This is a genomic window from Citrobacter sp. RHBSTW-01044 (genome assembly GCF_013781945.1).
GTDB lineage: Bacteria > Pseudomonadota > Gammaproteobacteria > Enterobacterales > Enterobacteriaceae > Citrobacter > Citrobacter braakii.
Window position 1 is genome coordinate 2,700,726 of record NZ_CP056180.1, and the last position, 112,334, is coordinate 2,813,059.

At 49.4% G+C, this 112,334-nt stretch carries 124 protein-coding genes and 9 pseudogenes (2 of these 133 cut by a window edge); 38 read left to right on the forward strand and 95 right to left on the reverse strand.

The annotated features are described in order from the left end of the window. Window positions 1-276: the end of a bifunctional nicotinamidase/pyrazinamidase gene (pncA, locus tag HV352_RS13045; protein ID WP_094761837.1), read on the forward strand. It extends 369 nt beyond the left edge of the window; the window shows 276 of its 645 coding nt (coding positions 370-645); its start codon lies beyond the left edge, outside the window; it ends in the stop codon at window positions 274-276. A gap of 37 nt (window positions 277-313) precedes the next feature. Here pncA and HV352_RS13050 read toward each other — a convergent pair whose 3' ends face one another. From HV352_RS13050 to HV352_RS13085, 8 genes are all read right to left on the reverse strand, one after another. Next, window positions 314-1,672, reverse strand: a complete 1,359-nt coding sequence (locus tag HV352_RS13050) for an MFS transporter (RefSeq protein ID WP_153646470.1) — start codon at window positions 1,670-1,672, stop codon at window positions 314-316. Window positions 1,673-1,812: 140 nt separating this feature from the next. Further along, window positions 1,813-2,571, reverse strand: a complete 759-nt coding sequence (locus HV352_RS13055) for a DeoR/GlpR family DNA-binding transcription regulator (protein ID WP_016152825.1) — start codon at window positions 2,569-2,571, stop codon at window positions 1,813-1,815. Between the two features lie 136 nt (window positions 2,572-2,707). Then, the gene (locus HV352_RS13060; RefSeq protein WP_016152824.1) at window positions 2,708-3,691 is read right to left on the reverse strand and encodes an aldo/keto reductase; all 984 of its coding nucleotides are present in this window, start codon (window positions 3,689-3,691) and stop codon (window positions 2,708-2,710) included. A 9-nt stretch (window positions 3,692-3,700) separates the two neighbouring features. Beyond that, window positions 3,701-4,648, reverse strand: coding sequence for a sugar kinase (locus tag HV352_RS13065; protein WP_047358601.1), 948 nt, complete (start codon window positions 4,646-4,648; stop codon window positions 3,701-3,703). A 4-nt stretch (window positions 4,649-4,652) separates the two neighbouring features. Beyond that, complete coding sequence (locus HV352_RS13070) at window positions 4,653-5,489, reverse strand: ketose-bisphosphate aldolase (RefSeq protein WP_181634813.1); 837 nt, start codon at window positions 5,487-5,489, stop codon at window positions 4,653-4,655. 24 nt (window positions 5,490-5,513) lie between these two features. After that, window positions 5,514-6,557 (reverse strand): NAD(P)-dependent alcohol dehydrogenase, encoded by a 1,044-nt coding sequence (locus HV352_RS13075; protein ID WP_047498905.1) that lies wholly within the window; start codon window positions 6,555-6,557, stop codon window positions 5,514-5,516. Between the two features lie 17 nt (window positions 6,558-6,574). Beyond that, window positions 6,575-7,954 carry an MFS transporter gene (locus HV352_RS13080; protein WP_016152820.1) on the reverse strand — a complete coding sequence of 460 codons (1,380 nt, stop codon included), beginning with the start codon at window positions 7,952-7,954 and terminating at the stop codon, window positions 6,575-6,577. Window positions 7,955-7,981: 27 nt separating this feature from the next. Then, window positions 7,982-9,058 carry a zinc-binding dehydrogenase gene (locus HV352_RS13085; protein WP_047358599.1) on the reverse strand — a complete coding sequence of 359 codons (1,077 nt, stop codon included), beginning with the start codon at window positions 9,056-9,058 and terminating at the stop codon, window positions 7,982-7,984. A gap of 294 nt (window positions 9,059-9,352) precedes the next feature. Between HV352_RS13085 and HV352_RS13090 the strand changes: the two genes are divergently transcribed. Both HV352_RS13090 and yajD read left to right on the forward strand, forming a co-directional pair. Further along, complete coding sequence (locus HV352_RS13090; protein ID WP_046275891.1) at window positions 9,353-10,606, forward strand: glycoside hydrolase family 18 protein; 1,254 nt, start codon at window positions 9,353-9,355, stop codon at window positions 10,604-10,606. A 93-nt stretch (window positions 10,607-10,699) separates the two neighbouring features. Then, window positions 10,700-11,044: an HNH nuclease YajD gene (yajD, locus tag HV352_RS13095; protein ID WP_003832478.1), complete on the forward strand. Its 345-nt coding sequence runs from the start codon at window positions 10,700-10,702 to the stop codon at window positions 11,042-11,044. Window positions 11,045-11,088: 44 nt separating this feature from the next. Here the strand turns inward: yajD and HV352_RS13100 are convergent, their stop codons facing one another. Together HV352_RS13100 and msrB are read right to left on the reverse strand one after the other, a co-directional pair. Next, window positions 11,089-11,364, reverse strand: a complete 276-nt coding sequence (locus HV352_RS13100) for a YeaC family protein (RefSeq protein ID WP_016152817.1) — start codon at window positions 11,362-11,364, stop codon at window positions 11,089-11,091. Between the two features lie 42 nt (window positions 11,365-11,406). After that, window positions 11,407-11,820 (reverse strand): peptide-methionine (R)-S-oxide reductase MsrB, encoded by a 414-nt coding sequence (gene msrB, locus HV352_RS13105; protein WP_016152816.1) that lies wholly within the window; start codon window positions 11,818-11,820, stop codon window positions 11,407-11,409. Between the two features lie 341 nt (window positions 11,821-12,161). On the opposite strand from msrB, the gene gapA reads away from it, so the two are divergent. Both gapA and HV352_RS13115 read left to right on the forward strand, forming a co-directional pair. Next, the gene (gapA, locus tag HV352_RS13110) at window positions 12,162-13,157 is read left to right on the forward strand and encodes a glyceraldehyde-3-phosphate dehydrogenase (RefSeq protein WP_003030697.1); all 996 of its coding nucleotides are present in this window, start codon (window positions 12,162-12,164) and stop codon (window positions 13,155-13,157) included. 199 nt (window positions 13,158-13,356) lie between these two features. Next, the gene (locus HV352_RS13115) at window positions 13,357-14,241 is read left to right on the forward strand and encodes a D-hexose-6-phosphate mutarotase (RefSeq protein WP_016156308.1); all 885 of its coding nucleotides are present in this window, start codon (window positions 13,357-13,359) and stop codon (window positions 14,239-14,241) included. 95 nt (window positions 14,242-14,336) lie between these two features. Here the strand turns inward: HV352_RS13115 and HV352_RS13120 are convergent, their stop codons facing one another. From HV352_RS13120 to HV352_RS13135, 4 genes are all read right to left on the reverse strand, one after another. Continuing rightward, window positions 14,337-15,191 carry an aldo/keto reductase gene (locus HV352_RS13120; RefSeq protein WP_047358596.1) on the reverse strand — a complete coding sequence of 285 codons (855 nt, stop codon included), beginning with the start codon at window positions 15,189-15,191 and terminating at the stop codon, window positions 14,337-14,339. A 178-nt stretch (window positions 15,192-15,369) separates the two neighbouring features. Then, window positions 15,370-15,723: a hypothetical protein gene (locus HV352_RS13125; RefSeq protein WP_047358595.1), complete on the reverse strand. Its 354-nt coding sequence runs from the start codon at window positions 15,721-15,723 to the stop codon at window positions 15,370-15,372. Window positions 15,724-15,733: 10 nt separating this feature from the next. Next, the gene (locus HV352_RS13130) at window positions 15,734-15,976 is read right to left on the reverse strand and encodes a hypothetical protein (protein WP_019076610.1); all 243 of its coding nucleotides are present in this window, start codon (window positions 15,974-15,976) and stop codon (window positions 15,734-15,736) included. 579 nt (window positions 15,977-16,555) lie between these two features. Continuing rightward, window positions 16,556-17,302: a MipA/OmpV family protein gene (locus HV352_RS13135; protein WP_016152811.1), complete on the reverse strand. Its 747-nt coding sequence runs from the start codon at window positions 17,300-17,302 to the stop codon at window positions 16,556-16,558. Window positions 17,303-17,736: 434 nt separating this feature from the next. Here HV352_RS13135 and yeaG point away from each other — a divergent pair, with 434 nt between their 5' ends. Continuing rightward, complete coding sequence (gene yeaG / locus HV352_RS13140) at window positions 17,737-19,671, forward strand: protein kinase YeaG (RefSeq protein WP_016152810.1); 1,935 nt, start codon at window positions 17,737-17,739, stop codon at window positions 19,669-19,671. A 123-nt stretch (window positions 19,672-19,794) separates the two neighbouring features. Beyond that, complete coding sequence (locus HV352_RS13145; RefSeq protein WP_047417919.1) at window positions 19,795-21,078, forward strand: YeaH/YhbH family protein; 1,284 nt, start codon at window positions 19,795-19,797, stop codon at window positions 21,076-21,078. A 75-nt stretch (window positions 21,079-21,153) separates the two neighbouring features. Here HV352_RS13145 and HV352_RS13150 read toward each other — a convergent pair whose 3' ends face one another. From HV352_RS13150 to HV352_RS13160, 3 genes are read right to left on the reverse strand one after another with little or no spacing between them, the layout of a single operon-like run. After that, window positions 21,154-21,792: a CatB-related O-acetyltransferase gene (locus HV352_RS13150; protein WP_016156305.1), complete on the reverse strand. Its 639-nt coding sequence runs from the start codon at window positions 21,790-21,792 to the stop codon at window positions 21,154-21,156. A gap of 35 nt (window positions 21,793-21,827) precedes the next feature. Then, window positions 21,828-22,238, reverse strand: a complete 411-nt coding sequence (locus HV352_RS13155) for a hemerythrin domain-containing protein (protein ID WP_075847297.1) — start codon at window positions 22,236-22,238, stop codon at window positions 21,828-21,830. A 13-nt stretch (window positions 22,239-22,251) separates the two neighbouring features. After that, entirely contained in the window at window positions 22,252-23,022 is a 771-nt protein-coding gene (locus tag HV352_RS13160) for a class I SAM-dependent methyltransferase (protein ID WP_137379893.1), read from the reverse strand. Window positions 23,023-23,187: 165 nt separating this feature from the next. Between HV352_RS13160 and dgcJ the strand changes: the two genes are divergently transcribed. The 3 genes from dgcJ to HV352_RS13175 all read left to right on the forward strand — a co-directional run bounded on the left by dgcJ (window position 23,188) and on the right by HV352_RS13175 (window position 25,810). Further along, window positions 23,188-24,678 (forward strand): diguanylate cyclase DgcJ, encoded by a 1,491-nt coding sequence (dgcJ, locus tag HV352_RS13165; protein ID WP_016156302.1) that lies wholly within the window; start codon window positions 23,188-23,190, stop codon window positions 24,676-24,678. A gap of 44 nt (window positions 24,679-24,722) precedes the next feature. Continuing rightward, window positions 24,723-25,226, forward strand: a complete 504-nt coding sequence (locus tag HV352_RS13170) for a YbaK/prolyl-tRNA synthetase associated domain-containing protein (RefSeq protein ID WP_046275927.1) — start codon at window positions 24,723-24,725, stop codon at window positions 25,224-25,226. Between the two features lie 137 nt (window positions 25,227-25,363). Beyond that, window positions 25,364-25,810: a DUF441 domain-containing protein gene (locus HV352_RS13175; RefSeq protein ID WP_016152803.1), complete on the forward strand. Its 447-nt coding sequence runs from the start codon at window positions 25,364-25,366 to the stop codon at window positions 25,808-25,810. On the opposite strand, the gene HV352_RS13180 is transcribed toward HV352_RS13175, so the two are convergent. Then, complete coding sequence (locus tag HV352_RS13180) at window positions 25,767-26,585, reverse strand: helix-turn-helix transcriptional regulator (protein ID WP_047358592.1); 819 nt, start codon at window positions 26,583-26,585, stop codon at window positions 25,767-25,769. The genes HV352_RS13175 and HV352_RS13180 overlap by 44 nt on opposite strands. 99 nt (window positions 26,586-26,684) lie before the next feature. Between HV352_RS13180 and HV352_RS13185 the strand changes: the two genes are divergently transcribed. Continuing rightward, entirely contained in the window at window positions 26,685-27,872 is a 1,188-nt protein-coding gene (locus HV352_RS13185; RefSeq protein WP_181634814.1) for a CynX/NimT family MFS transporter, read from the forward strand. Window positions 27,873-27,909: 37 nt separating this feature from the next. Here HV352_RS13185 and HV352_RS13190 read toward each other — a convergent pair whose 3' ends face one another. Continuing rightward, a complete protein-coding gene (locus HV352_RS13190) occupies window positions 27,910-28,617 on the reverse strand; it encodes a CTP synthase (RefSeq protein ID WP_016156299.1) in 708 nt (235 codons plus the stop codon). Window positions 28,618-28,815: 198 nt separating this feature from the next. On the opposite strand from HV352_RS13190, the gene HV352_RS13195 reads away from it, so the two are divergent. Further along, on the forward strand, window positions 28,816-29,163 hold the full coding sequence (locus HV352_RS13195; RefSeq protein ID WP_016152799.1) for a DUF488 domain-containing protein: 348 nt from the start codon (window positions 28,816-28,818) through the stop codon (window positions 29,161-29,163). Between the two features lie 7 nt (window positions 29,164-29,170). On the opposite strand, the gene HV352_RS13200 is transcribed toward HV352_RS13195, so the two are convergent. Next, a complete protein-coding gene (locus tag HV352_RS13200) occupies window positions 29,171-29,419 on the reverse strand; it encodes a DUF333 domain-containing protein (RefSeq protein ID WP_103283902.1) in 249 nt (82 codons plus the stop codon). 186 nt (window positions 29,420-29,605) lie between these two features. Here HV352_RS13200 and HV352_RS13205 point away from each other — a divergent pair, with 186 nt between their 5' ends. From HV352_RS13205 to yoaJ, 3 genes are read left to right on the forward strand one after another with little or no spacing between them, the layout of a single operon-like run. Continuing rightward, the gene (locus HV352_RS13205) at window positions 29,606-30,631 is read left to right on the forward strand and encodes a sensor domain-containing diguanylate cyclase (protein ID WP_131381123.1); all 1,026 of its coding nucleotides are present in this window, start codon (window positions 29,606-29,608) and stop codon (window positions 30,629-30,631) included. A 47-nt stretch (window positions 30,632-30,678) separates the two neighbouring features. Continuing rightward, the gene (locus HV352_RS13210; protein ID WP_032941789.1) at window positions 30,679-30,777 is read left to right on the forward strand and encodes a YoaK family small membrane protein; all 99 of its coding nucleotides are present in this window, start codon (window positions 30,679-30,681) and stop codon (window positions 30,775-30,777) included. A 2-nt stretch (window positions 30,778-30,779) separates the two neighbouring features. After that, window positions 30,780-30,854 (forward strand): protein YoaJ, encoded by a 75-nt coding sequence (gene yoaJ, locus HV352_RS13215; protein WP_101700011.1) that lies wholly within the window; start codon window positions 30,780-30,782, stop codon window positions 30,852-30,854. 49 nt (window positions 30,855-30,903) lie between these two features. Here the strand turns inward: yoaJ and HV352_RS13220 are convergent, their stop codons facing one another. Next, the gene (locus HV352_RS13220; RefSeq protein WP_016152796.1) at window positions 30,904-31,152 is read right to left on the reverse strand and encodes a GlsB/YeaQ/YmgE family stress response membrane protein; all 249 of its coding nucleotides are present in this window, start codon (window positions 31,150-31,152) and stop codon (window positions 30,904-30,906) included. Window positions 31,153-31,511: 359 nt separating this feature from the next. On the opposite strand from HV352_RS13220, the gene fdhF reads away from it, so the two are divergent. Beyond that, entirely contained in the window at window positions 31,512-33,659 is a 2,148-nt protein-coding gene (gene fdhF / locus HV352_RS13225; protein WP_181634815.1) for a formate dehydrogenase subunit alpha, read from the forward strand. Window positions 33,660-33,708: 49 nt separating this feature from the next. On the opposite strand, the gene HV352_RS13230 is transcribed toward fdhF, so the two are convergent. The 10 genes from HV352_RS13230 to HV352_RS13275 form a co-directional block, all read right to left on the reverse strand. Beyond that, window positions 33,709-34,356, reverse strand: coding sequence for a hypothetical protein (locus HV352_RS13230; RefSeq protein ID WP_016156293.1), 648 nt, complete (start codon window positions 34,354-34,356; stop codon window positions 33,709-33,711). Between the two features lie 216 nt (window positions 34,357-34,572). After that, complete coding sequence (locus HV352_RS13235; RefSeq protein ID WP_003832433.1) at window positions 34,573-34,755, reverse strand: DUF1869 domain-containing protein; 183 nt, start codon at window positions 34,753-34,755, stop codon at window positions 34,573-34,575. 3 nt (window positions 34,756-34,758) lie between these two features. After that, entirely contained in the window at window positions 34,759-35,121 is a 363-nt protein-coding gene (yeaR, locus tag HV352_RS13240) for a DUF1971 domain-containing protein YeaR (RefSeq protein ID WP_005120376.1), read from the reverse strand. Between the two features lie 173 nt (window positions 35,122-35,294). Next, entirely contained in the window at window positions 35,295-35,933 is a 639-nt protein-coding gene (gene leuE, locus HV352_RS13245; RefSeq protein WP_016152793.1) for a leucine efflux protein LeuE, read from the reverse strand. A gap of 140 nt (window positions 35,934-36,073) precedes the next feature. After that, complete coding sequence (gene zinT, locus HV352_RS13250; protein ID WP_230851707.1) at window positions 36,074-36,685, reverse strand: metal-binding protein ZinT; 612 nt, start codon at window positions 36,683-36,685, stop codon at window positions 36,074-36,076. Window positions 36,686-36,809: 124 nt separating this feature from the next. Further along, window positions 36,810-37,400, reverse strand: a complete 591-nt coding sequence (locus tag HV352_RS13255; protein ID WP_181545691.1) for an ATP-binding cassette domain-containing protein — start codon at window positions 37,398-37,400, stop codon at window positions 36,810-36,812. Further along, on the reverse strand, window positions 37,384-38,178 hold the full coding sequence (locus HV352_RS13260) for an ATP-binding cassette domain-containing protein (protein WP_131352107.1): 795 nt from the start codon (window positions 38,176-38,178) through the stop codon (window positions 37,384-37,386). The genes HV352_RS13255 and HV352_RS13260 overlap by 17 nt, the downstream gene beginning before the upstream one ends. After that, the gene (locus HV352_RS13265) at window positions 38,172-38,984 is read right to left on the reverse strand and encodes an ABC transporter permease (RefSeq protein WP_019076597.1); all 813 of its coding nucleotides are present in this window, start codon (window positions 38,982-38,984) and stop codon (window positions 38,172-38,174) included. Before HV352_RS13265 ends, HV352_RS13260 begins: the two co-directional genes overlap by 7 nt. Then, window positions 38,974-39,948, reverse strand: a complete 975-nt coding sequence (locus tag HV352_RS13270; RefSeq protein WP_181634816.1) for an ABC transporter permease — start codon at window positions 39,946-39,948, stop codon at window positions 38,974-38,976. The genes HV352_RS13265 and HV352_RS13270 overlap by 11 nt, the downstream gene beginning before the upstream one ends. Next, window positions 39,948-41,534: an ABC transporter substrate-binding protein gene (locus tag HV352_RS13275; RefSeq protein WP_016152787.1), complete on the reverse strand. Its 1,587-nt coding sequence runs from the start codon at window positions 41,532-41,534 to the stop codon at window positions 39,948-39,950. The genes HV352_RS13270 and HV352_RS13275 overlap by 1 nt, the downstream gene beginning before the upstream one ends. 432 nt (window positions 41,535-41,966) lie before the next feature. On the opposite strand from HV352_RS13275, the gene HV352_RS13280 reads away from it, so the two are divergent. Beyond that, a complete protein-coding gene (locus HV352_RS13280; RefSeq protein WP_049271218.1) occupies window positions 41,967-44,054 on the forward strand; it encodes a TonB-dependent receptor in 2,088 nt (695 codons plus the stop codon). 285 nt (window positions 44,055-44,339) lie between these two features. Here the strand turns inward: HV352_RS13280 and htpX are convergent, their stop codons facing one another. The 4 genes from htpX to HV352_RS13300 all read right to left on the reverse strand — a co-directional run bounded on the left by htpX (window position 44,340) and on the right by HV352_RS13300 (window position 48,762). Then, window positions 44,340-45,221, reverse strand: a complete 882-nt coding sequence (gene htpX / locus HV352_RS13285; RefSeq protein WP_003034964.1) for a protease HtpX — start codon at window positions 45,219-45,221, stop codon at window positions 44,340-44,342. Window positions 45,222-45,413: 192 nt separating this feature from the next. Further along, a complete protein-coding gene (gene prc, locus HV352_RS13290) occupies window positions 45,414-47,462 on the reverse strand; it encodes a carboxy terminal-processing peptidase (RefSeq protein ID WP_046276431.1) in 2,049 nt (682 codons plus the stop codon). Window positions 47,463-47,481: 19 nt separating this feature from the next. Beyond that, window positions 47,482-48,168 (reverse strand): RNA chaperone ProQ, encoded by a 687-nt coding sequence (gene proQ / locus HV352_RS13295; RefSeq protein ID WP_003833781.1) that lies wholly within the window; start codon window positions 48,166-48,168, stop codon window positions 47,482-47,484. Window positions 48,169-48,264: 96 nt separating this feature from the next. Next, on the reverse strand, window positions 48,265-48,762 hold the full coding sequence (locus HV352_RS13300) for a GAF domain-containing protein (protein ID WP_104652112.1): 498 nt from the start codon (window positions 48,760-48,762) through the stop codon (window positions 48,265-48,267). Window positions 48,763-48,890: 128 nt separating this feature from the next. Between HV352_RS13300 and yebS the strand changes: the two genes are divergently transcribed. The 5 genes from yebS (at window position 48,891) to HV352_RS13325 (ending at window position 54,912) form a co-directional block, all read left to right on the forward strand. Beyond that, window positions 48,891-50,174 carry a membrane integrity lipid transport subunit YebS gene (yebS, locus tag HV352_RS13305; protein WP_016152782.1) on the forward strand — a complete coding sequence of 428 codons (1,284 nt, stop codon included), beginning with the start codon at window positions 48,891-48,893 and terminating at the stop codon, window positions 50,172-50,174. Continuing rightward, a complete protein-coding gene (locus tag HV352_RS13310; protein ID WP_019076590.1) occupies window positions 50,143-52,776 on the forward strand; it encodes a PqiB family protein in 2,634 nt (877 codons plus the stop codon). The genes yebS and HV352_RS13310 overlap by 32 nt, the downstream gene beginning before the upstream one ends. A gap of 116 nt (window positions 52,777-52,892) precedes the next feature. Further along, window positions 52,893-54,281: a 16S rRNA (cytosine(1407)-C(5))-methyltransferase RsmF gene (rsmF, locus tag HV352_RS13315; RefSeq protein WP_249415458.1), complete on the forward strand. Its 1,389-nt coding sequence runs from the start codon at window positions 52,893-52,895 to the stop codon at window positions 54,279-54,281. 100 nt (window positions 54,282-54,381) lie between these two features. Then, window positions 54,382-54,618 carry a YebV family protein gene (locus tag HV352_RS13320; RefSeq protein ID WP_029139506.1) on the forward strand — a complete coding sequence of 79 codons (237 nt, stop codon included), beginning with the start codon at window positions 54,382-54,384 and terminating at the stop codon, window positions 54,616-54,618. A gap of 102 nt (window positions 54,619-54,720) precedes the next feature. Continuing rightward, window positions 54,721-54,912 carry a YebW family protein gene (locus tag HV352_RS13325; RefSeq protein WP_016152779.1) on the forward strand — a complete coding sequence of 64 codons (192 nt, stop codon included), beginning with the start codon at window positions 54,721-54,723 and terminating at the stop codon, window positions 54,910-54,912. Here the strand turns inward: HV352_RS13325 and pphA are convergent, their stop codons facing one another. Together pphA and HV352_RS13335 are read right to left on the reverse strand one after the other, a co-directional pair. Then, complete coding sequence (gene pphA / locus HV352_RS13330; protein ID WP_047358581.1) at window positions 54,913-55,554, reverse strand: protein-serine/threonine phosphatase; 642 nt, start codon at window positions 55,552-55,554, stop codon at window positions 54,913-54,915. A 90-nt stretch (window positions 55,555-55,644) separates the two neighbouring features. Then, window positions 55,645-56,475 carry a GIY-YIG nuclease family protein gene (locus tag HV352_RS13335; protein WP_016152777.1) on the reverse strand — a complete coding sequence of 277 codons (831 nt, stop codon included), beginning with the start codon at window positions 56,473-56,475 and terminating at the stop codon, window positions 55,645-55,647. A 683-nt stretch (window positions 56,476-57,158) separates the two neighbouring features. On the opposite strand from HV352_RS13335, the gene HV352_RS13340 reads away from it, so the two are divergent. Continuing rightward, window positions 57,159-57,827: an SOS response-associated peptidase gene (locus HV352_RS13340; RefSeq protein ID WP_101699978.1), complete on the forward strand. Its 669-nt coding sequence runs from the start codon at window positions 57,159-57,161 to the stop codon at window positions 57,825-57,827. A gap of 315 nt (window positions 57,828-58,142) precedes the next feature. Here the strand turns inward: HV352_RS13340 and HV352_RS13345 are convergent, their stop codons facing one another. The 11 genes from HV352_RS13345 to HV352_RS13395 form a co-directional block, all read right to left on the reverse strand. Next, a complete protein-coding gene (locus HV352_RS13345) occupies window positions 58,143-59,102 on the reverse strand; it encodes a DUF523 and DUF1722 domain-containing protein (RefSeq protein WP_101699977.1) in 960 nt (319 codons plus the stop codon). Window positions 59,103-59,115: 13 nt separating this feature from the next. Beyond that, window positions 59,116-59,646 carry a DUF3833 domain-containing protein gene (locus tag HV352_RS13350; protein WP_101699976.1) on the reverse strand — a complete coding sequence of 177 codons (531 nt, stop codon included), beginning with the start codon at window positions 59,644-59,646 and terminating at the stop codon, window positions 59,116-59,118. Beyond that, window positions 59,643-60,170, reverse strand: coding sequence for a hypothetical protein (locus HV352_RS13355; RefSeq protein ID WP_101699975.1), 528 nt, complete (start codon window positions 60,168-60,170; stop codon window positions 59,643-59,645). The genes HV352_RS13350 and HV352_RS13355 overlap by 4 nt, the downstream gene beginning before the upstream one ends. Beyond that, on the reverse strand, window positions 60,167-60,652 hold the full coding sequence (locus HV352_RS13360) for a DUF2878 domain-containing protein (RefSeq protein WP_101699974.1): 486 nt from the start codon (window positions 60,650-60,652) through the stop codon (window positions 60,167-60,169). The genes HV352_RS13355 and HV352_RS13360 overlap by 4 nt, the downstream gene beginning before the upstream one ends. Further along, a complete protein-coding gene (locus HV352_RS13365) occupies window positions 60,649-61,869 on the reverse strand; it encodes a cyclopropane-fatty-acyl-phospholipid synthase family protein (protein ID WP_101699973.1) in 1,221 nt (406 codons plus the stop codon). Before HV352_RS13365 ends, HV352_RS13360 begins: the two co-directional genes overlap by 4 nt. Further along, a complete protein-coding gene (locus HV352_RS13370) occupies window positions 61,866-62,588 on the reverse strand; it encodes a DUF1365 domain-containing protein (RefSeq protein ID WP_049281531.1) in 723 nt (240 codons plus the stop codon). The genes HV352_RS13365 and HV352_RS13370 overlap by 4 nt, the downstream gene beginning before the upstream one ends. 1 nt (window position 62,589) lies before the next feature. Further along, window positions 62,590-63,846 carry an FAD-dependent oxidoreductase gene (locus tag HV352_RS13375; protein WP_101699972.1) on the reverse strand — a complete coding sequence of 419 codons (1,257 nt, stop codon included), beginning with the start codon at window positions 63,844-63,846 and terminating at the stop codon, window positions 62,590-62,592. Further along, window positions 63,843-64,562, reverse strand: coding sequence for an SDR family NAD(P)-dependent oxidoreductase (locus HV352_RS13380; RefSeq protein WP_047417980.1), 720 nt, complete (start codon window positions 64,560-64,562; stop codon window positions 63,843-63,845). Before HV352_RS13380 ends, HV352_RS13375 begins: the two co-directional genes overlap by 4 nt. Beyond that, complete coding sequence (locus HV352_RS13385; protein WP_101699971.1) at window positions 64,559-64,993, reverse strand: nuclear transport factor 2 family protein; 435 nt, start codon at window positions 64,991-64,993, stop codon at window positions 64,559-64,561. Before HV352_RS13385 ends, HV352_RS13380 begins: the two co-directional genes overlap by 4 nt. A 205-nt stretch (window positions 64,994-65,198) precedes the next feature. Continuing rightward, window positions 65,199-65,927 (reverse strand): MerR family transcriptional regulator, encoded by a 729-nt coding sequence (locus tag HV352_RS13390; protein WP_047417986.1) that lies wholly within the window; start codon window positions 65,925-65,927, stop codon window positions 65,199-65,201. A 231-nt stretch (window positions 65,928-66,158) separates the two neighbouring features. Next, window positions 66,159-66,620 carry a hypothetical protein gene (locus HV352_RS13395; protein ID WP_047417989.1) on the reverse strand — a complete coding sequence of 154 codons (462 nt, stop codon included), beginning with the start codon at window positions 66,618-66,620 and terminating at the stop codon, window positions 66,159-66,161. Between the two features lie 256 nt (window positions 66,621-66,876). Between HV352_RS13395 and HV352_RS13400 the strand changes: the two genes are divergently transcribed. Then, window positions 66,877-68,355 (forward strand): sensor domain-containing diguanylate cyclase, encoded by a 1,479-nt coding sequence (locus HV352_RS13400; protein ID WP_228522529.1) that lies wholly within the window; start codon window positions 66,877-66,879, stop codon window positions 68,353-68,355. Between the two features lie 81 nt (window positions 68,356-68,436). After that, window positions 68,437-68,703 (forward strand): hypothetical protein, encoded by a 267-nt coding sequence (locus tag HV352_RS13405; protein ID WP_047417991.1) that lies wholly within the window; start codon window positions 68,437-68,439, stop codon window positions 68,701-68,703. Between the two features lie 305 nt (window positions 68,704-69,008). On the opposite strand, the gene betT is transcribed toward HV352_RS13405, so the two are convergent. After that, entirely contained in the window at window positions 69,009-71,006 is a 1,998-nt protein-coding gene (gene betT, locus HV352_RS13410) for a choline BCCT transporter BetT (protein WP_047418455.1), read from the reverse strand. A gap of 716 nt (window positions 71,007-71,722) precedes the next feature. Continuing rightward, window positions 71,723-72,255: pseudogene (locus HV352_RS13415) on the reverse strand (S24 family peptidase). A gap of 3 nt (window positions 72,256-72,258) precedes the next feature. On the opposite strand from HV352_RS13415, the pseudogene HV352_RS13420 reads away from it, so the two are divergent. The 4 genes and pseudogenes from HV352_RS13420 to HV352_RS13435 all read left to right on the forward strand — a co-directional run. Further along, window positions 72,259-72,339, forward strand: a pseudogene (locus HV352_RS13420) (DinI family protein); the annotation flags it as partial. Window positions 72,340-72,431: 92 nt separating this feature from the next. Further along, on the forward strand, window positions 72,432-72,674 hold the full coding sequence (locus tag HV352_RS13425) for a DinI family protein (protein ID WP_003840850.1): 243 nt from the start codon (window positions 72,432-72,434) through the stop codon (window positions 72,672-72,674). A 283-nt stretch (window positions 72,675-72,957) separates the two neighbouring features. Continuing rightward, window positions 72,958-73,608, forward strand: coding sequence for a hypothetical protein (locus tag HV352_RS13430; RefSeq protein WP_101699969.1), 651 nt, complete (start codon window positions 72,958-72,960; stop codon window positions 73,606-73,608). Between the two features lie 196 nt (window positions 73,609-73,804). After that, window positions 73,805-74,314 (forward strand): HNH endonuclease, encoded by a 510-nt coding sequence (locus HV352_RS13435; protein WP_052134161.1) that lies wholly within the window; start codon window positions 73,805-73,807, stop codon window positions 74,312-74,314. Window positions 74,315-74,502: 188 nt separating this feature from the next. On the opposite strand, the gene HV352_RS13440 is transcribed toward HV352_RS13435, so the two are convergent. The 28 genes and pseudogenes from HV352_RS13440 to HV352_RS13565 all read right to left on the reverse strand — a co-directional run bounded on the left by HV352_RS13440 (window position 74,503) and on the right by HV352_RS13565 (window position 99,066). Beyond that, complete coding sequence (locus HV352_RS13440) at window positions 74,503-74,805, reverse strand: hypothetical protein (RefSeq protein WP_052134162.1); 303 nt, start codon at window positions 74,803-74,805, stop codon at window positions 74,503-74,505. 289 nt (window positions 74,806-75,094) lie between these two features. Then, a pseudogene (locus HV352_RS13445) lies at window positions 75,095-75,354 on the reverse strand (helix-turn-helix domain-containing protein); the annotation flags it as partial. A gap of 97 nt (window positions 75,355-75,451) precedes the next feature. Next, window positions 75,452-75,775, reverse strand: coding sequence for an antibiotic biosynthesis monooxygenase (locus HV352_RS13450; protein ID WP_047418003.1), 324 nt, complete (start codon window positions 75,773-75,775; stop codon window positions 75,452-75,454). Window positions 75,776-76,045: 270 nt separating this feature from the next. Next, window positions 76,046-78,451 (reverse strand): sialate O-acetylesterase, encoded by a 2,406-nt coding sequence (locus tag HV352_RS13455; RefSeq protein ID WP_072034388.1) that lies wholly within the window; start codon window positions 78,449-78,451, stop codon window positions 76,046-76,048. Between the two features lie 56 nt (window positions 78,452-78,507). Continuing rightward, entirely contained in the window at window positions 78,508-81,231 is a 2,724-nt protein-coding gene (locus tag HV352_RS13460; RefSeq protein WP_047418004.1) for a host specificity factor TipJ family phage tail protein, read from the reverse strand. Further along, window positions 81,228-81,608: a hypothetical protein gene (locus HV352_RS13465; protein ID WP_047418006.1), complete on the reverse strand. Its 381-nt coding sequence runs from the start codon at window positions 81,606-81,608 to the stop codon at window positions 81,228-81,230. Before HV352_RS13465 ends, HV352_RS13460 begins: the two co-directional genes overlap by 4 nt. Window positions 81,609-81,617: 9 nt before the next feature. Continuing rightward, complete coding sequence (locus tag HV352_RS13470) at window positions 81,618-82,106, reverse strand: DUF1833 family protein (RefSeq protein ID WP_047418008.1); 489 nt, start codon at window positions 82,104-82,106, stop codon at window positions 81,618-81,620. After that, window positions 82,103-82,567 carry a hypothetical protein gene (locus HV352_RS13475; RefSeq protein ID WP_047418010.1) on the reverse strand — a complete coding sequence of 155 codons (465 nt, stop codon included), beginning with the start codon at window positions 82,565-82,567 and terminating at the stop codon, window positions 82,103-82,105. Before HV352_RS13475 ends, HV352_RS13470 begins: the two co-directional genes overlap by 4 nt. 61 nt (window positions 82,568-82,628) lie before the next feature. After that, window positions 82,629-82,877, reverse strand: a pseudogene (locus HV352_RS23690) (phage repressor protein); the annotation flags it as partial. Between the two features lie 122 nt (window positions 82,878-82,999). After that, window positions 83,000-83,521: a hypothetical protein gene (locus tag HV352_RS13480; RefSeq protein WP_131382546.1), complete on the reverse strand. Its 522-nt coding sequence runs from the start codon at window positions 83,519-83,521 to the stop codon at window positions 83,000-83,002. An 80-nt stretch (window positions 83,522-83,601) separates the two neighbouring features. Next, window positions 83,602-86,769 (reverse strand): phage tail length tape measure family protein, encoded by a 3,168-nt coding sequence (locus tag HV352_RS13485; protein WP_047418019.1) that lies wholly within the window; start codon window positions 86,767-86,769, stop codon window positions 83,602-83,604. Window positions 86,770-86,823: 54 nt separating this feature from the next. Then, window positions 86,824-87,075, reverse strand: a complete 252-nt coding sequence (locus HV352_RS13490) for a hypothetical protein (protein WP_047418022.1) — start codon at window positions 87,073-87,075, stop codon at window positions 86,824-86,826. A 194-nt stretch (window positions 87,076-87,269) separates the two neighbouring features. After that, window positions 87,270-87,437, reverse strand: a complete 168-nt coding sequence (locus tag HV352_RS13495) for a hypothetical protein (protein ID WP_103766491.1) — start codon at window positions 87,435-87,437, stop codon at window positions 87,270-87,272. Window positions 87,438-87,586: 149 nt separating this feature from the next. After that, entirely contained in the window at window positions 87,587-88,054 is a 468-nt protein-coding gene (locus tag HV352_RS13500) for a hypothetical protein (protein ID WP_047418027.1), read from the reverse strand. 62 nt (window positions 88,055-88,116) lie between these two features. Further along, on the reverse strand, window positions 88,117-88,395 hold the full coding sequence (locus HV352_RS23830) for an Ig-like domain-containing protein (protein WP_346266913.1): 279 nt from the start codon (window positions 88,393-88,395) through the stop codon (window positions 88,117-88,119). Next, a pseudogene (locus tag HV352_RS13505) lies at window positions 88,387-89,289 on the reverse strand (phage tail tube protein); the annotation flags it as partial. The gene HV352_RS23830 and the pseudogene HV352_RS13505, both read right to left, overlap by 9 nt. Window positions 89,290-89,315: 26 nt before the next feature. Further along, window positions 89,316-89,708, reverse strand: a complete 393-nt coding sequence (locus HV352_RS13510) for a phage tail terminator-like protein (protein WP_047418033.1) — start codon at window positions 89,706-89,708, stop codon at window positions 89,316-89,318. Further along, window positions 89,705-90,256, reverse strand: coding sequence for a hypothetical protein (locus HV352_RS13515; protein WP_047418035.1), 552 nt, complete (start codon window positions 90,254-90,256; stop codon window positions 89,705-89,707). The genes HV352_RS13510 and HV352_RS13515 overlap by 4 nt, the downstream gene beginning before the upstream one ends. A gap of 1 nt (window position 90,257) precedes the next feature. Beyond that, window positions 90,258-90,641, reverse strand: coding sequence for a hypothetical protein (locus tag HV352_RS13520; protein ID WP_047418037.1), 384 nt, complete (start codon window positions 90,639-90,641; stop codon window positions 90,258-90,260). 5 nt (window positions 90,642-90,646) lie between these two features. Continuing rightward, complete coding sequence (locus HV352_RS13525; RefSeq protein ID WP_047418040.1) at window positions 90,647-91,057, reverse strand: hypothetical protein; 411 nt, start codon at window positions 91,055-91,057, stop codon at window positions 90,647-90,649. 3 nt (window positions 91,058-91,060) lie between these two features. Then, window positions 91,061-91,324, reverse strand: a complete 264-nt coding sequence (locus tag HV352_RS13530; RefSeq protein WP_181634817.1) for a hypothetical protein — start codon at window positions 91,322-91,324, stop codon at window positions 91,061-91,063. Between the two features lie 38 nt (window positions 91,325-91,362). Next, window positions 91,363-92,499 carry a P22 phage major capsid protein family protein gene (locus tag HV352_RS13535; protein ID WP_047418045.1) on the reverse strand — a complete coding sequence of 379 codons (1,137 nt, stop codon included), beginning with the start codon at window positions 92,497-92,499 and terminating at the stop codon, window positions 91,363-91,365. Window positions 92,500-92,586: 87 nt separating this feature from the next. Next, window positions 92,587-93,351, reverse strand: coding sequence for a DUF6651 domain-containing protein (locus HV352_RS13540; protein ID WP_047418049.1), 765 nt, complete (start codon window positions 93,349-93,351; stop codon window positions 92,587-92,589). A gap of 106 nt (window positions 93,352-93,457) precedes the next feature. Further along, window positions 93,458-93,646, reverse strand: a complete 189-nt coding sequence (locus HV352_RS13545) for a hypothetical protein (RefSeq protein ID WP_047418052.1) — start codon at window positions 93,644-93,646, stop codon at window positions 93,458-93,460. Window positions 93,647-94,302: 656 nt separating this feature from the next. Next, window positions 94,303-95,379 (reverse strand): annotated as a pseudogene (locus HV352_RS13550) (phage minor head protein); the annotation flags it as partial. Beyond that, on the reverse strand, window positions 95,363-96,787 hold the full coding sequence (locus tag HV352_RS13555; RefSeq protein WP_047418054.1) for a DUF4055 domain-containing protein: 1,425 nt from the start codon (window positions 96,785-96,787) through the stop codon (window positions 95,363-95,365). The gene HV352_RS13555 and the pseudogene HV352_RS13550, both read right to left, overlap by 17 nt. 4 nt (window positions 96,788-96,791) lie before the next feature. Beyond that, a complete protein-coding gene (locus tag HV352_RS13560; protein ID WP_047418058.1) occupies window positions 96,792-98,096 on the reverse strand; it encodes a terminase family protein in 1,305 nt (434 codons plus the stop codon). Beyond that, a complete protein-coding gene (locus HV352_RS13565) occupies window positions 98,074-99,066 on the reverse strand; it encodes a terminase small subunit (RefSeq protein ID WP_047418060.1) in 993 nt (330 codons plus the stop codon). Before HV352_RS13565 ends, HV352_RS13560 begins: the two co-directional genes overlap by 23 nt. A gap of 123 nt (window positions 99,067-99,189) precedes the next feature. On the opposite strand from HV352_RS13565, the gene HV352_RS13570 reads away from it, so the two are divergent. Beyond that, window positions 99,190-99,618, forward strand: coding sequence for a VOC family protein (locus HV352_RS13570; RefSeq protein ID WP_181634818.1), 429 nt, complete (start codon window positions 99,190-99,192; stop codon window positions 99,616-99,618). Between the two features lie 40 nt (window positions 99,619-99,658). Here HV352_RS13570 and HV352_RS13575 read toward each other — a convergent pair whose 3' ends face one another. The 3 genes from HV352_RS13575 to HV352_RS13585 are packed head-to-tail and all read right to left on the reverse strand — an operon-like array spanning window position 99,659 to window position 100,915. Continuing rightward, on the reverse strand, window positions 99,659-100,120 hold the full coding sequence (locus tag HV352_RS13575) for a lysis protein (RefSeq protein ID WP_047418063.1): 462 nt from the start codon (window positions 100,118-100,120) through the stop codon (window positions 99,659-99,661). Next, window positions 100,117-100,665: a lysozyme gene (locus HV352_RS13580; protein WP_047418066.1), complete on the reverse strand. Its 549-nt coding sequence runs from the start codon at window positions 100,663-100,665 to the stop codon at window positions 100,117-100,119. Before HV352_RS13580 ends, HV352_RS13575 begins: the two co-directional genes overlap by 4 nt. Beyond that, entirely contained in the window at window positions 100,637-100,915 is a 279-nt protein-coding gene (locus HV352_RS13585; RefSeq protein WP_016150496.1) for a phage holin, read from the reverse strand. Before HV352_RS13585 ends, HV352_RS13580 begins: the two co-directional genes overlap by 29 nt. Before the next feature lie 342 nt (window positions 100,916-101,257). On the opposite strand from HV352_RS13585, the gene uspF reads away from it, so the two are divergent. Further along, window positions 101,258-101,692 (forward strand): universal stress protein UspF, encoded by a 435-nt coding sequence (gene uspF, locus HV352_RS13590; protein ID WP_047418069.1) that lies wholly within the window; start codon window positions 101,258-101,260, stop codon window positions 101,690-101,692. Between the two features lie 233 nt (window positions 101,693-101,925). On the opposite strand, the gene HV352_RS13595 is transcribed toward uspF, so the two are convergent. The 13 genes and pseudogenes from HV352_RS13595 to HV352_RS13650 all read right to left on the reverse strand — a co-directional run bounded on the left by HV352_RS13595 (window position 101,926) and on the right by HV352_RS13650 (window position 109,081). Continuing rightward, entirely contained in the window at window positions 101,926-102,615 is a 690-nt protein-coding gene (locus HV352_RS13595; protein ID WP_047418072.1) for a bacteriophage antitermination protein Q, read from the reverse strand. After that, on the reverse strand, window positions 102,612-102,743 hold the full coding sequence (locus HV352_RS13600) for a YlcG family protein (RefSeq protein WP_103766167.1): 132 nt from the start codon (window positions 102,741-102,743) through the stop codon (window positions 102,612-102,614). The genes HV352_RS13595 and HV352_RS13600 overlap by 4 nt, the downstream gene beginning before the upstream one ends. Continuing rightward, window positions 102,740-102,898 (reverse strand): annotated as a pseudogene (locus HV352_RS13605) (recombination protein NinG); the annotation flags it as partial. The pseudogene HV352_RS13605 and the gene HV352_RS13600, both read right to left, overlap by 4 nt. Window positions 102,899-102,908: 10 nt before the next feature. Continuing rightward, a complete protein-coding gene (locus HV352_RS13610; protein ID WP_047418075.1) occupies window positions 102,909-103,115 on the reverse strand; it encodes a hypothetical protein in 207 nt (68 codons plus the stop codon). Then, entirely contained in the window at window positions 103,115-103,717 is a 603-nt protein-coding gene (locus HV352_RS13615; protein ID WP_047418078.1) for a DUF1367 family protein, read from the reverse strand. Before HV352_RS13615 ends, HV352_RS13610 begins: the two co-directional genes overlap by 1 nt. A gap of 34 nt (window positions 103,718-103,751) precedes the next feature. Continuing rightward, window positions 103,752-104,000, reverse strand: a complete 249-nt coding sequence (locus tag HV352_RS23695) for a hypothetical protein (RefSeq protein WP_072034390.1) — start codon at window positions 103,998-104,000, stop codon at window positions 103,752-103,754. A 116-nt stretch (window positions 104,001-104,116) separates the two neighbouring features. Next, on the reverse strand, window positions 104,117-104,350 hold the full coding sequence (locus HV352_RS13620) for a DinI-like family protein (RefSeq protein ID WP_047418082.1): 234 nt from the start codon (window positions 104,348-104,350) through the stop codon (window positions 104,117-104,119). A gap of 345 nt (window positions 104,351-104,695) precedes the next feature. After that, the gene (locus HV352_RS13625) at window positions 104,696-106,225 is read right to left on the reverse strand and encodes a recombinase family protein (RefSeq protein ID WP_047418085.1); all 1,530 of its coding nucleotides are present in this window, start codon (window positions 106,223-106,225) and stop codon (window positions 104,696-104,698) included. Window positions 106,226-106,321: 96 nt separating this feature from the next. Further along, a complete protein-coding gene (locus HV352_RS13630) occupies window positions 106,322-106,513 on the reverse strand; it encodes a hypothetical protein (RefSeq protein ID WP_103928108.1) in 192 nt (63 codons plus the stop codon). An 18-nt stretch (window positions 106,514-106,531) separates the two neighbouring features. Then, the gene (locus HV352_RS13635; RefSeq protein WP_047418089.1) at window positions 106,532-107,281 is read right to left on the reverse strand and encodes an ATP-binding protein; all 750 of its coding nucleotides are present in this window, start codon (window positions 107,279-107,281) and stop codon (window positions 106,532-106,534) included. Window positions 107,282-107,283: 2 nt separating this feature from the next. After that, window positions 107,284-108,156 (reverse strand): DNA-binding protein, encoded by an 873-nt coding sequence (locus HV352_RS13640; protein ID WP_047418093.1) that lies wholly within the window; start codon window positions 108,154-108,156, stop codon window positions 107,284-107,286. 149 nt (window positions 108,157-108,305) lie between these two features. Further along, on the reverse strand, window positions 108,306-108,845 hold the full coding sequence (locus HV352_RS13645) for a toxin YdaT domain-containing protein (protein ID WP_047415399.1): 540 nt from the start codon (window positions 108,843-108,845) through the stop codon (window positions 108,306-108,308). A 2-nt stretch (window positions 108,846-108,847) separates the two neighbouring features. Continuing rightward, entirely contained in the window at window positions 108,848-109,081 is a 234-nt protein-coding gene (locus HV352_RS13650) for a YdaS family helix-turn-helix protein (protein ID WP_071692470.1), read from the reverse strand. A gap of 103 nt (window positions 109,082-109,184) precedes the next feature. Between HV352_RS13650 and HV352_RS13655 the strand changes: the two genes are divergently transcribed. The 3 genes from HV352_RS13655 to HV352_RS13665 all read left to right on the forward strand — a co-directional run bounded on the left by HV352_RS13655 (window position 109,185) and on the right by HV352_RS13665 (window position 111,325). Continuing rightward, a complete protein-coding gene (locus HV352_RS13655) occupies window positions 109,185-109,583 on the forward strand; it encodes a helix-turn-helix domain-containing protein (protein ID WP_047415397.1) in 399 nt (132 codons plus the stop codon). Window positions 109,584-109,617: 34 nt separating this feature from the next. Continuing rightward, the gene (locus tag HV352_RS13660; protein WP_047415395.1) at window positions 109,618-110,544 is read left to right on the forward strand and encodes a hypothetical protein; all 927 of its coding nucleotides are present in this window, start codon (window positions 109,618-109,620) and stop codon (window positions 110,542-110,544) included. A 526-nt stretch (window positions 110,545-111,070) separates the two neighbouring features. Continuing rightward, window positions 111,071-111,325 carry a hypothetical protein gene (locus HV352_RS13665; protein WP_131382545.1) on the forward strand — a complete coding sequence of 85 codons (255 nt, stop codon included), beginning with the start codon at window positions 111,071-111,073 and terminating at the stop codon, window positions 111,323-111,325. Here the strand turns inward: HV352_RS13665 and HV352_RS13670 are convergent. After that, entirely contained in the window at window positions 111,289-111,558 is a 270-nt protein-coding gene (locus HV352_RS13670) for a hypothetical protein (RefSeq protein ID WP_047415391.1), read from the reverse strand. The two genes, HV352_RS13665 and HV352_RS13670, sit on opposite strands and share 37 nt — an antisense overlap. 188 nt (window positions 111,559-111,746) lie before the next feature. Between HV352_RS13670 and HV352_RS13675 the strand changes: the two genes are divergently transcribed. From HV352_RS13675 to HV352_RS13685, 4 genes and pseudogenes are all read left to right on the forward strand, one after another. Then, window positions 111,747-112,013 (forward strand): hypothetical protein, encoded by a 267-nt coding sequence (locus HV352_RS13675; protein WP_080762984.1) that lies wholly within the window; start codon window positions 111,747-111,749, stop codon window positions 112,011-112,013. Beyond that, a pseudogene (locus HV352_RS23700) lies at window positions 112,006-112,122 on the forward strand (hypothetical protein); the annotation flags it as partial. The gene HV352_RS13675 and the pseudogene HV352_RS23700, both read left to right, overlap by 8 nt. Further along, complete coding sequence (locus tag HV352_RS13680) at window positions 112,115-112,276, forward strand: YdaE family protein (protein WP_047415386.1); 162 nt, start codon at window positions 112,115-112,117, stop codon at window positions 112,274-112,276. The pseudogene HV352_RS23700 and the gene HV352_RS13680, both read left to right, overlap by 8 nt. Before the next feature lie 21 nt (window positions 112,277-112,297). After that, window positions 112,298-112,334: pseudogene (locus HV352_RS13685) on the forward strand (DNA breaking-rejoining protein); it runs 315 nt beyond the window's last position.

Consider the following 112,334-nt stretch of genomic DNA (forward strand, 5'->3'; position numbering starts at 1 on the left):
TTTTTTGATAACGGTCGTCGTCAGGCAACCGCGCTGAACGCCTGGCTGCTCGAACACCGTATTGCTGAGCTTATTATCATGGGTCTGGCTAGCGACTATTGCGTTAAATTCACCGTTCTGGATGCGCTCGATCTTGGTTATACCGTCAGCGTTATTACCGACGGCTGCCGTGGCGTCAATATTCAACCCCAGGACAGTGCAGAGGCGTTTATGGAAATGGCCGCAGCGGGCGCGACGCTGTATACGCTTGATGACTGGCTGGAAACCCAGCGCTAATTGATGTCGACAGGATCCCCCCTGTCGGCACGTTATCTCAAGCCAGTGTCGAAATCTCTTCCAGCGAAACTTTGCGTGTTTCGATGCCAAAGCAAAAAAGAATCAGCGCGCACAGCACCAGCATTATGCCTAGCACGATAAAGACCGTAATCGAGCCGTAGCGGGTCAACAAGATAGCGACGCCATAGGGCGTAAACACTGCGACAATTCTTCCCACGGCATTCACAAAGCCCGATCCCCGCAATCTAAGGTGTGTGGGCCACAGTTCGGGGACATATACCGCAGAGGCAAAGCACACGTACATATACAAAAAAAAGATCATCACCAGCCCGTAGCTCAAAATAGCCCACTCTTCGGTTTGAATCGAATAGAAATATCCGAGCAGCGCGATAATAATCAACAAGAATGAACCAAACAATCGCCGTGGAAAACGATCGATAATCAGTGTGGTAATAAATATCCCAACGGGTGCGCCAATCATAATTATCGCGGTCATAAAAATAGATTTCGTCACATCGATTCCCGAATTAACAAAAATCGTCGGGATCCATACCGTAATGGTATAGAGCGAAATATTCATCGCGATAAGCACGGTGATTGCCACCAGCGTACAACGCAACATCGGCCCTTTGAACAAGAGCCAGAATGAATCACTTTCCGTGCTTATATCCGCCGTTAGGCAATCGCTATGGCAGGGAGGTAAAGTGATGTTTTTTTCTTTCTGAATTTGCAGTTCCACCTGCAGAAGATGTTTTTCAGCTTCTTTTCTCTTTCCTTTGCCAGCCAGCCAACGAGGAGATTCAATATAATACTTTCCCGACAGATACCATGCTAAGAGCATCGCCATGCCACCGAGTAAAAACATCATCCGCCAGCTTAGAAAGGCGATAATCACAACGCCAATCGCCGCTGAAAGCATCGGCGACCAGTTGCCGACAAACGACAGGCGAGCAGACCACTTCCCACGCACCCCGGGCGGAATAAATTCAGTAAATGAGGCATAGCCCACCATAATCAGCGCTCCCATTCCGCTCCCCATTAGGAAGCGGAAAAAGATAAGCCAATACATGTTAGGCACAAACGTTGCCGCACAGGCAGAGACCCCGACGATCAGCAAATTGAAGCGGAACGCTTTGCGTCGACCAAGATAATCACCAATAAAGCCACCGGTTAGTGAGCCAATAAAATAGCCAAACATCAGAGCCGAGGTAAACGCGGCGTTGAGGTAATTATTTGACCAACCGGTACTGACTAATTTTGCCAACACCACATTCCCGGAATAGCTGAGAAAACCGGTGACTAATAAACTAAAACTGATAATGCCGAAAATACGAAAATGAAATCGAGATAAAGGCAAGCGATCTAATCTTGCACCGATAGGGTCACATTGTTCCATCTGGATGCCTCAAATTAAGCTAAATAGAAAGTATGGCGATCGCGGCAGAAAAAATCTCACCGCGCCATCCATCATCATTAGATTCTTATGGCATTTTCCAGGTGCAAACTAAAATAATATCGACACGACCCACGTTAAAATTAATATACGAGTTGAATATTATTTTCTTTGCAAAATGCAATCCACTCTGCACCCGGTGCCTTATTGGTTATTAGGTAATTAATATGGCTAAAGTCCACGAGCTGGACGAACGCTTTACGATCGAACTTAGAATGATCAACCAACAGAGCCACCTCGGTCGCCTGGCGGATCATCGTCTTTTTGATTTCCGCTTCCGCTTCGTTAGAGTCAAGCGCTCCGCTCTGCATATCCAGACCTTTGCAGCTCATCACCAGGATATCAACATGATAGCGGCTGATAATCTCCTTGGTGATCCTTCCCTGAAGCGACAGCGTATTCTTATTTAATTCACCGCCAGTAGAAACAACGTTAATTTCTGACTGTGCAAGTTCATGAAAAGCTTCAGCCGAGTTGGTCAGTAGCGTCAGATCGTTTCTTTCCTTCAACAGTTTCAATAATTCCATCGCGGTACTGCTGGCGTCGGCAGCCATGGTGGTCTTATTTTTAATGAACGGTAATGCATTACGGGCAATGATCTGCTTTTCTTCAAAAAAAGATTTTGCACGCTTATAAAAATGGATATTGTCGGACAACGCGGTTGTATTGAGTACAGCACCGCCATATGTTCGGGTCAAAAAACCTTCATCTTCCAGTTTTTCCAGATCACGGCGAATCGTTTCTTCAGTCACCTGAAAGATCGAACTTAAATTAGATACCGCTACTTTCTTATCATTCACCACCATTTGCTTAATGGCCTGAATCCTGTCTTTTGCCGCCACGATGACACCTCTGTTTCCTGCAAAGTAATAATAAGACCCAAGTATCTCACAGGCCATGTTTATTTTCAAAATAACATGTCTGAATCACAGATTTTAGTGCTATTTTACACAGAAACAGAGGTGAACCCCATTTGGCTTATTTTGTATCCAGCGCCTCAGCCATTCGCCTCATCAATAAAGAATCATCATCGGTCAGGGGAATCGTTAACGCCTGAACATTATCACGGACCTGTTCAGGCGCGGTTGCGCCGCTCAGCAAGGTGATTAAATCGCTTTGCTTTAAAATCCACGCCAGTGCCAGCGCGGGGATTGTGCAGCGGTATTTTTCGCACAACGGCCGCCATTGCTCAAGCATGTCAATCACCCGTAGCATATTGTCTCGTTGGAACCAGACTTTGTTGGCCCGCGCCCCGCCAGGGACATAATCGCGATCAATAGTTCCGGTCAGTAGACCCTGCTCAAGCGGTGAATATACCTGCACCACGATGCCATGCTGCTGACATAACGGCAGCAGTTCAGCTTCCAGTGCCCGGTCAAGGATGCTGTACTTGGCCTGGATGATATCCAGCTCACCGTGTTTGAGATACTCCCTGATATGTTCCGCATCGACGTTAGCCGCACCGATAGAACGAATTTTCCCCTCTTTCTTGAGTGCGTTTAGTGTATCGACGGTTTCCGCAATCGGCGTAAAACAGGGTTCGACCGACTGCCAGTGGGTCATGTAGATATCAATGCTCTCAATACCCAGTCTTTGCAGACTGGCATCCACCTCTTCGCGAATCGACTCGGGTGTGAGATTTTTATACAACTGCCGGTCGCCCACTTTGTTAAACAAACTTCCTGTTCGCTCCCAGACGATGCCGCATTTGGTTTCAACAACGATATCGTTACGCGGCAGTTTTTTCAGCGCCTGCCCGACAATCACTTCACTATTGCCGAAGTTGTAACCTGGCGCGGTATCAATCAAATTAATACCGCAGCGATGCGCCTCAACAATGGTATCAATACAGACCTGCAGATCGAGATCGCCGTTCCACGCCGGACCGCCGCCAATCGCCCATGTGCCTAATCCCATGCGGGAAAGCGTAATATCCGTACTGCCTAAAGGAATCATTTTCATCTGCCGCTATTATCCTTCATATTCATCGAGAAGTTGTTCAACCAGCTTTCTGTTCTTCACACCCGTCGTGGCCCCTACGCTCAAAACCGATATGGCCGCCGTTGCATTAGCAAACAGCGCGCACTCACGCAGTGTTTTGCCTTCAAGCAGCGCGGAAATAAATCCCGAGGCAAAATTGTCTCCCGCGCCGATAGTGTCGATGGCGGTAATTCCCGAAACGGCTGGAACCTCGATTTTCATATCGACACGTTTGATAAAGCAGCCTCTCTTGCCGGTCTTAATCACGACTGTTTTCACGCCGCAGTTCAGGAAACTGTCGGCAATGTCATCCAGCGTCTCTTTCCCGGTGAGCAGTTTGGCCTCCTCAAAATTAGGAAAAAGATAATCCACGTAGCTCAATGCCTGTCGAATATCTTTCAGTGTTTCATTAAGCCGCGGTTTGATCATATCCGCACAGATAATTAACCGATGCGCTTTCGCCTGAGCGAAAATTGCCGTCAGTGCATCGCTATCCAGTAACGGGCTATTAAAAATACTCGCCAGCGACAGCAGCTTTGCTTGAGAGAAGCGGTCAAAATCAACATCGCTGATATTCAGCTTCCACAGGCTGCCGTTACGGTTAGTCACGAAAGTACGCTCGCCATCGGCGGTGACTAATCCCACGTTAATAGATGTATCAATTGCGGCATCCTGCTTCAGGCTCTGAATATCTATATTCTCCCGACGACAGTGGTCGAGAATAAAATGACCTGCTGCATCAGCACCTACCCGGCTCATTAACGCTGTACGATGACCGAGACGAGAAATAATAGTCGCTTCATTAATTGCGTCGCCGCCGGTTGTCATCGCTATTCTTTCTAACGGATAAGAATCAACATCAAAAATATTTTTACTCACCGGCTGTAAGGGAATATCAACAATAGCTGCCCCTATACAAATAACCTCGATATTATCCATGTTGTCATTCCGCTTTACCGTCAGAACCAAACAATTTAATTTTCTCCAGCGCGCGCTCTTTTACCGCTTTGCGAACTTCACGTTCAACGTGCAGGAAGGGCTGATTCTGGTTCTCCTGCACTGCCACCATGGCAGCCTGGCACAGTTCGGTATGAATGTTGATTTTAGAGATACCTAATGAAATGGCTTTTTTGATATCCGCATCGCTGATACCCGACGCACCATGCAACACCAGTGGCAAGGATACGGCTTCCCGCACGCGTTTAACCACGTCGAAATTCAGTTTCGGCTCTGAGGTATAGACGCCATGCTGGTTACCAATCGCCACCGCCAGAGAATCGCAGCCGGTACGCTCGACAAATTCCGCCGCCTGGTTCGGATCGGTATAGTGATAACCCGCCAGCGCTTCTTCGTACACCGTTTCATTGCCCACATGGCCCAGCTCAGCTTCGACCGGCACACCCAGCGGATGGAAAAAATCCACGGCCTCTTTTGTCAGACGAATATTCTCTTCGAAATCAAAGGCAGAGGCATCACGCATCAGCGAATTCATACCATGAGTCCAGGCGTTATGGATAATCTCCATGCTACGTCCGTGATCCCAGTGGGTAATAACTGGAACCGAGGCCTTTTTAGCCATTGAAACCATCATGTGCGAAAAATCTTCGAACGAGGTATTACCCACAAAACCAGTACCGAAAGAGATAATCACCGGCGATTTCGATTCTTCCGCCGCATCAATCACCCCCATTAGCATTTCCGCATTCCACACGTTAAAGTGAGCAATCGCATAATGTTTATTTTGGGCATCATTTTCCCAATATTTAATATCTGCCAGCATAGTTATTTCTCCCTTTCCGATAAATTAATGATTTACTTTAATTACGCCTTTAATAATTTCGCTTTTGTTATTAACGGATTCATCAAACGCGCGCTGAACATCTGCATAATCGTAAATATGCGTCACCATCGATTTCACATCGAACCGACCGGAGGATATGGCTTCAATAGTAACCGGATAGCGGTTGGCGTAACGGAAAACGGTCTGAATAGACACTTCACGGTTAATTTTGAGGAAATTAATTGCGGAATCACCAGGTACTGTACCAACGATCATGATTTTCCCGCCGCGCATCACCAGATACGGCGCCTGCTTAACGGTTATGGCTGAACCGGCAGTTTCGAAAACAATGTCCGCGCCCATATCGCCAGAGAACTGCTGGCAGCGGACAATAGTGTCCTCTTTTGCACCGTTTATAACGGTTGTCGCCCCGAGTTGTTCAGCCATCGCCAGACGTTTTTCCAGCACATCAACCACCGCGATCTCGGTTGCGCCCAAACATTTACATGCCTGCAAAGTCATTAAACCAATACACCCCGCCCCAAGAATGACGATTTTCTTACCCGGTTTAACGTCTGCCAGCATTGCAGCATGCATACCCACCGCCGCTGGTTCCACCAGCGCACCTTCCAGGGTGTCCATGTTATCGGGCAATTTGTAAGTGAAACTCTCCGGATGACACAGATAGTGGGTTAGCGCGCCACGGTAGTTGGGCTGCGTAGCCATAAAATCGACGTCCGGGCAGATATTGTATTTCCCTTCCAGGCAGTAGCGGCAGTGACCGCACGGTACACCGGGTTCAATATTCACCCGATCACCCGGTTTAAATTTGGTTACACGGTTCCCTACCGCCACCACCGTACCGGCGCATTCATGCCCCAAACCAATTTCCTGATTAGGATCTTTCGGCGGAATAAAAGGACCTGATTCAAAACCGTGAACATCTGAACCGCAAATCCCAACGTATTCAACTTTGATCAGCACTTCATGCTCATTGGGCACCGGAATATCGGCGGCGATGATTTTCATCGTGCCCGGCGTTTTTAATATCGCTTTCGAGTTTTTCATTTTATTTCCCGTCAATATTATTTGCTGGTAACTGCATCAATCCCGAGACTTTCGACAGAGACGCCTTTGGTTTCAATTCCGATGGTAGCAATGGCAATGGCGACAATAATGGAGACCGCACCTAGCAGTACAAACACCCCTGTCACGCCGTAACCATTAAGTAATACTGCGACTGCATAAGGTGCGGCGATACCACTGACACGCCCGACAGCGTTGGCCAGTCCCGAACCGCGAAGTTTCGCTTCGGTCGGCCATATTTCCGGAACGTATACAGCGGAGGCATAACAAACATACATATAAACAAAAGTAATCAGGAAAAAACCGATTAATGTAATTAGCAGCATACTGGTTTGCAGCGAATAGATATAACCAAGAACAGCAATTAACACTAATAACCCCACCCCCATTGTTTTTCTCGGAATTTTATCCATTACCAGCATGGCGATAAAAATCCCAAATGGCGCACCGAACATGCTCATGGTATTTAAGACAATGGAGTCTTTCAGATTAATACCCTGGGTCATAAATATTGTCGGTAGCCAGTTAATTAAGGTGTACTGAACGACGTTCATGGCAATCAGAACAAAAGAACCCAAAATAACCCGCTTCAGCAGTACACCTGTTAATAAGGCGGAGTACGGTACAGAACGAGGTTGTTTACCATCATCCTTTATCACGACTGGCGGAAGAGGCTTACCGGTCTGTCGAATGACACCTTCTTCAATTGCCCGCATCACCTTTTCGGCTTCCTGGTAGCGCCCGCGAGACTCCAGCCAGCGAGGCGACTCAGGGAAACTGCGCCAGGCAATAACAGTTGCTATGAGCGACAGCACCGCAGGAATCAACAGCTGTACGCGCCAGTTCCATTCCGCACTGATAAGTGGCGTCAGCCCCATCGCGATCAGTGAACAGAGCGGATAAGACCAGTTGCCGATAAACGAGACCCGACTCGACCAGGTACCACGATTTCTGCCAGGCATATATTCGGTAAACCCTGCAAATAAGGTGACCAGCAGCGCGCCTAATCCAACTCCCATCACAAAACGACAGGCGATCAGGAAGGTCATATTGGGTGAAAACGCACCAACGATCATAGAAAAAATATGAATCGCTTCATACAGAATAAATGCATTTTTACGCCCGATCTTATCGCCAATAATTCCCCCACCGAGCGCACCGAGAAACATTCCAGCCGTCGTAATGGCAGAGAATGTGGCGGTGGTGGAATTATCAGTCCAGCCAAGTTCTTTTAATTGCGCGAGAATTAATCCGCCGACGGCATTACTCCAGCAAACCAGTAATCCGAAGGCAACCATGGCAAACATAGACGTATGCCAGCGACAGTCAGGCAGCCTGTCCAACCTCGCGCCGCAGTGTGGTTTTGCTATCTGTTCCATCCGGGAACCTTCCTTTAATAAATGGGGTTATTCATCAAAGTCGTAGGTCATGATGACCTTAATCGCGGTCTTATCGACCATCGCGTCAAAACCTTCTCGCCATTGCGATAAGCCGATACGGTGAGTGATCATCGGTTTGACTTTTATCGCACCGCTAGCGAGCAGGCGAATAGCATTGCGCCAGGAAGTGGAATCGTAGGCCATATGACCAATGATGCTTTTATTCCACGCAGTGATGTCGTTAATAGAAAAATCGAGAGGTTTGAAGCCCATCCCCACGCGGACGACTTCACCGTTAGGACGCAGCATTTCGATAGATTGTTTCAGGGCTATATTGGCACCGGAACATTCGATGACCAGTCCCAGATTGTCTTTCCCGCAGATCTCCTGACAACGTGCGACCACATCTTCGGTTGAACCGTTGACGACAGCCGTGGCCCCCATTTCTTTGGCTATCGGGAAACGTACCGCGACATCGTCTTCCAGCCCAACCATCACGATATTAACGGCCCCCATAATGCGCGCCATTTGTACCGAAAAAAGTCCCAGCGGGCCGGTACCAAAAACCACCACATCCTGACCCGGAAGAAATTTGGATTGCTGGGCGATAGATTTGTAGGCATTGCAGATGGGATCGAGTACAGCCGCCTCTTCATAATCAACGCCTGTTGGGATTTCCCACAGCGCATGACGGTGAATTTTGAGAATCTCCCCAGGGACCAGACAGTATTTCGAAAACCCACCTCCCCAGGTATTGTTATCCAGACCTAAATTCACCTTTTCTGTACAACAAAGAAAATCACCTTGTTCGCAAGACGGACAAACGCCACAGACGTGCCCGCTGTTGTCAGAAACCACTCTCTGACCGACTTTCCAGTCCTTAACCTTATCGCCAACCTGCACAATTTGGCCGGCAAATTCGTGACCACGAATCGAATTAAACTGGTCGGACCCACTTTCGACATTGTAGTGTTTCATGTCCGCGCCGCAGATAGCTGCCGCCTTGATTTCAATCACTACGTCTTCCGGGCCGCATATCGGTTCCGGGACATCAATCATCTTGTAGCCGCCAAAGCTCTTGCCAAATCTTGCCAGTGCTTTCATTGAATTTTCCTTTGTGTTTAGTTTTGCATCACCTGGCATCATACTTATCCATATAATTTTTGAGGTCAACACAAAATCTTTAAAACACAGATTATGATCTGCATTTCACAACTTAGATCACAAATAAGTGCCAAAATGAATTGAAAGCCAAAGACACAGCAGCCGCTTGGTTAAAATGACGTGAACACCTTCGCATTTTTCCTGTTATGAAACTGTTAACCTGCAGGTGCTGTTTTTTTCGCCACGCCATTTCCGTGGCGTGTTTGCTTGTTTAAATGTCAAAGAGGAACACCGATGAAACTATTGCCTTTGTTGGCAGCATTACCCCTGCTTTGCGCCAGCGTTGTTTCCGCCAGTTCACTGATGTCAGTTGGCTACTTCAATGGTGGCGGCGACGTCACTGCCGGTCCTGGTGGTGACATCAATAAACTGGATGTTCGTCAGATAACCCATCTCAACTATTCGTTTGGCCTTGTCTACAACAACGAAAAAGACGAGACCAATGACGCCTTAAAAGACGCCAGCAAGCTGCATCAGATTTGGCTTTCACCGAAAGTGCAGGATGATTTACTGAAAATTCCACAGCTGCGTAAACAAAATCCGAACCTGAAAGTATTGCTTTCCGTCGGTGGTTGGGGGGCACGTGGATTCTCTGGTGCGGCAGCAACGAAAGAATCGCGGGCGGTGTTTATTCAGTCTGCTCAGGAGATAATTGCGAAATATGGCCTTGATGGCATCGACCTCGACTGGGAATATCCGGTCAACGGTGCCTGGGGACTGGTCGAAAGTCAACCGGCCGACCGAGCTAACTTTACCGCGCTGTTAAAAGAGCTCCGCGCCGCATTGGGGCATAAAAAACTACTGACTATCGCCGTGGGCGCAAATGCGGAAAGCCCGAAAAGCTGGGTGGATGTGAAAGCCATTGCGCCATCGCTCGACTACATAAACCTGATGACCTATGACATGGCTTACGGTACGCAGTATTTCAACTCGAACCTGTACGATTCGACACAATGGCCGACAGTCGCCGCGGCGGATAAGTACAGCGCTGATTTTGTGGTCAACAACTATCTTGCTGCCGGTCTAAAAGCGAGTCAGATGAACCTGGGCATTGGTTTTTATGGTCGCGTACCGAAACGCGCTGTTGAGCCAGGCATTGACTGGAGCAAACCTGACGCACAGAAAAATCCTGTTACCCAGCCCTATTTCGAGCCCGCGCAAATTGAATTGTTCAAATCACTGGGCGTCGATCTGAGCAAAGATACCTATGTGAAGTACAACGATATCGTGGCGAAATTGATCAACGATCCGCAAAAGCGCTTTAGCCAGCATTGGGATGATGAAGCAAAAGTACCGTGGCTGTCAGTGCAGTCTGTGGATGGAAAAGCGCTCTTTGCCCTCTCCTATGAAAACCCGCGCTCGGTAGCGATCAAGGCTGACTATATCAAGAGCAAGGGGCTGGGAGGCGCCATGTTCTGGGAATACGGTGCGGATGACCAAAACCAGTTGGCGAAGCAGTTAGCCGATTCGTTAGGCATCAAACACTGATCCCAACGCCTGACACAATAGGTTATGATTATCGCATTCTGCTGCGCCAGCTTTTGGCGCAGCTTTTCATTTTCTACTGGAGGCATGAGCTTTATGGCTTTTATCCCTAAAAACTACGCCCGTCTGGAAGTCGGTTACCGGGAAAAGGCGCTTAAACTCTTCCCCTGGGTCTGCGGACGTTGTTCCCGTGAGTTCGTGTACTCAAATTTGCGCGAATTGACGGTACACCATATCGATCACGATCACTCCAATAACCCGGAAGATGGTAGCAACTGGGAAATGTTGTGCCTGTACTGCCACGATCACGAACATTCCAAATATACGGAAGCGGACCAGTATGGTTCAACGGTGGTTGCAGGCGAAGATGCACAGAAAGCGGTGGGCGAAGCGAAATATAATCCGTTCGCCGATCTGAAGGCGATGATGAACAAGAAATAACTTCAACTGCGGGCCCGACATAGATGTTTGCCGGGCCTGAGTAATCAGGATTTAAACGTCGCAATGGGTTCGGGCGTAATACCAAACTCCACTTTCAACTGCTGCTTACTCTTCATCACCATCTCACCGTTGGTATCAATCGTCATATGCTGCGCGTCAATATTGTTTCGCGCCTGCCATAACATCACCAGCTGTAAGCAGTTCTCTTTTTGTTCTGCCGTTAGCGCCACGCCATCCGGCCATTTTCCGAGTTCAACGGCAGTTGATAAGCGCTGATAAACTTCCGGCGTCATGCTGTTGATCATCTCATCAAGATTCATGTTAAATCCACTCTCCGTAGAATAATTTGCTGAATCGTTTCTTCAGCCTTTGGTCTGCTCACCGTTTTCACCATCGGTGAAGTTCAAAGACGCTGAGTTAACGCAGTAACGTTCACCGGTAGGTTGCGGACCATCCGGGAAGACGTGCCCCAGGTGCGCATCACAGTTACCACAGCGGATTTCAATGCGCTGCATGCCGTGTGAAGTATCTTTAATGTAACGGATAGCCTCTGCGCTGACAGGCTCGTAAAAACTGGGCCAGCCGCAGCCAGAGTCATATTTTGTCTCGGAACGAAATAGCGGTTTGTCGCAGACCAAACAGTGGTAGATGCCGTCACGCTTGTTGTGCAGCAAACGCCCGGTAAATGGCGGTTCTGTCCCGTGATTCTGCGTCACGTAGAACTGCATTTCGGTTAAATTTTTTTTTAGTTCTTCTGGAGAAGGTTGATTAGCCATTTGCTCACATCTCGCTTTATCTAAACTCACATCGCGAGACAGATTCTAACAAAACATTAACACCAGAGTACGAACTTTTGTTCTAAACTTGATCCGTGCGAAATGGCAGCCTGCAATTCGTGATCACAATCACGTTTTTATCTTGATTGCCCTTTAAAATTCGGGCCGCCGACCCCATGTGGTTTCAAGCCCAAAGGAAGAGTGAGGCGAGTCAGTTGCGCAAAGCTTAAGCAGCAGATTGATTTGTCGCAATGATTGACACGATTCCGCTTGACGCTGCGTAAGGTTTTTGTAATTTTACAGGCAACCTTTTATTCACTAACAAATAGCTGGTGGAATATATGACTATCAAAGTAGGTATCAACGGTTTTGGCCGTATCGGTCGCATTGTTTTCCGTGCTGCTCAAGAACGCTCTGACATCGAGATCGTTGCAATCAACGACCTGTTAGACGCTGACTACATGGCTTACATGCTGAAATATGACTCCACTCACGGCCGTTTCAACGGTACCGTTGAAGTGAAAGACGGTCATCTGATCGTGAACGGTAAAAAAATCCGTGTTACCGCTGAACGTGATCCGGCTAACCTGAAATGGGACGAAGTTGGTGTTGACGTAGTAGCTGAAGCTACTGGCCTGTTCCTGACAGATGAAACCGCTCGTAAGCACATCACTGCTGGCGCGAAAAAAGTGGTTCTGACTGGTCCGTCCAAAGATAACACTCCGATGTTTGTTAAAGGCGCTAACTTTGACAAATACGAAGGTCAGGACATCGTTTCTAACGCTTCCTGCACCACTAACTGCCTGGCTCCGCTGGCTAAAGTTATCAACGACAACTTCGGCATCATCGAAGGTCTGATGACTACTGTTCACGCGACCACCGCTACTCAGAAAACCGTTGATGGCCCGTCTCACAAAGACTGGCGCGGCGGCCGCGGCGCATCCCAGAACATCATCCCGTCCTCTACCGGTGCTGCTAAAGCTGTAGGTAAAGTACTGCCAGAACTGAACGGCAAACTGACTGGTATGGCGTTCCGCGTTCCTACCCCGAACGTATCTGTTGTTGACCTGACCGTTCGTCTGGAAAAAGCTGCTTCTTACGAAGAAATTAAGAAAGCAATCAAAGCTGCTTCCGAAGGCCCAATGAAAGGCGTTCTGGGTTACACCGAAGACGACGTAGTATCTACCGATTTCAACGGTGAAGTTTGCACTTCCGTGTTCGATGCTAAAGCTGGTATCGCACTGAACGACAACTTCGTGAAACTGGTATCCTGGTACGACAACGAAACCGGCTACTCCAACAAAGTTCTGGACCTGATTGCTCACATCTCCAAATAAGTTGAGATGAAACAGTAATCTGTAAGAGCGACTCAGGTCGCTCTTTTTTTTGCCTGAAGATACCCGTCATACTTCAAGTTACCGGTGTGTTGGCAATGCTCTCTCACCCGAATCACTTACTTCTGTAAGCTCATCGGGATCGTTCACTTGCCGCCGTCCTGCAACTCGAATTATTTAGGGTAAAAAAAAGGATTGCATAATGATTAATAAAATTTTTGCACTTCCGGTAATCGAACAAATTACCCCGGTCCTCTCCCGCCGCCAGCTTGATGAACTTGAGATTCTTGTGGTCGATCATCCACAGGTTAAAGCATCTTTCGCACTGCAGGGCGCACATCTTCTTTCCTGGAAACCCAACGGCGAAGAGGAAGTCCTGTGGCTAAGTAACAATACCCCGTTTAAAACCGGCGTAGCGCTGCGTGGCGGCGTACCAATTTGCTGGCCGTGGTTTGGTCCGGCTGCTCAGCAGGGCCTGCCTTCTCATGGTTTTGCCCGCAACCTGCCATGGACGCTGAAAGCGCACAACGAAGACGACAATGGCGTGGTGCTGACGTTTGAATTGCAAAGCAACGCTGAAACGCGTCAGCTATGGCCGCACGAATTCTGCCTGCTGGCCCGTTTCAAAGTAGGTGCCACCTGTGAAATGGAACTGGAAGCCCACGGTGAATTTGAAACCACCTCTGCGCTGCATACCTATTTCAACGTCGGTGACATTGCGGCAGTAAAAGTCAGTGGACTTGGCGATCGCCTGATCGACAAAGTGAATGATGCTAAAGAAGATGTGCTGGCTGATGGTATCCAGACCTTCCCGGACCGCACCGATCGTGTCTATCTGAATCCGCAAGCGTGCAGCGTTATCCATGATGATGCGCTCAACCGCAATATCGACGTCGTCCATCATCACCATCTGAATGTCGTGGGCTGGAACCCGGGTCCGGCGCTGTCCGTTAGCATGGGCGACATGCCGGATGACGGCTATAAAACCTTTGTTTGCGTAGAGACGGCTTACGCGACCGCGCCGCAGAAAACCCGCGAAGAAAAACCATCACGCCTGGCACAAACTATCCGCGTTGCTAAACGCTAAAATTGTGTCTGTAGCCTGACGGAGCTTGCGCCTTATCCGGCCTACCAAGCATTGCATTGGCCGGATAAGAACCGTGAGCATCGCCATTCGGCAAATCAGGCCATATCCAGCGCCGTTTTACCCTTTGGCGCTGGATATGCCTTATCTAGCTGCTTCAGCTCATCAACAGAGAGCGTTATCTCCAGCGCGGCGGCATTTTGTTCGACATGCGCTATGCTTGCCGCTTTTGGAATCGCCATCACGCCCGGCAGACGGATCACCCATGCCAGCAAAATCTGCGCAGCACTAACATTGTGCGCGTGCGCGATGTCGTTCACCACAGAGTGAGAAAGCAAGTCACCGCGCAATCGCCCCGCCTGAGCCAGCGGACTGTAAGCCATGACCGGCATCTGCTGCTGCTGGCACCACGGCAGTAAATCATATTCAATACCGCGCGATGCTAAATGATAAAGCACCTGGTTAGTGGCACATTCCCGCCCACCTGTGACTTGCCATAACGCCTGCATGTCATCGTAATCGAGATTAGAGACGCCCCAGCGGCGGATTTTCCCCTGCGCAATGAGTGCTTCCATGGCATCAACGGTCTCAGCAAATGAAAAACTGCCCGTCCAGTGGAGCAAATAGAGATCCAGATAATCGGTTTTTAGTCGACGCAGGCTCGCCTCACAGGCGGCAATGGCTTTCTGACCACCGGCATTCCAGGGGTATACTTTCGAGACTAAAAAAGCGCTATCACGACGCCCGATTAATGCTTCACCCACTACCTCTTCCGCCGCACCATCTGCATACATTTCGGCGGTATCGATCAACCGCAGACCGAGATCCAGGCCAGCCCGCAGCGCTGAAACCTCTTCCCGGCGTCGGCCAGGATCCTCGCCCATGTACCATGTTCCCTGCCCAATAGCAGGCAGCGATACCTGCTTTGTAAACATCACCTGTTTCGCTGTCATCGCGCCCTCCTGTGTTAATGCACCACAGTAAAGCAAAACAACTGGCATGTGTCCCGTTAGGGTGCACAAATTGCACCTTCTAAGATTGGAAGTTGACCGCTATGGCAACGGCAATAAAAAACCCGGGAACAAACAATGCTCCCGGGCCGAATGACAGAAAATCTTAACTGCACTGCGGTTATTTTAAGCGACCTAAATATTTCCCCTCTTTCATCGCGTTAATTTTCCCGTTTTTATAGACGATGACGGAAATCAAGTCCGCGCTATAAGACTGAGCGTCTGCATTGTTCTCATCATTTGCCGCAGCTTTGCCATTAATATATGCAATACCATCAGCGCCACGTTTAAAGTCTACACCCAGTTTATTCACATGCACGGGTGTGATTTTACTGGCGTGCACCGGAGCATTAGCATCGCTGACCATCGTTTTATGTTCATGCTGTAACTGCTGACGGTAAGCCTCGCTGATGGCATAGGCTGGTGCAGCAGCAGAAGTTGCGACCAGTACAGCGATAATTATTAATTTCTTCATGAGTTACACCTTAATAATTATTGTGTTTGTGGTGATGACTGGAATTAGTATCATTTGAGTTATATACGTTTTGCGCGTTCTCCATAGCTTGTTTTTCAGCTACGGCATTGATTGTCGCCTGACGGTTTTGCTCAGCGATATAGCAGGCATCGCGGCTCACGCCCTTGCTTTCGCAAGCACTCATGCGTGAAGCCTCGGTGGAACATCCCGTCAGAATCCCACCCATCACTGCTATCATGATTAACTTTTTCATTATCTCTACCAGGTTTATTCGCAAGAAAACCACATGACATTTAATATCAGAGCCATGCAGCGTTACTGTCTTTACTTATTAAGTTGGAGTAATATCTGCAATCGCTTATTTAATGTCAATTTTAATTTTTTCAGATAAATACCTAAAAGATGTAAAATAAAAATTAACTTAATGATTTTATTTTTTTCAAATGAAAGTTAACTTTCATCGTTACACAAAAATAATAAAATAGTTATCTTGCTATTTTTAGTGGCGAGAGTTTCACGATAAAATCATACCGTGATTATAAAATAGAATATTATCAATATATTGCAAAACCAGAAATCACTCTCCCAGAACAATGATTCGTGAAACTGTACAGATACTCTTCCATTCACAAACGAATAGATTTCAGTCTCATCAAAAAACAGGTTTAATTTTGGTAATTGCGGCAGGAAAAATACGTTAACTATTTGTTGCGGCCGATGTAATGCCAAAACAGCACAAAAAATCAAATCACATGTTTTGGATCAATATTCATCTCTGATATGCACAAAAAAGCCCGCATCTCTGCGGGCGAGTGTTTGACACACAGTGGTATCAGAACTTGTAGGTAACACCCGTTGAAATCAGACCCGTCCAGGATTTGTCCACCATCGGGCTGTCTGTCACTTCATCAGACAGGCGGGTATAACGCGCAGTACCGTATACGCTCCAGTTGCCCAGGAAGTTATAGTTTGCGCTGAGCTCCAGATACGGGTTCCAGGAGCTTTCAGGATCGTAGCTACGCAAGCCGCTACGGGCAGATTCATGGCGTGAAACACCATAATAGTATTCATTCTGGTTTTCACTGTTCCACTCGACACCAATCCCCGGAGTCAACGTCAGACCGCCATTGGTATAGCGGTATAACCACGCCAGATCCCATACAATACCATTGCTGTTATCCAGCGTATCGCCTGCAAGGCTGGTACGCAGGAAACCGTATTGCGTGTTGTGAATGTAAGAAAGACCAGCCATCATGGTGCTCTTACGTTTATCCAGACTACGCAGACGGTTGTCGTCGCTGTCACCCGGTTTGAAGTACATTGGCGACCAATAGGCCATCACCGACAGCTTATCGGTATCGTCATTCCACAGGTAGTAACCACCGCCCAGACCACGGAACCAGAAGTTATCGCTTTCATAAGTCACAACCGGGACCGGGTAAACGTCACTATCGTAATCTTTGTAAGGGTGCTCAACCACACCAACGCCTGCGCCCAGCGTCAGGTTGCTCTCTGCCTGTGCGACGTTAGCGGAAGTGGCAATAAGCACGCTAAGTGCCAGAAGTTTGAGTTTGGTCACAGTCAATAATTCCTTATTTAAATGTGTAGCGGTCAAAGTTTAACCGTCAATACGCTTCAGCCCAACTATTTTACGGATTCGCCCCAGAATGTAACCCCCTAATTTCTCAGCGAGTGATGACATTTTGCTTGCAGGACAGTGAACACCGCATGAATCCTGCCCCATAGATTTACAAAAGATATGCTTTTTTTGCTGATGAGTTATTGATATGCCATTGAAATTCATTTGCGCACACAGGCAAGTTTTGCAAATGCCATCTACGCTTAATTTTAGAAGGTGTATCACCGAATACGTTGATCTCCTGACCACCACAATGGCATGAGAGTTGCTTATTTCTTCAGCAGCGACGTCGTTCAGTTTACCTCTTCAGGGGCCTCTACTATTCATATGAACGGCTCTTAACATGTGCTAAAAAAACGAAAGGACGGCATACCATGAATATATTCGATCACTATCGCCAGCGTTATGAAGCTGCCAAGGACGAAGAGTTCACGCTGCAGGAGTTTCTTACCACTTGTCGGCAAGATCGCAGCGCTTATGCCAATGCGGCAGAGCGGCTATTAATGGCTATTGGTGAGCCTGTCATGGTCGACACTGCCCACGAACCTCGTCTTTCTCGACTCTTTTCGAATCGGGTGATTGCACGATACCCCGCTTTTGAAGAGTTTTATGGCATGGAAGAGGCCATTGAGCAGATTGTTTCTTATTTGAAGCATGCGGCTCAAGGTCTGGAAGAGAAGAAGCAGATTCTGTATCTGCTGGGGCCTGTGGGAGGGGGGAAATCATCTCTTGCTGAGCGGCTGAAGTCGCTGATGCAGCGAGTACCGATTTATGTCCTGAGCGCCAACGGCGAGCGTAGCCCGGTAAACGATCATCCGTTATGCCTGTTTAACCCACAGGAAGACGCGCAGATCCTGGAAAAAGAGTATGGGATCCCACGTCGTTATCTCGGTACGATCATGTCGCCCTGGGCTGCAAAACGTCTGCATGATTTTGGCGGGGACATTACAAAATTCCGCGTTGTCAAAGTCTGGCCGTCTATTCTGGAGCAGATCGCTATCGCCAAAACGGAGCCTGGTGATGAAAACAACCAGGATATCTCTGCGCTGGTCGGGAAAGTGGATATTCGTAAACTCGAACACCACGCCCAGAACGATCCTGATGCCTACGGTTATTCGGGCGCACTGTGCCGCTCAAACCAGGGGATTATGGAGTTCGTTGAGATGTTTAAAGCACCAATTAAAGTGCTGCATCCTCTGCTGACCGCAACCCAGGAAGGAAACTACAACGGGACAGAAGGTATCTCTGCCCTGCCGTTTAACGGAATTATTCTTGCCCACTCGAACGAGTCCGAATGGGTGACGTTCCGTAATAATAAAAACAATGAGGCGTTCCTTGACCGTGTTTACATCGTCAAAGTGCCTTATTGCCTGCGGATCTCCGAAGAGATCAAAATTTACGAAAAACTGCTTAACCACAGTGAGCTGACCCATGCGCCTTGCGCACCGGGCACGCTGGAAACGCTCTCTCGCTTTACCATTCTTTCTCGCCTGAAAGAGCCTGAGAACTCGAGCATTTACTCGAAGATGCGTGTTTACGATGGGGAAAGCCTGAAAGATACCGATCCAAAAGCGAAGTCCTATCAAGAGTATCGGGATTACGCCGGGGTCGATGAGGGAATGAACGGTCTTTCCACGCGTTTCGCGTTTAAGATCCTCTCACGCGTCTTTAACTTTGACCACGCCGAAGTGGCAGCTAACCCGGTGCATCTGTTCTACGTACTGGAGCAGCAAATCGAGCGCGAACAGTTCCCGCAGGAGCTGGCAGAACGTTACCTTGAGTTCCTGAAAGGCTATCTGATCCCGAAATATGCTGAGTTCATCGGCAAAGAGATCCAAACGGCTTATCTCGAATCCTATTCCGAATATGGACAAAACATTTTCGACCGTTATGTCACTTATGCGGATTTCTGGATTCAGGATCAGGAGTATCGCGACCCGGATACCGGTCAGCTGTTTGACCGCGAGTCGTTGAACTCAGAACTGGAGAAAATTGAGAAACCGGCGGGTATCAGTAACCCCAAAGATTTCCGTAACGAGATCGTCAACTTTGTTCTGCGTGCCAGAGCGAATAACAGCGGTCGCAATCCAAACTGGACCAGTTACGAAAAACTGCGCACGGTCATTGAGAAGAAAATGTTCTCCAATACCGAGGAGTTGCTGCCGGTCATTTCGTTCAACGCCAAAACCTCAACTGACGAGCAGAAAAAACACGACGATTTTGTCGACCGGATGATGGAAAAAGGCTACACGCGTAAGCAGGTACGTTTACTGTGCGAATGGTATTTGCGCGTACGTAAATCGTCTTAAAATAAGTGCCCGGAGGCGCGTACGCTTGCCGGGCCTACAATACACATCCGTAGGCCGGATATGCTCAGCGCATCCGGCGTTACTGATGTAGCATAAAGTTGGCAAATGCAGTACGGGGGGCTTATGACCTGGTTTATTGACCGGCGTCTTAACGGCAAAAACAAGAGCACGGTAAACCGCCAGCGCTTCTTACGCCGTTATAAATCGCAAATTAAACAGTCGATCTCCGAGGCCATTAACAAGCGTTCGGTGACTGATGTGGATAGCGGCGAATCTGTCTCTATTCCGACTGATGATATTAGCGAACCGATGTTCCATCAGGGGCGTGGCGGCTTGCGCCATCGCGTGCATCCGGGTAACGACCATTTTGTGCAGAACGACCGCATTGAACGCCCACAGGGCGGCGGCGGTGGTTCAGGAAGCGGACAAGGCCAGGCCAGCCAAGATGGCGAGGGTCAGGATGAGTTCGTCTTCCAGATCTCTAAAGATGAATATCTCGATCTGTTGTTCGAAGATTTAGCACTTCCTAACCTGAAGCAGAATCAGCAGCGTCAGTTAACGGAGTACAAAACGCACCGGGCAGGTTTCACCTCTAACGGCGTGCCTGCCAACATCAGCGTGGTGCGCTCCCTGCAAAACTCACTGGCGCGCCGCACAGCGATGACGGCTGGTAAGCGTCGCGAATTGCATGCGCTCGAAGCGGATCTGGAAACCATCGAAAAAAGTGAACCAGCGCAGTTGCTGGAAGAGGAACGGTTACGCAAAGAGATTGCCGAACTACGGGCAAAAATCGAACGCGTGCCGTTTATCGACACCTTTGATTTACGCTACAAGAATTATGAAAAACGGCCCGATCCTTCCAGCCAGGCAGTGATGTTCTGTCTGATGGACGTCTCCGGTTCAATGGATCAGTCGACCAAAGATATGGCCAAGCGTTTTTATATCTTGCTGTATCTGTTCTTGAGTCGGACCTACAAAAACGTGGAAGTGGTTTATATTCGCCACCATACCCAGGCGAAAGAGGTGGATGAGCACGAGTTCTTCTACTCTCAGGAAACCGGGGGAACCATTGTCTCCAGCGCGCTGAAGTTAATGGATGAAGTGGTAAAAGACCGTTACGACCCGGCCCAGTGGAACATCTATGCCGCACAGGCCTCGGACGGTGATAACTGGGCGGATGATTCCCCGTTGTGTCATGAGATTCTGGCGAAAAAACTGCTGCCGATGGTGCGATATTATAGCTATATCGAAATCACCCGCCGCGCGCACCAGACCTTGTGGCGTGAATACGAACATCTGCAATCAACGTTTGAAAACTTTGCGATGCAGCATATCCGCGACCAGGATGACATTTATCCGGTCTTTCGCGAACTGTTTCATAAGCAAAGTACAACCAGCAATAGCTAACCACATACATAAATCAGCCAGAGGTTATCTCCTCTGGTTGATTTTTATGACCTCGCGTTTCGACCACATGTTATGTCATTTAGCATTTTGTCTCAGGCTAGCCACTTCAACTTCGAGCGCGGAAATATCGCCAGAAGACAACAGCGGTTGCATTTTCACGAGCGACTCTTCCGGAAGTTGATACAAATTAAGGGCCAGTATTCGTTCAATATCCCCCACCGGCAGGCGATATTTTATTATTTTTGCCGGATTGCCGCCGACTACCGCATACGGTGGCACATCTTTAGTCACCACCGCACCTGCTGCGACAACAGCGCCTTCCCCGAGCGTAACGCCTGGCATGATCATGGCGCGCATGCCTAACCAGCAACCATCATGCAACACCGTGTCACCCCGAAACTCGTAGGCATCTTTGATCGACGCCATAAAGGGATAAAGACTGATCCAGTCAAGCCGATGCGTACTATTTCCCCCCATCAGAATAACGCTCTCAGCGCCAATGCAGACGAAATTCCCAATAATCAACTTATCCAAATGCCCAAGCGGTTCCCAGTCCCGGCTGATCTCATCACCGAGTAAATACCGCACCACCGAACGTTCGAATCCATGATCCCAGCAGTCACTGTAATAGCTATGCGTACCCTTAATAACTATATTAGGGTTGGTCACTGTCTGATGAAGGTACTCCATTCTCGACCAGTGTTTTTCTGACACTTCGCCATCCTTTTATCATTGTGTTTTAAAACACCCTACATCCTTTCCACCAGCGGATAGAAGTCTTTATTTTCTTTTTGCATACGCTCATACACTTTGCGTAGAATATTGTTGGCATCACGTCTGAATGCCTCATCATTACCTTTTAATTTACTGGCAATATTCCAGCGCCGGGAAAAAACTTCATATTCGCTGACGATATCCGTCATTTCACGTTGAAATTTTGAGCTAACCTGTCTGAGCGTACTATTTCCATCCTGCTCAATATGTGGATAAAGGAACTGATCTTCAGCAAACAAATGTGTTTTTATAATGGCACTCATGCTAACGATCGCAGTTGCAATTTCCTGGGCATTGGATGATACGCCTGCATGGCTCAACGTACGTAGAAATGATATTTTCTCCAGAATTTCAACATGCTGATTTTTCATTTTATCAATATTCATCCGTTTATCCTTTTTATTTTCCCTTCACGGAGCAGCAGGCAATGTAGTTTAGCTGGTGACGTTGCGAACGGAAGAAGCGAAACATTTTCAGGAACCGGCGACGATTTTCGCGTGTGCGTAAGCCGTTAAACACAATTTTAACCGCCCCAGTCAGCCCTTCATCACGAATTAATCCTCGCGGCGACATCAGCGACATATCGCCATTCTGCTGCAAGGACTGTGCAAACCCACCGTTCAGAAATAAATCGCGCCAGCCTTGTCTGGTCATCGGGCTAACGTTTGATTTCACTACCTCTACAAGCTGGCCCTGCTCGCCCGCACCCAGTTTTTGTGCGGTGAACATAATGTCGTGAGTTAACAGACGCCCGCCGGGCTTCAATACGCGATAATATTCGGCAATTAACTTCGCCTTCGCTTTATCGGCATACATTGTCAGCATGGCTTCGTTGATCACAACGTCGAAACTGTTATCCGCAAATGGAAGGGTGTTAGCGTTAGCTGCCATAACGTGAATGTGATTTTCCAGACCATTTGCCGCCACGTTATTTCTGGCGTTTGCCAGTGCGGTTTTATCCATATCAATGGCGTATACCGTACAACCAAAACGTTGAACTAACTCTATCGCCGTCGTGGCCATGTTACACGCCACTTCCAGCACCTGGCTGTCGGGCGTCAGCTGTGACTGGCTGAACAACCACTCTGTTGCTTCAACGCCCCCCGGACGCAGACGGGTTTTGCCCAGACTGGCTAAGAACGTATGGCCCGCTTTATCAGTCGCGCTCATCTGCTTGTCTCCTTTCTTATAAGTTGTATTATAAATACAACAATAAGAGTTAAAGGTGAAGCACGCGAATGATTTTTATTACAAAATGCCCTTCCCAGTAGCGTTAGAGCGGATGAATGCCGTGTGATAGACTGAAGTATCAGACTTACAGGGCTGTACATCATTATGCAATTGCATCATAAAGCGCTCAGGCTCTTTATCTCCGTCAGCGTAGTTGTTTTGACATTTTCTTTTTTGGTTTATGAGCTCATTGCCAGCGATAAAGCAATGAATGCGTACATGCGCTATATCAATGAGAAAGCCGACTCATCGTTTCTCTATGATAAGTATACTAATCAAAGTATTGCAGCCCATCTGATGCGCACATTTTCATCCCCCCAGGTACCCGCTTCTATCGAGCAACAAAAAGCACTTTGCAACGCTTTCGACAGCGTTAACGGCACTCATGGGCTCAACCTCACCCAGCATAACTACCTACCATTACACGGTACGTTGCAAACCCCCACCACAAAATGTAGCGAGAAACTTGAAGACATATTTCTACTGCCCTCTTTTGACCGGGCGGTAAACGTTAATCGTGAACAGAAAGATTACGGTCATGGTTTAGGTATGCAGGAGTATAAATTTCGATATTACGTCGATCTCAAAAATAACTACGTCTATTTCTTTGATCTGGTCGATTCGCGGAAATTTGCGATACACAACTGGTCGTTTTTGCAAAAAGGAAACCTGGGTATCAACCAGAATGATATTGACGGTATTTTCACTGGCCGCACGGTAATCTCCCGTATTTATGAAGATAACCTGACCGAGAAAAAAGTGATGAGCTTTTTAACACCGGTCTACTATGCCGGTAAGTTAAAAGGCGTGGTGATGGTGGATATTAACAAAGAGAATTTAAAGAATATTTTCTATACCAGCGACCGCCCTCTCGTCTGGCGCTATCTTAACGTGACGCTTTCGGACATCAACTCAGGTAAAGAGATACTCGTTCACCAAAGTGAGAACAACCTGTTTAGCTATGTTCACTACCAGGAAGACATGCCCGGCGGTATACGCATCACCTTATCGCTTGATTTTATGTACTTTATTGTCTCCTCCTGGAAAGTATTCGCCTTCTATCTGCTGGCGACAATACTGTTGCTGAATATGGTCAGAACGCATTTTCGGCTGTATCACAACGTCACGCGTGAAAATATCAGTGACGCGATGACCGGGCTCTACAACCGCAAAATTTTAACGCCGACGCTCGAACAGCGTTTACAGCAGTTGGTAAACGCGGGCACCCTTGTGACCTTTATCGCCATTGATTGCGATAAACTAAAAGTCATTAATGATACGCTGGGGCATAAAGAAGGCGATCGCATTATCACCATTCTGGCTAGAGCCATTCAAACCTCGATTCGCAAAAATGACTATGCCATCCGCCTCGGTGGGGATGAGTTTTGCATTATCCTCATTGATTACCCCGCTGAATTAACGCCTCGTCTGCTGGAGAGGATTCGCTATAACTTACAAATTATTGCGCAAGATAGAGCAATCAGCTTCTCCGCAGGGATTTATAATATGCAGCCAAACGACACCATTGATGATGCCTACAAAGCATCCGATGCACAGCTCTACCTGAACAAACAGAAAAAACGCGCGGATGCGTAATCATTTTTCTGACAGGATTTTCATTGTTGTACCAGGAGTAAGTCATGACGGAAGTGAACAAAGGTAACGCAACGCATCAGCGTTTAATTTCGCTGTTGTCAGAACAAGGCGCGACGTATCGCGTGGTAAGCCATGAAGCGGTCGGCAAATGTGAAGCGGTTTCTGAAATTCGCGGTACCGCACTGGGCCAGGGAGCAAAAGCACTGGTTTGTAAGGTCAAAGGCAACGGCGTTAATCAGCATGTCCTGGCGATTCTTTCTGCCGACCAGCAGGCCGACCTGAGCCTGTTAGCCAGTCATATCGGCGGGTTAAGAGCATCACTTGCCAGCCCGGCGGAAGTCGATGCACTGACAGGTTGCGTATTTGGCGCTATCCCACCGTTTAGCTTCCATCCAAAACTTAAGCTGGTCGCCGATCCGCTATTGTTTGAGCGTTTTAATGAAATTGCGTTCAATGCCGGAGTGCTGGAAAAATCCGTGATCATGGATACCGCAGATTACCTACGTATCGCGCAACCGGAATTACTCCCGTTCCGCCGCGTACAATAGCCGCCCGAGTCAGGTGTAAAAACGTAGCATCGTGCATTAGCCCAAAAAAAATCATAATCATTAAAAAAAGCCTGTTCCGTCACGCGTTTACGCGTACAGTAAGCAGGCTTATTTTTTCTTTTGGCAAGGAAACTACGATGTTTGATGTCACTCTGCTGATCCTGCTCGGACTGGCAGCTCTGGGCTTTGTCAGCCACAACACCACTGTCGCTGTTTCAATTCTGGTGCTGATCATTGTTCGTGTTACCCCTCTGAATACTTTCTTTCCATGGATAGAAAAACAGGGCCTGACCGTCGGGATTATAATTCTAACCATTGGCGTCATGGCGCCGATCGCCAGCGGAACGCTCCCCCCCTCCACGCTCATCCACTCCTTTGTGAACTGGAAATCACTGGTCGCTATTGCCATCGGGGTATTCGTCTCCTGGCTTGGCGGGCGCGGTGTCACGCTCATGGGTAGCCAGCCTCAGCTTGTGGCCGGTTTACTGGTGGGTACGGTACTGGGCGTGGCGCTATTTCGCGGTGTGCCGGTGGGACCGCTCATTGCGGCAGGTCTGGTGTCATTGATTGTTGGGAAGCAGTAGCCAGTCCAGCCAGATAACGGCCTGGCGTCTGTCCCAGGCCTTTTTTGAACATGGTGATAAATGCCGTGGTCGAATCGTAACCGAGCATTTGCGCAACCTGTTGCACGTTATGGCCATCTATCAGCGCCTGCAGCGCCAGAATCAATTGAAGCTGGTGACGCCAGCGGCGAAAACTCAACCCCGTCTCTTTAACGACCAGACGGGCGAGGTTCCGCTCACTCATCGCAAATACGCTGGCCCACTGTCCCAGCGTCTGCCACTGCGCGGGCTCCCGCGCCATCGTCGCGACCATTCTGCGGATTTTCGGGTGATCGGAAACCGGCAACTGCATTTGCTCCTGCGGCTGCTGCGGGAGTTCATCAAATAACACTTGCGTCAGCCGCTGGGTAGACGGCTCCAGCCGTTGATCATCCGTTTTGGACGCCAGCGCCAGAATGAGCTCCCGACATAATGGGGCGATTTTCAGGGTGCAGCAGCGTTCAGGCATCACGACTGCCTGCGGCTCAATAAACAAAAAGCACAATTGCGCCCCAACGGTAACGTGGTTGCTGTGTGGAATTTCACCGGGGATCCATACCGCATATTGTGGAGGCACCATCCACATGGCATTTTCAACCTCACAGGTGATCGCGCCATGCAAGGCCAGAATCAACTGCCCCTTACGGTGCTGATGCAGCGGACTGAAGAGTTCATCTTCCCGGGCCTGAATACAAAACGCCACCGCCGCATCGTGGTAAAGGTCGGGCTCATACCCATCCAGCCTCAGTCCTAACATAAAAATGTCCGTTTTTAGCGATAAACTGTCATTTTAGCTTGATTCATCCATTGAGTAAAAACGCTAAAGTATCGCCTCGCCTGACGATATGAGAAAAAAATGACAAATATGCCTTCCTCCCGCGGCAAAAACGCAGCCTGGCTGATCGCGGGGATCCTGATGATTGCCACCACGCTGCGCGTCACCTTTACCGGAGCCGCCCCGCTGCTGGATGCAATTCGCACCGACTACGGCCTGAGTACCGCCCAGACGGGACTTCTGACCACCCTGCCGCTGCTGGCCTTCGCACTGGTATCGCCTCTGGCCGCCGCCGTTGCACGCCGTTGGGGTATCGAACGCAGCCTGTTTGCCGCAATGCTACTGATTTGCGCAGGTATTGCGATACGTTCGCTGCCCACGCCAGGTTTCCTGTTTATCGGCACCGCTATCATTGGTTGCGGAATCGCGCTGGGAAATGTGCTGTTACCTGGGCTGATTAAGCGTGATTTTGCTCAGCATGTGGCAAAACTCACTGGCGCATACTCGCTGACTATGGGCGCAGCGGCGGCACTGGGTTCAGCTATTGTGGTTCCGCTGGCGCTGAACGGGTTTGGCTGGCGCGGTGCGCTGATGGTACTGATGGTCTTTCCGCTGCTGGCGCTGATTATCTGGTTACCCCAATGTCGCCAGACGGCCAATGCCAGTTTGAGCAACTCGCGCGCTTTGCATTCCCGCGCGATCTGGCGCTCGAGCCTCGCCTGGCAGGTGACGCTGTTTCTCGGGATCAATTCACTTATCTACTACGTGATCATTGGCTGGCTACCCGCCATTTTAATCAGCCACGGCTACAGCGAAGCGCAGGCCGGTTCGTTGCATGGTTTACTGCAACTGGCAACCGCCGCGCCGGGGTTATTGATCCCTCTCGTCCTGAACAGATTTAAGGATCAGCGCTCCATCGCCGCACTGGTTTCGTTAATGTGCGCCATCGGCGCAGCGGGATTCGCGGTAATGCCCGGGCAGGCTTTGCTGTGGACCATACTGTTTGGCTTTGGCTCAGGCGCCACGATGATCCTTGGTTTGACCTTTATTGGCCTGCGCGCAAGCTCAGCGCATCAGGCCGCGGCCCTGTCCGGCATGGCACAATCCGTCGGGTATTTACTGGCTGCCTGTGGGCCACCGCTGATGGGTAAGATTCACGACCTCAATGGTAGCTGGCTGATTCCATTAGCTGGGGTCGCCGTGTTAGCGATACTGATGGCGGTGTTTGGTTTGTGCGCAGGGCGTAATCGGGAGATCGCAAGCGCATAATGCAGCGGGCAGGTTTGAGAACAACCTGCCCGTTTTTTTATCCTCGCGCAGCGCGCAGCATTGCCTGAACTAACGGCACGGGTTTTCCCGCCAGCGCTCCACGTTCATGCTGAAAGAGTGTGCCGACAAAAAAAGGATGCGTCACCAGCTCAATGGCACGGATATCACCAGCCTCATCCCAGCCAGTCACACGAAGATCACCGCTCTCAAGCTCGGCGGCAAAATCTTCCGATACGCCATAGTTACAGTGATACCCCTCGGAGATAACACCCCGTCCGTAGGCTTTGGCAATCAGCGTATTGGCCCTCAGTTCAATATCATCCGTTTTTTCTACCAGCGAGCAGGTCAACGGTGCGATGACCATCCGCCCCGTGGTATCCGTTTCCGCATGGGCAGCATCACTCCAGCCCAGCACGTTGCGGGCATACTCCAGAATCGCATGTTGAAAACCGCCACAGGTCCCGAGGAATGGGATGCTGTTTTCACGCGCGTAGCGTATCGCGATCAGTGCGCCTTCCAGGTGCCGATATGGACTGCCAGGAACGACCCAAATAGCATCATAGCCAATCAGATCTTCACTGCTGCTAATATCAGAGGTGGTTAGCCAGTCATAATCAGCCACTAATTCCAGGACGGCAGCGGCATCATCGATAGCAAGAGGAATGGCCTGATGCGCCACAATATCAGGGCTGTAATCACCCACCAGCGCAATGCGAAGCGTATCTTTAAACGGGGAAATTTCCATTAAGCTTTCCTTATGTCCAGACAATGAGGGACAATATAAGGAGCCTCAGCCTACCGATTTTTTGTTGGTATCACAATCCCTTAAATTGGGAGTCAGGACGGGCAGAATGTTACAATTGTCACGTTTTACGATCTTATTTAACCGTAATAAAGGTGTCGAAATATATCAAAGCAGTGGATTAATGGAGCGGATGAAAAGATGAAAATTCAATGTAAACGCGTGTATGACCCAGCAGAAAAAAATGATGGTTATCGCGTACTGGTCGACAGGTTGTGGCCTCGCGGGGTAAAAAAGACCGACCTTATTTTTAACGAATGGAATAAAGCGCTTACGCCGTCATCTGATTTACGCAAGGCGTTCCACGCAGAATTGATTGATTTCACACACTTTTCGGAGCAATATCGCGCTGAACTGGCCCTACAGCAGCAGGAAGGAAAGCGTCTCGCAGAGATTGCCCGACAGCAAACCTTAACGCTACTGTATGCGGCGAAAAACACCCAGCAAAACCACGCGCTGGTGCTGGCTGAATGGATACGTCAATGCTAACCGGATTTCATTTGCCCGTTGTCGGATGATCTCTGCGCCAGAGCACCCATTCATCAATCACTTCCCCGCCCGGTAATTTGCAGTCCGACCTTACGCCTTGCGGGGTCTGCACCGCAATCAGCGAGCCGCCCTTTTGTTCACAATATACCGATGCCGGATTCGCCAGACCAATCTTCGGCGGTTTGGGGGCTTCGGGCTGAGTGGTACATCCCGCTAACACCAACAAGCCGGGCAAAATAATAGACGCCAGTTTCATATCGACTCCTGTTAAAAACCTTATCCCGGCAGGTTACCCCGACTTTCCATCTATCTCCATGTTTTACTGCCAGCTTTCAATTTAATGTTTAAATTTTGAGCGGGATGGCGTGTTTCATCTTTCATCTTGATGTTCTATCATGCGGGCCACGTTAGCCCAGTCATTACTCAGGAGCATTTACACCTCATGTCGGACATGATCCTTGCCAGAGTCTCACAATCCTTAGCCACGGAGCAGTCAGTTGAGAGCCTGGTTCGGCAACTTCTGGAGATGCTGGAAGTGGTGACTGAGATGGAATCCACCTATTTAACCAAGGTCGATTTAGATGCCCGCCTGCAGCATATTTTGTATGCTCGCAATAGCAAGCAGATGCAGATCCCTGAAGGGCTGTCCGTACCCTGGGATGAGACGCTATGCAAACGCGCCATAGACGAAAACTGTCTGTACAGCGACAACGTTCCCGCTCGCTGGCCGGAGTGTACCGCCGCCCGCGCGCTGGAGATAACCACTTTCCTGAGCACGCCGGTTCATCTTCCCGACGGAACGTTTTACGGTACGCTCTGCGCCACCAGTCGCCACCAGCACGCATTAAGCCAACGTGGCGAACAGGTGTTACATCTGTTTGCGGGCCTGATCGCCCAGTCAATTCAAAAAGAGTCGCTGGTTGCTCAGTTACGCGAAGCGAATGCCGCGCTGATTGCGCACTCTTACACCGATGCCCTGACCGGATTACCGAATCGGCGCGCCATTTTTGAAAATGTTGAGACTCTTTTTTCCCTTGCCCGACATCTCAGGCAGAAGATTATTTTTGCCTATATTGATTTGGATGATTTCAAATTGATCAATGACCGCTTTGGCCACGAGGTTGGCGACCAGTTTCTGATCCAGATTGGTCAGCGTCTGCTTCGCGAATGCGGTGACAACGATATCCTTGGCCGACTGGGTGGTGACGAATTTTTAGTCGTGAGCCTGTCACCGGAAGATGACAGGGATCCACGAGACCGCCTGCAGCAGGTGAAAAATCAGCTACAACAGCAAATTTGCGGTGACTACCACCTGGGCGACATTCATCTATTTTATCCTGGCGCCAGTCTGGGCGTTGTGGAAATTAATCCGTTGGAGACTGATGTAAACTGCGCGCTTCACCTCGCAGATAGCGCAATGTACAAGGATAAAAAGCGTCAGGATAAAACCACTTTTGTCGTACATTAAGCCCTGCTATGCTAACCCGTCTTTAAATAACTCTGGCAGATAATCGTATGCGACTCGGTATTATTTTCCCCGTCATCATTTTCATTTCCGCTGTCGTTTTCTTATCCTGGTTTTTTATTGGCGGCTACGCTGCGCCGGGAGCATAACGATGAAAAAAACAACGCTTATTATGATTGGCGTGGCTATCATCGTCGTTCTGGGAACAGAATTCGGCTGGTGGTGACCTAAGAAAAAGGCCACATATTAGTGGCCTCTATTGTCTGTATGTTTACTTAGCTTTTGATTTTTCTGTAGATAAACAACACCACAATCGCACCGATCACCGCCACGGCGAAACTGCCGAAGTTGAAACCATCGACTTTACCAAAACCAAAGAAGGTGCTGATCCAGCCACCCACTACCGCACCGACAACCCCTAAGATAATGGTCATAAAGAATCCGCCGCCATCTTTACCCGGCATAATCCATTTTGCCAAAATCCCAGCAATAAGACCGAAAACCACCCATGAAATAATGCCCATAATTTCCCTCACTTATGTTTTTAAATTAACGATTCACTCGTCGTATAAAAGCATAGCATAGCGCTGAAAAATTAAAATTTGTGATCGCTATCACTTCTGTTTTTCATCTTTTTCTGATGTTTCATAAGGTTACACCGCTGACCGGCAGACTAATTTTGTCGCGCCTCGTCATTAATGTCGAATCGTCAGTCATTCTGCTTAACGCTTTGGCCGTCAGCCCCTGCTATTGCTGGGTTTTCACTTCTGGCACACTTTATGCTTAAACAGTCCGTCACTACGACACATCGTAGTCCGCGATGCGTATCGCGTGACTGCGTCTACAATTCGCGCTATTTCAGCATTTAACAGGTCTGTTATTGATGAAAAAAATCACCAGTGTATGCCCATACTGTGGGGCCGGGTGCAAGCTCAAGCTTGTTGTTGAGAATAACAAAATCATCCGCGCTGAGGCCGCAGAGGGTGTAACGAACCAAAATCAGTTATGCCTGAAAGGCTATTATGGTTGGGACTTTCTTAACGACACACGCCTTCTGACTCCCCGTCTGACCCGCCCGATGATCCGTTATGAAAAAGGTGGAAAATTCACTCCCGTTAGCTGGGATGAAGCCATTCGTTACACCGCAAAACGCTTAACTGAAATCAAAAATACCTATGGCCCTCGTGCCATCATGACCACCGGATCTTCCCGTGGAACTGGGAATGAGACCAACTACGTGATGCAAAAATTCGCACGTGGCGTGCTCCATACCAACAATGTCGATTGCTGTGCCCGCGTCTGTCACGGCCCTTCCGTGGCCGGGTTACAGGAGACGTTAGGCAATGGCGCCATGAGCAATTCCATCAGCGACATTGAAAACTCAAAATGCCTGCTGATCTTTGGTTATAACTGTGCCGATTCACACCCAATTGTGGCCCGCCGGGTAATTAAAGCTCGCCAGAACGGCGCAAAAATCATTGTCTGCGACCCACGCCGTATTGAAACTGCCCGTATCGCTGACCAACATTTGCAGTTGAAAAACGGTTGCAATATGGCGCTGGTCAACGCGTTTGGCCATGTTCTCATCGAGGAGCAACTCTACGATCGCGAGTATGTACAAAAGCATGCGGAAGGACTGGAAACATACTGGGAAACCGTTAAGGAGTATGCGCCTGAAGACGTTGAACATTTAACCGGTGTTCCCGCACAGCAGGTTCGTCAGGCGATGCGTACATTTGCTGCGGCGCCATCGGCCACCGTGATGTGGGGGATGGGCGTCACCCAGTTTGGTCAGGCCGTTGACGTGGTTCGTGGTTTGTCGAGCCTGGCCTTGCTGACCGGAAATCTGGGACGCCCTAACGTCGGTGTTGGCCCGGTGCGCGGGCAAAATAACGTGCAGGGCGCGTGCGATATGGGGGTGCTGCCTAACCAGTTTCCAGGGTATCAGGACGTAACCGATTTCGCCGTCAGGGACAAATTTGCCACCGCATGGGGCATTGACGTTAATCAGATGGATGACAAGGTTGGAACCCGCATCACCGAAGTTCCGCATCTGGCTATCGAAGGCAAAATCAAAGCCTACTACATCATGGGAGAAGATCCGCTGCAAACCGAGGCCGATTTGGGTCTGGTCCGCGAAGGATTTAACGCGCTCGATTTTATCGTCGTGCAGGATATCTTCATGACCAAGACGGCGGAAATGGCCGATGTCCTCCTGCCTGCCACCTCATGGGGTGAACACGGTGGCGTCTTTACCTGCGCCGATCGCGGTTTCCAGCGTTTTGAGAAAGCGATTGAACCCACCGGTGATGTAAAGCGTGACTGGGAGATTATCAGCCTGCTGGCCAGCGAAATGGGTTATCCAATGCAGTATCAAAATAACCAGCAAATCTGGGATGAGATGCGCGAGCTGTGTCCACTGTTCTACGGCGTGACCTATGAGAAAATGGGTGAGATGGGTCATGTTCAGTGGCCATGTGCGGATCTCGATAGTCCTGGTACGCCCTACCTTTACGCGCACAGCCAGTTTGATACCGCCAATGGCAAAGGCAAACTGTTTGCCGCACCGTGGCGAGCGCCAGCAGAAGTTCCTGATGAACAATATCCGCTGGTGCTGTGTACCGTGCGTGAGGTTGGGCACTACTCCTGCCGTTCGATGACCGGCAACTGCGCAGCGTTGCAAGCGCTGGCAGACGAGCCTGGGTATGTGCAAATCAATACCCATGATGCTGAAAAAATGGGTATTCGTCATCGCGATCTGGTATGGGTCAGCTCGCGCCGCGGTAAGGTTATCAGCCGCGCGGATGTCTCCGAGCGCATCAATGTCGGAACGGTCTATATGACTTATCAATGGTGGATTGGCGCGTGTAACGAGTTAACCCAGGACAATCTCGATCCTATTTCGAAAACGCCGGAAACCAAATATTGCGCCGTAAATATTGAACACATTACCGATCAGGGGTGGGCAGAAAAATATGCCGCACAAACGTATAGCGATATGAAGTCACGTCTGTGTGAGGCTATTGCGTAAATCACCGCCATCATCGCCTGAGTCTGGCTTTCCAGACTCAGGCCTTATCTCATGACTTCGCCAGCTGTGGTTCACTGAAGCGGATGGATGCAGCTTCCTCCTGCTTATCCCGCCGCATAAAGCCGAGGTTCATCAGAAACAATCCCGCCATAAACGGTAGTTCGTACAGTTCTTCAATCAGATCGCCATACTGAGCATTGTGCAGAAAGATGGGAGCCAGCAGACGATGATGCTCTACCGTATCGGAGATCAAAAATGCACAGGTGGTGATCGCTAACAGCCACAGAGGTAGCGGTTCATTGCGAAAGCGACGGGCAATATCCTGGCGTAAGCGCTTCGAAATCAGCACTGGCAGAATAATCATGGCAATCAATACCACTGAGATAGCCCGGAACAGGAGTTTAGGATGCTCAGGAAAATAATCGCGCCCCCAACTTGTGCTTCGGCCCAGTAATACCAGCCACCACGCTGCCGCCCAAAGCCAAAATTGCTTCTCGCCTTCGGGACGTGATAAGGGCCTGATGTAGCTGAGTGTAAATATGGCACCAAACAGCAGCCATAGCGCCTGGCCATTTTCAATCCAGCTGACGACAGTACCGTTGAGTAGCGGGAGATGCCAGTTCGCGGCGAACGGGATCGCCACGATGGCTAATCCGAGAATGATTGTGGGTAATGTAAGTCGGGTATTGAGTTTCATAAGCGCGATGTTCTGTTTTATATCTGTTTCGCGATCATAACCCCTGTGAATGATCAACTATTAGCAATCAATGCGAATCTCTTAAGGTATTCTTAAGGAATCCTTTCAGGATATTTCCCTGTTTCGCCCAGATAAAAAAATGCACTGCGCCGTCAAAGCGCAGTGCAGTTTTTAGATTAAAAACTAATATATTCAATCAGTAGCAGTGACTAATGCCTACCACCCGCAGACTTCGTGCTCATTTTCGGTATCGTACGAACGCACGGTATTGACCAGATCTTTGACCACTTCAGCTGCCACATCCGGCACCAGTAATGTCATTGGCGCCTCTGTTTCATAATCAACAGAAACACCGTTGCTGTTATTAGTCACGGTTACGGTATAGGTTGCTTTACCCATGATTTACTCCTTGCCGGTGCGCACGACTTTTCGTTGATTTGCACTCTCCATCAGAACTTCCGGGGCGACGAAAAAATCGATATTAAAGTAAGTGTCGTCGGTCATCACTTCGATGTTATGCCATTTTTCCGGTGGAAAAACACCAAACTGACCGGCTTCAATAATCATCACCTCTACTGGCTCCGGACTGTGTTCGTCTGCGTATCCGAGATATTTGACCGCCCCCTGCATAACCGAAAGTCGAGGATAAACTCCGGCTCGGGTCCCTTTATCAAGGTGGCGTTCGAAAATTCCGGCAGGCGCCGTTTCTTTGTTCCAGAATGGCGTAGAGCGTGTATGGATATGATTCTGTGGAATTTGAAGCATTTTTCTTCCCTTTTCCAGTCGACAACCAGCGAGTCATATTGAACCGCTGCTGTACACAGGGTACGCCTCAAAACATACGTTTAAAATACCATTTATTGGTTACAACCCTACGATTATAAATGAAAAGCAGAGCGCAATATTAAAGGCCCGCCGCAATCAGCGGGCCGATGGCATCACGATTGAAGCGTGGCCAGACGGGCGGCAAAACCAACGAAAATCAGGCCGATAAGGGAATTCCCCACTTTGGCCAGTTTCTTCTTCGTACGGATATATTGCGTCACAAACGCGCCGGAGAAAATAAGGAAGCTCAAATAGAAAAAGCTCACTATCTCAAGCGTAATAGCCAGAATAAAGAATGATAGCCCTGAATGCGGCGCATTGACATCAATAAACTGCACGAAGAATGACACATAAAACAGAATAGCTTTGGGATTGGTCAGGCTCAGGATTAATGCGCGCTTAAAAATAGCGCCAAACGGGACTTCCTCAGGCGCGGCGTCGCTTGCTTTCGATTTCAGTGTTGCATACAGGATCTTCGCGCCAAGATACAGTAAATAGAAAGCGCCAAGATAACGAACGATATTGAACAAAACGGGCGTTGTTTTAATCAATGCGGCAACACCGGCATAGGCCAAAAACATCAACACGGCATCACCAATAAACACACCGCTGGCGGCGAGATAACCCCCCTTTACTCCCCTACCGACGCTGTTTTTCAGCACAAATATCGTATTTGGCCCCGGTACCAGCACGATAAAAATAGCCCCCACCAGATACGTCCAGTAATTCAGAACTCCATACTCTGCGAACACGTTAACCTCTTCCTGAAAAAACACATGCACTTGCTGCGATACAATATGCTAACGAATGCGACAGGTGATGGAAAGAGCAGGTTATTAATTAAAAAAACCCGCCACTGGTGGCGGGTGTGTACAGATAAGGTTAGCCCAGATTAATGGTGCAGCATCTCATCCACTACTTCTTCGCCCTTCAGCTGATAAGGGTAGTAGGTAGGCCAGTTTTCCATCTCCTCAAGCAAGGCAGCCTGCGAGGTATTTCCCATAAAGATATGGAAGTGGCTCGATTTACGCGGCGCGATAATATGATCGCTGAATTGCACGTATTTAGGCGCTTTGCTGTCAGCGGCTTTACACTCAAACAGATACCGTACACCTTTCTTGCCTGATTTATAGTGCAAGATTTTATACCCGGCATAATCGTATTTGCACGATGCGACCTGATTACCGGTGTGAAATTCCATCACGCCATCTTCGATGCCGATAGTGTCTACATTGGTTGCATAGCCTGTACGGTAATAAGCTTTAATTTGTTCTGCCGTTTTGCTTTTATCTTTCTCCGCTTTCTTTTTGAAAACCGGATCAAGTTCGCCACTGACCAGATACGGATAGACAGATTGCCACATGCCATCCCAGTCGGACAGCGCCCGGTTCTGCACCTGGTTATCATCAAATACCCCTTCCGACGCCTTTTGTTCTACTTCACTCATCGGCGCACCATGGGAATGATGACCATGCGCCAAAACCTGCCCACTGACTAAAAGCATCCCCAGAGCGATTGTCAGTTTGTTAAAACGAATAGCCAAAATTTCACCCTCAAATCGTTTGCGAGTGAATTGTTATAATATAACGTAACAATTTAATCAATAGACATTACTGCACGTTATTGCCTCACGCTTCAATGAGTTTTCTGGAGCAGATCTGATCAAGCAGAGCCTGCTGATGGCTGATAATGAGCATACCTAATGGCCGACGCTGGCACTCTTCAAGCAGCAATACCCAGATATCTTTTTGAATGGAAGGATCGAGCTGGGCGGTAATTTCATCGGCAATAAGAAAACGTGTCCGCGGATCCAGCGCGCGAAGTAAAGCAATTCGCGCCAGTTCACCGCCAGAAAGCTGTCCGGGACGGCGGGTTAACCACTCAGGGTTGATGTGAAGACGGGTAAGCAGTTCAGCATCAGGTCGCCAGGCATCATAAACCGCATCGCCGGTGCTGCGCCGGGGGTTAAAGGTTAATTCCGGATGCTGTGGCACCAGTTGCACCGGGCAATACTGGTGCATTGGCAGCGGTTGGCCATCAACCAGAATGTCACCCGAGGTCGGTTTTTGCCAGCCCGCCAGTACGCGCCCCAACGTTGTTTTGCCGGTTCCGCTGGGTGCGCAAACCCCAATGCGTTCTCCGGGGCGCAGAGAGAAGGTCAGATTTTGCCATAGCACCTTTCCTCCCTGACAAATCGTCACTTCACGACAGCACAGCATCGCGCTCTCCAAAAAGTTGATTTCTTTCAGGCAGGGCCCGCCATTGGCGTTGCAGATGCTCGCTGATCTCTCCGCGTAACAGCTGTTCCCGGCTGACGTTATCCGACACCCTTCCCTGGTGCAGCGCGACAATGCGGTCCGCGTGGCGAGCGGCCAGCGTGAGGTCGTGCGTTACCCATAAAACGCCAGCCCCTTGCTCACATTGCTCACGTAGCTGTTCAAGCAGTTGATTAGCCAGCGGTGCATCAAGCCAGGCGGTAATTTCATCAGCCAGAATATAGCGAGCCTGGCTCAGCGACGCGTGACAGGCCAGAACACGTTTCGCCATCCCCCCCGAAAGCTGGCGTGGGAAGGCATCTAATACGCGACTTTCTAGTTGGCTACGCTGGAGCAATCGTTCAATTTTTCCGGCATTCCAGGCCTGGCCGGAGAGCTGACTTGCCCTGCGCAGATGCTTTTCAATCGAGAGCAGCGGGTTAAGCGCCTGAACACCTTGCGGGACATAGCTGAAAGTATTACCACGACATTTGCGAATATCATCACTTTCCAGCGTTTTCCCCTCCAGGGTGATGGAGCCGTTGAAACGCAAATTGTCCGGTAAGAGATCAAGCAGACATTGCAGCAACAGGCTTTTACCTTCCCCACTTCCCCCAACTAACGCCACCATCTGACCTGGCGCTACGTCGAAAGAGATATCCTGCAACAGCGAAGACCAGTTTCTCGCGCCATACCAGCGATAACGCGCCACGTCCAGCGAGACCTGTCTTAAACTCAACATGCGTCACCTCGTAACCATAAACGATGCACTGCCCTTGCGAGCTGATCGAATAACATAACCAGACTGAATAGCATCAGCCCGGGAAACAGCACTAACCACCAGTCGCCATGACTGATAAACCTCAGCGCATCAGCCAGCAACAGGCCCAGCGATGGTTCATGCGGCGCCAGCCCAAAACCGAGGAAGCTCAACGCCGCGCTGTGCAACACCGCGTGGGGAAACATCAGCAAGGTTCCCGTTAACCACTGGGGTAACAATGCCGGGAGATAGTGATGCCGCCAGCAGTAAAAATGTCCGTGTCCCAGACGCCAGGTTAACGTCAGATAGTCACTGTGGGCCACGCGCTGCGCTTCGGCACGCAGGATTAGCGCCAGCCGCGGCCAGTGGGTCAACGCAACCGCCATAATCACCCCATTTTTTCCGCCGCCCAGCGTGAAACAGATCAATATGAGCAACAGCAAATGCGGCATTGACAGCATGGCATCGGTAATCAGACGCATTAGTACATCCAGACGCGGATGTATACGTGAAACCGCCGCCATCATTAATGCGATGAAGCCGCTGCACAACGCCGCGCCAATACCAATTTGCAGACTGGTTAACGCGCCCTGAAAGCAACGAATCCACAGATCGCGACCGAGGTTATCGGTGCCAAACCAATACAGCGCATCAGGCGGTAAATGACGGGCAAGCAGATTAACGCTCAATGGGTTATCCAGCGTCGCTGCGCCATACACCGCAATGCCTAGCAGGCAGCTAAAAGAGAGCAGAAGACGAATCAGCGTCGGCGTCGGATTATAGAGCATCAGGTCGCTCCAGAGCACGGTTCAACACATGGACAAGCCAGGTAGACAGCGAGTTGCCAATGAACACTAACACGGTACTGAACAACACAATTCCCATCAGTAACGGCAGATCGCCGCGTAATCCGGCATCAATAGTGGCCTGTCCCAGTCCCGGATAAGCAAAAACTTTTTCCGCTAGCAGTGCGCCGCCCAGCAGTTCTCCCAGCGAGGCGAACTGCAGGCACAGCGCGGGCGTGATAGCGTGGCGCAGAACCTGATGACGCAACAGCGACCAGCCTTTATCTCCCTGAGAACGCGCAAAACGGACAAAATCGCTTTTCATCACGCTGGCGATACTTTCCCGCGTATGAAGTGTAATTTGGCCAAGTCCCAATAAACTTAGCGCGCAAACGGGCAGCACTAAATGGCGCAGACGCTCAGCCAGCGTGGCCATATCACCACTGTTGCCCGGCTCCCACGCGCAGCAGACCGGAAATACCGGCCAGCGCACGGCAAATAACGCCAGCAGCAGCATGCCAATCCAGAAGGTCGGCAACGACGAAAGCAGATAGCTGAGTCGACAGATTGCTTTATCCGGCCAGCGATTCAGATAACGACCCGCGACAAACCCCATTGCCGTTCCCAGTATGCCGGAGAGCAGCCACGCGCCGCCAAGCAAGGCAAACGAAGTCGCAAAGCGCTCCTTGATTACGCTGGCAACCGGTGCATTAAACAACATTGAGTAGCCGAGATCGCCCTGCAATACACGTATAAACCAGTGACCCAAACGCTCCCATAACGGCTGGTCTAATCCCCAGCGAGCAGCGATACGCGCATATTGTTCCGGCGGCACGTGCAGGAGATCGTTGCCGATATAGGCGCGAATCGGATCGACAGGAGAAAAGCTGAGCAGCATAAAAGTGCCAGCCGCAACCAGCACTAATAACACTATCAGCCGTAGAAAATGGCCTACAACAGACTTCATCAACGGCAGGTCCAGGTCCATTCATCCAGATTATTGAGCAGGGACCAGCTACCGTGGATCTCCGGCGCGCCTTTGCCTAAGTCAATACACGGATTTGCCAGATAAGTGTGCTGAATGTTCAGCAGCCATGCCCAGGCGGCATCGCCCTGCACCCCAGCCCCTTGCTTGCCATCCCACTCCACCTGTTGCCAGAAAGGCAACGCTTTTTGCCAGTCCGGAGCATCAATGGCCTGTTTAAGATGTTGTTCAACGACGGGATTGCTGTAATAGCCTGGATTGTAGTATTCCACGCCCGCGGCCTGATTGCTGTAGTGATGGAAAAGCTCCATCGGATCCAGGCTTCCCCAGCCAAACAGCGTCGGATTCGCATGCATATGCCGCTCAACGGTTTCCCAGCTTCCGGATTGCAGCGAGACCTGAATACCCACGGGCTCCAGCATCGCACGTACGGCCTCGGCTAAATCCCGGCGCGTACTGTCACCGCTGGCGTACCACAGAGTCAGGCGAGCCTCTTTACCGTCTTTCACACGTACGCCATCTTTCCCCACCTTCCAGCCGGCTTCTTCCAGAATCATCCGTGCTTTTTCGCTGTCGCCATCTTTGAACGCAACTGACTGTCCCTGCCATGGCAGGCCCTGAACCGCGCTATACGCCGGAATCGCATGACCTTCCATGACCTGATCGGCAAGTTGTTTACGATCGATGGCGTAGTTGATGGCGCGTCTGATGGCGATATCAGCCGTAATATCGTTACCGATCGGATAACCATTGGCGTCTTTTTTACCCGCTGGAACCATCGGGAACACAATGCCACGATTTTCCACGCTGTCGCGTACCCAAAGCTTCAAATTCTGCTGTTGAGGCGCAACCGCCATCGAAGGCGCGATACGCACGAGTCCCAGTTGACCACTGCGCGCTGCGGCATAAGCGTTATCTTCATCAAGGAAGACAAACACCAGCTTACTGAAATCATTTTTCTTACCGGCATACCAGGGGTTCGCCTCCACGATCAGCTGTTGCCCCGGCTGAAAACTCACCAACCGATAAGGGCCCGCGCCAATCGGATTTTTGGCGAATGTTTTTTCGTCATACCGTTTTTCTGGAACAATACCCAAAGAGCCCAGCACGTTCACAAAGGTGCTCTGCGGGCTGCGCAGCGTAATTTCTACCGTGCGGTTATCTTTTAGGCTGGCATGAGTAAAGTTACCCATGTCGATTTTGCCGCCGCTCTTTGCGGCTTTATTATAGGTGAACACCACATCTTCAGCGGTTAGCGGGGAACCATCGGAGAATTTAAGGTCGGGTTTTAACGTCAACGTCCAAGTTTTGCCGTCAGCGCTGGTTTCAACTTTTTCCGTCAGCAGGTTACCCCAGCTCATATCTGCGTTTTGTTTTAATAATGGTGCATGCAAAAGCAAATAGCTGCCATGACTCCAGCCCAGCATCGGGTCAAATCCTTCCGTTGGCTCAGGTCCAATTGCCAGCTTCAACGTCTGCCCCTCGCTCACATTTTGCGCGGCGAGAAGTGGTGAGGTTAATGCGAGAGTCAATGCGCACGTAAGCAGTGCCAGCTTGCCTTTAATCATTATGTTATCCAGATTTGCGTTATTTTTATGCCGCTCAACGATTCAATGCCGTTAAACGGTCTCCTGGGGAAGGGATTATGGCGGACTGAAATGACGAAAAAAATGATGCGGCGCAGAAAAGTATGACGATTTTCTGAAATTATCATACTTTTTTCTGATACTCCTAATTGAGTACCCTCTGAATCACCGAAAATAGATTAAATGTTAGCCATTCAATTAATGGCAAATTAATTACAAGCTAATGATTACAAATACTAATTATTGGTAATTTCCGCTATTTACTTAGCTATAATTAATGACAATTTATGTATATTTATTCAAGAAAAACACCAGAAGTGATAAGTTATGTAAACATATAATGATAATTATTTTTATTATCATTCCCATCAATTATCTTACTTCCTTTGAATTTTTAACAAAGGAAGTTTGACTATGCGCTTAAAACCTGTTGCTTCTGTTGTTCTGTCCTGTTTAGGATTTTCCAGTCCCCTGGCCTTCGCTGAAGATGTTATGGTGGTAACCGCTTCCGGTTACGAAAAGAAAATCACCAACGCTGCCGCCAGCGTCTCCGTTATTTCACAGCAAGAGTTACAAACCAATAAATATAATGATTTAGGCGAAGCCCTGCGTTCTGTTGAAGGGGTGGATGTTGAAAGCAGCACCGGTAAAACCGGTGGCCTGGAGATCAGCATTCGTGGCATGCCCGCCAGTTATACCCTGATCCTGATTGACGGTATTCGTCAAAACGGCAGCAGCGATGTGACGCCAAACGGCTTCTCAGCTATGAATACCAGCTTTATGCCTCCACTGGCGGCAATCGATCATATTGAGGTGATCCGCGGCCCGATGTCGACGCTTTACGGCTCCGACGCAATCGGTGGCGTGGTGAATATCATTACCAAAAAAAGCACCGATAAATGGAGCACCTCCATCAATACCGGCGTTAACCTGCAAGAGAGTAATAAATGGGGTAACAGCACGGTCGCCAACTTCTGGTCAAGCGGCCCGTTAATCGCTGGCGTACTGGATATGCAGGTTCGGGGTAGCACCACCCAACGTCAGGGTTCCAGCGTTACCTCCCTGAGCGATACCTCCTCCACTCGCGTACCTTATCCTACCGAGTCAGAAAACTATAACATCGGCACGCGACTCGACTGGAAGACGAATGAAAGCAATACGCTATGGTTAGATCTCGACTCCGCCAGACAGCGCTATGATAACGATGACGGTCAGTTGGGTAACCTGACGGGGGGTTACGATAAAACGCTGCGCTATGAGCGTAACAAAGTCACCCTCGGCCACGATACCGCCTTAACGTTCGGCACCTGGAAATCCTCCCTCGGCTGGAATGAAACTGAGAACAAAGGACGACAACTGGTCTCCTCCGCACTCACGCCAGAGAACGCAGGCCGGGCCGGTGACGCACGTGAACTGAAGAACACCAACGTCATTCTGGACTCAGTACTGCTGACACCATTAGGTGATTCGCACCTCTTAACCCTCGGCGGGGAATATTGGGATGCGCGCATGAAAGACGGTGTGGTGCTGGCCAATACCGGCGAAACGTTCCATCAAAAAACGTGGGCAGCCTATGTAGAAGATGAATGGCATATTCTCGACTCGTTGGCCTTAACCGCAGGGACACGCTACGAGCATAACGATGTCTTTGGCGGCCATTTCAGCCCACGCGCGTATATGGTTTGGGACGTATCCGACGAATGGACGCTCAAAGGCGGCGTGACGACAGGTTATAAAGCGCCATCACTGAGCCAGTTACATAACGGGATCAGCGGCGTAACCGCGCAAGGAACCGTGAATACGGTCGGTAATCCGGACCTAAAACCTGAGGAAAGTATCAGCTACGAAACCGGGCTGTATTACGAGAACGACACCGGACTGAACGCCAACATTACCGGCTTCTATACAGAATACAAAAATAAAATTGTCTCGTATTCTATCGATGATAATACCAACAGCTATACCAACAGCGGCAAGGCAAGGACCGATGGCGTTGAATTTGCCAGCACCTTCCCTCTGTGGTCGGATGTGCTGACTTTATCCCTCAACTACACCTACACCCAGAGCAAGCAAAAAGATGGTGACAATAAAGGCGCACCGTTAAGCTACACGCCAAAACATATGGCTAACGCTCGCCTGAACTGGCAGGCAACGGAAGATATGAATGCCTGGCTGAGCGCACGTTATCGCGGTAAAGCCCCACGCTTTACCGAAAATTACAACAACCTCAGCGCAGTACAAAAGGCCGTCTATGACGATAAAGGCGCTGATTTAAAAGCCTGGACCGTTCTCGACATGGGGATGTCTTATAAGCTGACCAAAGATCTGACGCTGAATACGGCGGTCAATAACGTGCTGGATAAAGACTTTAGCGAGGTTAAACTTTATCAGGTGGGGCGTAATAGCACCTACGCAGGAGATTACTATCAGACTGCACAATCCACTACCGGATACGTAAACCCGGGCCGTAACTATTGGGTATCATTAAACTACCAGTTCTGATTTAGTTTTTTCCTACCAGACGGGCTGTCAATGATAGCCCGTCTACCACTGGGTTTCATCAAATGCCCGGCACTGTTCTTTTTGCCAGCCAGCGGGGCTCCAATGTTTTTACCAGAGATAAAGCGGCAAGGAATATTTTCGTCCCCGGCAGAGAAAAAATGGCGGAATGAGAGGTAAAGCAGAACTGGGACAGAATAGTCTGGGCGAGACTTTAATCGATAGCTTTAAATAGCCATTATGTTTTATGAGTCACGGAGCAACGGGTGCCCCGTGACAGTCATTAACTTACTTCAAATACTCTCCGCTGCGCAGCGCTTCAATACGTTTATCCAACGGCGGGTGAGTCATAAACAGCTCACTCAACGACTTGGATTTACCGTTGATGCAGAACGCCATCATGCTGGTCGCTTCCTGCGGCTCATAGCTGGTTTTCAGACGCTGCAGCGCGGCGATCATTTTCTCACGCCCCACCAGTTTTGCTGAACCGGCATCCGCATGGAATTCACGATGACGTGAGAACCACATGGTAATAATGCTCGCCAGAATACCAAACACCAGTTCCAGCACCGTCGCCACTGCGAAGTAGATCAATGGGTTGCCGTTACTGCCCTCACCCTCATCGCGGTTTCCGCCCATAAAGCCAGCGGCAATTTGCGCCAGAATACGTGAGATAAAGATAACGAAGGTGTTCACCACACCCTGAATGAGCGTCATGGTAACCATATCGCCATTAGCAATGTGGCTGATTTCATGCGCGATAACGGCTTCGGCTTCGTCCGGGCTCATGTTTTGCAACAGGCCTGTACTCACAGCCACCAGCGAAGCATCCCGGCGCGCACCGGTAGCAAACGCGTTAATATCTGGCGCATGGTAGATTGCAACCTGCGGCATAGCGATCCCAGCCTGGCGAGCCTGATTCGCTACCGTATTCATCAGCCAGCGTTCTCTTTCATTGCGAGGCTGTTCGATCACTTCCCCACCAACGGATTTTAACGCCATCCATTTGGACATCAGCAGCGAAATGAAGGAACCACCAAAACCAAACAGCAGTGCCATGATCAACAAGCCTTGAACGCTGCTTGACTGAATCCCTGTCAGGCTCAATACCAGCCCGAAAACGACCATCACAGCCAGGTTCGTCAGCAGGAAGAGCGCGATTCGCATCATAATTTTCTTTTAACCTCAATTTAACAAAACGCACTATGCGATTACCCATATCGTATGGGTCTTATGGCTATTTTCAAGCATCCATAGGTGCTAAGTCACCAGAAAGACACAACTTTACATTTTATCGTATCACACTGACGTCTTCATGCGTTTGTTAAAAAAACAGGCACAATTTCTTGTGCCTGTTGGAGGTTATTTACTGGTTGCGGGCTGTTCCGCTGGCTTTTCTTTTTCAAGATGCGCCAGGTCAAGCGCAATTTTTACCGTTTCATCCAGGTAGGGATCTGGTTCCTGGTAATCCTTCGGTAAATCGTCCAGTTTTTTCAGCGGCGGCTTACCTTCTCGCTTAAACCGATCGTTGATACGCGCCAGACGCATTGCGTCATCTTCGTTATTCTCTTTCTCACGCTGAGCATAATTGAGAGAAGCGATGTTGCGTTTATCCTTCATCGCATTGAAACGCGCAATATCTTTCATGATGTACTGGAACTCAGGATCGTTGGCAATACGTGCATTGTGCTCTTTTAACAATTCAGGTCCGAACGGCGTCAGATTCTCTGATTTGGTGTAAGTCGCAGCATCAATGCTATCCCACGGCAGCGCGTTATCTTCAAACTTCTCACCGGTTTCCGTTTCTTCATTACCTGTCGGCATGATGATGTCCGGCGTAACGCCCTTACGCTGTGTACTGCCACCGTTTACACGGTAGAATTTCTGGATCGTATACTGAACAGAACCCAGCGCCGGCCATTCCGGACGCAGCATCTGATCATAAATACGGTTCAGAGAGCGATACTGCTGTACAGTGCCTTTCCCGAAAGTCGGTTCACCAACGATCAGCGCACGACCATAATCCTGCATTGCCGCAGCAAAAATCTCTGATGCCGAAGCACTGAAGCGATCGACTAACACTACCAGCGGGCCTTTGTAGTACACAACGCCGTCGGTATCGCTGTCTTCACGCACTTTACCGTTATTGTCACGAACCTGAACCACCGGGCCGGAAGGAATGAACAGACCTGAGAGCGAAACGGCTTCGGTCAGCGCGCCGCCACCGTTAGTGCGCAGATCGATAATGACGCTGCTGACGTTCTGTTTTTCCAGCTTCTGCAACTGAACTTTGACATCATCCGTCAGGCCAACATAGAAGCCAGGGATATCCAGTACGCCGACTTTTTCTTTGCCAACGGTTTTCACGGACATTTTCACGGCGCGGTCTTCGAGACGAATACGTTCACGCGTTAACGTGACGGTACGCGTCTTAGTACCTTTACCGGCAGGCAGGATTTCAAGGCGAACTTTGCTGCCTTTGGGTCCTTTGATCAGCGCAACAACGTCATCCAGACGCCAGCCAATCACGTCGACCATTCCCTTACCGGTCTGACCCACGCCGACAATACGGTCGCCAACGCTTATTGCTTTGCTCTTGGCTGCCGGGCCGCCCGCCACCATGGAGTTAATGACGGTGTAGTCATCATCCATTTGCAAAACCGCGCCAATACCTTCCAGAGACAGGCTCATTTCAGTATTGAACTGTTCGGTATTGCGTGGAGAGAGATAGTTAGTATGCGGGTCGATCTCACGGGCGAAAGCCGTCATCGCCAGAGAGAACACATCTTCGCTGTTGGTCTGCGCCAGACGGCGAATCGCAAACTTGTAGCGACGCGTCAGCGTTTCACGAATTTCCGCATCGGTTTTGCCGGTCAGCTTCAGGCTGAGTTCGTCAAATTTAACCTTGCCGTCCCACAGCGCGTTAAGCTCTGCTTCGCTCTTCGGCCATGGCGCTTTGCTCCGGTCGAGGTTAAAGGTGTCGGTACCGGTGAAATCCATTGGACGAGCCAGTACGCTTAAAGCGTACTGATAACGTTCAAATCGGCGTTTTTGCGCCAGATTATAGAGATCGTAAAAGACATCCAGCTTGCCGGTACGCAGTTCATCGCCAAGGACCGTTTTCTTTTTTGCATACTGTTCGATATCGCTCGCCAACAGCACGTTGTGGCTGTAGTCGAGCAGATTCAAATAGCGGTCAAAAATTTTTGCCGAAAACGCCTGATCCAGATCGAACTGGCGATAGTGCGAACGCGTAAAACGCGATGTCACACGTTCACTTACCGTCGCATGCTGGGTTTCTTCCTTTAAAACGGGGATTTGATCGGCACGCGTGATATCTTCCACAGCAAGTGCCTGGCCTGCTAATGCAAGCAGACCAGCTAACGCAGTAAGCCTAAAAAAAGTGTTCATGCCAGGCCTGGCCTCCGTTTCAGAACACCAGGTGTTCTGCGCGTACAATCAAAGACATACCCGAATTCAGCTGTACACGGACGCCATCTTTGGTGATTTCTAATACGGTGGCATCCATCGCATTATTACCTGCTTTCACCTTCAGAGACTGCCCTACCGTCAGTACTGAAATATCAGATACCGGGGTATGCTGTTCTTCACGAGGAGCACGCGGTGCTTTTGCTGCTGGTTTCTCAGCGCGAGGTTTACGCTCAGCGCCTTCTTTACGACGCGGTGCAGGACGCGGCTTACGCTCGCGACGCGGTGCGTCTTCTTTTTCACCGGCAGCAGCGGCTGCTTCGCGTTTTTTCGCCTGTTGCTCTGCACGTTGCGCCTGAACGCGGGCTTTAGCTTCTTCCAGCTGTTTGCGAGCATGTTCAACGTGCTGCTCATCCAGCTCACCACAAGGGTTGCCGTCGAGATCAACACGCGTTGCGCCCAATTTAACGCCATACAGATAGCGCCAGCTTGAAGTATAGAGACGTAAGGCAGAGCGGAGCTGCGTCTTGCTGAGGTTCATTTCGCCCTCAACACGCTCTACCAGATCCTGAAAAATGCCAATTTTCAGTGGGCGCGCTTCGCCTTCCGCACTAAAACACTGCGGGAAGCGTTCGGCCAGAAACGCGATGACTTCTTTACTGCTATTCAACTTAGGTTGATTTTCCATGAAATTTCCTGATTACAACGGACGTAGCCAACAAGCGCAGGCATGAACAGGCGACATTATAATGACGTCATCAGTAATTGCTACGTTATCCGTTGATTATCCTGCGACGCGCGCAAAGAATTTTTTGTAATCCGTCGTTGCAAGCACGGTTTCAAGCTGTGCCACCAGCGTTCGCAGCCCCTGTTCATCCTCGTCAGTAAAGCGGCCAAACGCCGTGCTATCGATATCCAGCACGCCGATTATCTGATTTTCGACGGTGATTGGCAGGACGATTTCAGCGTTGCTGGCGGCATCACATGCGATGTGTCCGTCAAAAGCATGAACGTCCTCAATGCGCTGAACCTGGTTCTGCGCTACTGCGGTCCCACACACCCCGCGTCCTACCGGGATCCGCACGCAGGCGATTTTTCCCTGGAAAGGTCCCAGCACCAGCATATCGTTTTCGAGCAGATAAAAACCGGCCCAGTTCACTTCTGCAAGACGTTCGAACAACAACGCGCTGGTATTTGCCAGCGTTGCCAGAAAACTGGTTTCACCTGCCATTAATGCCTGAAAGTCACGGTTCAGATCCGTGTATAGCTCTGTTTTGTTCATTATGTAATCACTTAGTTGTCTTACTTAAAGCTGCAGCCTACTAAAATAAACATTAAATGCGTTAATGCTCAAGATCATTCCCGTCATGAGTTAAGATAACATTACTTCAACAATTTGATTCGCGATACATGGCCTTAACGACACCACGCATCACGCCGACTAAAAAAATAGCCATCAGGTCCATTGGTGATGCCCTCCCTCGTGCGCATTACCATCGTTGCCCTGAATGTGACCTGATCTTTAGCTTGCCTAAAATGCGTTCGCATCAAAGTGCATTTTGCCCACGCTGTCAGGCAAAAATTCGTGACGGACGCGACTGGTCATTAACACGACTGGCGGCTATGGCTTTCACCATGCTGCTGTTGATGCCCTTTGCCTGGGGAGAACCGCTCCTGCACATCTATTTATTAGGTGTGCGCATTGACGCCAATGTGCTGCAAGGCATCTGGCAAATGACCCGACAAGGCGACCCACTCACCGCATCCTTCGTACTCTTTTGCGTTGCCGGTGCGCCCATCATTCTCGTGACCTCAATCGCTTATCTGTGGTTTGGCAATATTCTTGGGATGAACCTGCGCCCAGTGCTGCTGATGCTGGAAAGGCTCAAAGAGTGGGTGATGCTTGATATCTATCTGGTGGGCATTGGCGTCGCATCAATCAAAGTTCAGGACTATGCTTTTTTGCAACCCGGTGTAGGTCTGTTTGCTTTTATTGCGCTGGTGATCCTCAGTGTTTTGACGCTGTCGCACCTTAACGTTGAGCAGCTTTGGGACCGTTTCTACCCGCAAAGACCAGCCCGTCGGCCCGATGAAAAACTTCGCGTCTGCCTCGGCTGCCACTTTACAGGTTATCCGGACGCCCGAGGTCGCTGCCCTCGCTGTCATATCCCGTTGCGCTGGCGCAGGAATCAAAGTATCCAAAAATGTTGGGCTGCTCTGCTAGCCTCGATCGTCCTGCTTTTGCCTGCTAATCTGCTGCCCATCTCGGTAATTTATGTCAATGGCGGCCGCCAGGAAGACACGATCCTGTCAGGCATAATGTCCCTGGCGAACAGCAACGTTGGCGTAGCGGCGATTGTTTTTATCGCCAGTATTCTGGTGCCATTCACCAAAGTGATTGTGATGTTTACGTTGCTCATCAGCATCCATTTTAGATGTGAGCAAGGATTGCGTACCCGCATCAAACTGCTGCGTATGGTGACCTGGATTGGTCGCTGGTCGATGCTGGATCTCTTTGTTATCGCTTTAACCATGTCGCTGATTAATCGCGATCAGATACTTGCTTTTACTATGGGGCCAGCTGCGTTTTATTTCGGCGCAGCGGTAATATTGACTATTCTTGCTGTGGAATGGCTGGACAGCCGCTTACTTTGGGATGCACATGAGTCAGGAAACGCCCGCTTCGCAGACTGAAGCGCAGATTAAAACTAAACGCCGTATCTCTCCGTTCTGGCTGCTGCCTTTCATCGCGCTGATGATTGCAGGATGGCTTATCTGGGGAAGCTATGAAGATCGCGGCAATACCGTAACCATTGACTTTATGTCTGCTGACGGCATTGTGCCGGGCCGTACTCCCGTTCGCTATCAGGGCGTTGAAGTGGGCACCGTGCAGGATATCAACCTCAGCGAAGATCTACGCAAAATTGAAGTGCGCGTCAGCATCAAATCGACCATGAAAGATGCTCTGCGCAAAGATACCCAGTTCTGGTTGGTCACGCCGAAAGCGTCGCTGGCGGGGGTTTCTGGCCTGGATGCGTTGGTTGGCGGCAACTATATCGGCATGATGCCCGGAACCGGCGAGCCGGAAGATCATTTCGTCGCCCTCGATACGCAGCCCAAATATCGTCTGGATAATGGCGATTTGATGCTGCACCTGCGGGCCCCTGACCTCGGGTCGCTCAATAGCGGTTCGCTGGTTTATTTCCGCAAGATTCCGGTGGGCCGGGTGTATGACTACACCATCAACCCAAATCATCAGGGCGTAACCATCGACGTGCTGATCGAACGTCGCTTTACCAACCTGGTGAAAAAAGGCAGCCGTTTCTGGAACGTGTCCGGTGTGAATGCGGATGTCAGCCTCAGCGGAGCGAAAATCAAGCTGGAGAGTCTGGCGGCGCTGGTCAATGGCGCCATTGCTTTTGATTCGCCCGAAGACTCTAAACCCGCGGTGGCCGATGACACGTTTGGTTTGTATCAGGATCTCGCGCACAGCCAGCGGGGAGTGATCGTCAAGCTTGATTTACCCAGCGGCGATGGACTCAAGGCCGGCTCAACGTCGCTGATGTATCAAGGATTAGAAGTCGGGCAACTGACCAAACTGGATTTAAATCCAGGCGGTAAAGTGACCGGCGAAATGACGGTCGATCCCAGCGTCGTAACGCTGCTGCGCGACAATACGCGGATTGAATTACACAGCCCTAAATTATCGTTAAACGATGCCAATATCAGTTCGCTACTGACGGGCAAAACTTTCGAGCTGGTACCTGGCGAGGGCGAGCCGCGTAACCAGTTTGCGGTTATTCCTGCTGAGAAGTCGTTGTTACACGATCCGGGCGTCATGACGCTTACGCTGACCGCGCCGGAGAGTTACGGTATTGATGCCGGTCAGCCGCTGATTCTCCACGGCGTACAGGTCGGTCAGGTGATTGATCGCACGCTCTCTGGCAAAGGTGTTTCATTTACCGTTGCCATCGAACCACAGCATCGCGCTCTGGTGCAAGGTGACAGTAAGTTTGTGGTCAACAGCCGGGTTGACGTCAAGGTCGGGCTTGATGGCGTGGAATTCCTTGGCGCCAGCGCCAGCGAATGGCTCAGCGGCGGCATTCGTATTTTGCCCGGTACCAAGGGTGAAATGAAAAAAAGCTACCCGCTGTATGCCAACCTGGAAAAAGCGATTGAAAACAGCCTGAGCGATCTGCCAACTACCACGCTCAGCCTGAGCGCCGAAACGCTGCCTGATGTGCAGGCCGGTTCGGTGGTGTTATACCGCAAATTCGAGGTCGGTGAAGTGATTAGCGTTCGCCCACGCGCCGATGCGTTTGATATCGATCTGCATATCAAACCGGAATATCGCAACCTGCTGACCAGCAACAGCGTATTCTGGGCCGAAGGCGGGGCAAAGGTTCAGCTTAACGGTAGCGGATTGACCGTACAGGCATCTCCTCTGTCACGAGCGCTCAAAGGGGCGATTAGCTTCGATAACCTCAGCGGCGCCAGCGCCAGCCAACGCAAAGGCGACAAGCGTATTCTGTATGCTTCCGAAACCGCTGCACGTGCAGTGGGCGGGCAGATAACCCTGCACGCGTTCGATGCCGGTAAACTCGCGGCCGGCATGCCAATTCGCTACCTGGGGATCGATATCGGCCAGATCCAGACGCTTGAGCTGATCACCGCCCGTAACGAAGTTCAGGCAAAAGCGGTTCTGTATCCGGAATACGTGCAGACTTTTGCCCGTAGCGGTACCCGCTTCTCCGTGATCACACCGCAAATCTCAGCGGCAGGCGTCGAGCATCTGGATACGATCTTACAGCCGTATATTAACGTTGAACCAGGACGCGGTAACCCGCGCCGTGATTTTGAACTGCAGGAAGCCACCATTACCGACTCTCGTTACCTCGATGGTCTGAGTATTGTGGTAGAAGCGCCGGAAGCAGGTTCGCTGAATATCGGTACGCCAGTCCTGTTCAGAGGCATTGAAGTGGGGACCGTCACCGGGCTGACGCTGGGCTCGCTTTCTGACCGCGTGATGGTGGCGATGCGCATTAGCCAGCGCTATCAGCATCTGGTGCGGAACAACTCCGTGTTCTGGCTGGCATCAGGATACAATCTCGACTTTGGTTTGACCGGCGGCGTCGTGAAGACCGGTACCTTCAATCAGTTCATTCGCGGTGGAATCGCCTTCGCTACGCCACCGGGTACGCCGCTGGCCCCGAAAGCGCAGGCAGGTAAACACTTCCTGCTGCTCGAAAGCGAACCAAAAGAGTGGCGTGAATGGGGAACCGCCCTGCCACGTTAATCTCTCCCCTTGCTCCGGCGTACATACTCGCGCCGGAGCACTTATGCTACACTGCGCACCTGTTTTTTTGCCGGTGGTACCAAGTGGCTTATTTTCCCGACGCCTTTCTAAACCAAATGCGTGAAGCAATGCCTTCCACGCTCTCATTTGATGATTTTCTCGCTGCCTGCCAGCGTCCGCTTCGTCGCAGCATCCGCGTCAATACGCTGAAAATCTCCGTTGCCGACTTCCTCACTCTGACAGCACCTTACAACTGGTCGCTCACTCCGATACCCTGGTGCGCTGAAGGTTTCTGGATCGAACGCGATGATGAAAAGTCAGTACCGCTCGGCAGTACCGCGGAACATTTAAGCGGCCTGTTTTATATTCAGGAAGCCAGCTCAATGCTGCCGGTCGCCGCGCTGTTTGCCGATGGCAATACCCCGGATCGCGTGATGGATGTCGCGGCAGCCCCCGGCTCCAAAACCACGCAAATTGCCGCAAAAATGAAAAATCAGGGCGCGATTCTGGCAAATGAGTTTTCCGCCAGTCGCGTCAAAGTCCTGCATGCCAATATCAGCCGATGCGGGATAGCCAATGTCGCGCTAACCCATTTTGACGGGCGGGTATTTGGCGCAGCGTTGCCAGAAGCCTTCGATGCCATTTTGCTGGACGCGCCGTGTTCCGGTGAAGGCGTGGTGCGTAAAGATCCCGATGCGCTAAAAAACTGGTCGCCAGAAAGTAATCTGGAAATTGCCGCAACCCAGCGCGAACTTCTCGACAGCGCCTTTCATGCCTTGCGTCCCGGCGGCACGTTGGTTTACTCGACCTGCACGCTGAACCGTGACGAAAATGAAGACATTATGCAGTGGTTGATTGAGACCTACCCGGACGCCGTCGAGTTTTTACCACTGGGCGATTTATTCCCTGAGGCTGAACGCGCCCTGACCCCGGAAGGATTCCTGCATGTGTTCCCGCAGATCTACGATTGTGAAGGTTTTTTCGTCGCGCGTCTGCGCAAAACCGCCGCGATCCCTGCACTACTGACGCCAAAATACAAAGTCGGTAACTTCCCGTTCAGCCCGCTTAAAGGACGTGAATCCGCGCTTGTCACTCAGGCCGCTAACGCCTGTGGATTGCAGTGGGAAGACACTCTGCGCCTGTGGCAGCGTGATAAAGAGATTTGGCTATTCCCAACCGAGATTGAACCCCTGATCGGCAAAGTCCGCTTTTCCCGACTCGGCATCAAACTCGCTGAAACGCACAATAAAGGGTACCGCTGGCAGCATGAAGCCATCATTGCTCTCGCCAGCACAAATCACAGCCATGCGTTTGAACTGACCCTTGCCGAAGCCGAAGAGTGGTACCGCGGACGGGATGTCTACCCGCAGACCGCACCGACCACCGACGATGTGCTGGTTACGTTCCAGCATCAGCCGATTGGCCTGGCGAAACGTATTGGATCGCGATTAAAGAATAGCTACCCGCGCGATCTTGTCCGGGATGGCAAACTCTTTACAGGATAACGCACGTTTTTACTGGCGCTTTTGCTAACGTTGACTACGCTGAAAAATGGACGGCCTAACTGGTCGTACCACAACCAGCAAATAAACGGAGAGCACGATGATGAAAACCAGTGTGCGCATTGGCGCTTTTGAAATCGACGACGCCGAGTTACATGGCGAATCGCCAGGGGACCGAACGTTAACCATTCCGTGTAAATCCGATCCGGATTTATGCATGCAACTTGATGCCTGGGATGCCGACACCAGCGTCCCGGCCCTTCTTAACGGAGAACATTCAGTTCTATTTCGCGAGCACTACGATCGTAAGTCAGATGCCTGGATCATGCGCCTTGCCTGATTCAAAAAGAACCCGTCGCCAGACGGGTTATTTCTTGGTTAATTTCCCTCATCTATCAACATCTTCTACACTACAGGTATGGCTTTACCATTTGAGGATGGAATGTTCACGCTGGTTCTTTTTGTGTGCTACCTGGGTGGCGGTTGTGAAGATATCGTTGTTGATGTCTACAAAACTGAGCAGCAGTGCCTGATATCGATGGACGATCAGCGTATTCGTAACGGCGGATGTTTACCCGCGGATGACTACATCGACAGCTTCTGGCGTCCGGCCCAGGAATACAGCGATTTTTGATTATTGCAGTTGCACCAGCGTCAACTCGCCACCAAACACCGCACCGGTATCAATATAGTGCAGATTCTCGTGATCCAGCCGCTGACGCAGAGGCGTATGGCCAAACCAAAAGTGATCCGCGCCGCGAATGCCGTTGCCTTTATTCATCAGCCTTGTGCGATCCCACAGTACCCGCTGTAAATCGACCTCTTTTTGCCACTGATAATTATCATCAGGGTAATCTGCGTGAGCAATAACGTGTATGCCGTTCTGGCAACGCAGCTCCAGAATCCAGGGTAATTGCCGACACGTTTCAAGAGCGGTTGTCGCCGCTGGCTGCTCCGCCTGCGCAAACCACGAACCGCCATTCATAAACCACAGGAATTGCTCCCCGGTTGCCAGCGCGTCCAGCCCCATCTGTTCATGATTCCCTCTGACCGCGATAATCCAGCGTTTACGCAGTAGTTTCAGGCAACGCAAACTGTCAGGTCCGCGGTCGATAACATCCCCCACTGAAACCAGCAGGTCCTGCCACGGATCAAAATGACACAGGCGCAATTTCGCCATCAATAATGAGAAGCAACCGTGGATATCCCCGACCACCCAAACATGTCGCCAGCGCGTCGCTTCCACTCTTTGATAAGCATTGTCAGGCAGTCCCATTTGACCTCCTGTACACAGTTCTCATGCAACTTTAATTTTAGCAAATACATCAGAAAGGCGGGGACGTTTCTATTTATATCCGAGACATAATTATTTATGGATATGTAATCGGGCATCCATTTTAATCCCATTCGCTGTAATAACGACAAGTGGTGTTGGCTTTAAATCGTAACAGTCAAGTATTCGTGAAAGTAAGTCATGAGGAACCTCCGATGAAGCCATAGCTTTCATGACAAACGATTTATCATTAATGGTCCGTAGAAGCAGGCTATTAAAAACTTCTTGTTTATATGCATTGAATTCATAATAACGCTTGGCTTTACAAAAAGCCTTAACTAACGATTCCCAAATTTGTATTTCTTTTTCCGGATCATGGTCTTTCATAAATCCATCATACCAACCCACAAGATCGTTAGGGAACACCTCAGCTAATACAAGCATCAATATTTCGATTCTATCTTTTTGCTCGCTATTTAATTTAGAATTATATTTTTCTTGCATAAGTATATCTTTCATAGATATCAAAAAGTTAGACTCATGATACTTTTCAATTTCAATAGCGATCTCTTTCTTTTCCACCAATATTATAGGATTAATACAATTGAAATTAAGTCGTGCATTTATCTTATTACATTCATCTAGAACTACCTTACTGCAAATTTCTATTGGTAGTTCAAAAAACTCTCTTCTATGGTTTACTCTATAAGGTTTTAAGCGAAGATGAATATTCTTTTCTGCTTCCCGATAATTTCCTACTTTACATGCCATAACAACATCGAATGGTAGTGGAACACCGGTCACTCCATTAAACAATTGCTTAGCCCGATGCTCAGGCATGTTCTTTGTAAACCCTATCTTAAAAAGATTATCCTGATAGGCATCATTCTTTAAAATATAAACATAACCATCTGAGTCATTCATATATCCATTCCATCTTTAATAATTTTATCGCTATAACCCGTTCATAACAAATCATAATCCTTAGATTATTACCAATTAACTTTATCCGATATCCCCATGGCTATGAAAAAATTAATATACTGTCATTTTCAATAGTACAACATTTAAATCATATCCATCTGCCACGTTACGAGAACATTTGCATAAAGGGATGCAGATAGCACCGAGTCCAAGACCAAAGTGAAAAATGACAGAAAAGTACTTGGATATGGGGGCAAAAATGTTTAGATTGTTGTAGCAGGCATAAAATGCCGCACAAAGAATTTCGTGTGTTTTGGCACCGTGCATTCTAACCTTTTGGTTTATAAAGTACACAAAAAGAGACCGAATACGATTCCTGTTTACAACTCAAAACGCAATAACCTATAAACTTCAATAGGTTAGCATAAAAAGCCCACTAAAAAACACCTCCTGATACTTACTATTGCACCCGTTCAAGATCAATCAGTTGCTATTGGTTTCGTGGCGTCGTCGGGAAAAATTCGGGATCGCTTTCAACGAGCGCCCATCCATTTTTAAGAATTCATCAATTCACAAAACCATCATTTCGATTTACCTTACAAATTCCTTTTAAATCATTACCGGGCGCACCACTTTTTCTTCCTGCCCTATACTTTCAGTCTGACATATGGCTGGAGGTTTCTATGTGTGGCCGTTTTTCACAGTCAATGACACGAGAGGACTATCTTGCCCTGCTCGCTGAAGAAGCCGAACTAGACATTCCATATGACCCGGAACCCATCGGAAGATTCAACGTAGCGCCTGGCACCAAAGTCCTGCTTCTGAGCGAACGTGATGAGCAACTGCACCTTGACCCTGTCATTTGGGGATATGCCCCTGGGTGGTGGGATAAGCCACCGCTAATTAATGCTCGATCTGAAACTGCGGCCACCAGCAGAATGTTTAAACCGCTCTGGCAGCACGGTCGTGCAATTTGCTTTGCTGATGGCTGGTACGAATGGAAAAAGGAAGGTGACACGAAGCAGCCTTACTTCATTCATCGGGCCGACGGACAGCCGATATTTATGGCGGCGATTGGCAGCACGCCATTCGATCGAGGAGATGAAGCAGAAGGTTTCCTGATAGTTACAGCTGCAGCTGACAAAGGACTGGTAGATATTCACGACAGGCGGCCGCTGGTACTGTCACCAGAAGCCGCTCGCGAATGGATGAGGCAGGACATTGGAGGAAAAGAAGCTGCGGAAATTGCGGCTGACGGTTCCGTTCCGGCTGATAAATTTATATGGCATGCCGTAACGAGTGCCGTTGGAAATGTGAAAAATCAAGGTGCCCAGTTAATCCTGCCAATGTAACGCAGCATTACATCGCCACAACTCTCATAACACTATAATAAATATTAAATTATAATGTTTACATTTTGCAAAATGTACCATATCTACCTTTTTCAACTCATTGATTATCCGAGCTATGTTTTTTGTTTTGGGGAGAGTTTTCACCAAGAATCCAAGTTTTTCACGCCGGCACATTCAACACGCTACCATTACTGGCAAACCTCGATGGTACAGATTTTACAGTCGCTGCAATCCACTATGAGCAATTAGCGGAAATTAAAGATTTTGAACATTACATAAATTGTTATTCTGCCCGCTTCTTTTAATCAAATATGATCAATTAACAGTCAGTCGCAATGCTAAATCTTGCGGGTAGGGATCAAAGTAATTCTGCGTCAGCAGATAACCGTCCGGGTATTCCGCCAGATAATGTTTCAGCAGCGTCATAGGAGCCAGTATGGGCAGTAGTCCTGCGCGGTAATTAAGGATCACCTCGCGCAACTCGCCGCGCTGACGCATTGTTAACTGATTACGGAAATATCCCTGAATGTGCATCAGCACGTTAGTGTGGTTTTTACGTGAGGCGGGTTTCTTCAGAAGCGTCATTAATTTATCCCGGTAGACCGCAAAGAAAGCTTCCAGATCCTCCCATTCATGCAGTGATGCGACGAATGGGCCAATTTCCCGGTATCCGGCCTGATGGTGAGCCAGCAATTGCAATTTATAACGGCTATGAAAATCCAGTAGAGCCCGACGCGTCAGGCCATTTTTGCGCAGCATATTTAGCTCATGTAGCGCGAAAACCCTTTCGACGAAGTTTTCGCGCAGGACCGGATCGTGCAGCCGCCCGTCCTCTTCTACCGGTAGCCACGGATATTTCTCCATAAGCGTGGCGGTAAACAGTCCCACCCCGTCTTTGCGCCCGCGATTGCCTTTCTCGTCATATAAGCGCACGCGTTCCATACCACAACTGGGTGATTTGGCGCAGACGATAAACCCGGACAGAGTGTCCAACCCGGCCAGATACCGCTGGCAAAAGTCAGCCATTTTGTCGGTCACGTCTTCGTGAGGTGCGTGGCTAAATCGCATGCGAATATCGCCGACAGCCGTTTGTACCAGGCGCAACGCCGGTCTTGGGACAGGCAAGCCAATCGCCATCTCCGGGCAAATGGGCCGGAATGTCACCCACTGTGCCAGCCTGTCCATCACAAACTGCGCCCGCTTATGCCCGCCGTCAAAGCGGACGGCAGACCCCGTTAAACAGCCGCTGATCCCAACGATGGGTTGCATTTTCATTGCGTCTTCCTCGCTAGTGCGTTTTACGGGAGAAGAAGAGTGTCACCGTGCCGACGGTGACGCCAAATTTCTTCATCTCAGTTTTATTAAACAGATGATTGGCATCCTGCAGGTACATCCAGTCATCAAAATTTAGCAACCAGGTTCTGCCGCTGGCTTTCACATTCATGCTGTAATGCCAGTTGAACGCGTTGCCCGCCGCCTGTCCCTTCGCAACACCTTCAATGTCGCCGGCGGTGCCTTCGTAACGATCGGCGCTGACTTTACGGATATGCCACACACGCTGCTGTTTCTCGCCATCGTCGTACACAAAGCGTTCGTTGAGGGTCAATGTGTCTCCCACCACATCGCCGTTAATGTCGACGTGGAAGCGACGAAGCTGTTTACCGCTGCGGTCCTGAACCATCCCCCATGCTTGCGTTTCTCCCTGAAAATACTGAAAGATATCCAGCGTCGGCTGTTGTTGTCGATAGTCGGCAATTTCAGCGCTACAACCAGCCAGTTGCATCAGCAAGGGCAGGCTCAGGGTCAATAAACGTTTCATTTTTCACCTCCAGTAAGCTGCTGACGCAGCTCAGGATATTGCGTGCGGGAACCCAGCCAGACAGCGAGAAAGTTTTCGCTGAACGCCGCCGACTGCGGTGGGCCAAGCGGGATAAATTGCCTTTGTGTCGCTGACATGCGATACCAGAACTGCCCCTGCTTATCTTGCAATACAAAAGCCAGTTGCGTACCCGGCGCGACGTCTGGCCATAGCTCACCCAACATGCGAAGCCAGGACTCGCTCTGCGCTTCCCGCGCCAGAATCCCCTGCGCTCGCCACTGATCGCGGGTGGCATCCACCAGTTCTTGCCGTTCAATTTTGCGCTGATAGGTGATAATCAGCGCCTGCTCCTCTTTCAGCCCGCGATAACGCCCATCCGGCGTGCGCAGTTGTGAGGTATAGATCGTGAATGGCCCCCAGGTGAGCGTTGCATCGCCGACTTTATGCCAGCTTAACCAGTCTGTAGCCCCTGCAAACGGCGCAATCGCCATGACGCCCAGCAGTATCAGTAAGGCAGGTTTCATTGGCGTTTCCCCATGAAAATATGAAAAAACAGCATCAACACCAGCCAGCCCGCCGCCATTAAACCGACAACGATAAATGCCGGTTCCAGAAAAGTAATAGACCCCAAACGCTCTCCTATCACATAGGCGACCGGGCCACCACCGGTGGCCATGATTGCCAGCAGCCATCCCGGCAAAGTGGTCGAGCAGGTAAGGTGCGTCCACAGGGCGGCGAACATGAGCCAGAGCGCGACCATCCATAACGGTAACAATGCTTCACCGTGAAAATCGATCAACCCCGTCAACGCCCACAGCGCATCCAGACTACTGCCCGCTGCTGCCAGCATTAACGCGTACAGACGTTGTGCAGGCGGCAGCAAGAAGCAGGCCAGAATAGCCAGCCCAAGCCATAACACCAGGCCGCGCTCACGTAATAACACCACCATGAGCCAGTACAAATCGAACCCGACAGCCAGGATAAAGACCTGTAAATGGCGGTTCATAGACGTTCCACCGTCAGTTGCACCACACTGATAGTGCGCGCATTAAAACCGGCTTCGCAGTAGCCGAAGTAATACAGCCACATGCGACGAAAACGCTCATCAAAGCCCAGCTTTTCAATATCATGCCAGGCGTGAACAAATCGTTGTCGCCAGTGCGCAAGCGTCCGGGCGTAGTCAGGCCCCATATCGAACAGATTGCGAACCACAAAGTCGGTGTGCTTTGTCATCAGACCGCTCATCGCGGTGATACTGGGTAAAAAGCCTCCCGGAAAGATATAACGCTGAATAAAATCCACGCCTTTGCTGTAATCGCGATAGCGCTGATCCTGAATGGTAATGGCCTGAATCGCCATTTTCCCTCCAGGGCGCAGGCGCGCCTGACAGGTGCGGAAAAACGTCGGCAGATAACGCTGACCCACCGCCTCGATCATTTCAACCGACACCAGTTTGTCGAATTCCCCGGTCAGGTCGCGGTAGTCGCACAGCAGTACATTGACTCTGTCCTGTAAACCTGCGCGGGCAATGCGCGCGTTCGCCCAGGCGAACTGTTCCTGCGACAGGGTCGTGGTGGTCACCCGGCAGCCGTAATGACGCGCGGCGTATTCCGCCATCGCTCCCCAGCCGGTACCGATTTCCAGCAGATGATCATTCGCGGTGAGCGCCAGCTGTTCGCAAAGCCGCGCCATTTTGGCCTGCTGAGCCTGCGCTAACGACTGCTCGGGGCAGGTGAACAAGGCACTGGAATAGAGTAAATCCTCATCAAGAAAGTGCGCGTAAAACGCATTGCCGAGGTCGTAATGCGCGGCGATGTTTTCTCTCGCCTGTTGCCGATGGTTGCGACGTGTCCAGTGACGCAAACGCTCGACGGGTCGTCCAAGCAGGCGAAATCCGCTTTCCAGCCGTCCCAGCAGGGTGGTGTTAAGCGCAAATATTTGCAATAACGGCGTGAGCTGTTGCGTTTCCCACTCTCCGTCCATCCAGGCTTCAGCCGCCGCAAGACTTCCGCCTTTCAGCACCCGCCAGTACACCGTGGGTGAGAGAATATGTACGTCGGCGCGTAACTCAGCTGAAACATCACCAAAATGAAAAGTCTGCTCCCCTTCCCGCACCGTGATTGCCCCCTGGCGAAGACCGCTCAGCACGCGGAAAAGAAGCCAACGCGCCACACGCAGGTTGCGCGGAATATCAGGTTCAAGCGCAAAGACGGGATCGGTCATGATCGTTCACTCCTGCTCACGGGATGGTTGTAGAGAGGGACTCGCTTGAGCCACAGTCGTAACGCCTGCCAGTAAATCGCTGACACCGTTTTCAGCGTCATCAACGGCAGTCGTAGCAGCAACGTACGTAAATTCGCCTGCGTCAACGGCTCGCGTTTGAGCATCAGGGTGGCATCAAAAATCTTCTCTTCCTGGTGGTTTTCGATATGCATATGCAGCGTTTTAACCGGCGAGTTAAATCGCCAGTGATAGACCATATCCATCGGGTTAAATGGCGATACATGGAACGCTTTTTCCAGCGGACGCTTTTCCTGTGCATCTACGGCGTAGTAATGTCGCTCATTCCATGGCGTATTGCGGACCTCCGCCAGTACCCAGCGCAGGATTTGCGCGTGGTCATAGCAGTAGTAAAAATTGACCGGGTTAAAATGAAAGCCGAAATAGCGCAATTGCGTCAGGAGCATCACGCGACCTTCGGGACGTTCGCCAGTCAGGAGGGCAAGCTGATTCAACACGTTCTCTTTTAACGGTGTCCCCAGCGGGTAATCCGCATCATGAAAAGCCGCCGCGGCAAAGCGATTACGTTTCACGCCGACGCCCGGAAGCTGCGCCAGTTCATCCAGATCGAGCCACGCCATAAACACCTGATAAGTAAACTGGTGCGTTGTAGGCTGAAGGCGGCGATGACGCAATACGCCCTGATACAGGCAACTGTTCATCTTAGCGCCCCTCTCCTGCAGCAATGCCGTACACCACGTCCAGTGCACTGCGTACGCCATCTTCGTGAAAACCGTTGAACCAATAGGCACCGCAGAACCAGCTCCGATGCAGGCCGTTGATCTCAGCGCGGCGAGCCTGCGCCCGCCAGCTTTCAGGGTTAAACAATGGATGCTCGTAAACAAAGCGTCGCCAGACGAATCGATCGTCAATTGGAGTGTCTGGATTGAGGGTCACGCAAAATAGCGGGCTTCCTTCAGGTAAGCCCTGGAGTATATTCATGTTATAGGTGACGCAGGCGCTGGCACGATCTTGTCCACTCAGACGGTAATTCCAGCTTGCCCACGCGCGTTCGCGTACCGGTAACCAGCGGCGATCGCTATGCAACACCACCTCGTTACGCTGCCAGCCAATTGCGCCCAGCACGTCGCGTTCTGCGGGGGTCGCATCTTCAAGCAAAGCCAATGCCTGCGAGGAATGACAGGCGAAGATCACCTGATCAAATGTCTGTACCGATCCTGCCAACTGGATTTTGACGCCGCTGTCGTAGCGAATAACCTGCTGAACAGGGGCATTAAGGTGCAATGTCAGACGATCGCCCAGCTTCGCCAATATGACACGGATGTATTCCCGCGATCCGCCCGGCACCACGTACCACTGCGGGCGATCCCGGATATCCAGCAGGCCATGGTGCTCAAAGAAGCGTAAGAACAGCGGAAGCGGAAAACGGCGCATCTCCTGAAGCGAAGATGACCAGATGGCTGCGCCCATCGGCAGAATGTAATGACGCGCAAAGAACGCGCTGAAGTGGTGCTGGTCGAGGAAGGTCTGTAGCGTCGCGTTCGCATCGACCTCATTTAATGCCTGTTTCGCCAGACGATTAAAACGGACAATCTCTTGCAACATACCCCAAAATGCAGGGTTGAGTAGGTTCCGACGCTGGGCGAACAAAGAAGTCAGCGTATGACCGCTGTACTCCAGACCGCTTTGCGGATTATGCACCGAAAAACTCATCTGCGTTTTTTGCCCCTGGATACCGAGTTCGCTCAGCAAGCCCATAAAACGCGGATAGGTTCGGTCGTTATAGACAATAAAGCCGCTATCAATCACGAAATTCCCCTGCGGGGTCGCCACATCCACCGTCGCAGTATGGCCGCCAGGGGTCGACGCCGCTTCAAACAGCGTCACCTGATGGTGTCCGGCCAGACGCCAGGCGCAGGTTAATCCGGCAATACCACTGCCAATGATAGCAATTTTCATGAACGCACCATCCTGCGCAGCAACGCGCGCTGGAGACTCTCAGGCAGCCCGGCCAACAGACGTAGCAGCACGCCAAAGCCTGTCGGGAAGGCAATATGATTTTTTCCTTTCGCCAGGCCACGGCGAATCGCCTTCACCGCAGAATCAACACTCACCTGACCCGGCATGGCAAAATCGTTTTTACGGGTAAGCGGGGTATCGACAAATCCTGGCGACACGACGGTCACGGAGACACCTTTCGGCTCCCAGTCCAGACGCAAGCTATTAGCAAACCAGGTTAGCGCCGCTTTAGACGCACCATAGGCTTCTGCCCTTGGGAACGGCAGCCAGTGCGCCATCGAACTGACCAGCACCACGCGGCTACCGGAGGTTAACTGCGACTGAAGCGCTTCCAGGCAGTTGATGGGACCCAGATAATTCGTCGCCATCACCCGTTCAACCTTCTCGGCGTCTATCCAGCCCTGGTCGAGATATTCGCAGGTCCCGGCACAGAGAATAACCAGTTCGGGTTTGCAGTCCGCCAACGCCTGGCGACAGGCGTCCCTGTCTGTCATATCGAACAGGCGTACTGTGATGTTGGCATTGGATTGGCGCAGCTGTTCCAGCCTTTCTGGATTGCGACCGCAGGCAATCACCTGACAGCCGTCATCGGCCCATGACTTTGCAAGCCCGGCACCAATCCCGGAGCTTGCACCGGTAATGAGGACAGTCATCATCCGCGCACCCTCCTTTTAACGCCGCGAACGGCCCAGCCCAACAGCGGCAGATGCTCATAAAGCATCTCACCCGCGTCGTAGTAATCTCGCTGGCGAAAAATCTTATCGCCATGCGTCTCTACCATTGAACATCCCGGCAAAGATCGTATTTCTCCGCCAGCAATGCGCGGATGCGACCAGTACATGGTCCACGTCACGGCAAACCGCCCGCTCTCACATAGCGGAGGATCTATGGCAAAACGGCAAGCGTTTACATTTCCCAGGAGGTGCGAAAAATAGCGCTGGATGGCAAACAGCCCGTTATGTTCCCCGAAGGGATCGACAAGTACTGCATGCACGTCGTACAACCCAGCAAGCGCGGGGACGGGCTGGCGATCCAAACTGGCGTAGTAATCCATAAACCTGTCGATAACGGATGGCTGTGCGCGCATAACTCTTACCCTTAAGTGAACCACATGACGTCGCGGCATAATTAAAACTTACACAAACACTTTAATTTGTCCAAGTTTTTGCTGGAGATTTTTTATAAACTCATTTAATTCAATAAATTAAAAATTTAATTTTTTGAGTTAAATTATCCAACAGCCACTAATACAGTGGCCAATCGACACACACAGGAAAGGTAATCACAGGGGATTAAAGCGGGATCACATCGAGGAAATTAACCTGCTGTTGCCAGAGGTCTATCTGTTTTTTACGCGCTGCGGTGAGCTTACCAGAGGTCACTAACAACCATTTGCGCTCGGGGAAAATCTCAGGAGCAAGCGTCGCGGGCGGTACGGGAAGCACATCAATGCGATGCCCCTGTCCCGTGCGGCAAAGCGCTTCAAGCCAGATCTCGCAGGGGTCCGTAAGATGCCAGCCGGTAATCAGGTAGTTATCGCCCGGCGCACGCTTATCCCCTTCCAGGCAAAACGAGGTGTAAGAAATAATAATACCATCGAGGATTTCACGCAGCGTCATTATAGCCGGCACATTAGCTGAGACTTGGCTTCGCAGAGGGCGCAAAACCTCACTCACCAATTCAGGGCGAGGATACTCGCGGCCTGCGTCATAAATAAGCTGGCGCAGGGTTTCAATTTTCCCTTCGTTCAGCCGCTGCAGCATACTCTCCTGCAGGGCGAGCCAGTTATTTGTTCGCTTGGCTCCAGGGCGGGCCAGCAGCGGTTTTACCTGGCTTATCGGTACGCCTTTTTTCACCCAATCGAGAATTTTAAGCGCCTGCTGAATATCGTCATCGTTATACAACCGGTGCCCACCATCCGTACGCTGTGGTTTGAGAAGTCCATAACGACGTTGCCAGGCGCGCAACGTCGTGGCGGTTATTCCACAAAGCCGCGCAAATTCACCGATGGAATAGGACATACAGAACACCTGATAACAAAGAATACCCTTAATATACTACGAACTACGTTGGATTAGATAAGTGAAAACTACTTACCTTACGATTGCTAAATACCATACAACCACCTTCAGGGAGACGTTAAGAAAAAATATCTGAGAATAGTAGGCAATTTGTTGATCAATTCTAACTAATTGATATGTTTTAACTATTAACCTTACGGTTTCTTGCAAGCTATTGTTCCGAACATATTTTTACTTTTTGAAGATTTTCCCCTGCGTTCCGGCATCCGTATCCCGCCAGACATCCTCACCTTTCACCCGACGATCTCCCTGGATAGTATAAATCACCATCCCCTGCTTGAACTGCAGCACACCGTCTGATTTTGTGGCATGTACGCTCTTTCCATTGACGATGACTTTGTCATTTTTATCAATACTGATGTTTGCAACCGTAACACCGCTATCACTCAAAGCTAACCACTTACCTGCATAAGGACTGGTTGCTGATGTTGTGGTATCGCTGCTTTCATTAACAAAACCAGCTTTTGCATTTTCATCTTTAGATTTGTTGATATCACAACCCTGCGCTTCAGAAACCTGAGTACAACCAGACTGCTCAAGTTTGTGCCGATAATCTTTATTGATAGCCCATGTAGTGGATGTGAACAGTACAGAAGCTACTGACAGGCAAATAATTACCCTTTTTGTACACATAGTGCGACCTTACGATGATAAGCCCAGATGAGAAGCAGCGCATAGCTGCCCTTCTAAAATCTTAGTCAAGATCGTAGATACCTGTTATAAAAAGAGTGTCACCATTCGATTTTTTGATAAATTTTTAAGCAGTAAGGGGCGATGAGCAAGATAGTTATTCAAATACCGGCTGCTGTCGCTACGGTACAATGTAGAAAACTAATCAAGGCCGAATAGCAACCCTCTTTTATGCGTAAAAAGACGAAAAGATAATGCGATGTTAAAAATGAAAGAAAACAACGTTAATATCAACCGAATTCACTTCCTTTATGAGGCGTTGGCCAAGAGACATGCTTCTCCTGAAGATAAATACCTGGCTATTCTGAATGAAGGATTAAAAGCCTTTGACCTGTCTCTTGGTATTATTAGTCAGATAGAGGGTGAGCGTTACTCTCTACTTGCGGTTTCACCAACAAGTGGAGACATTTCAGCTGGTATGGTGTTTGAACTGAAAAACACTTATTGTCAACAAGTGGTCAGAGAAAGAAGAATAATAAGCGTTGAACATGCAGGAACACATCCTGACTTTAATTCCCATCCGGTCTACATTGGTATGAGGCTGGAGAGTTATATCTCAGCGCCAATATGGGTGAGGGAAAAATTGTGGGGTACAATTAATTTCTCATCCACTCAGATAAGATCCATATCATTCTCTGAGGATGACTATGAATTCATTAGTTTAATGGCTGAGGGTATTGGTTCGTTAATCGAGATCAATTTATTAATCAGTGAAAATGAAATTGTTATTTCAGCACTACAAAAAAACAATGACATACTCGAATCTATTTTTAAAAATTCAACTATCGGGATGGCGTTGGTAGCCTCTTCTGGCCAATGGAAAAAAGTCAACAATTCACTGACCCGTATGCTGGGATATACTGAAGACCATCTGCTTTCTATCAATTTTCAAAATATAACCCACCCCGATGATTTAAGCACTGATTTAAAACAATTAGATGCTCTTTCTCGAGGAGAAATTCCCTTCTACCAACTAGAAAAGAGATATCTGACAGCAACAGGGAATTATATCTGGATACTTCTGAGTGTTTCTTTGGTACGCGAAGATAATGGTGAAGTCAAATATTATATTGCTCAGATACAAAGTATTAATGAGCGTAAAACGATGGAAATTGAGCTCAAAAAGCAAAAGGAAGAATTACACAAAATTAATACTATGCTTGAGCGAATGGCTACTGAAGACAGCCTGACAGAGATTGCGAATCGCCGAAAGTTTATGCGTTGGTTTGAGAATGAAATGACCAGAATTGCGCGAGATCCCGCACCTGTGTCAATTGCCATTGCCGATATCGATTTTTTTAAATCATATAATGATTCCTATGGCCACCAGGAAGGTGACTATGCACTTAAGAATATCGCCAAAGAACTTAGCCATAACCTACGAAGCCAAGATAAGGTCGCACGATTTGGCGGTGAGGAATTTATCATGCTTTTCCCTGAAACGGATGAAAAAGACTGTTTTTTGGCTTGTGAAAGATTAAGGAAAAGCATTGAGAAACTGAGTTCGCTCAGAAGATCGGTCACGATCAGTATTGGTGCAGTGACATACCATCCGAGAGAAGGGAAGCTTATTACCTTTGATGATTTATTGAAAGTGGCAGACACCAAACTCTATGATGCTAAAAGGTCTGGGCGAAATAAGGTAAAATTAGTCAATTTAGCAGACCATCAGGACTAATCTAGTGGTCTTTCTTGCTATCAGTAAGTGTGCTTACTAGGCATGGAGCAGCATTCACAAACTCGCTACAGGAGTATTTTGATGAAGGTAGAACTTAAGAACGTTAATGGAGAAAACCAGCCTATGGAAGTGGCATCTCTAATTATCACACTGAGTAATGGTGAAACAATAGAAATCAGTGAAGAGAAACAAGGCCGCCCCGCGCACCTGTCGGAAGGCATAACCATCTGGGGCGGCCGTATGCCCCAGGAGAACGCTAGCCTTGAAGAACTGAAGGAGTCAACCCGAATGCTGGGGATATACCCGTTGGCAGCTAATACCCTGCATCTTTTTCCATTGAAAAAATAATCTGGTGATGGCGTAAGAACCTGTGCTGCTGTTTCCAAAAGTATAATTAGCACTCAAGGTCCGCTTGGCACAAAGCAGACGCCCATCCTCACGCGAATGCTTTGCCCTTTCCTTATCAACAACCCAATAGCTTGCCCCACAACCATGGTTTTTTTATTAGAATTGTTGCCATATTATAAATCAAAATAAATTGACTTTATTAAATATCTATCAGATATCTATATGGTCACCGTGAATTCTTTCTGCATTTCCTCGGGTTGCGGTCGGAATAAATAAATGCTGCCTTCCATGACAGCATGTGGATATTAACGAACTAGGTGCAGGAAGTGCAGATGTTTTTCATACTGGTCGAGTATGTCATTAATAAGCTGTTCCTGATTCCAGCCCATCACATCATAATTTTGACCACCTTCTTTGAGATAGACCTCAGCGCGATAATATCGATGTTGTTCAGCATGATGCTCATCATTATCCATCGCAGCTAGGGCGAATGTCGGTGAGTTATACCCGCGAAGCCTCACTTCATAAATATAATTCAGCTCGTTGCCCAAATCGACTTCAAGTCGAATACGATCATCGGCAGCGTCACTGATATGGCTTATCGTCCCCTGCTTGTTCAGTTCTTCCTGAACGAGCGTCATGGCGGGTTGGATAACGTCGTCCATAAAGCGTTTCACAAGAGAACGCTTCGGCAGATAAGCTATATTGCGCAACCTTCTCTGCCACGGAATTGGGTTACGTGCAGCCGTCGGAGCAATAGTCGCCATGCTCAGGCTTTCACGCTTAGTCAAATCCCGACGCAGGGCTTTTAACAGTCCGTATATGGATATCAATAAGATAGCTGAGAAGGGTAATGCACTTGCTATTGTCACCGTTTGCAGCGCGCTTAGCCCTCCTGCAAGGAGAAGCGCAATAGCAACAATTCCCATGAGCGAGGCCCAGAAGATTCTCTGCCAGACGGGTGTGTTTGCCACCCCACCTGATGCCAGAGTATCTACAACCATTGCCCCCGAATCAGCAGATGTGACAAAGAAGACAATGACCATCGCCATTGCAATGAATGACAGTACGGAGGAGAACGGGAAATGCTCCAGGAAATTGAACAGGGCCAGAGCAACATCCTGCTGAACGGTATTGGCGAGGTCAGTCGCCCCCTGGTTCATAATAAGATAGATCGCGCTGTTACCAAATACCGTCATCCACATGAGCGTAAAGCCGGCAGGAACAAACAGCACACCGGTGACAAACTCGCGAATGGTTCGGCCGCGGGATACCCGTGCGATGAACATCCCCACAAACGGCGACCATGAAAGCCACCATCCCCAATACAATAATGTCCAGCCTCCCAGCCAGTTGCTCGACTTAGGTTCATACGCGTAAAGGTTGAACGTTTTACTCACCAGTTCTGAAAGATAACCGCCCGTATTTTCCACAAATGACTTCAGCAGAAGCACGGTTGGTCCCAGACACAGGACCAGCGCCAGCAACAACAACGCCAGGCCCAGATTGAGCTCAGACAGGATGCGTATTCCCTTGTCCAGGCCCGACACCACTGAAATCGTCGCTAACCCCGTGATGACCACGATCAGAATGACCTGCACAGTTTCATTAATGGGTATCCCGAAAAGATGGTTCAAACCGGCATTCACCTGCAAAACACCGTAACCCAACGATGTAGCAACGCCAAAGACCGTGCCTATAACAGCGAAAATATCAACCGCATGGCCTACAGGCCCGTATATGCGATCGCCAATAATGGGATAGAGTGCGGAGCGCAGCGTTAAAGGCAAACCGTGACGGTAACTGAAGAACGCCAGAATCAGCGCCACAATGGCATAGATTGCCCATGCGTGCAGGCCCCAGTGGAAGAAGGTCAGACGCATTGCTTCCTTCGCTGCCGCAACGGTCTCTGGAGTGCCGACGGGGGGCGAAAGATAATGCATCACAGGTTCGGCAACGCCAAAGAACATCAGGCCGATCCCCATCCCTGCCGAAAAAAGCATCGCAAACCAGGAGTGGTAGCTGAAATCAGGCTGCGCATGGTCCGGGCCCAGCTTGATATCGCCGTAGCGTGAGAGTCCCAGGAACGTGACACTCAGTAAAATCAGGGCCACAGCCAGGATGTAGAACCAGCTGGCATTCGTGAAGATTTGTTGTTGAAGTAGTTTAAAATTTTTGTCGGCAACATCCGGGAATACGGCGGCAAAGGCGACAAGAAGGAAAATTAACAAAGCAGATGTAAAGAATACTGCTTTGTTAATCTGGCTTTTAGACTTCTTTGGGATTATATCATTTTCACTCATAATCATTTATTCCATTAATTTAAATCCGCATTGGATAAAGGGTACTACCACTCATAGAGTAGCAAAGTTCAACTGACAATGCGGCATTAATCGGAACGCATGGTGCAACGAGGTTCGATACAAATCATCTTATATATTCATATTTTTAAAGGGCTCCTTAGCTAGTCAGCCTTCCACTTCTTGGGGCATTAAATTTGCATAATCTGCATCAGACTTGGGATATACGTTAATTGAAGCAATATTGATTACGAATGACCAGCGTCTGCTTCTGGGCACATAGCAGCCCTTAAGACGGCGGCTCGTCGTCATGGGGAGATCGGAGATTCAAATCCTCTCGTGCCGACCAAAAATCATCTAAGAACCAGCCTGTTACGGCTTTTTTATGTCTGTTTTCTGAGCGGGGGATACTCCGGGGAATAACTGGGGAGAAACACAACCATAACTTTTAAATTTGCCTGGCAGTACAGTGACTGTGTAGTTGATGATGAAAAACCGGGTGTCTGCTGACATCAACAGACCCCGTAATTACACAGCAGTGCATATTGGATACGCTATATCCTTAGCGAGTGGGTAAATTTATAGTCATTACAAAGATGGTTGTCATTAAATCTTTGTGATTGATATCTAATATTTTTAACTAAAATCTTACCAAGATCATAAATGGTCAAATAACCACCAATTGAGCATAATTATTCTTTCCCATGATGTGTTTCTATCTACATCACCGGGCAGTCATCAAACTCCGCATTGCTGGCATCATTAATGATGTAAGTAATCACCCCGAATATAGCGGGTGCAGAACCGTAACCGTCATCATCTACTGGTAGCGCCTCCCTTCTCCCGCTCTCCAGATTAATCAGATGGGGTTGAGGATGAGTCCGATATCGCTTGATCCTGAACTCCCCGTCGATTGCACATATCAGCAGTGAACCATCGCAGGCAGTAAGTGACGCATCTACCACAAGCAGCGCTCCCTGGAGTATCCCTTCCCTGAAATGTGAACGCGATGCCCGCATGAAGTAAGTCGCTGCTGGCTGGCTGATAAGCTGCTGATCGAGTGAGATCCTCGTTTCAACGTAATCGCTGGCCGGTGAAGGGAACCCCATGGCTATAGTCCTCCGTTTGGATTGAACAGCTGAAAGGTTCGGTTCTCGCCTTCCTGCGTGGAGACATCGCGGAATGTTGTCACATAACATTCTATCCAATCGTTGGCCTGCTTCGGCGTCCAGTGCCAGTTAACCTTACCCAGTTCCTGGACAAACCGCTGTGTGGTGACAGTCTTCCGACCATTCGGTTCTCGCTGTATCGAAGCATGCCAGGCTATTTCAATATCGCTACGTCGTGGCATCATTAACCCCTTCTTGAATACTGGATAAAAAAACAGTATAAATACTGTGTATCCATCCAGTAAAGAGGCAATAAGCAATGTTCGTGGAACTCGTTTATGACAAAAGGAATTTTGATGGTCTGCCCGGTGCAAAAGATATCATTCTGGGCGAGTTGACCAAGAGGGTTCACCGGATTTTCCCCGATGCTGATGTCCGGGTTAAACCGATGATGACGCTGCCGGCGATCAACACTGACGCCAGCAAGCATGAGAAGGAACAGATAAGCCGTACTGTTCAGGAAATGTTTGAAGAGGCTGATATGTGGCTGGTTTCAGATTAAACGCCTTGAACCATCATATCGCTTGAGTTGTATTAGCTCAGACCTGAGCTGGCAGTCTTATGGCACAGAGCCAAACCTAACCTGACAGTCCACTCTGTGCCAAAAGCGGAAGTTGCTCACACTTAGTTGCTTTAATAAGCGACGGGCAGGTCATTGCTGTCAACCTACCTATTATCAGTGACATTAACAAATTTTCATAGCATTTATCTGTGGTTAAGAGTTATATTATTGGGCGTCTCTTGTCGAATTTCATAACTTTCTAATTGAAAATTTAGGATTTCTGATGAAAATATCTCTTATTTTTGCCTTTCTCCCTATAGCTATCTCATTTTTTTCATTATGGGTGAGTTTTATTCATGGTAATAATAGGAATAAAACTGGCATTGTTGATACTCTTTCTAAAGAACTAAGTAATAAGAGAACAACTCCTTATATAATCCAAGTGTGTGTATCTAGAATACATAACAGCAGACCTATCCCATTCAATATTTTAAAAAAACTACTCCATTATAATAATGCATTGGAAATCATCCAGCTTTTTTCATTTGGTAGAAAATTACTTGATATTCTTAAATTCTCAGAGAGTAACAATCGTATTGTAGTGGGGTATTCAGACACATATAACACATTAACTAGTAGGTTAATTAGCATGCTCATTTGTTTTTCGTCTTTATCTATATGCTACTTTACATCTGTTTATCTTATGCTTGAAATGATGAAATCAATTGATAGGGCAAGTTCGATGGGAGGCGTAGGATTTATTGAATTCGGTGAGATAATTTTTAAAACAATAGGATTGATCTTTTTTATGTTTATGACATTTATATTTTCTTGGCAATTTATGATCATTTTTAGATCTGGAAAAAGAATAAGTAAAATCCAAAAATTAATTAATGACAACTATTCCATGCGCAATCATTGTAGAAACGGGTAGGCCGTAAATTATAAAATAGGCCAATATAGCTGTTAAGACCATTAAGTCCGCTTCCGCTCTACAGCTGACCTTTGGCCTAGTTAGCACGTCAGCTCTGTGCCAGGAGCGGACGTTGCTAACAGCGTAGTGTGTTAATCTATAGGGCGCAGGTCAGCTGATCTCTAATCAACTGTTTGAATTCTTGAGGAGCAGTAATATGGCAGTAGTTCCTAGACAAAACGCACCAAGTAAAAAAAAGATCTGGCAGTACTGGATTGACAATGGAATTCAAAGAGGTTTGGATGATACGCGCTATGATAATGCGTGTGATTTCAATGTATGTGTCTGCTGTGGCCGCGAATCCTCAAAATTGGAGAGGGCGCATATTATCCCTCACTCACTAGGCGGAAGTAATGATGTCTCAAATTATATTCTGCTATGCAATAAATGCCATAGAGAAAGCCCAGATATTGCTAATGAATCTGCGCTTATTGAATGGATGAATGAGCAACCTACTGAAATGGAAAGCATGTTAAGACTAATCCAACAGGAAATGGATAAATATAATAAAGAAACTCAAATGGCAGTTAATGAAATTCTTATCAAAGAAATTTTCAGTGAGTTGTTCAAAAAGGCAGGAGCACATGGTGGTAGAATTTCTGATGCAACCAAGGTGTATATTGTTAGGGAAGCTTTGAAAAAAATATTTAGTCAGGCCACTTTATAAATTAAAATAATTATAGTCATTCAGTTTGACCGGTCTATTTAATGTTAAGTTTTACTTTACATTAGATTTAAATTTTCTTTTAAGGAAATGCCCGATCTTCGCTCAAAACTGCCTTTCAGGAAAGCTTAATGCGAGATTTTACCTGGCCCTAAGAGCGCTACTTTACAAAATGAAGTAAAACAAAGCCTTCATCTTTTGTTAACATCTGTTTTCCTGCGGGTATCAATCATCCTGACATACATCTCCCTAAATTCCTTATTCTGCTTGATTACCATTTCCTTGGGCAAGGATGCACGCTCATTATTCCATTCATTAACGATATCCTCGCACTCCTTATAAGCATCATTAACAATATTCTCAGCAGGAATCGTCGTGTTGATATAGGGAATAGTATGTTTGTTCAAGCATCTAGAGATGGGAGGACCATAATCATGGTCTTCGGCATGGAGGGGAAGAGCGAAAAGTAATGTAAACAGTGTTATAAATCTCATTTTCAGTTTTTCCTTGTAGAGACAATGTGGCCAGAAACGCCTGTCCTCTACAGTAATATCGATTTTATGATGAATAGTTAGTCGCTGAAGAAAGTTATTATGCATATTCTATGACGGCATTACACAATGCCAGCCAAGTGAAAGCCATCCTATCTCAAAATCAGCTTGCGAAAGTTACAATGTCTGCTCCTCGCTCAAAGCGGACTGGCAATCATTCAATACTCGCACTATCGAACGTTCGCCAGTTCGCCGCCGCCCGTTCTTGCATACGACGACGCGTGGCGTCTTCTCAACACCGCGCAGGAAATTTTTTGTATAGCGTGGACACCCCGACATCATAAATTATAGCCACACGTTTTCTTGACTCACCTGCAGCAATCAACCTTCCAGCCTGAGCCTACTCTTCTGCGCTTAACTTTGGCCGTCTGCCGCCGATCCGACCATCTTCGCGCGCAGCAGCTAAGCCAACCCGTGTTCGCTCAACAATAAGCTCTCTCTCCATCTCCGCCAACGCCCCATGACATGAAAGAAGAATCTCCCCATGACTGTCCACGCGCGCCTATCCATCAGGGCGCACACCGTTTTTGCCCAGCACACTGCCAAGTGAGGCAGCGAACCCGGAGTATTGCTTAGAATGACGTGAATGTCATACATGCTGATGTGCCTCCTTATCAGAAGAGTAATCACGGAACACTCTGGCAACACGTATTCTGTAGAATAAAAAAATTGACTGTTTACCTTCTTTCTGTGCTGCCAAGTGCATAACATTTTGCTTCCATCCTGCTACAGATTCCTCATCTTCCCACCATGACAAAGAAAGAATTTTTCCGGGCGCGCTCAGGCTCTGGTAGCGCTCAATAGAAATAAAACCCGGCGTGTCTGACAGTAAAGGCTTCAGTTCGGCAGCAAGCTGAAGATATCTTTCCTGTGCCTCTGGCAGGGCGTCAGCTTCAAAAAGTACCGCAATCATGATTTAGCTCCGTCGTTAATTTCCGATCAGTTTATTACCGACGAAAGTATGACGCTTCGGCCAGCACCGAAGTATGTATGCTGCGTAAGAAGTGGAGGAAACGGATAAAAGCTAACTGAACGATGAACAGGAGATGAATCGCCACGGATTTAACAGACACCTCAGAGTCATTTTTGGACTGACCCCGCCCCGGTAGTGTCATAGACATCCAGCAGATTGGCCCTGATATGTTCGTCGGAAAAGTGGAATAGATACTGATCGGGTTGGATTTTAGCTATTACTGTTCCCGCACCTGGCTGCGTAACGTGCCGGAACAGTAAGCTCATCAAGGCGCGCCGCCAGTTTAGTGCTGACAGAGCGCTGATAAGCAGCTTCAAAAATAAGGCATTCTGTATAACGCAGCCCGAGGCGTATCCCTGCTGACTTTCGAACCGGAATCATCACTGTCTCTTCCACTTCTTCAATCTCTGGCACGAACTCATCATTAACAAGCTTGTACTGAAGCGCGTCTTCTACTCTACGCTCGACCGTAACTTCTACGCCGTCAACAATACCGGACTCCCTGATAACTCCCGGCCCACGCTTCTGACGTGAAACAGTCCTGATTTGAGGTTCGAATACTTCTTCGAATATTTCGTCTTCACAGAACAACGCGTAACGGCGCGGATCCAGCCCCTCAGATTCAAACGCCGTAGCAACATCCTGTGCAATCAGCCCTGCATGTAGCCGCGCGTCCTCACCTTTTTCATTCAGTGACTCCAGTATCTGATAAATTGTCGGCGGCACTTTAGCCCATGCCCGTAATTCAGCATCGGTTAACGCTCCACGTGATTTTTTCGTCGTTATATCAGAGGTGTTGATTGCAGCAGTACCCGCATAGATAACTGACGCGCGTGCGCTCGGCGTCCCTACAGAGGAATTATTATCCGTTTTAAAATCAATGTTACCCGCGAACAGTGACCTGCCTGACTCAAATACGGCAAAACCGGTTTTTGGCGAAGCCTCAGCCTTACCGATGCCAACCTGGAACCTTACAGGATCTGCCAGCGAGGTTTTGTATTCAGAGAATCCGCCAAGTGCCGCGCAGTAAGGATCTGCGATTGTATGTCCTCTCCCACCGGCAAAAGCGTAGGGAGTATTAATGGTATTGCCGTAACCGAAAGCTGCTGAGTTTTGCGCCTGAGCAGCAAACATATTCAGGCGGCCCCATGCTATAGAATAACTCGCACCGGACTCCATCGTTACCTGATACCCTCCAGCAAGCGCATTATTTGCAGCTGTACATTGATAACCCCAGTGAATCGCGTGCGACGCAGCAGGGCCGTTCGCCGGAAAATCACCCGTTGTGGAGCCTGCACTTACCAGGCTCGAAAATTTTGCCAGCGCGATGGCCTCGCCACTCCACGGACCCGCCCCCCGGGCAGAGAACGCTGCAAGAGTATGGCGGTGTGTGACCCCGCGTTCATGCAGTGCTTGCCAGATTCGATAATAGCCATGTTCCCAAAGGGATGTACCCAGCCAGTGCGTGTAATCTCCCGCACCATCAACGTCGTATTGTGTCTTTAGTCCTGCAGAGTTCACATAAATGCAGTTGCGGTTGTGGTTTTCACAATAATCCAGTTGCGCCTGCCAGACCTGGTAACGCATGTGTAATCCGCTCATACCCATGATAAACATCGGTGTGGTATCAGACATCCAGCTTTCAGCACGAAACTGCCTGTCCAGCGTGGCAAGCTTGCTGCGGTAATCCGTAATGGTATCTGTCAGTCCGTTAGCTTCCCCTTGCGCAAAGACAACCATATCGACTCTCGTCTTCCCTGTGGCGACAATTTCCGGTGAGGCCAGCGCCGCTTCAACCTTGCCTTTTATCGCTGCGTAGCGGACTGAGTTAACCCCCTCCCCTGTCCAGTCCTCAATGGAACGCCCACCTGCCGCATCATAGATGATGAACACCTTTTCTGCCTTAAACTCATCCACAAGGCGATGTGCAAATGCCAGCGCTATATTGTTGTTGCCGCCGTTCCCGTTCGGACTGGAGCGTGACAGCGGTGGACGGGTATAATCACTGCTTCCCCAGTCGCCCGTTGCACCATCCCAGATAACGATTTTATCGCTTGCCGGATTAGGCCCTCCACTATTTGCACCGACTGCATTCGACTGTCCGGTAATGACAATAATGAAGATTTTCTGAGCCAGTATCTCACCCAGCGTCAAATCACCCAGTCCTACCAGCCAGGCTCCATCCGGTAGTGCCAGTTCCTGACGCAGCATGTCAGCGTCCATCAGGACCAGATGATTAACATCCTCTGCCCAGCTTATGGCATCCGTTCCGCGTGTCGTGAATGGAACATCCGTTGCTGTATTCAGTCTCCAGAACTGCCCCTGATACCGGATTGTCTGATTTCGTGCAGTGAAAGTAAGAGGACCGTCCTCGTAATCGCCGAGAAAGTCATATCCGGACTTAACAAGAAATTCCTGAAAGGCAGCAGAAAAGCGGGCAAGTTGTTTCTCATGAGCTGACTCCATACCGTGCCAGGTTTTACGGGAATGTCCAAGACGATCATTGCGTCGATCATTCACCTGGTCATTCATCAGATAATCCATGTTTTGCGCGTTATCGTTAAGGTCTTTTGCAGCAGCAGATCCCAGCGAGTTGCCGGTGTTATAAGTCGTCATATGAGCCTCATAAACGAAAAAACCCGCCGAAGCGGGTGATAGTTAAGTAGGTGAAATCAGGCTGTATCGCCGGGATATGTTGCATTGTCGTGATCGTAGAAGCTGGGTTTATACTGTTTCGCCGTTATCTGACATGTGCCGTCAGATTGCGGGGCTATCTCTGAGACAAGAGCGTTATAGCCCACTCGTGAAGAGTCGCAGAAAATCAGGCGTGGCGGTTCAATGCCGGGATCATCAAGAATCATGTCATCGAACGTCGCCAGGTAAGGTACGGAAACCCGGTAATCACCTGCACTGGTCGCCACCATTAGTGAGGAAGCCGAACCATCCTGATAACGAATCAGCACGCGAGGATTTGGAAACGACCAGTCAAGCCGCTCTGTCACCGTGAATGTCGTTGTGCCATCCACAGACGCCATCGACTCAATCAGTGTGCTGACCGTCTGGCTACCGGGTATATCGTCAGTCAGCACGATACGGTCGCCGATGTTATAGCAAAGTGCGTCCAGCTCAGTAGATGTCGTATGGGTCAGCCGCTGCTGCTGATACTTCATCAACCGGCGCATGCCGATTTGGTACGCGCGATCACGATCAAGCACACCATCAAGAGTGTAGTCTTCGATTTTGACAGGGGTTGGATTATCCGGGGTCCGGCACTGTACCGTCTCCTCAGCCCAGGTCGTTCCGTTGATATACGTTACATCAACGCCGTCATAATCGTCACCGGAGGGAGCAACGAATGCAGTTTGCAGGTCTTCAGTCATCTCATGCGGACTGATAACCCCGGACCATGGCTTTACGCCTTCACGCGCAACCGAAGCAAGCCCGTCCGTCAGCAGAAAATAACTTTTCCCGGCGTTGGCTATCTTCTGCAAAACCTCCAGCGCAGATGTGCTGTCAGTCGTCTCGAAATCGAAAAACTCATTGCCAGGCGTCCAGTACGCACTTTCCAGCGCATCAATGGCGTCGGTGTCCATATCCAGCCCCAACGAGTTACCAACGTGGTACAGGGCGCCAGAGATGCTTCTTGGTGCGCCAGTGTCGTAAATCCTTGTCGCTACCACGTTCACCCGGCGATCGGACTGAGCGGCCAGCTTGCCGCCTGTTTCCACCGTGACACCCATCGTCGTTACGCCAGCGTACGATGACGGCGAGGTCAGAAGGCGGCCACGCAACGATTGCCAGTACATATTATCGCGGCTGTTATCCTGTCCCTGCTCGTTAGTGCGTCGACATCGCACTTCAACAAGGCCAGGAGAACTCAGCGTGATGCGCTCAGTAAAACCAAGACCATTTATATTTTTTGTATTATACGAGCCGGTTTTGCTCAACCATCCAGAACCAGAGCCATAGACGCGGTACTGAACTTCCCAGCGAACCGTTCTGTTTTGTTTTCTCCCTTTTTTGTCGTACCAGCAAATGCCATTCGGGAAGAAGAAATTCACTTCAAACATGTCGATGGTTTCATTATCCGGGCATGCCAGAAACGGCCCCATCCAGGAATCATTCTGGTTAACGCCAGATGCGTCAAAATCAAGCACGGTGCGCGCAACGAAACCCGGCCATGTGTTATTGACAACGCCGTCAATCAAGCGCTGAAGAGTCACACTTGTGCCGTCAACGTCGAAAATTTTGTACTGATATCCAGCGTGAGAAACGGAAAGCCTGATATCCCCCTCTGGAATACCCGTAAAAGGCGTACCGGTGTCACTCTCATAAGCCAGCGTTACCGAGGCGGTGACTTCCTCTTCTTCCTCTGTCGCGTCTGCATGCGGCGTATACGAAGCGATAAACAGGCTATAGTCGACGCTGTTGTACCAGAGCGTTACCGGCATGCCGACATAAGGGGCGAGTTCCGCCAGATTGTCACTGGTAATTCGGCTGTATGCGCCATCGTTGGTTACAACAAACTGATCGGGTACGATTAGCTCAACCGTTGCGCCAGCAATCCACGAATCAGGCAGCTCGTTTGTTGCAGTATCGTCGTCAGCGCTTAATCCGTTAAACGTGATTGTGTTTCCAGACACCGTCAGTGACTGCGCAACAACATCATCCTTGTCCGGCGCCGTCTGGGCCATATCCAGCCCGGCGCCAGAGCTGGTGCCTCCAACTTCAGTGGAGTTAAACCAGTTTTCGCTACGGCGGTCACCAGCCACATTCTGGCCGGGCTGAAAAACGGTGTACGCGAAACTATCACCCAGCGATGAAACAGGCGTGGCACCAACACGCATATCCCCTTTGCCGAATGAAAATTGTCCGAATCCCAGCGCGACGAACATTTCAACGGTCATCACTGTCGGATCATCCTGGCTGAAGCGGGTTACCGGCTGTACTACGTAATCGGGGTAAATTCGGCGGCGTCCGAACAGCTCACGAATCGGCTCCCCAAGCTTAGCCTGGTTGGCTTTAGCCGGGTTTACATCGAGTGAATTGCCTGTTCCTGATGAATATCCTCCCGGATCGACCGCGCCTGGTGCAAAAAATAGCGCATATGCAACGGATGCGGCAGAAATAGCAACAGCTATCCACGCAATTGTCCCGGCCTCCAGCCCGTAAGGGATCGGATAGATACGTACTTCACTGGATGGGGCTATGACATAATCGAACCATTCCGTTGCGGGAATATTTTCGCCATCAACTTCAACCGCAATCGGGTGTTTAATATCTGAACGATAATTATCAACGTTGCTCGACAACCACTGATGAAGAGTCAGTGCGCCATGTTCATGTATTTCCAGCGGCTCGCCGGGTAACCGGGATGGATAAATTCTGATAGTCACTGCCAGAACTCCACTTTAACAAACCGACGCATAAAGCGCGGCAATGGAAGGATGGTCACGTTGGTCTTTGGGTTGCATTCCACAACATAAAGTTGCTCGTTGATATCCACCACGACTGCAACATGCGTCACCGTTGAACCGGAATAGCAATAAACCCCTGCACCAGCGCATGGCTCGCATTGGGAAAGAGTCAGTGAGAAACTTTTTGCTTCTCGGTCAAGGCCACCATCGTCTTTAGTCACTCCGGCAAAATCAGGCCATTCATGAAGCCCCAGATCGCGACGCACTTCATTCACGATGCCGAAACAGTCAAGTTCAGGGTAAGCGCGTCCGCCCTTCAGCCATGTGACTGAAAGGTATTTATCTTGATTGAACATTGAAACTCCTTAGCTCATGTAACGAAGGCCAGGATAGAACGGGAGTGTGTAGCGATAGCGGGGCCAGCCTGTATCCAACACGTTCATGTACCCTGCGATAATCTGCGCCTGCGTCGCGGTCCAGTACCCGTTTTTAACCGTCAGGGTATAAGGACGTTCGGCGGGAGCGGTTAAATCGTCAGAGGTAAACTGGCGGTAAGTTACTGTGGCGCCACGCAAGTTTTCCAGCGCGCTACGCACGGATGTCGATGCCTCGCCATTAATGTTAGAGACTGCAAACTGCAGATCCTGTGTACCGTCGCTGTTTCGCGCAGGTAACGCAACGTCGATGGTGCTTGCGATAAATGTCACTTCTTCGCCGGTTTCCGTTGTCGCGGTTATGTCGTCATAGCCATCACAGAGATACAGAGCATCATCACCGATGTTGATTTGTAGGGTTTTGATAATGACCTCTTCACCGGAAGAGGCGTACAGTCGTTTTAAAGTCGGGCTGGTCATGCTTCGGGCCACTCCCTGTTAAGCGCAATATCAATGATGCTGCTGTTGATGATGTAATCCGGGAACTCAGCCCAGCCATCGCCAAGAACAGGACGTGTCCATAGCTCCAGCGTCGCGGAGAACTGCCAGTAAATCGGGGCGACCAGCGTCGGCCCCTGATAGATATCGGTGAACCGGCATTTATAGAACTCAACGCCCAGCGGGGTCTGTAGTCGCATAAAAAACCAGTCAGCACCGTCAGTGATCGTTTCGCGGTACCAGGCCTCAAATAGCTGGGCCTGAATGTCCGTTTCAAAAAGCCACTGCACATTTGCCTGTGTTGGCGTGGAAATGAATGCCCGGCGCTGGCGGGCACGGCCGGTTGTCATTTCGGTACGCATTAACGGACTGACTGGCTGAAATGCATAGCCATCCTGAAGCGGCATAGGGAGATAGTCGTGGGGGTAGTATTTTTCTGCCACTTTTCCTCCGGGCATAAAAAACCCACCGTTAAGCGGGTTCTTGACCTAAATTTGTTATCCGTCAGGCAACATCAGCACCATGGTTCAGATGGCGAAGAGATTCAATGCCGTTGGTGTTATTGCGGAATGCTTCAACCTGCTTAGTGGAGTGAGCCGACTTATCCAGAAAGAATTTGCCCTACTGCTCAGTTTTGAGGTTGTTCGCGTTAGCTATGCGCCCGATTTTATTGGCGCTGACGCCGATTTTCTGTCCAGCCTCTGCTGCCGTGTAATAATGCTCTTCAATCACCGGCAGCGGGATAGCGTCATGGACTCTTACCCGCAATTAGATACGATGAAGTATGAGTAGATATGGTGAGTTAGAGATATCTTGAGGGCATCAAGTAAATGGCACTAATTGTTAAAAAGCCCACCTGAGTGGGCTATGCGTCTTTAATATGGAATTTGCTTAAGAAATCTTTGCATGGCGTAAAACGCCTTGCTGTCACCTTGTGAATCAATGATTGCATCCGACATCACGCCACTACCAGTTTCAACAAAAATCCAAGCCTTTTTAGCTGTTGATAATTTCTTGATTAAGTCTAAGGGCACAAGGTAATCCTTGCGGGACTGTGCATATGCTGAGTAGTTAGCTAAAGGACGCTCATAACGAGTAAGATCGCCACCATCACGCAGTTGATACTTTTTGCCATCTATCTCGAAGTAGGCACTTCTAACAAAATCAGTAGTGTTCATCAGGGAAATATTGAGAAGGGCGGTATCTTTCTCACTTTCAGCCCAGAAAGCTCCAATTGCTATACACTGCATACTTTTGCAATCAGTTCCATGTGGCTGCATTAACACCGTCTTACTTCCGCTATGACGATCAACTCCGGTTATAGCTTCCTGCCCTTGATTATTAGCGCATCCAGTCAAAAATGAAGCGACAAAAGCCGCTAACAATAATTTTTTCATATCCCTATCCCCAACAGTAAACATAACCTGATGTTATCACAGGCCGGGTACATGGCAATGTGGGGCGTCCTTGCCTGCAATCAACCTATCTTCCTTCCCGCATTGTACTTGCCGGAGAGAGCCTTAAATACGTCACCTCTCCCATTAGCAAGATCATGAGCCACCTGCTGATATCCCTGCTTTGCCCCTTTCGCAGCTGCCTGCTGGACAAGCATAACGGTAGAATCAGATGGGTTGCCGTTAATAGTAATCGGAGGCACTATGACTGTAGGGCTGATGATGGTGGTATTGCTGTTGTTGTTGCTGACACTCTGAACGCCCGTTCCGTATCCCGGCCTACTGAGCGTTGCATCAAGCGGTTTACCATTCCGAAGCGCATCAAGCTGAGTCACCCCGATCCGGTTCGTTGATGCTTTATCGAAAACATACTCGCCCTTGTGAACAATGCCTGCCGGGTCGTATTTACCTCCGGGGCCGGTATAGCCGCCAGTTGCGAAGCCAACGCCAGAAATTGTCGATATATTGGAAACAATACTAGCTGTAGCTGCTGCAACAGACGCCATTGCCGCAATGTTGTAAGGAAATGGATTGGCTGCTGCCATAGCAATACCCTGCTGGATAGAAATCAGGGACTGAGCAATCGCAAATGCCTTGCTTGCAGCAAATGCAGCCTTATAAATCCCTGACTGCTTACCAAATCCTGTTTGCGCTATTGAAACCACACTATCAAACATAGACTGAGTGGCTGCGGTCTGAATCTGGAAGTTCTGATTGCTCAACGCCGCCGTCTGATCGGCATACAATCTCCGCGTCTCATACATCTTTTGCTCATATTCTTTCGTGGTCAGATCCATTTGCTGATATGCAGCGAGCTGATCAGCTTGCCACATATCTAAATCCATTTGCGCTCGCTGTATTTCCTGCAATTGTTGCTGAATGCCTCCCCACGAACCAGATAGCTCGCCCCCCACAGGCGAAAGACTGCCAGTCACTTTCTTTACCGAACTTGGTAGCTGTGCAGTTGTACTACCGAGAATATTTGAACGGGTTTGTTCATACTCTCCCAGCATCAATTGCCCGGTCGCTTTTGCCTTTTCCAGAAGCTCGAGGCGGTCTCTAAGAAGGTTATTTGTCTGCTCATCCTTTGTTAGAACCTGCTCCTGCATCTTCCGGTAGTCATCCAGCGTCTTAACCGAATTTTGCAACGCTTCCTGATTTTTGTACGCCTGAAGGATTTCCTCAGAACGCGCCAGAATTGACTTCTGATCGGCGGTGAGTTGCGTTTTAGACTTGAGGTCAGCAATCTGTTGTTCAAACTTTACTCGCGCCTGTGTAGCGCTGTTCAGCTTGTCGCCGGCGTTCAGTTGAGACTGCATCGCGGCTGTTTGCTGGTTTATCTGGTCGAGTAGCCGGGTTGCTGCGTCTTCGGAGTAAGATTTGCCTTTTCTGCCGCGATTTCCCTTCTGTAGCGACTTCTCATAACGAGCATTTTCACGCTGGATAGCCTGATCAATTGCCGCCTGACTTGCCCCTGAATTTCTGATTTCATTCAGTGTGCGCTGGTGACGCTCTTCCTCGTTTTCATATTGCTGGTTGAGTTTCTTTGTCGCATTAAATTCGCGCTTTTTCCTTTCCTCTTCGTTTTTATCTGCCTGCTCTCTGGCGTTGTCCAGGCTTTCGCGAAAATCAATTTCTTTCAGCTTCTTCAGTTCATTTCTCAGGTCATCAGCGGTAAGTCCGGTCTCATTAAAATACAGCCCCTTACTTACAGGATTCGTCTGGAACTCAACAAGTTTTCGCTCAATTTCATCTATTTGCTGCTTGGTCGTCTTCACGCGACCGATATCCAGCATTTTGTCCCATGCGCTTTTTGCTGCGTCACCAAGCCAGTTCCAGGCTGTTTCCAGTGAGCCTAAGCTAGCCTTAATTTCTTCTGAGCGGGTTCGCATTGCAGATGAATAGCTTTCCATGGCTATTCTCGCCGCTTCCTGGCTTCTGCCCTGCTCGGCAAGAGTGGTGATCTGCTCTAACTGCGTAGCGGTGAGGAAGTGGATCGATTTATCAAGCTCTTTTACAGCATTTACTGGGTCGTCTTGAATGCGCTGGAACTGTTTTATTGTGTCATCGACTGACACTCCTACCGAGTCCCGCATTTTTTCAGCAGTATCGGCTATCATCATAATGCTGGAGCCTGAAAAGCTGCCTGTACCAACGACCTTTGCAATACTTTCAGCAAATTGACTCTGGGATATTGAAAATGTCGAAAGCGACTTCGCCATTATCTGCAACTCACCGGCAGTTTTACCAGCATAGCCACCTGTAAGAATAATGGATTTATTATACGCATCCTGATCCTTAGAGCCTTTGTAATAGGCCAGACCAAGAACACCGACCGCCGCAGCCGCCAGAGTAAACGGGTTAATCAGCCCCGCCACATATCCGCCAACTCCTTTAATCGCTGGCCCGATACCGCCGAACATATCTTTAAGCTGACCGCCCTGCTGCAATAAGACCGTCATCGGAGCCTGACCGGAAGCGAGGCTCACGACAATATCGGTCATTTGCGCTGGGATCATGCGCATCTGGTACGCCATCGCGCGGGACGTGACCCCGGTCTTCTTCATTGCATCCTGGGTGATTTCCAGTTGCTTACGGGTAGTCGCAAGGCTGGAAGAAAGCACATCGTATCTTTCCGGCGACAACATACCAGAAGCCTTCGCGCTGTCGAGTTGCTTCTGCTGGTCTGCCAGCCTTTTAAATGCCGTACCTATCGGGTCAAGCTGAGCGGAAAGACGCTGAAGTGACGCGCTTTGCTTATCTCTGGCTTTTGCAGCAGCTCTTTCAGCCAGCGCCTCACCATTGATTGCTTTTTCTGTCTCGCGGAGCTTAGATGCCAGATAATCGAAATCGTCATCCGGCAGAATCCCAGCCTTCTGGTATTTCTTGAGTTCCTGATATCTGTCATCCAGCTTATCCAAGGCCGCACTAACCGGGTCAATCTGGTCCCTTAGCTTTGCAAGAGCTTTCTGTTGCTCACTCAGTTCTTGGCGATGGTTCCGCGTCTCTTTGGAAACAGATTTTTGCACTATGTTGTAATCAATGAACTCATGCTTCAGGCTGTCTGTTGACCTTTCCGCCTGCTCGCCAGCCTGGGTGATTCTAGCCAGCGCCGTCGCCAGATTATCGGCATTATTCTTTGCCCCGGAACTATCCAGAACAATAGCAAGGCGTGATGTTTGTTCGGTCATTTACCTTTCTCCGGGCGTAAAAAAACCCCGCCAGAGCGAGGTTGTGTTCAGTCTTCATTTTTCTGTCGCTCGTTTGCGTCGGCGATCTTCACGCTTTTCCTCACGCTGTACATCGTCGAACACCTTCATTATCGCCTTCAGCATCATGAACTTGATAAAGTGGTGATTAACGCAGCCGTAAATGCGTAACTGCTCTGTGAATTCTTCAGCAAACCGTAGCGCCTCCACCATGTTCTTCTCGCCTTTCATGAACTCCGAGAAGTCTCGCCCAGCTCTGGAGGCGCATTCAACAATTCGGTTATTCATGCTCATGCCGCCGCATACAGTAACTTCATTTGCCCTTTGACGGGGAACGCGGCCAGACATGGGCAGCCAAGAGCGGTACGATGAAATCCACCACCCTGTCTCAGACTCACACTACGGAAAGCTCTTGCTGGAAGATGCGCACGCGAATGCACGATTTGTTGCGGGTATAAAAAAGCCCCGGACTGTACCGAGGCTCATTTCTTCTTGCTGCTTCCTTTCTGTTCCTTCGCCCACTCATCCCGCCAGGCATCGTCGAGGGCAAGTATCGAAGCATCAAACTCTGTGCGGTCAATCAGGATAGAACGTGAGGCCAGATAGCGCTCGATATCGTGCAGGGACAACGGGAGCGGTACGCCAGCCATTCCGGTATACTGTCTGCCGCGAGAAATCATTGCGTAAGCGTTGAGTATCTCCCCCGTTACAGCATCAATCTCAGGCTCAGGAATTGGCGGGAGTTTTAATTTCTCCCTTCGCCACTTTGCCTTTTCACCCCGCTCCCCGCCGAATTCACTCAGCCACTTCTGCGCTTCGATGGCTTTTTTACGGTTTCCTGCTTTTGCTGCTCTTTGCCCTGGGCGATGCTGGCTGCCTCCGCCAGAATTTGCCAGTAAATCGCTGGCTCCTGTTTCAGAAGTGCAGCTCCGCGTTCCGGCGTGTATTCAATCGGAACTTCTTCGCCATCAACAAACTCACCAACGCCCTTCCAGTCTTTGAGCAGGTAATGCGCACAGTTGTCGATAAGCAGATCATCAGCAGAGTCTATTTCCCCGACCGCTGACAGGCTAAATTCGCTGGTTCCAACCTGGTAACTGGCGTCCATTTTTTCAATATGACGACGGATAAGAGCATTACGCGAGCGATACTGGTCGTTATCAATGCTGTTGACGAGCAGTTTCAGGCCTTCAATGGGTTTCAGACCTTTCAGTGGTGTGAACCAGCGCTCGCCACCAACATCAATTCGTGGGGCTAGGATAATCATTAAAAACTCCTGCATGAAAAAAGCCCGCGCCACCATGGAGAGCGGAACGGGCAAGGGAAATTTTATGGTTCAGTTACGATAATCTCGGCGGTGGCGGTGAAGCCTCGCACTTTACCGGTTATCGTTGCGGTGCCGGCGCCGGCTCTGACTACCTGGCAGGTTTTTGGGCCTGTCGATACCACCGTTGCGACAGTCGGATCTGATGACTCCCACTGCACAGCATCAGTCGCACCAGCCGGGGCAAGGTTCGCTGTCAGCGTGACGGAAGTACCGACATCACCTGATGAAGTTTCTGGCGTTACGCTGATTGCCGTGGCAGGGGCGGTAACAGCGCGGGTAATCGTCGGCGACTCGTCAGCTGCAGTGATATCCAGTTGAACCTGAATAATGTCGGTATTGCCGCCATCCGGCCAGTCGCCAGAGACCTGCACTTTCGGGAAGTTAAACGTGTATTGCCCTTCGTCGTTCGCCAGCGTGAAACTGAATGGCACGGTTGCGCCAGTAAGCGTTTTACTCCAGACCTCCCACGCTGCTTTTGACCACGACAAAGTGATCGAACCTGACGGCGTGAACGTAGTCGGGATATTGGCCCCGGCATACGGTGAGCCGGTACCGATACAACGCTGAGTCTGAACGTTGTTATCAAACTTGATGTTAAAGGTATCAATACAGAAACCATCACCACCATCGACGCCATTCAGGTTAATTGCAGTGACCTCTTTGAACGAATAACGCAACTCGCCAGCATTATCAGCAGGTGTGCCTGTGATGTAACTCGTATCGTCTGCTTTTGAGTCCCAACCCAGCCCGGCGAATGTGACTGTCGCGGTAACGTCGCCATCATTCGGAACTTCCAACTGGAACACGCTCACCTGCGCGCCACGAACAATAGAGGCAATGCCAACGTCCGAAGCGTATGTCGCAAGAGAGAAGGAAATACGGTCATTCCCCATCGTCAGCACATTGCTTGCCCACTCTGCGCCAAAACACGAAGCAAGAAAGTCATCATGCTGGCCATAGCGGAATTTTGCCCCGACATCGCCGCCAACATCGACCGTCCCCAGCGTAGCGCCCTGCGCCATTCGGGTTCCACCAATCTCATCGTTATCGTTGGTGTTCTGGGACGGGCCAACGCCCCAATTGGTACGTTTGAGAAGATTCCAGACGCCAGCAGGCGTAATTCCTGGTGTCGTCTCCCGGATAAAGGCCGAGAGTACCTTAGCGCCGCTCGACATGCGGTCACCTCCATCGAAGTTAAGCGCTACAGAGCGCGGTAAGGAATATGTAGATTGAGCTGAGACCAGCCGTCGGCCTCGCCCGCCGGGATTGCCGATACAGCGAAGTAACTCAGTCGTCCGTCATTCTGGAATTCAAAATGCTCCGTTAGTTGGTCTGCTGTTTGAGTAAGCAGAATCGTGCCGGTGTAGACCGGTACAAATAGCTGAATGATAAGTACACCGGTTCGATGAACTACCGGCCCGTTCCCGGTTTCGTTGGCTCCCGCCTGCCCTGAAATATTGGTGAAGCGTGCCCAGATATCGCGGCCACTCGGATCAAATAGCGGTCCGTTGGGATAGTCCACCCCATCAGAAGCAATAGCGGTCTGCGCCGTCATTCGGGAAATGACAGCGTTTCTGATTTCTGTAAGGGTCATTTGTAGGCCTGAACGACACCGTTAAATGAAACTGCATAGACGCCCGCTGGAGCCTGCGTTGAATGCCCGTTCTCCAGAGGTACGGAGTAAGGAAGGTTTGACTGGATATAAATCACTGAGTAGGCCGGAGCCTGATCGATGATGTTTTTACCGTTGAGAAATGTCGTCGTTCCGCGCGGGTCCTCCTCTGTTGGAACCGAGTAATCCGGTGATCCGATACTTACGAAATGCGAAGCCCTGAACGTACCCGCACGATAATCTGCCGGGCGTTTGATATCCATGCTGTCGTTAACACGTACTTTCTTCCTGAGTCGCCCGGTTTTGGTCAGATTATCCGGGTTGTCGTAGAGCGATTCGTTCCATTCTCCAACCGCTTTGGAGTACTCGACGGCGGTAGCGTTAATCGCCCATAACTCTGGATTGCCGACAGGAGACCGTTTCACGATTTCATTCAGCAACTGTGTAGCGATGGCTCGCTGCCGCAACCTCACGTCATCGGCCACCAGCCCGGCGAATGCTGCCGGGTCAATACTCCAGCCCTTAGCCATATCACGCCCTCCGTAACTGGATGGAATACGCAGCACCAGCGGAATCAACAGCGGCGGTTATGACCTCATAACGCTGAGGTACACAAGTTATCGGTTCCGGCGCCGTGACAAAGTGCCCGACTGCTGGCCTATCGGTCACCTCGTTAACCAGGGCGGTTAATTTCAGGTCACCGTGCAGGATATTAATGCCATCGATACGACGGAGTTTGTACCGCGCCAGAACACCGCGCCCTGAATACGTCACCTGCGTTTCACTGCCGGTTTCCGTTACCGGATCCCAGTCACCTCGAACGGTGTATGTTCCAGTGAAATCCTTAACAGCATCCTGCAGGTCGGTATCGAATGCTGCGGCGACTTCAGTTTGTAGCTCGTCACGTATGCCCATGCTACCTACCCCCTGACCAACCGCACCTGCGACTTACTAACGCCATATGGCATAAGCATGGCCAGCGCAAGCTGCAGGTCGGAATCGAGTAATGCCGTGCTATTGGTGGCGATCTCGGCATAGGACTTTGAAACAGAAACATCGTCAGCATCAACCGTCTTACTCAGCAGCACCCCAGAATCGGTTTTCTGCTGATACAGCCCGCCATTTGATGCAGCCAGTGCCGCATAGGCGCCAGCCTGCTTCACATCGTCAGGAATAATGGTTTCGTGAGTAGCCTTATTGCACGGAAGCTTCAGATTGAGACCATTCATCCAGGTGTTAGCCATCAATACAGACCTGACTTTTTTGCTTTCATCAGTCCAGGAATCTCCCAGAATGGAATTGACGTCTTCAACAGTTATGAAGGTGAGCATCTATTACTCCGTTTCTTTCCAGCCGAGCGCCTTCCAGTTTTCAACCTCATCAGGATGTACGTCAGCATTTGTTGGAGCGCCGGGAAATGCCGGAAAGTCAGTGACCATAGCAACCAGATAATCCTGCTCCTGCTGCTCCTGCTGCTGCTCCTGCTGCTCCTGCTGCTCCTGCTGCTCCTGCTGCTCAGAATTGCTTTTTGCAGCAAGTTCGGCAGCAAGTTTTTCCGCCGCTCGTTGAGCGCGCTGTTCTTTAGTTAATCCGGCCATTGGCCCTCCACTAAAAAAGGGGCCGAAGCCCCTGATTGTTAACCCAACAGCAGAACCGAATGTTCCGTTTTCACTGCCGCCACACCCCATGACAGGCCAACTTCGTAGCGCACCTGGCGGTACTGACGGTATAGCGCCACCTGGTAAGTGATGCCCGAGACCGGGTCGGTAACGTTCATAACATCATCCGCGGTATCGCCACCCTGCGGCATTGCCGGGGTTCGGGACGCCAGCAGGAATGCGTTGCGATCAAACGCCATATTGGCAGTGAAGGGGCCGGTCGCAGTAATAGCGGTGTTGTCGGCCAGCGCCTGGCGTAAGCCCGGAGCTGCCAGGGTGATAGTTGCAGCAGTAGCCGCGGCCACCAGATACTGATTGCTGTCACCGTCGAACATCACGATATCACCGGCAGCAAAGGCCCCCGCGCCGCTATCAATGGGAATCAGAATGTCGCCTTCATCTTTCGCGTCATTGACCAGGTATCCGGCAGCAGCAGATGCTGCACGTTTCTTAACGTGTGCGGATTCGTGGATGTTAAAGCCCTCCAGGCGACCCACGATACCTTCACGCAGTAAGGCATCAGTACCCGATTCGTTCACTTTAAACAGCACCGACTGCTTACCGCGAAGGTTCGCAATCGCAGAGGAGCCCAGAACCATCTGCAAATCAGTCGTCGGTGAGCCGTTGTCTGAAAGAACCTGTCGCGCGTTTGCTGCATCGGATAAATCACCGGCAATACCAAACGGTGCTGTACCCGCAGTACCAACAGCACGGGATGAGGCGTAATACAGCGCCGCCAAATCGGCATCCATCTCGTTAGACAGCGCGCGAAACGCCTGCTTAAACTGATCCGCAAGAATAGTGTTGTAGGTACCTGCTGGACCCAGCGCCAGTTGCTCTTCACCGTTCCATTTGACCGGGGCCATTTTGGATTTGGTGATCTTAACTTCAACGTTTCCGATATTCTGATTGCCATCATCTGGCGCCGTAGCCCCCGGTTCAATGTCAACGGTCGTTGCAGGCGGTGCGACTGGTGCAGTAACTGACTGCCCTTTCGCTGCTGCATCTGCTTTCGCATTACGTGATACGGAAGGGATAAACCCAACCTGCTCACGTGACACAGTATCCAGAGCGGTATAGATAGTCGGGATCAACCCGGTAAGCGTGTTAGCCATGTGTATGGATTCCTTCGAAATTAAAATTTAGGGTTGTTTGAGCTATCCAGCTCTGGCACCAGCCGCTATCCGACGGCTGGCAATGAATTAATCGACGATGGTGATGCCGTCTTTGAGGGTCGATTGCTGATCTGTCGGGCTCAAACTGCTGAACGCATCGCGCTTCATCGTTTTCTGCCCGATTGAGTGTTGAGACTGACGAGAGCCTCCTCCCTGATTACCACTCGCCTTCAGAATGTGATCTTTCTGAGGGTACTGCTCCACCAGAAATTCCAGCGCCTCATCAAAGACCGCCAGTTCGCCCGGCTTGGAGCGGGAGTATATTTTGTTGCCGGAGCCGTCATAAGCAACGACTTTGCCATCCTCAACTTTGAAAGACTGACCAAAGCGGGCCTGTAGCATGTCCGCCGGGATCGCAACTTTATCAGCAATGAATTTCGAGCCTGAGAAGCGCCCGCCAATCATTTCCTGATAGAGCTGTCCTTCGAGCGTTGTCGCCCGCTGGGTGGCTTCATCAAGCTGAGCCTGGAATGATTTGGTGATATCCGCTTTCACCTGGTCAACTGCGCCTGCGTCGATCAGCTTTTTCTGGTCGATTTTTGTCATCATCTCCAACGCTTCGAGCGCCTTCGCCGGATCGCTAATTTTGGCGAATTTAGCCAGGCTAGCTTCGGCAGCTTCTTTCGCTTCACGATGAGATTTTGCCTCGCCATTCAGGGAGGAAATTTTTCCTACTGCCTGCACGGCATCAAAGCCGATCTCCTGGCCGTCATCGTGGACGTACACGGGCAAACCGTTAGCATCAACTTCCGCATAGTGCTTGCCATTTACTTCAACTGTCTTCAGTTTCATGTTGGTACCTTTTCGAGGTCATCCGACCGTTGCACCGCTCACCATCCGGTATTGCGGCAATAAAAAAGGCCGCCCGGAGGCAGCCTTGTGTTAGTCAAAATTATTGTCAGGAATGGCCGTTGGCCTCGTCCATCATAGCGGCACTAATCAGGCCGCCGATCATCCTTGCTTCAGGTGTCGTACTTCCTGCTTTCTCAGCCAATGCTTCCAACTGGTCCAGAAGATCCACAGGCCTGGGCGTGGAGTGGTACAACTCATTGGCCCGTTTTAGACACGGGAATTTTTCTTCAGCCATTCGAGTAGCTCCGGGTTAATACGCTGGTAATCATCCTTACTGCCCAGCATGAATATCGTAAGAATTTCTGCAAAGAGTTCACGTTCGTTTTCGGAAGCATAATAACTGACAGGTCGCCACCAGCCTTCATTATATGCTTTTGTAGTAAGTTGACTTAAATCGTCAATGTGCTGGTAATAGAGATGATGCCCCATTTCATGCGTAACCGTGCCGGCAACGCTTGAAATCGCTGCATAATTCAGTTGATTGTTCCCGGCTGCGAGTAAAGCGGCATCCGAAACCGTCAACATTCTTTCCAGCGACAATGAAGAAACGAAATCATAAGTAGCGCTATTTTCACAAATAGCATCCCACTCAGTGGACTGCATCGCCCAACGAGAAACATGGACAGCAGCATTTTCCTCAAAATACGCACCTGCTGCACTTTTCCTCGTACCACTTACCTCTCCAAAATACTTAACTGGCGGTAAGCGAAACCGCTCAATAACATTCTGCATGGCTCCGGCGGCAATACGTGCTGACTCCAGCGTAGTTTCTTCAGGGAAGCGAATTTCATCGGCAATAATTCCTCGCATACCCTGTTCAATCTCCGCTACTGACTGTGCATCACCCAAAGAAAAGCCGGGAGATTTCCCGGCTTGTCTCAACTCTGAGAGTTTATTTAGTTGGGCCAACGTCAACCATTCGCCCTTGTCACTATAGAAGTCGTCATATTTCATGACGCCATCACGCATCATCCTTGCTCGAGTCTCGCCTAAGATTTCTTTTTGCCGGGAAAATGGCTGACGCTGCAACCATTCGGAATATGTAGTATCGCCGGGGGCCTGTCCATCCATACTGGCGCGGGAACTGTTCTGAACCTCACCAATTTGAATACCCAACTCATTAGAGGATTTCAGGATGTAGGTTTCCACGCTGCGACAGCAAAAGTGGATTTTGCCTGGTCCCTGAAGATACGGTACTTTATGGCCGATTGGTTTATTATCCAGCGTGTATTTAAGGCAATCGCGAACCCGGCAATCTTTCGATGTCCGGTTATCCAAAGTGGATAACCACTGCTTACCCTTCAGAATGTCGTCATTCGCATCCGCAAAGCTTTTACGCGCCGTCGCCGCAAGATGCCCTACAGCTGTTTTAGCAATACTCCCCGCGTTCGTCCTGCTCATCTGTAGCGCGCCATCCTGATAGCCCCGGTTAGCGTGTCCGCGAACCTTTTTGGCTATCTGTTCATGCGTATCGCCCAACAGAAAGCCCTGCCGTACGGTATTGGATATCCGCGTCATCCTGTCGGCTTCAAGGTTGTCTGCCCACTCAGAAAGCAGGCGACCCTGAAACGGCCTGGCCATTGCAGCAGCATAGACGGCATCTGGCGATATACCCACCAGCGGATGAAGCGCAAGCACATCATCCGGGATAGCAAACTGGAACAGACTGAGCTGAAAACCAGCCTCATGCTGGGCCAGACCTTGCAGCTCGGTTGATAACCCGGCATACATAGTCTGAACTGCTTCCCGATTAGTCTCCCTGACGCTTGCAAGCAGCGATTCCAGGCGGGTTACAGTGAAGCTATCAGCGTCAAGGGTATCCATCGCCACCAGCAGCCTGGCGGTAAGATCTGCGTCGCTCTCATTGAGGATTTTTATCATCCTGTTTGCTACGCCGGTACTATATCGACTCACCCAGATTGCATGCGCCAGACTTTCATCTCGAAGTTTTTCATTTGACGTTGCCATTCACACCACCAGGAGTATTCAGGCTGCTTAGCAGAGTTACCTGCTGATTCCTGAGCTCATCGATAACCTCTTCTGGATTAGCGTCCGGGTCGATGAATTTCAGCGCCTGGAGTACGCGAATAGCGTCCACCTGACGAATATCGCCCCCCTGCCTCAGCGACTGAACAGCCGTTGCCGCGGTTGCGTCATAGGTCTGCGCTGAAATATCAAGTTCTGTGCGCACATCAACGTTACCGCCTTCAGTTTCACCAAGCCATTCCGCCATGATTTGCAGGATGTTATCGAGGGCATCCTCCAGAGAACTCGCCATCGTATATAGCGGCGAATTCTCCTGCATGCGCTCTTCATTTGTCTGGTCAACAGATTTGGTCGAGGTGTTCTCGGCACGCAGCAGTTTGGCGCCCGCCTGCCGCATCTGATCTTCCAGTTTTTCCAGCGATGTTTCACCAGATTCAATGGCTGCTCCGGTATGTTCGACGTATTCAAGCCCCTGCCGTTCGCGGTTTTCGAAACGTGTTGCTGAAGACGCGCCGATCGTTAACGTTTCACCTTCTGCCAGCCCATAAGCCACCAGCAACGGTACGCGGGCAACATGCAGGATGTTGTCCTGCTCGCTCTGGCTCTGCCAGTGCTTGATATTCAGTAAAGCCAGGTTCAAGAGTGGCGGCGAACCGCGCATAAATCCGGTTCGCTTGGTGTACAGCGTTACCAGAGTGATATCGCTGCGGCTGGTTTTCCACTCTTCGTAGAGTGTCCATTGCGCTTCGCCATTTTCTCCCTTGTTGCGCCGATGGATTTCGACTTTACCAGGCATGATATGCCGGATCTGTTCGAGCTTTGTCTGCCCGTAATCATCCCCGTCCAAGATGATAGTTTCGCGAATGCGCAAATCAGTGAGGATGACCTTTCCGCCCTCAACTTTCGACTTCCAGCCGATTACCTGTCGAGGGTTTAGCATCGTGACGTATGGCCTGCTCCCGGCTGCTTTTTCATCTGCTTTTGTTTTTACAGATTCCGGATCTACACGCGGGTAATCCACCAGCGCATGAACCAGGCCGTACTGGAAACCGATACTGAAGAACTGTTGCGCCCAGACATCCAGGCGGTTTCCTTCCATATCAATATCAGTCGAAAGCTTTCTGATACTTTCCGGCGCGTTTTCGCTTAATACCGTGGGTTCAGCAAATACGCGCCCGATATTCTGTTTTATCGACTCTTCATAGGCCGGGAGTAACGTGGCTTTAGATAAACGCTCTTTATAACTTTCGGGATCTTCGTTAGGCCATTTGGGGAGATATGCCTTCCCCTGCCGACGCATTTCCAGCGTCCCGCCCATCAGAGCATCGTTAATATCCCATGCCTCAACCATGTCGTTATAGTCGAGATTGGGTGTTGAAATATCTGGCATGGTTTTACATCCGAAGTGGTGTGGATTTACCTGTCGGTTTGATGATTGGGAACTGCTTCACGATGAAGTAGCCGCCGGCATCGTTAGGGTGATCATTATCTGCCTTTTTATCTGGCTCTCCGTTCTCTCCCCAGATCTGCTGCTCAAGCGATTCGGTGTAAACCGGGCATCGTTTTACATTCACTTTATAGCGACGTTCACCATTGCCGTTGCAGAACATGGCGTTCATGGAGTTAATGCGGTCTTTTACTGGCGGGTTTGAATCGTTCACTATCACGTTAAAACCAGCTTGTTTAAGCTGTGCTATATCCGTAGTGCTGGCGTGGGCCGATTTACGCGAATCACCGGAAGCATCCGGGTAGATATAGATTTCCCTGACCTTCCGATAATCTTTACCGTCGAACAACCAGAATCGCTCTTTGATGATGCGTATCATGTCAGGGGTGTCGTAGGCTTTTACTATCTCGTTAACCGCGAACGGAAGTCCAAGACGCAACACATGAACGATCCCGGCCATCTTCCCGACGTTAAAATCCATACCGATGTAAAGTGGCTCGCCAGGCTGTTCTTCTTCAGTGCAACAATTCAGCTTACGATCGAACTGATGGTAAATAGTCCCGCTGGTCAGGTTGGTGAACTGGCCCCGCAAATACGCCTTAATCAGCTCAGGCGGATAAGACTCCATCAGGGACGGGATGTAATCCGCCGGCAGGTTCTTTTCGTTGTCGAATGTCGAGGCCTGCACCAGACCATACAACGTAGAGAGCGAGGGTTTATCGCGCACAGCCTTTGCGAACTGTTGATAAACAAATTTAAATCCTTCTGGCGTCGTGGTGACATCTATTCCGTTGCGAAGTCCTGGCACGTTGTAACGCATACGGGCAATGATTTTTCGCCAGGCTAACTGCGCCTTTTTGGCGGGCATTACGTCCAGTTCATCAATCAGCGCGTTACCGATTTTAAAACCCACGATGGTTTGTGGTTTCTCCATCGAGCGGCAAATCGTCGTTCCGCGGTACTGGCGCCCGACGTAGAAGTGAACCTCTTTGTTTCCCTCGTTAATTTTGACATTCAGCCCCCAGTCAAAGGCCACCTCTTCGACCGTGGGGTAAAAGATGTCGCGGATCTGGGGGTAAGTAGGTGCAAAATAGCCCTGGTTGATTTTCGGATGCTCCCACATCCCTTTGCAGATACCACCGCAACCGACCCACGTCTTGCCAGAACCAAAGCCGGCCACGTAGGCTTTAAATTTGTGCTCCATTGCGAGGAATCGGGCCTGCGGGATGTTAAGCGTTGGTGCTATCGCCATCCTCTTCCCTCACTCGCGCATCAACTACGTTGATATTGATTGCAACTGGCGTTGGTTCGTCATCCTCCGGATCTGCAGCCTGTTCTTTACGGAGTTTTTCCACTTCCAGTTGCCGGCGCTCGATTTCAATCTGTTGAAGTCGCTGCGCAAACTCACTATCAGCCAGGCCAAGCCGCTTCATCACGGCTTCATACATCCGTTCACGGCTTATCGCGGTAATTTCCACACCATGTTTGCCAAGCTTCACGCCGGAATAAGCCAGGGCAGCATCAGGGGGAAGTTTTCGGGTATCAGCAAAGTATGGCTGTCCGATCCCATCACCATTGCAGCGCGGACAGCCAGGGTTTGGCTCCCGGTTGTGGTCGTAGCCATAACCTCCGACGTCTACCGGCTCTTTGCCCTTCCGCTCAAGGGCTTTAAGCCGTTGCTCCTCGAACTCCACCATGTCACGCCACTGATAGTGATGACCGAAGCCCCAGCAATAGCGGCAGGCACCGCGGCGATACTGTGAGAGTTGGTTGGCATCGAAAGTGGCGAGTTGCCACATCTGCGAGAGGACTTCATCAGCGCTGCCAAGCGTGCGCGCAATAGAGGCTTTCTGCTGCTGCGCAATGGCCTGCGCAACGTTAGGATTCGTTATGAGCTGACGACCATAGTTTGGGTCACTATAGCCAGCACGCTCAGCGGCTGCCGTGGCGTTCTGGTCCTTCAGAAATTCAGCAATGAAGCACTTTACCTTCGGGCTGAGTTTGCTGTTAACCAGTTCCTCTGCACTTTTTTCTTTCTGCGCAGTGCGCAATTTCTTCTGCGCAGGTTTTTGCGCAGTCTGCGCAGTTGGCTTTTTAATGTAGCGCCGCGCAGATGTATAATTCAGTCCCTGCGCTTCACACCAATCCTTCGGTGATACGCCGGTTGCGGCATGATCGGACAGGAACCGTCGCTGAAGCTCGCCCCAGTCCGGTATTGCCATAACGTCCCCTAGTTTTTATTTTTGAATTGAAGGATATTAGTATTTTGAATCAATGATGTACTCGCGACAGAACATTTAATGCTTGTCGGTGAGTTCCATGTGAATTCCTAAGAAGGCTATAGTATGAAAATAGACTTTGGGCTATATGTAAAAAATAGCGCGGAAGCGGTGGAGTTGTATCAAAAAGCTTTTGGGGTTGAGCTTGGTTATCATGTGAAAAACCCTGATGGAAGCTATTTTCACTCAGAATTGTCAAAAGACGGACACGGATTTAGTGTCGTTGAAGGACAGGGTGAAGCTGCGATGGAACATACGGTAACGTTGGGTGTTACATTGGCAGATGAGTCGGAGGTACAAAAAGCATACAAGCATTTAGCCGAGGGAGGAACAATCAAAGAATCGATTGGGCCATTACCATGGAGCCCCTGCGCTGTCACTGTAATCGATAGATTTGGTGTTTTGTGGTATATCACCGCCCCACAGCATCGTCCGCCCGATGATTACGACCCGAACATGCCTTGGGACCCAAGCATGTATAAAAAACCTGAATAGAATAAAGTTACTAGACCTCACTCCAACAGATAATCACAGCTCACCTCAAACACTGCGTGCGGATGTAGTCCTGCAGGTAGTTCACTTGACCGGTGATGGTATTAATTCCGGCACTGAGACGCCAATAATCCCGTTCAGCGGAGTCAGTAAGTCGGGGGCCGGAAGCATCGCCCAGGCTGCCGGAGCCGGTCGCTCCGTTCGCGGGACATTTTGCGTTGACGTGCAGCCCACACTTACCAGTGCTAACGCAACGCTGCAGATCATCCAACTGCTTTTTCGCATCAGCCAGTTCTCCGGTGTATTTGGCATCCAAAGTCGCAACATCACGCTGTCGGATCTGCATGTCTTTGATGGTGTTTTTCGCTAGGCCGAGTTTTTCGGTGGCCTTATTGCGCTGGTCTTTGTAGGTGATGGCGTTGTCGCGGTAGTGGTTAACGGCCCAGCCTAGAGATAAGATTATGCAGATGACCACAGTAATGATGATGTTTGTTAGTCGACTCACCGGTCTATCCCCCAGCACGCCAGCGCGCTTTCCTGATCTCGCCGCTCTACCTGACCATAGCACCCATTTTTCTGGCCTTTGGTCAGGCGACAATCGCGGCCACCGTCTTTAATCCACCAGCGAATAGCTTCACAGGCACCTTTACGGTCTCCAGCATTTATTCGCTTATAGAACGTGGACGGGAAACATTTGCCGGGGCCGATGTTATATGGACAGAAAGACGCAATCCCCGCTTTCTGTGGTTCGGTCAGTGGTACTTTGATATTTCGGTCAACCCACGCCAGCGCTTTATCGCGTTCAATGGCGTTTACCTGGGCGCATTTCTCGGCAGACAGCTGCATGCCCTGAACTACTGGCTTACCATCAACCATCGTGGCACCACGACAAATCGTCCAGAGTCCGCCGCCGTCGCGATACGCCGTCAGGCTGTTACCCTCTTTCTCATCCAGAAATTGATCGAGAATAACGGGTGCAGAAGCCCCGGCAAGAATCAGACCAACGACTGCTGCGCTCAGTTTATTCTTCAGCTTTGGTGACATTGCCATTAAGCCGGTCCTCCCTTTCCTTTTGCCTGTAGTACCAGTTCACCGCACAGGTGATAACGGTGCATGCGATACCGACAATAATTGCCCAGTCGCTCAGGCTTAATCCTGCAATCCTGTCGGCCAACATCCAGGACACCTCTTTTGCTGTTTTAGCTGTTTCGGCGTATGCCTTCGCTGATACACCGCAGCCGGTCAGCGTGGTGCCTGTTCCATATGAAAGTCTGCTGTAAATGGTGCTCATTCTGGTCATAGCCTCACCTCCGATTTTTCGGATGGCGCTGTGCTTGATTAAGGAATGTCAGGCTTCACGGGCTGGATTTATCAACAAAGCACGTAGCGGATGACTCCCGTGAGCCTGAAATGAAAAAGACCGCCATACGGCAGCCTTGAATAAATAAGGTTGTTTGCATTTGTGAAGTAAGTGAGGCTTCAAGCAATTTAGATCCTGAGCAATAAGTCCCTCGGATTCATTAGGTTGAAAGCACAAATAGTATGAAGGTACCAATTCGTAAGTTCTGCCAGCCAGGACACATTGTTTTATGTCCCAGGTACTAAACTCAAACATGAACAAAAAACAAACAGGATGGCTAAAATGTACGAATCTATTTTAGTGCCAATTGATGTTTCTGAGATTGACCTGACACGGCAAGTTATACCTTATGTTCAGGCTCATTCTGTATTGAATACTGCCAGAGTTCACTTTGTGACAGTGGTTCCTACATTACCTTATTACTCATCATTAGGTTTGGCATATACAGCCGAAATGCCAAAAATAAAGGAATTTCAACATACTGCATTAATGAAACTTGATGAGATTGTGAAGCAATTCAATGTGCCTGCGATGAAAATACAAACTCACGCAGTATCTGGCTCACCTAAAGATAAAATACTTGAACTCGCTAAAGCTATCGACGCTGATTTAATCATCATCGGCTCACACCGACCAGACATCACAACCTACCTTTTAGGTTCTACCGCAGCCGCAGTTGTGCGGCATGCAACCTGCCCTGTACTGGTAGTTCGGTAACTAACTTAAGCCCGTGATTGCGGGCTTATTAAAGAGCATCCCTTTTAACTGTCCATTTGTAACTTTATCACTGGAACAGTATCGAACATTTCGCCCCCTCTTATTGCTGTGAGTACTCTCAGAACGAGGGGAAATAAAAAAACCCAAGGCGTTAACCTCAGGCTTGAAAACTCATTTACTGCCAGTGCATACAACAATGGCACAATATCAGATTTACACGAAATATATGCTAATTAGTTCATTTCTGCAATATTTTGCTGATAATTTGCCGCCTTTTGTTGTGAACGTGATCGCGAAACATGATGTAATGCCTGAAAATCTAGTCTCTTATACAGGCTGATCATTGTGCCGTAATGTTCAACGTAATTCTGAGACCAGTTTGTTTTGTTAACCCCCACCAGCGCAGCCAGATCACCATACTGATAGACATCGCGCCCAGCTAACTCAGCCTTCACATCCTGTGCCGCCAGCCATATAAGCTGTCGCAACCGTTCGACGGTCTTCTTCGCCACCCTCTTCCCGGCCAGATACGCGCAGAATTGCGACCACGCCCACTGAGTAATCAACACCTGATTCTCCCAGCTTACGTTCTCACTGTAGTTCCACAGTAGCCAGGCCCTCTGGGGTTCTTCGAGTGACATCAGCGCGCGGCGCCACGATGCAGTGGAGTATTCAACTGGCTGCACCAGGGGAATGTGCGATCCCTTAGCATGCGACTGTTTGCCGGGTATTGGTGGGTTATCCAACGTAATCATTTTCCCGGTCACTTCATCCATCACTCGAGGCTTTTTACGTTTAAACGTTCCAGTATCGAACTGCGCGTTCTCCAACCAGGCCATCAACTGCCCTTTCGTTGCACCACTCAGGTCGGCGGTGGCCATAATCAGTTGCTGGCGCACGTATTCGAGAAATTGAGTATTCATACAGCACCGCCTATGGTTTTGATGTAATTCTTCAGTATCCGGTAGTCCGTCAGCACAGAGCCCGGGAAATGATATAAGCGCAATCGCTGCCAGCGCACGCGAAGGACCTCAATCAGTTCTGGTGTCATGCTGCCTCCCTGCTCTTAATTAACTCGCGACGCAATGCGCTGTAATGCTTCCTGATGGCTTCGAGTTCTTCGATGGCATATCGGTGTGGGGCGTTGTTGTTTTCGAGAGCCTCAACGCGTTCAGACCCGATGTTCTCTATAAGCCCAAGCCGGTATTAGCCATACTCAACCCCACGCCCTGTTTTGCCAGACCTTACTCGGGCGCGGCGCTATCTCGCTTTCCGGCAGCTGCACGCTGACAGTCCAGGTGATGTTGTCGCGATTAAGGCTGCGTTCTACCGTGGCGCCACGATGGCGGTAACTGGCCACCAGCTCGTCGGCCTGTTCGGTTGTGCATTCGTGATGGTGAAACCAACTTATTTTCATCGCCATCACCCCGCAAAGCTCATTAGCTGCGATGCGGCGTTTTCCGCTTCACGCTGGTCCTTGAATGCCCGGGACAATACCCAACGCCACAAAACATCGAGCGCGGCTTTGTACAGTTGGTGGAACTCGGTTTCGTCCATGTTAGCGAAGGCAATACTGCGGGGATGTTTACGAAGGGTGCCATCAGGCAGTTGAATGGCGTCGTAGTGACCGGCCTCGACAATTACCCATGCACGGTACGCGTCAAAGGATTTACACAGGCTGATCCCATTGGTAATTCGGCGACTGGCTACCTGCACCAGATACTGCTCGGCAGCATCAAAAAGAGCTGTTTCACTTCCTCCGAATGAGGCAAGGTATCTGGCGTACCCGGTCACCAATTTACGCTCGTTGGAAGATATTGCCCCGCCGGTAGGTTCCCAGTATTCGAAACCGAGATTGAGTAATGCGAAGAAACGACGGTGAAAGGCCGGGTTGCGTGCCTGCCGGAACTCAGCCACCAGCACAGCGCCGAGTTTGATTTTTGATTGCAGAATATCGCTGGTCTCCGGCGTCGCGGGGATCAGGATTCCTGAAGACTGCTTGATGAGTTGTAGTTCGTGCGCCATGGTTTCTCTCCGTGGCGCAGTAGGTTACGGTTGTTCAGACCGTTGATTTCATATTATCAGAAGGCGGAGTTACCCGGTAGCCGAGACGCCGGATAAATTGCACAAAACCATTAGGAGTAAAGACCTCTTCATCATCGCGCAAAGGTCGCATTGATACCATTCCATTAACGCGATAAATCAGATGCCTGCCCGACGAAGGAAAGCTAAACACCACGCAGCCGTCAGACCGTCTTACTATGTCATACCAGTTGTCTTCTGACGTTTGCAAAGCAGAATCACTCACATTCTGTTCTCCCTTCGAGCGACGTACAGACGCGATTGAAGATTGTCGGCAGCAGCATCAGAGGGATACGCAAATTGCGGTATTCTGAAAAATGCGCGCCAGCCTTAAGCGCTATGTTAATAAAACCAGTCGTCGGCGCTTTCCCATGTTTCCTGCAAGATTTCCTCCACCTTCGTTTTGACGCCCTTATCTCCACCGAAAACAGTCAGGCTATCACCACCAGCCCTGCGGATAACCAGAGAACAATTTTCATATTGATTTTGAAGTCGTTTAAGCAACTCTGTCTCAAGTGCGGGTATGGCGCCGCGCGGCAGGTCTTTTGATTTGTTGATGGTAAGTTCTATCTTCATAATTCCCTCCACATCAATATACTGTACATTTATACAGTACACCTATTAAACCTCATATTCAAGTGGTTAATAGCACTTTTCGCCAAAGCCATGCCGTTGTATACGCTGAATTTTTCCGAGTATTCGGAATTTACTAAATCAGTTATACAGGGGCTGAAAGGAACGAAAACCCGTTCTGACCTTGATTTATATGGCTACCTCAGTGCCTGAACGGGGGTTTGGTTTAGTCATGCCTTATGGAGAATCATTCAGGTAAGTGAATCTCTCCAGCTACATTGCAAATGGTAAGAATGCAGTTTATCGATAAAGTGCGCACACGTTATTAGATATGTGTTTATTAAAACGCTAAAAGTAAACAGTGTTTTCATCCATATACTTCAATGTTGAAATAATACTGTCCGCACGACATCTCTTACTGAGTGGGAAATTTTTGAAAACAAGACCATTTGTAAAATAAATGTCACATTGTTTCGTCTCAGTATCTATATAGACCTCCCTAAATGATTTAAAGGCAAGTCGCCTGCATACCTCCCTATCTTCTTTTAGTGACAAGTTTAGTTCTTTACTCCCGCGACTTTTATCCTTCTTAGCTTTATTTTTCAAAACCTTGATTGTAGTTTCGATTTTCTTTAACTTACGGTCCAGTTCACGAACTTTACCAGCCAAAACATTTACTTCAGGGGCTATTGTAAGTGCCTGTACGAGACTGTTTATTTGAAGCTGTAAATCAATGCTATTTTTTTCTAATGTTTCCTGCAAACTTACCTGATTTGACTCAATCTGTAACTTATCAAAATTGAAAAGTATCTCTTCAATCAGATTAACATCGACAAGTTCTCTTTTAATCGATGGACTCTTACACCGATGAAGCCTTCTCATAGGGCATACATAATAACCCTTTCCAGACTTACTAACTGCAGTGATAATCATGGTATTCCCACAACATTTACACTTCATCACGGTTCGCAGCAGGTTTATAAGATATGGGTTACCGCTGTGAGAGTTGTAACCGAATGGAGACAATCGCACCTCCTGAACAGCATAAAATTCATCATCAGTAAGGACTTTTGGGTAATAATCAATTATTTCATTAACGCCTTTTGCACGTCCTCTATATGTTGGTCTGCAAATACCAATAAGCGCTTTGTTACCAAGGATTTTTTCGATGACAGAGGGACTCCACTCACCAGGGGTACCAGTCATATTTTCAATCAACCTGTCATTAAGATATTTAGTAATAGCTGTCAGAGATTTATTTTCTTTACGTAACGAAAAAATTTTCTTAATCACCTTCACCTTTGATTCTATCACTTCAAAATGACTGTAGTCAGGACTAACTCTTAACCAGCGTGGACATGCTTTTGTCATTATCCTACCGTTTAACTCGGCCTCATCCCTTTTCTTTTTCCAAGAGAGTTTCACCCTACTTGATTTTATTTCGCTCTCTTCATTAGCTCTCTGAGCAATTAGAATTGCTTTGATGAGTGCATAGGGGTCATCGAGCGATGCCTCAGAATATTGGGTGTTATCACTAAGTGTGATGACATCAATACCACATTTTAAGATATATTTTAGTCTTTCTGTAGCCTCTCCGATTTTCTCTCGAGAAAGCCGGTCCAAACTTTCAACGAGTAAAACTGTACCAGGAATGATAACCCCATTCTCCAGAGCATCAATAAACTCACTAAATGCACCTTCTCTGGCATGTTTCCCCTTATAAGCACTTAAACCCAAATCTTCATATGTAGTTGGGTCAAGAGTATATTGCGGGTTATTTTTAAGCCAATCATCTATTAGTTTTTTCTGTCTCCTTAATGAATCCCCTTTGTCCTGATTTGCTGACGAGAAACGCATGTAAGCAATGGCCTTTTTCATATATACCTCATTTTCAATGTACACACTCTATAAGACCATTAACTTTTAATTTCTGATGAAATTTTCCAGAATTTTACGATGTAAAATATCTTATTCTTACCAACCATGATAATAGACCGGGTGATGTGGCTCGCCAGCTCGTATAACTACTGCCCTACGTACCAGGTGAAGCAGCAGGTTGTGTGCCTTCTTACTGTCGCATCCCAGCAGATTCTTAACCTGTCGCGGCGTGATGGTCTGGTTAACCCGAAGAAAATCGACAATTGCCCACAGTGATTTGCTTGCCATAGTGATTTTCCCTCGAGGTTATTTAACGACCCGGAGATGGCTAACGTTTTTGCGGTAGCTACCCCAGTCAAAGTTCACCCACATCCCGCCATCCATTTGAAGACGGTCGATAACCCGCGCACCCAACGCCCCGAGAAGCTCGTCGTGGTTCAGGTTTGTCAGGATCCCTACCGGACGCATCGACGACAGGCGACGGTCGATAACCTGATTCAGAATGACTTTCTCGCCGTTACTTCCACGCTGAATACCGACTTCATCCAGCACCAGCAGATCGACTTTGCAGAGATCGTCCAGCAACGCAGCCTCTGATTGACCACCGTCGTAGCACTCGCGAACGCGCAGCATCAGGTCAGGGATAGTTACTACCAACACTGATTGGCCACCAGACAGGAGATGATTTCCGATCGCTGCCGCCAGATGGTTTTTCCCAGTACCAGGACCACCACTGAACACGAAGCTCGCAAAGCCGACCCCAAAGTTCTGCGCGTAGCTCTTTGCCATCGTGAAGGCTTTACGCTGCCCTTCCCCGGATACCTGGTAATTCGCGAACGTGCAGCTGCGGTGCAGGCTTTGAATTCCTGAGCGACCGAAAATTTTCTCTGTCCGGGCTTTCTGATTCGCCCTGTCCAGTTCTTCACACCGCTTCAAGCCCTCTTCCCGTTGCCAGGCCAACAACTCTGCTGCACTGGTGAACTTCGGCTGAACGCCAGGTGGAATGAGTTTTCTAAGGCGCTCGAGAGCATTTCCGGTACAAACCATGTTTTTCATCGTCACCCCCTAAATCCGGCCGGAATCGCTTTATCTGGCTGAGAAATTTTGTTCGGATCCCTTTTTCCATCTGGCTTCGCTAAAGACCACGACTCTTCGTAGTGCTTTGAGGGGCCAAAAAACGTGGATGCCTGTTTCACAAACTCGGTGTTAAGTTTTCCAGCGGCAGTTACGTAATCCGCGTATCGCCGAACACCATCGGTAAGCTCCTGAACTGTTGCTCCGGATTTAATACGTGCAGTCCAGGCTTTGAACGCATCAGCCTTGCTGTTACCACCGGCGCGTTTTGGGTATTCCTGCCACGCCAGTTCAAAATCATCCGGATAAGTATTTTTCCCTCGGGGTGTGGCGGCGCCATGCCCCAAAATATCTTTATCCTGATCTTGTTCCTGATCCTGTTCCTGATCTTGGCTTCGTAGCCCCTTCGAAGCCCCTTCGGAAATTTGGCGCGATTCACGTTTTAAATTAAGGTGAAAATCCGTTTTATAACGTTCATAAAATAATGATAAAAAAGGGTTTTCAGGTAATGACACATACTCATTCCTGACACCAGCACAACGGTTATCCCCTGGCTTCAGTGATCGACCAACCTGATAAGCGGCCATTTCATGCACCCAAACCATCTCAGTGTCCTCGTCATAGCTACAAAATCCCGCTTCAATGGAGCTTTTTAGCCCCTTCGAAGCCCCTTCCAAGCCCAGACCTGTTTCATGGGCTATGTACAGAATTGGCAGGTAATACAACCCGAGCATATTTGCGTGTGGCGAGGTCATCAGATAGAACGAAACCACCTGCGCCTCCGCGCCTTGTTTCCTCAGTTCACGGCCTGTTTTTCCAAGCCAGAACTGAGGCGCAACGGTTGCGTAATCACGCATAAAAACCTCTTAATCGCTAAAGTGGTGGCCCATCTATCTTTCTGAAGGCTGATTTTTCTGACATAATTTCCTCGCAATGAGTCCACAACGAATTGCACCTGAAAGCCGTTGGTGTTCGCGCACCACGGCTTTCGCCATTTTTGAACCGGTCATATAGCCCCCAGCATCATCTGCACCATTTCCATCAGCGGACCGGTTAAGCCAGGGTCAACGCGGTACATCTCCACGATCCCCTCGCTCAACTCTTTCAGCTTCTGATGACGTGGAGCATCCATCGCGACGGCTATCTTCGCTTCGCTGGTTTCTTTCTCCAGCCGAGCCAGACGAGCCATAACGTTGTCTTCTGGTAGCAGGCGATTGCGGAACTCGAGCGGCAGAACAGCAAGAATTGCCGGAGTCAACTGACGAACGTTCTCGCGGTACCGCTCGCTGTTGAAATGGTTATCGAGAAAGCGGAAAAGCTTCTGACGCTGTCGGCTGAGATCGCCAGGGAAAGTAATCTCGTCACCACCCTTCGCCCGGTACTCTTCGATTATCAGAGCCGTAACTACGTCCTGGCCATCTACACCCGCCCACGCACGAACGGCATCGCGGATCTGGTCATGTTTATCTACCGAGACAGGTTGATTGCGATTTATCATCGCAGCCGGTTGATATCCGCTATTTTGATGAAGTGATAGTGATTGCATTGTTATGCCCTCGCTTCCTGAACTGGTAATCCATCCGTAGGGTTGAGGTACAAATCAGGGCGTAACTCATGTGGAGTTACACCTGTAGCATTGAAAATAGGAATGACACGGTTAGCCGGTACGAATCCATTATCACGGTGACGCCAGTGACTGACCGTCATTGGAGATACATTGAGCTTTTCTGCTAAACGGGTTGCACCCCCTACGATGCATATTGCTTTATCAAGTGCTTTCATATTTGGCTCCAAGTAATAACAAACCAAATTAAACATTATGTTTATGCTCAAGTCAACATTATGAATGTTGAGGCGATAAACTTTTAGTTTAGAATCTTGATATATGAGAAAAAACACACACCAAACAGATAACCCGCAGGTTCGGCGGTTAAATGAAATCATCGAGAAAAAGCGCATATCCAAAGCGGATATAGCGAGAATCTGTGGTGTGAGCGCACAATCAGTCAACAACTGGTTTGTCAGAGGAGCGATAGGAAAAAGCTCAGCAATAAAACTTGCCGATGCGCTAGGCGTAAGTCTTGAGTGGGTTCTAGGTCAGGACGTGGATGCTAAGGACGGTTTGAGACACGACGAACGGAGACTGTTGGAACTCTATAATCAACTACCAAACGAAGAAGAACAACAGAACATGTTGCGGATCGTATCTCTGCGATTGAAAGAACTCGACGAACTGTACGCCAAGTACATGGGACGGCGGATTAAGGGTGATGTAGAACATTAAAACCCTACCACTTCAATAAGGATAACAACAAGTTATGACTGACTTTAGCAATAACGGATCCCTACAGCAAATACAGTTATTTCCGGTGGTAGAGGTTGTTTCAGATGATATGCCAATGGGTGTGCTTAACGATGGCACCCCTTATCTGACTTTGTATGGGTTAGCTAAGTTATGCGGAATTGACGATACACCTCTAAGGGTTTTCACATCTAACTGGGAAACCGAAAAACATAAACCTCGTGGGCAAAAAGTATCTAGTTACCTTGCATCTCGTGGATTTAGCGATCTAGATCGACTGTACACCAGAGTAGTGAACTCTGTTGGGGTTGAAACCCATGCATATCCAGATTATGTTTGCATGGCGATTTTAAGATATTATGCCTTTGATGCTAATAACTTTGACAACAGCACCGCAGTCGATAATTTCGTTAGACTTGCTGAATATACGCTTAAGAGAATGATTTATGAGCGTTCTGGTTATCAGCAACAAAACACTGAGGTAATAAGTGAATCCTGGAATGTGTTTCAACAACGCATAATCGCAAATGACAGCATTCCTATTGGATATTTCTCGATATTCAGAGAAATGGCTGACCTCACTGTGCGGCTCATAAATAGCGAGTTCAAACTAGATCCCCACTCCATTCCTGACATAAGCGTTGGCCAGAGATGGGCGAAGTATTGGAAGGAAAACAACTTAGCTGAAACTCACGGGGAAAGGACTCTGCACCCACACAATTACCCAGATGATTTCCCGCAAAGCAAAGGTACACAGAAAGAGGCGTACATCTACCCAAACTCAGCATTGGGCATATTTAGAGACTGGCTTTACACTGTCTATGTGAACATTCATTTGAAATCTTATCTCGCAAATAAAGTCCAACAGAGAGCACTTCCAGCACCTCAGGCAGAAAAAATTATTTTAGCTCTTCAAAAGCCTACACTTCCTAAACCCCATTAACGAGTTTTTCTTACCCGGCCACCGTGCCGGGTTTCTTTTACCTACCCCTTTCGCATTTCCTCAGCTGCAAACCTGAATACCTGTCGCCAAAAAGCGTTCTGCTCAATATCCCCCAGTGACTCCAGCATTGAAATGATCGCCTCAGTAGTTGGCGCGTCTCCATGTGATATCAGATTCAGCGTCGCTCTACCTACCGCCTGACATACATCGTTGTAACCCACGTAAAACTTTTCCATATCGCACCCTCATCGAGGTTTTTATAACCACAAAATAGACCACAAAACATGCTACGCGTGCCAACTCGCGCAACCAATTAAACTTTTTGTTTATACAAAAACACTCACTATGTTGACACGCAACTAAACATTGTGTTTAATTACTCCATCAACACAACCACCGAGGCAGGACGCCCACGAAGTAGCCGTCCGGGGCATACGAAGACCGGAATGAGGTGATGAGATTAACGCGCAGTAGGTTTGAAACGTTCCGCCAGCCTGGCGACAAGGGCAAACACAGGAGATGTGAGATGGATAAATCAAAAGCTGTGTTGGAAGTGTCTGTGAAAGCGGTGGAGTTCATTCAGGCCGAACTGAGAGCGGCTGGATTAAAGGGAGATGAATTTAGTGACATTGCGGAATGTTTAATGGCGGCTGCAAACTCGAGCCGCCGGGAGTTGCTGGAACAGGCAAAAAATCCAGCTTCGTTCTCCGATAGAAGGGAGTTAAGCGATGCGGCCAGGAATGTTTATTCTTCCTTGTCAAATATCCCAGGAAATAAGTGAGGCATCTCGCGACGAACTCCCTCGAGATGCTCAAGCATGACACTGTCGTTAATCAGTTTGTGGTCATGCTCTTTAAAATCAAGGGAATTATTAATTAGTTCCTTCATTAGCTTAAGTTGTGCCGGGGTTTGAATAAACAAAAGAGCCTTAATCACAAATCGATGAGCTGTAAGTTGCTCCTCGTGATGCTTAATAACCTCAGTAATGCGGGTTAATTCGATTGAGTTGCTCATAGGTTTCCTTGCTGGCTGTGTGAGAACTACCAGCATGCCACTGAGACTGAAGTGGATAAAAGACAGGCACATAAGAGTGGGTTTCGCGGTGGTGAATTGCAGAGTTAAAACGCTCAACCGTGAAGATCAGCGCCGCGGCGCCACCAGCGAAGTTCACTGAGTTCCAGAAACAACGTATCGAGGGTGAGATGAAAGACCCACTGAGACTAGCCACAAAATACGCAGGATTCGCAAGCATAGAAGCAGAGCTTTTATCTGGATTAGAAAATCTTGAACTGGTTCGTTCAGCAGTAATGTCCGCTATTGAGAACATGAACTACCAAGACAAAGATACAGTTCTCGAAGCTCTATCTCTTGTTAAACGTTTCATGCATCAACAACGCGATATTTCACGTAGCGAGATTCAAAAAATACGCGGCGTTCTCTCTGGAGAACTGGAGTCATACGATGATTGATTTCGCACGCAAACCAGTCCGGCAGCAGGCCGTAATGCTGAATTGTATTGAGGTGTTTTTACGTAAGCTGTGCTACCTGCTGGCACAGAAGGGGGATCCGGATGCTTGAGAAGAAATGCGGTTATTGCAGGAAGCCGGTTAAACCGGAAGAAGTAATCAAAAGCACCCTTCTCTATCGCAACGGCTCACAGCTGGCGCACAAAGAGAAAGAGTATTGCTCCAGACGTTGCGCTTCGCACGACCAGATGGCGCACGAAGGCTAAATAGCAGTTCCTAAATATGAAATCAAAAATTCGCCATTAGTTTGGCGTAGATTCTTAC

Excerpts from the sequence above, each read along its gene's own strand:
- HV352_RS13325 (WP_016152779.1), top strand. The coding sequence starts at position 54,721 with ATGTTCACGCTGGTTCTTTTTGTGTGCTACCTGGGTGGCGGTTGTGAA.
- HV352_RS13480 (WP_131382546.1), bottom strand. The coding sequence starts at position 83,521 with ATGAAAAAATTATTGTTAGCGGCTTTTGTCGCTTCATTTTTGACTGGA.
- uspF (WP_047418069.1), top strand. The coding sequence starts at position 101,258 with ATGTACGAATCTATTTTAGTGCCAATTGATGTTTCTGAGATTGACCTG.
- htpX (WP_003034964.1), bottom strand. The coding sequence starts at position 45,221 with ATGATGCGAATCGCGCTCTTCCTGCTGACGAACCTGGCTGTGATGGTC.
- HV352_RS13615 (WP_047418078.1), bottom strand. The coding sequence starts at position 103,717 with ATGGCGCACGAACTACAACTCATCAAGCAGTCTTCAGGAATCCTGATC.
- HV352_RS13145 (WP_047417919.1), top strand. The coding sequence starts at position 19,795 with ATGACCTGGTTTATTGACCGGCGTCTTAACGGCAAAAACAAGAGCACG.
- HV352_RS13125 (WP_047358595.1), bottom strand. The coding sequence starts at position 15,723 with ATGAAGAAATTAATAATTATCGCTGTACTGGTCGCAACTTCTGCTGCT.
- HV352_RS13385 (WP_101699971.1), bottom strand. The coding sequence starts at position 64,993 with ATGCGCGCACAGCCATCCGTTATCGACAGGTTTATGGATTACTACGCC.
- HV352_RS13495 (WP_103766491.1), bottom strand. The coding sequence starts at position 87,437 with ATGGCTGGCGTACCGCTCCCGTTGTCCCTGCACGATATCGAGCGCTAT.
- yeaR (WP_005120376.1), bottom strand. The coding sequence starts at position 35,121 with ATGCTTCAAATTCCACAGAATCATATCCATACACGCTCTACGCCATTC.
- HV352_RS13665 (WP_131382545.1), top strand. The coding sequence starts at position 111,071 with ATGGATAAATCAAAAGCTGTGTTGGAAGTGTCTGTGAAAGCGGTGGAG.
- HV352_RS13645 (WP_047415399.1), bottom strand. The coding sequence starts at position 108,845 with ATGCAATCACTATCACTTCATCAAAATAGCGGATATCAACCGGCTGCG.
- HV352_RS13470 (WP_047418008.1), bottom strand. The coding sequence starts at position 82,106 with ATGACCAGCCCGACTTTAAAACGACTGTACGCCTCTTCCGGTGAAGAG.
- HV352_RS13230 (WP_016156293.1), bottom strand. The coding sequence starts at position 34,356 with ATGAAACTCAATACCCGACTTACATTACCCACAATCATTCTCGGATTA.
- HV352_RS13360 (WP_101699974.1), bottom strand. The coding sequence starts at position 60,652 with ATGAACCGCCATTTACAGGTCTTTATCCTGGCTGTCGGGTTCGATTTG.
- HV352_RS13660 (WP_047415395.1), top strand. The coding sequence starts at position 109,618 with ATGACTGACTTTAGCAATAACGGATCCCTACAGCAAATACAGTTATTT.
- HV352_RS13260 (WP_131352107.1), bottom strand. The coding sequence starts at position 38,178 with ATGTTGAGTTTAAGACAGGTCTCGCTGGACGTGGCGCGTTATCGCTGG.
- HV352_RS13405 (WP_047417991.1), top strand. The coding sequence starts at position 68,437 with ATGAAGGTAGAACTTAAGAACGTTAATGGAGAAAACCAGCCTATGGAA.
- HV352_RS13555 (WP_047418054.1), bottom strand. The coding sequence starts at position 96,787 with ATGCCAGATATTTCAACACCCAATCTCGACTATAACGACATGGTTGAG.
- HV352_RS13390 (WP_047417986.1), bottom strand. The coding sequence starts at position 65,927 with ATGTCCTATTCCATCGGTGAATTTGCGCGGCTTTGTGGAATAACCGCC.
- HV352_RS13540 (WP_047418049.1), bottom strand. The coding sequence starts at position 93,351 with ATGAAACTGAAGACAGTTGAAGTAAATGGCAAGCACTATGCGGAAGTT.
- HV352_RS13525 (WP_047418040.1), bottom strand. The coding sequence starts at position 91,057 with ATGCTCACCTTCATAACTGTTGAAGACGTCAATTCCATTCTGGGAGAT.
- HV352_RS13155 (WP_075847297.1), bottom strand. The coding sequence starts at position 22,238 with ATGAATATTGATAAAATGAAAAATCAGCATGTTGAAATTCTGGAGAAA.
- HV352_RS13655 (WP_047415397.1), top strand. The coding sequence starts at position 109,185 with ATGAGAAAAAACACACACCAAACAGATAACCCGCAGGTTCGGCGGTTA.
- HV352_RS13370 (WP_049281531.1), bottom strand. The coding sequence starts at position 62,588 with ATGAACAGTTGCCTGTATCAGGGCGTATTGCGTCATCGCCGCCTTCAG.
- HV352_RS13180 (WP_047358592.1), bottom strand. The coding sequence starts at position 26,585 with ATGTTAGGACTGAGGCTGGATGGGTATGAGCCCGACCTTTACCACGAT.
- HV352_RS13490 (WP_047418022.1), bottom strand. The coding sequence starts at position 87,075 with ATGAATAACCGAATTGTTGAATGCGCCTCCAGAGCTGGGCGAGACTTC.
- HV352_RS13100 (WP_016152817.1), bottom strand. The coding sequence starts at position 11,364 with ATGAATCTTGATGAGATGATCAACAGCATGACGCCGGAAGTTTATCAG.
- HV352_RS13595 (WP_047418072.1), bottom strand. The coding sequence starts at position 102,615 with ATGAATACTCAATTTCTCGAATACGTGCGCCAGCAACTGATTATGGCC.
- HV352_RS13485 (WP_047418019.1), bottom strand. The coding sequence starts at position 86,769 with ATGACCGAACAAACATCACGCCTTGCTATTGTTCTGGATAGTTCCGGG.
- HV352_RS13535 (WP_047418045.1), bottom strand. The coding sequence starts at position 92,499 with ATGGCTAACACGCTTACCGGGTTGATCCCGACTATCTATACCGCTCTG.
- HV352_RS13435 (WP_052134161.1), top strand. The coding sequence starts at position 73,805 with ATGGCAGTAGTTCCTAGACAAAACGCACCAAGTAAAAAAAAGATCTGG.
- HV352_RS13650 (WP_071692470.1), bottom strand. The coding sequence starts at position 109,081 with ATGAAAGCACTTGATAAAGCAATATGCATCGTAGGGGGTGCAACCCGT.
- HV352_RS13565 (WP_047418060.1), bottom strand. The coding sequence starts at position 99,066 with ATGGCAATACCGGACTGGGGCGAGCTTCAGCGACGGTTCCTGTCCGAT.
- HV352_RS13195 (WP_016152799.1), top strand. The coding sequence starts at position 28,816 with ATGAAAATTCAATGTAAACGCGTGTATGACCCAGCAGAAAAAAATGAT.
- HV352_RS13355 (WP_101699975.1), bottom strand. The coding sequence starts at position 60,170 with ATGAAACCTGCCTTACTGATACTGCTGGGCGTCATGGCGATTGCGCCG.
- HV352_RS13320 (WP_029139506.1), top strand. The coding sequence starts at position 54,382 with ATGAAAACCAGTGTGCGCATTGGCGCTTTTGAAATCGACGACGCCGAG.
- HV352_RS13350 (WP_101699976.1), bottom strand. The coding sequence starts at position 59,646 with ATGAAACGTTTATTGACCCTGAGCCTGCCCTTGCTGATGCAACTGGCT.
- HV352_RS13265 (WP_019076597.1), bottom strand. The coding sequence starts at position 38,984 with ATGCTCTATAATCCGACGCCGACGCTGATTCGTCTTCTGCTCTCTTTT.
- HV352_RS13235 (WP_003832433.1), bottom strand. The coding sequence starts at position 34,755 with ATGGGTAAAGCAACCTATACCGTAACCGTGACTAATAACAGCAACGGT.
- HV352_RS13635 (WP_047418089.1), bottom strand. The coding sequence starts at position 107,281 with ATGAAAAACATGGTTTGTACCGGAAATGCTCTCGAGCGCCTTAGAAAA.
- HV352_RS13520 (WP_047418037.1), bottom strand. The coding sequence starts at position 90,641 with ATGGGCATACGTGACGAGCTACAAACTGAAGTCGCCGCAGCATTCGAT.
- HV352_RS13450 (WP_047418003.1), bottom strand. The coding sequence starts at position 75,775 with ATGATTGCGGTACTTTTTGAAGCTGACGCCCTGCCAGAGGCACAGGAA.
- msrB (WP_016152816.1), bottom strand. The coding sequence starts at position 11,820 with ATGGCTAATCAACCTTCTCCAGAAGAACTAAAAAAAAATTTAACCGAA.
- dgcJ (WP_016156302.1), top strand. The coding sequence starts at position 23,188 with ATGCAATTGCATCATAAAGCGCTCAGGCTCTTTATCTCCGTCAGCGTA.
- HV352_RS13075 (WP_047498905.1), bottom strand. The coding sequence starts at position 6,557 with ATGAAAAACTCGAAAGCGATATTAAAAACGCCGGGCACGATGAAAATC.
- yajD (WP_003832478.1), top strand. The coding sequence starts at position 10,700 with ATGGCTTTTATCCCTAAAAACTACGCCCGTCTGGAAGTCGGTTACCGG.
- HV352_RS13365 (WP_101699973.1), bottom strand. The coding sequence starts at position 61,869 with ATGACCGATCCCGTCTTTGCGCTTGAACCTGATATTCCGCGCAACCTG.
- HV352_RS13465 (WP_047418006.1), bottom strand. The coding sequence starts at position 81,608 with ATGTTCAATCAAGATAAATACCTTTCAGTCACATGGCTGAAGGGCGGA.
- HV352_RS13675 (WP_080762984.1), top strand. The coding sequence starts at position 111,747 with ATGAAAGACCCACTGAGACTAGCCACAAAATACGCAGGATTCGCAAGC.
- HV352_RS13070 (WP_181634813.1), bottom strand. The coding sequence starts at position 5,489 with ATGCTGGCAGATATTAAATATTGGGAAAATGATGCCCAAAATAAACAT.
- HV352_RS13085 (WP_047358599.1), bottom strand. The coding sequence starts at position 9,058 with ATGAAAGCACTGGCAAGATTTGGCAAGAGCTTTGGCGGCTACAAGATG.
- HV352_RS13530 (WP_181634817.1), bottom strand. The coding sequence starts at position 91,324 with ATGGCCGGATTAACTAAAGAACAGCGCGCTCAACGAGCGGCGGAAAAA.
- HV352_RS13620 (WP_047418082.1), bottom strand. The coding sequence starts at position 104,350 with ATGAAGATAGAACTTACCATCAACAAATCAAAAGACCTGCCGCGCGGC.
- HV352_RS13060 (WP_016152824.1), bottom strand. The coding sequence starts at position 3,691 with ATGAAAATGATTCCTTTAGGCAGTACGGATATTACGCTTTCCCGCATG.
- HV352_RS13120 (WP_047358596.1), bottom strand. The coding sequence starts at position 15,191 with ATGACAGCGAAACAGGTGATGTTTACAAAGCAGGTATCGCTGCCTGCT.
- HV352_RS13430 (WP_101699969.1), top strand. The coding sequence starts at position 72,958 with ATGAAAATATCTCTTATTTTTGCCTTTCTCCCTATAGCTATCTCATTT.
- HV352_RS13340 (WP_101699978.1), top strand. The coding sequence starts at position 57,159 with ATGTGTGGCCGTTTTTCACAGTCAATGACACGAGAGGACTATCTTGCC.
- HV352_RS13255 (WP_181545691.1), bottom strand. The coding sequence starts at position 37,400 with ATGCTGTGCTGTCGTGAAGTGACGATTTGTCAGGGAGGAAAGGTGCTA.
- yebS (WP_016152782.1), top strand. The coding sequence starts at position 48,891 with ATGGCCTTAACGACACCACGCATCACGCCGACTAAAAAAATAGCCATC.
- HV352_RS13610 (WP_047418075.1), bottom strand. The coding sequence starts at position 103,115 with ATGGCGATGAAAATAAGTTGGTTTCACCATCACGAATGCACAACCGAA.
- HV352_RS13600 (WP_103766167.1), bottom strand. The coding sequence starts at position 102,743 with ATGACACCAGAACTGATTGAGGTCCTTCGCGTGCGCTGGCAGCGATTG.
- HV352_RS13185 (WP_181634814.1), top strand. The coding sequence starts at position 26,685 with ATGACAAATATGCCTTCCTCCCGCGGCAAAAACGCAGCCTGGCTGATC.
- HV352_RS13090 (WP_046275891.1), top strand. The coding sequence starts at position 9,353 with ATGAAACTATTGCCTTTGTTGGCAGCATTACCCCTGCTTTGCGCCAGC.
- HV352_RS13200 (WP_103283902.1), bottom strand. The coding sequence starts at position 29,419 with ATGAAACTGGCGTCTATTATTTTGCCCGGCTTGTTGGTGTTAGCGGGA.
- HV352_RS13585 (WP_016150496.1), bottom strand. The coding sequence starts at position 100,915 with ATGACCAGAATGAGCACCATTTACAGCAGACTTTCATATGGAACAGGC.
- HV352_RS13640 (WP_047418093.1), bottom strand. The coding sequence starts at position 108,156 with ATGCGTGATTACGCAACCGTTGCGCCTCAGTTCTGGCTTGGAAAAACA.
- proQ (WP_003833781.1), bottom strand. The coding sequence starts at position 48,168 with ATGGAAAATCAACCTAAGTTGAATAGCAGTAAAGAAGTCATCGCGTTT.
- yeaG (WP_016152810.1), top strand. The coding sequence starts at position 17,737 with ATGAATATATTCGATCACTATCGCCAGCGTTATGAAGCTGCCAAGGAC.
- HV352_RS13080 (WP_016152820.1), bottom strand. The coding sequence starts at position 7,954 with ATGGAACAGATAGCAAAACCACACTGCGGCGCGAGGTTGGACAGGCTG.
- HV352_RS13160 (WP_137379893.1), bottom strand. The coding sequence starts at position 23,022 with ATGAGCGCGACTGATAAAGCGGGCCATACGTTCTTAGCCAGTCTGGGC.
- HV352_RS13270 (WP_181634816.1), bottom strand. The coding sequence starts at position 39,948 with ATGAAGTCTGTTGTAGGCCATTTTCTACGGCTGATAGTGTTATTAGTG.
- HV352_RS13400 (WP_228522529.1), top strand. The coding sequence starts at position 66,877 with ATGTTAAAAATGAAAGAAAACAACGTTAATATCAACCGAATTCACTTC.
- HV352_RS13130 (WP_019076610.1), bottom strand. The coding sequence starts at position 15,976 with ATGAAAAAGTTAATCATGATAGCAGTGATGGGTGGGATTCTGACGGGA.
- HV352_RS13440 (WP_052134162.1), bottom strand. The coding sequence starts at position 74,805 with ATGAGATTTATAACACTGTTTACATTACTTTTCGCTCTTCCCCTCCAT.
- HV352_RS13205 (WP_131381123.1), top strand. The coding sequence starts at position 29,606 with ATGTCGGACATGATCCTTGCCAGAGTCTCACAATCCTTAGCCACGGAG.
- zinT (WP_230851707.1), bottom strand. The coding sequence starts at position 36,685 with ATGCTTTTAGTCAGTGGGCAGGTTTTGGCGCATGGTCATCATTCCCAT.
- HV352_RS13680 (WP_047415386.1), top strand. The coding sequence starts at position 112,115 with ATGCTTGAGAAGAAATGCGGTTATTGCAGGAAGCCGGTTAAACCGGAA.
- HV352_RS13425 (WP_003840850.1), top strand. The coding sequence starts at position 72,432 with ATGTTCGTGGAACTCGTTTATGACAAAAGGAATTTTGATGGTCTGCCC.
- HV352_RS13570 (WP_181634818.1), top strand. The coding sequence starts at position 99,190 with ATGAAAATAGACTTTGGGCTATATGTAAAAAATAGCGCGGAAGCGGTG.
- HV352_RS13625 (WP_047418085.1), bottom strand. The coding sequence starts at position 106,225 with ATGAAAAAGGCCATTGCTTACATGCGTTTCTCGTCAGCAAATCAGGAC.
- rsmF (WP_249415458.1), top strand. The coding sequence starts at position 52,893 with ATGCGTGAAGCAATGCCTTCCACGCTCTCATTTGATGATTTTCTCGCT.
- HV352_RS13335 (WP_016152777.1), bottom strand. The coding sequence starts at position 56,475 with ATGAATGACTCAGATGGTTATGTTTATATTTTAAAGAATGATGCCTAT.
- HV352_RS13175 (WP_016152803.1), top strand. The coding sequence starts at position 25,364 with ATGTTTGATGTCACTCTGCTGATCCTGCTCGGACTGGCAGCTCTGGGC.
- HV352_RS13395 (WP_047417989.1), bottom strand. The coding sequence starts at position 66,620 with ATGTGTACAAAAAGGGTAATTATTTGCCTGTCAGTAGCTTCTGTACTG.
- HV352_RS13510 (WP_047418033.1), bottom strand. The coding sequence starts at position 89,708 with ATGACCCTTACAGAAATCAGAAACGCTGTCATTTCCCGAATGACGGCG.
- HV352_RS13560 (WP_047418058.1), bottom strand. The coding sequence starts at position 98,096 with ATGGCGATAGCACCAACGCTTAACATCCCGCAGGCCCGATTCCTCGCA.
- HV352_RS13310 (WP_019076590.1), top strand. The coding sequence starts at position 50,143 with ATGAGTCAGGAAACGCCCGCTTCGCAGACTGAAGCGCAGATTAAAACT.
- HV352_RS13580 (WP_047418066.1), bottom strand. The coding sequence starts at position 100,665 with ATGGCAATGTCACCAAAGCTGAAGAATAAACTGAGCGCAGCAGTCGTT.
- HV352_RS13050 (WP_153646470.1), bottom strand. The coding sequence starts at position 1,672 with ATGGAACAATGTGACCCTATCGGTGCAAGATTAGATCGCTTGCCTTTA.
- HV352_RS13065 (WP_047358601.1), bottom strand. The coding sequence starts at position 4,648 with ATGGATAATATCGAGGTTATTTGTATAGGGGCAGCTATTGTTGATATT.
- HV352_RS13220 (WP_016152796.1), bottom strand. The coding sequence starts at position 31,152 with ATGGGCATTATTTCATGGGTGGTTTTCGGTCTTATTGCTGGGATTTTG.
- HV352_RS13545 (WP_047418052.1), bottom strand. The coding sequence starts at position 93,646 with ATGGCTGAAGAAAAATTCCCGTGTCTAAAACGGGCCAATGAGTTGTAC.
- HV352_RS13380 (WP_047417980.1), bottom strand. The coding sequence starts at position 64,562 with ATGATGACTGTCCTCATTACCGGTGCAAGCTCCGGGATTGGTGCCGGG.
- HV352_RS13300 (WP_104652112.1), bottom strand. The coding sequence starts at position 48,762 with ATGAACAAAACAGAGCTATACACGGATCTGAACCGTGACTTTCAGGCA.
- HV352_RS13630 (WP_103928108.1), bottom strand. The coding sequence starts at position 106,513 with ATGGCAAGCAAATCACTGTGGGCAATTGTCGATTTTCTTCGGGTTAAC.
- HV352_RS13280 (WP_049271218.1), top strand. The coding sequence starts at position 41,967 with ATGCGCTTAAAACCTGTTGCTTCTGTTGTTCTGTCCTGTTTAGGATTT.
- betT (WP_047418455.1), bottom strand. The coding sequence starts at position 71,006 with ATGAGTGAAAATGATATAATCCCAAAGAAGTCTAAAAGCCAGATTAAC.
- pphA (WP_047358581.1), bottom strand. The coding sequence starts at position 55,554 with ATGGGACTGCCTGACAATGCTTATCAAAGAGTGGAAGCGACGCGCTGG.
- HV352_RS13275 (WP_016152787.1), bottom strand. The coding sequence starts at position 41,534 with ATGATTAAAGGCAAGCTGGCACTGCTTACGTGCGCATTGACTCTCGCA.
- prc (WP_046276431.1), bottom strand. The coding sequence starts at position 47,462 with ATGAACACTTTTTTTAGGCTTACTGCGTTAGCTGGTCTGCTTGCATTA.
- HV352_RS13670 (WP_047415391.1), bottom strand. The coding sequence starts at position 111,558 with ATGAGCAACTCAATCGAATTAACCCGCATTACTGAGGTTATTAAGCAT.
- HV352_RS13375 (WP_101699972.1), bottom strand. The coding sequence starts at position 63,846 with ATGAAAATTGCTATCATTGGCAGTGGTATTGCCGGATTAACCTGCGCC.
- HV352_RS13515 (WP_047418035.1), bottom strand. The coding sequence starts at position 90,256 with ATGGCTAAGGGCTGGAGTATTGACCCGGCAGCATTCGCCGGGCTGGTG.
- gapA (WP_003030697.1), top strand. The coding sequence starts at position 12,162 with ATGACTATCAAAGTAGGTATCAACGGTTTTGGCCGTATCGGTCGCATT.
- fdhF (WP_181634815.1), top strand. The coding sequence starts at position 31,512 with ATGAAAAAAATCACCAGTGTATGCCCATACTGTGGGGCCGGGTGCAAG.
- HV352_RS13345 (WP_101699977.1), bottom strand. The coding sequence starts at position 59,102 with ATGAAAATGCAACCCATCGTTGGGATCAGCGGCTGTTTAACGGGGTCT.
- HV352_RS13115 (WP_016156308.1), top strand. The coding sequence starts at position 13,357 with ATGATTAATAAAATTTTTGCACTTCCGGTAATCGAACAAATTACCCCG.
- HV352_RS13170 (WP_046275927.1), top strand. The coding sequence starts at position 24,723 with ATGACGGAAGTGAACAAAGGTAACGCAACGCATCAGCGTTTAATTTCG.
- HV352_RS13455 (WP_072034388.1), bottom strand. The coding sequence starts at position 78,451 with ATGACGACTTATAACACCGGCAACTCGCTGGGATCTGCTGCTGCAAAA.
- HV352_RS13500 (WP_047418027.1), bottom strand. The coding sequence starts at position 88,054 with ATGATTATCCTAGCCCCACGAATTGATGTTGGTGGCGAGCGCTGGTTC.
- HV352_RS13190 (WP_016156299.1), bottom strand. The coding sequence starts at position 28,617 with ATGGAAATTTCCCCGTTTAAAGATACGCTTCGCATTGCGCTGGTGGGT.
- HV352_RS13210 (WP_032941789.1), top strand. The coding sequence starts at position 30,679 with ATGCGACTCGGTATTATTTTCCCCGTCATCATTTTCATTTCCGCTGTC.